This window comes from Romboutsia weinsteinii (assembly GCF_002250835.2).
In the GTDB taxonomy this organism is placed as follows: Bacteria; Bacillota; Clostridia; order Peptostreptococcales; family Peptostreptococcaceae; genus Romboutsia_A; species Romboutsia_A weinsteinii.
This window is the reverse complement of sequence record NZ_NOJY02000010.1, coordinates 1-115,343: the sequence shown is the minus strand read 5'-3', so window position 1 is coordinate 115,343 and position 115,343 is coordinate 1. Positions and strand designations below refer to the sequence as shown.

Here is a 115,343-nt window from a genome sequence, read left to right as displayed (position 1 = left end):
ATTATCAATTATTAATTACAAATTTCCTTTAAGACCTATTTCTTCAGCAATATATCTCATACCTAGTATTGTGTGTTTTATTACCTCTTCTAAAGGCATATTAATCATCTTTGCACCATCCTCAATAACCTCTCTATTTACTCCTGCTGCAAATCCTTTAGAATTATACTTTTTCTTAACTGATTTTAACTCTAAATCCAGTATACTCTTTGATGGTCTCATTATTGCGGCTGCACTTATTAGTCCAGTAAGCTCATCTATAGTGTATAGCACTTTTTCCATATTACTCTCAGGCTTGATATCAACTACTAATCCATAACCATGACTTTGAACAGCCCTTATATACTCTTCAGCTATTCCTCTTTCTTCCATTATTTCTCTAGATTTTAAGCAGTGTTCATCTGGATACATATCATAATCTAAGTCATGCAATAAGCCAACTACACCCCATTTTTCTTCATCTTCATTGTACAACTTTGAAAAATATCTCATTACTCCTTCAACAGAAAGTGCATGTTTTATTAATTGTTCAGATTTATTATACTCATTAAGTAGGCTCCAAGCTTCTTCTCTATTCATACTTTATTTAATGAGAGATTAATAATTAATATCTCTCTCACTAACTTCACCTCCATTTATTTTTACTAAGATTTATTTAGTTTGTAATTATTAACTATATAAAAGCTTTTTATACCTAACCTTAATGTTGATTAGGTATTTGAGATTTTTCTGTAAAGTCAATCGCTAAATTGTTATCTAACACTAATATATACTTTTTATCTTCGGTAATGCTTATATTATTAAATATATAAGCATTGTATGTATCACTTAAAATTTTAATACTCTCTTCATTAACTGCTAATTTATCTAAAAATGCACTGTAATCATATATATTAAAAACTAAATCTAATATATTCATAGCTTCATCATCTAGAAAAATAACTTTTTTAACTTTCGGGTTTTGAGATTTATATTTTTTCACTCTTTCAATTGATATATAACGTGTTAGATACTTCGTTGTCTTCAGTGAAGCTTCTTTAGATAGAAATGGCTTTATTTTATATAGCTTGTACCAGAGATACGATTTTACAATACCACCCATATTATATAATTCTCTTAAAAGCTCTAAATCCTTTTTATTTAACTCTAAAAAAGTGTATCCTTTTATACTTTTTCCAAATTCCTTTAGTATTTTATATTTGCCTTCTTTATATTGAGCCATATACCAATAATCTTCTATATAGTCCGTAGTATTACTTAATTGGCAATGAAGCTTACCCTTTGATATGAAATTCCAATGATCTGATATTCTTATACTTCCTTCTGGCTTATAGTCCCATGTAATTTCATTTGTATTGTAGTAACTATCACTAAAAGGACTTTTATTTATATATTCAAATTTATTTATTTCATGTAGAGCTTCTTTTGGTATTATTTTCGATTCCTGAGGTATTAATATTTTTTTCATATGTTTATTCCTTATTTTTAATTTATAAGACTGTGTAGATAGTTATATTATTCTATAAATACTTATATTATATATTTTCACAATAAAAGCCTAAGATTATTCTTAGGCACTTATTGCATATTAAATTAAAACTTATCTAATAATTTATCTACTAGCTTTTTCGTAATGTCTTGTGCCAAACCACTTTTAAAAGCACTTGGTGCTTTCTTAGTATTACTTGCTTGATTGTTATTACCTTGTTTTTTAGGAGATTTTTTTCCTGATGTTTTTGAAGATTGTTTATTATTACTTGTTTTTTTCTTTGAAGATTGTTTATTATTACTGGATGTTTTATTGTTACCATTTGATTTTTTCCCTGATGTTTTTGAAGATTGTTTATTGTTTCCAATAGCTATTTTTCTACTATTATTGCTCATTTATAATACCTCCATAAATCATCTAAATTTATGTTCTTATGTATAAATATGAATATTTTCAAAGAAAGTTACCATATTTCAACAAGATATTTAAAAATACGCAATAATAAAGGAATCCATATATAAGTTTTATGGATTCCTTTTAGTTTTATATTCTTAGTATGCTTTAGCTAAATATACCATATGTTTAGCTTCTTTTGAACAACAGAAGCATTTTTTCCCGATGTTTTCTTGTTCAAAAGGAATACATCTTATAGTTGCTCCTGTTTCTTCTTTTACTTTAGCTTCACAGTCAGTATATCCACACCACATTGCTTTTACAAATCCTGGTGTTTCATCTATTACCTTCTTAAACTGATCCATGTTTTCTACTTTGTAAGTATGATTCTCTCTATGTGTTCTTGCTCTTTCTAGCATTGTATTGTGTATATTATCTAATAGGTCTATAATATAATCACTTATATTATCTAAAGATGTAGGTGATTTATCTAATAAATCCCTTCTAAATACCATAGCCTGATTATTCTCAATATCTTTTGGTCCTATTTCTATTCTTACTGGTATTCCTTTCATTTCCCATTCATTAAATTTCCATCCTGGTGAGTAATTAGGTCTATCATCAACTTCAACCCTTATTCCTTTATCTTTTAATTGTTTATATATATCATCAACTTTTTCAGTTACATTTCCTTTGTCTGATGCAATTGGTATTATTACTACTTGAGTAGGAGCAACTCTAGGTGGCATCACCAGACCTCTATTGTCACCATGAGTCATAATAAGTCCACCTATAAGTCTTGTGGTTACTCCCCAAGAAGTATGGTATGGATGAGACATATTACCATCTCTATCAGCAAACGTAATATCAAATGCCTTTGTAAAATGTTGACCTAAAAAGTGACTAGTGCCTGATTGTAATGCCTTGCCATCATGCATTAATGCCTCAATAGTATATGTTCTTTCGCCACCTGCAAATTTTTCACTTTCACTTTTTTGTCCATCTACAACTGGCATAGCTAATAACTCTTCACACATTTCTTTGTATATCTTTAACATCTGTATAGTTTCATCTTGTGCTTCTTTTGCTGTTTCATGAAGTGTATGGCCTTCTTGCCACAAAAATTCTGTTGTTCTTAAAAATGGTCTGGTTGTCTTTTCCCATCTTACAACTGAGCACCACTGATTATATAAATATGGTAATTCTCTATATGACTTTAACCATTTAGCATACATTGTACATATTATAGTTTCAGATGTTGGTCTTATACATAATCTTTCTTCTAGTTTTTTATTGCCTCCATGAGTTACCCATGCTACTTCTGGTGCAAATCCCTCTATATGCTCTGCTTCTTTTGTTAATAAACTTTCTGGTATTAATAGTGGAAAATAGCAGTTTTTATGTCCAGTCTCTTTAAATCTTTTATCTAAGAAGTTTTGAATGTTTTCCCATATTGCATATCCATATGGCTTAACAACCATAAAACCTTTTATAGGGGCATAGTCTACCAAGTCAGTTTTAGTTATAACATCTGTATACCATTTTGGAAAATCAACTTCCATTGGTGTTATTTCTTCAACAAATTGCTTTTCTCTTTTAGCCATATTACATTCCTCCTTAATTTTTAATATAAAAAAACCTTCCATCTCTATAATATATAGAGACGGAAGGTTATATTTCCGCGGTACCACTCTAGTTAGCCTATTGGCTCCCTCTATAGGATATAACGGTCCTTACCGTAAAGACTTTTTACTGTCTTTAAGCTAGAAGACTGGTTCAAAGATTTCCTCTTGGAAACTCTCAGCTACGTTTCCTCTCTGTGAAGATTTCACCTTTTAATATCTCTTCATCATCGCAATGCTTTATTTTTATTATATACAAATATTTAATATTAGTTACATATTTATATTATTGATAATGGTATACATATATACATTAATTGTCAAGTAAATAAATACTAATTTTTGTTTATAATGTTTATTATTCCTTTTTTAAGTTATTCTAAACTCTTAATGTAATATTTTTGTACTATTCTACACGTCGGTTTTCTCGACTCCTTCTATTAATAAAAAAGCGATGTGATTAGTATATCACATCGCATATTAACTAGAACAACTTTATTTTCAATTACTAAAATCATTAATGTATGAAACTAAATATAAAAAACTATCAGCTAATGCTAAGCTTGTATATGCAATGTTATTATATAGAACTAATTTATCATAGAAAATAATTGGTTCGATGAATTAGGTAGGGCTTATATAATATGTGAACTAGATGAGGTTGAAATATATCTTGGCTGTTCTAGAGGTACGGTTAATAAAGTATTAAATGAATTAGAAAAATTTAATCTTATGATGAAAGTAAAACAAGGACAAGGTAAAGCTAATTTATTATATGTTGCTAAGTTAACTAGAAGTATAAAAACTGAACTACTAGAAGTTCAAAATTTAGACGGAAATAAGACTGAATATAAAGAGACTGAAGTTGTTGTTGATATAGAAATATCACCTAGTAAAGTACAATTAGTAAAAAAATACTTTAATCTAAACTATCATCAAGAAAGTATAGGTGTATTGATAAGCTTAAAGAAGCTATAGAGATTACTATAGTTCAAGATGGTAAGTCATTTAGCTATATGTATAAGTCTTTAGAAAATAAAAAAGCCGATGCTACTGGCAGTCAATAGCAACGACCTAAAAAAATATAACACAAAACTCTAAAAATAAACCACCTAAATTTAAAGGTGGATTAAGTCACTGTAAGACTATTATAGAATTTGAAGGTAATCTAGTAGATACCAATGAATTGAGTTAATATGATTTCAATAGAATGGTTGACGAAAATCAAAGACTCAAATGGGTATAGATAAATGTATGTAAGCATACTAGAAAAAGTTACTTTTGGATTACGTTGGAGCATGTGAGAGACATACTTTGATAGAATTAATAGCGTATAAAAGAATACACACCTCAAAGTATCATCAGTCATAGGTTTTAAATCAGCTTTATCCATCCCATTTGAACCTTATATTCCCAAGACTTAAAGTAATCAAGTAGAATTGAGTGTTATTATAGTATATAATTTAACTATATAAAATAAGGGGGAATGGGTAATATATGTTAGATATGCTACATAGCGTCCTAGATGAAAGCGGACTAAAGTCCATGTTTGAAGTAAAGCAAATAGATGATCTACGAGAAAATCCTAATCCTGAAGTATGTTATAGAGTTAAGAGCAATATATACAGAATACGCTCTTTCGAACTATTCAAGATGGATTCTAATCTAAGATTTAGAGTTCTACTATCCAAGTATGTGGATGAAACATTACTTAATGCTCTTAATGAACTCAATAATGTTGTTTCAAAAGCCACTAGATATATCCATTTTCAAGCTAATACACTTGATGAATTTGTTGATATTACTAAGAGTATAAAGTCTGTCCTATTGAATGACGACATAATAAACAATTGTAAAAAATCTGCTCCTAGAGCAAAAACTTCACAGTTTGAGGGACTTGATTTACCCGATGTCGATACATCTCAGGATGATGTGTTAGGTCAGACATTTACATGGAGAGATATCATAAGCATATGGGAGGATAACTCTGAAGAAAATCAGTTAAATAAAACCCTAAGTCAGAATGGTATATACATACAACGCTCGAAGGATGGAAGAAGTAGATACATTGGAAGTGCCTATGGCGAAGGTGGTATAATTGCTAGATGGATGAGACACCTAAATTCAAATGGCGATGCACAACATCTTAATCTATTTATTTTAGAGAACGGATATAATGAAATAGTTTTCTCTGTAATAGAGTTCTATCATGGAGAAGATATAATCAAGAGAGAAACTCAATGGAAAAACATATTAGGTACTTTAAACGCAGGCTCTTATAATGGTATACAGCTTAATAAGAACTAATACTAATAGAAATGGCTAGTATATGATTTCATATACTAGCCATTTCTATTAGTATATACTCTCCTTTAATTAGATATTATTTTCTATATTATAGCATAGCGTTTCTGGATACCTTAATTTTAAATTTTTATAAGCGTTAACCGAATACTTAACTAAAATTAATTTTTATATTCCTTCTATCTTATAGATATTTTCTACCCAGTAACTTAACGAACGAATTTTTCCGTTGGTTAAATCTTTATTACAATTAATCATATACTGCTAGTTGTTACTTCTGTATTTTTATCATATATTACAATCACTTATGTTCAAATTATCCACATAAAGTTTCTAATGTGTTAGGTCTGATTGATGATTATGTGCATATTTGATACTCTTATAATAAGCATAAAAAAGACATCCGTTGGCAGCTAATGTCTTTGAAGGGTGGTGAAGTTTATGAAAATAACAATCGAAGTAAATAAGGAAATGGCAGTTTCTTTATTATTCGCATATACACTGTTACAACAAGTGTTCACAAAGTAATTTTTTGTAATTTTAATTGAATTGATTTTATTTTAAAGTTTAATTTACAAGTTGTAAAGTGGTCATAAATTTATAAAAAGGCTATATAGTAGGATACTTCTACTGTACAGCCTTTTTATTTTCTTGTATTAAATTTATACATATATATATCATATCGGTTTCATTTTTATAACAAGTATTATCTGTGATTACTCATATACTCTTTCATTGCCATCGATAATAGCTCCTTCTTAGTAAATCTCTTATTATCTTCACAGAACTGTCTCAATTCGTCATCAACAAAAGCATCTACTCTTACTGGTCTTGGAGGTCTCTTTAAATGACTATCATCTTGAAGGTTAATAACTATATCTGAAGTACTTTTTTGCTCTTGACCTAGTCTAAACCTCTCTATCATAGCTCTAAACATATCAAAGTTCTCATTGAAATACTTCATATTATCAACTTGTATAACTTCATGCATAACATTTTCGTTATGTATAAGTAGGTTATCTTCTTGTATAGCTTCTACAGGTGTATAGCACTGTAGAACCTCTTCATTTTCACTCAGTTCTTTTTGTATAACTTCGTGTATAACTGAGTCTTTTATATATTATCTTTCTTTTGGGTCATACTTATATCCATGCTCATTTATTACCTTTTGAAGCTTTTTCTCTCCAATTCCTATATCTTCTCTTATTCTAATTACTGTTTGACCGTCTGCTAATTTATCATTTAAGTACTCTATTTGTTTATCTATATTCAACGCTAAAAACTCTTTAATTTTCATATGCATCCCCCCTTTATACAGTGAGTATAACATATATACTTATAATAAAAAAAGCCTCTTGATCTATGATCCTTACATATAACTCCTTAACACTCCGTCATTAACTTTTGTAGTTTTAATTATTAATTGTATTTAACTTTGTAGCAATTATAGTATCCATCTAATCCATATTTCACACTAAAGACTAGGTTTTAACCTATCCTATTTTTAAAATTATTATTTATTATTAATTTAAAATTAAACTTGTTTTATCATCTAATCTTATAAAATATCCATCTTGTAATTGTACATATGTAAAGTTTTTAAAAGTATCCGCTGTTATTAATATATAATTTGCACCTATTCCCTCTCTTATAGTATACCACCCATCTTCTGATTCTAATTTATAATCTCCTGCTGGAAGGTCTACTCCTACTTCAAATGTACCATTAGTTAACAATTCTGCATCTAAAAAATCTAATTCTACTTCATTTTTTGGGTAAATAGTACAATCTTCTAATTTAACATAATTTCCATCTTCTACACTAAAATAATCAAAGTTAGTAAAAGCATCACTTAATAATGTTGAACCATAATCATTACTTAAATCTTTTGTAACTTTATAACTTCCCATATAAGCATCTTCATCTTTTAATACAAAGTAATCTCCTGCTGGAAGGTCTATACCAACTTGATACATACCATTTCCTAACATAACACTATATTCTATTTCTTCAGTAATAGTTTCATTATTTGACTCTTCTATTTCATTATTGATTTCTCCACTTGAACATCCTACGGTTAATAATCATATTAATATAGCTATTGGTAATATTTTTTTAATTTTCATGTCTTTTCTCCTAAGTTGATTAATAATCTAATAATTTAAATTCTAAATTTTCTATATCTACATTTACATATCCTAGTGGTATTTCAACTAACTTTGTATCTCCTGGTGATATATTAATATAATCTGATTCACCCTCTTCTAATATAACACCATCATAATCTTTTAACTTATAACCAATTTTTATATTTAATGTTTTATCAGCTATATTTTTAAATTTAGCTTCTACTTCTTCAGCATTTGAATCAAATATAGGATCAATATATGAATCTATTTCCCAATCTAAGTTTTTAAAGTATTCATTAAGTTTAGGTTCTAATTCTTTATTTTCTTGATTTCCTAAATATGAACCAAATAAATAAAGTCCAACAATTACTATAATTCCACCTGTTGCTAATTTCTTAATTATTTTTGCTATTTTCATGTCTATTTCTCCTAGTGTTTTAATTTCGTAAAATTGTCAGTTAATTTTATAACTTGTCCATTTGTTGCATCTATTTTCCTTTCTAATCCTTTTATTTAAGTCAATGTAGTTGCCATATTATTTTACATAAATATTAATCCATTGTCATTTACTTTCGTTTCCCATATGTCTAATATTTTAGATTCCAGCAATTCATCTATCATATCTGAAACTCTTTGCTGCGTGACTCCTAAGTCTTTTGCAAGCAAATCTTGTTTATATCTCATATATGCTACTCTGTAAACATTCCTTCAACTTAAATGCAAGCGTAGTAAAATTAAAAGGTTCTTCATCCCCTCCATTAAAACTAGAACTTTCTATAGCTGTTAGCTTTCTTGTTAAACCGGCACTATTTAATGCTCTACCAGTCACACCTCTAACAATTTTTTCACTTGCATTAGCTTTTGTATATTCTATATCATCAATAAATAGTTGAACTAATACAATACAAAGCCTTCTAAACTCTGAATAGTTTATTTTGTCATCTGAGTAAGCTTTATAAAGCTTTGCAAGATACTCTACTTTTTTTACTTCATCTAAAGTATCCAATACATATATAAGTTTCTCTCCGAAGTCCTTATCATCTTTAATGGACTTTTCATAAAATTTTTGGCGCTCATTTGCTGATATTCCATTCATATGGTATAAAAATTTAGTTAGCTTCTTATAAAAAAAAGCATCCTTAATACTACTACCTACTCGAAAAACAGAAGTAATAGTATTTACAACAGGAATATCTTTTAATATATCATCTTGTAAAAAAGTATCTAAACTAAGTTCCAAATATTCAGCACTTATGTCTTTAGTACTACAAAGAATAACTTCACCTATATTCATAGTAACACCCCCTAAAAATAATAAGGATATTATATAGTAACTACTTATATATGTACAAGTAGTTTACTATTAATAACTATCCCTAAGAAAGATATATACATTACTCTTTAGCTTCTTAGGAAACAATCTAATTCTCTTTTGTTGTTCCCATCTTATTGCTTCCTTCATTTAACCATCTTTCATAGTTGTATCAATAGGTTTTAATATATCTTAGGTTGTCAATGCTCCTAATGAAAGGTGGTGCTTTTCAGTGAGTGAGAAAACTAGTCTCGTAATCTTATGTATATCAAATGTGGCTTTAGTGATATAGCTACTGTACAGACTCTTTAAGTTTAACAAGTTGGTTAGAGATAAACTAGGAATCAGCGATATTATAAACAGAAACAATTAGCAACTTTTTTGTTACGAAACATATGTAACTTGTAAATTCTTTCGTAATCTAATAATGTGTATCTAACGCACTTCGTTTGTTTCTGCACGTTGTACATACAGGGTAAACCTTAAAAACCCTGTCCTGCCCTCGCTAACTCGGTTTGGGCATTCCCTAAGGAGACTGCATATTTTTTTCTTTTGTTTTTTGTTTATTTGATAGTAGTGCTGTAACCTGATAATAAGTAGTAACAACCGAACCGCAAAAAAAGGTTCAAACGTTAGAAAATAACCATTTTAAAATATTTTCTAGTGGTCGCAGAAAGTTGAAATCTATTCTTAAATACTTCCATCCAGTATCTTTATTTCATCTAATATATCAGTTTATCTAGTGCATAGATAAATATATTCTCTTCTATTCCTAATTTTCCGGGTGTTATTTCTTCATCCATGTTATATAGCTATTAGTACTTTTTGTTTTGTATCTAGTTTCATTTCTATTTCCCTTTCTTCTAATAATTCTATTTAACTTCATTATATAATAATATTATACAAATAAACCAAATATTTTTATTTGTTTTAGTTTATATTTTTGTGTATATTAAATTAATATATTTTCAGATAGATCTTAAACCTTACTCAATAACTCAGATTTTTTATTCTCAAATTCTTCTTTAGTAATAGCGTTAATATCTAATAACTCTTTAACTTCTTTTATTTTTTCTGTAGGTGATTTTTCTATTTCTTTACTCTCGAGCGTTTTAATTCCCTCTAGTTCTAATTTTGATTTTTCGTAATCCTTGCTTTTATTAACTAATAATTTAAATTTATCTAATTGTGCAAAGTATTTTTTAATATCTTGGTTATTAATATTTTGATTAAACATCGCTGTCCTGCATAGAAAAGTTTTACTATCTAATAAAAGTGTACATGTAGTATCTATAAGAATTGTACTTTGATTATATGTACTAGTTAATGCTATTATTTGTTTTCTATTTCTATCTTTAAAATCTAGGAGGTTATTGAAATATGAGTATAAGAAAACGTAATAAAACTTGGTAATACACTATTGATTTAGGCATTATAGCTGTTAAAAGAAAAAGAATATCTAAGAGCGGATTTCTGACCAAGAAGGATTGTGAAGTTGCACAAGTTCAAACACTAGTTAATTATAATCTAAGAGGTATTGTAAGAAAAGACTGTAATATTACTTTCTCTGATTATCTAGATATCCTTTATGAACAATATGTACTAAACAATTGTGCCTATAGAACCCAAAAGAATTATGAATCCATTATTAGAGTTCATATAAAACCATTATTAGGTATGTATAGGTTAAACAATATAACCACTTCAATTCTTCAAAGCTTCTTCTTAGAAAAGTACAAAAAAATTATAGAATTATATTAGAACCATTGAAGCTACTCTAAGGGTTGCATTTAAGTACGCTATATATCCTTCATAACTAATTAATACTAATCCTATGGAGTATGTTAATATCAATAAACTTAGGTATATTGATTCTGAAGATGTAATATTAACTAAAGAGGACGCATATAAAGTATTCTCTTTTGTTAGAGATATAAAACCTATGCATGAGATATTTTATAAGGTACTATACCATACAGGTATGAGACTTAGTGAGTTAAGTGGTTTAACTTGGGACAATGTTGACCTAGATAAGCGTATTATAAAGGTTAGACAACAAATGCAATTCCAAACTAGTAAAGGTCATATACTAGTCCTTTTAAATACTAAATCTAGTGGAAGAGATATTCATTTTTGGAATACCTTATATGATGAATTAATAAATCAGAAGAATAAGCTAAATGATTTGAAAATTCATAGTCAATTTGTATGTAGCAAATACAATGGTAGCGCAATTTATAAAGAAGATATAGAAAAAGTGAACAGATTGATTAATCGAGAATTGTTGAGGTTTAAAGCTCACTCTGTAAGAAAACTTCATGCGACAATGCTAATAGAAGCAGGCGCAGAAATAAAAAATGTATCTGCAAGATTAGGACACTCTAATACTAGAATCACCTATGAAATCTATGTAAAAAATACTAACCGCCTAATAGATAAGACAGTTAGTATCTTCGAATCAGTATTATAACTTGACGACATTTTGACGACAAATTATATTTTTACGTGTATATGATTAGTATATAACATCACATATTAACTATTTTTCATTTAGTTTTGCTAATACTTCTTCTAAATCTACTCCATGTATAAAACATGCTTGTTCTAATGTCTCCATAGTAGCTGAAGGACATCCTAAACATCCCATCTCATACTGCATAAGTATTTCTGGTGCATCCTTTTTCATTTCTAATATTTCTCCGATTGTGTTATCTTTAGTTATCATAATTATAATATCTCCTTTAAGTTTAATTTTTCTAATATATCTTTTCTAAATTTTTCAATACTTATTCTATCTATGAAGTCTCCAAGCTTTTCTCCCTTAGGAGCATTATCCTTGTAATAATCTAATATCTCTCCAACTAATTCAAATGCTTCTTTTTCATTTAATTCTTTAGTTACAATATCAGATTGCCTTGGATAAAAACCAGCACTACCTCCTACAGTAACAAAGAAAGTACCATCTATATCTACTATCACACCAATATCTTTTGAGTATACACTTGTGCATGCATTTCTACAACCTGCTACTCCTATTTTAGTTCTATTGGGTACTTCATACCCATGAAATTTCTTACTTATCTTCATACCTATGCCTATTGTTGGATATTTAGATCTTTTACAATAGTTTGCTGGGCACATCTCAACATTTTTTACAGAATATTGACTGACTACTGCAGGCTTCATATCAAGTTCTTTCCATATTGATTCTAAATCTTCTTCTTGTAGATTTGTTATTAATATTCTTTGACCAGAGTTTAATTTCAAAACTCCATTATATTTTTTTGCCACCTCAGCTATTTTTATAAGCTGATCTGGTAATATAAAACCACCTGGAATATGTGGTGTAATTGCATAGGTTCTTTTACCATCTTTAATCTTTTGTAGATTACCGTAGTTTGCCATTGATTACTCCTCATGTGTTAATTTAAACTTATTATACAATATTTCATTTTGAAAGTATGTAACATTTGTTACATAATAAAATTTGTTATGTAGAAATTAAAATGGAAGCAATATAATTTTTATATTACTTCCACTATCTTATACCTTAATAGTATTTTAATTAAACATAATTAATCATTAAATCTATCGACTATATTTAATAAGTCTAGTAATATATTGATAAAGTCAACGTATAGATTTAGCACATGAATAGATAAGTCATTTTTATCTACAATATTCCCCATACTAATATCATACTTTATTAAACTTATATCGTATAAAACATAAGCAGAGAATATTACCAATCCTACAATACTAATTATTAAATTAGTAACACTTGAACCTATAAATATATTCACAATACATACAACCAATAAAGCTAATGAAGATGCAAATAAAGTGGGCCCTAGACTTAAGAAATGCCCTGCATCTTTTTTGTGAGATATAAAAGCAAGAAGAGCAAATAAAATTATTGCACCTATCAATACATTTATTACAATATCTGTTCCTAAAGATTGTAAATAATAGCTAAGAATAGGATACATAAGTATTCCGTCTATAAACGTAAATACATAAACAAAGTTCATTGAAAAACTTCTTGGTATTATGCTTTTTCTTGAAAAAATAGCTGTAAGCAAAAGAAACAACATAAAAAACATTAATATCTTATTAGCAAGATATACAAAACTTACTGGCAAAAATTCCTTACCTATGAAAAAACCTATAAACATAAATAAAATAGAAATTGCTAAATGTTTATAAATCTCAGCCATAGGATTTATTATTCTATGTCTCAAAATCATGTCCTCCTAATTTAAGTTAGAATATATTATATATTAAAAACATTAAATATACAATTAGTTTTAGAATATAATGATTTATAAGTATATTTTCGAAAAATTTATTGTTCAAAATAAAAGACTGTATCTTTTACTGATACAGTCTTTTATCTATTTTAACCTATTTTCATATCTTCTAATTCTAAAGTATCTTTCTCTAGTCCAGATTTTAGCATAGTTACTGATGTATAAGTTACAACAGCTACTACTAACCACTTTAACCAGTATACTGGCATATTTGTAACAAATAGTAATGCTAATATAGAACCTACTACACCACCTATAGTTATACCCATAGATATTTCTCTTTCATAAGCATCTTCTTTAATAAACTTAGTACTTGCTATTGGTCCAACGAAAGAAGAAGCACCCATCATTATAGGAAATGCTGCCTTTGGATTCATTCCAAGTAAAGCTACTAGAGCCATACATGGAGCGTATAGGCCAATACCAGCAGTCATTAATGCTCCTAATATAAAGTTACCTACTATACCTATTATTAACTTAGTTCCAGTAAGACCCATTGCATCTCCACCTGATGGCATAAGTCCAACTTGTCCAAGTACAATAAGAACTGCTGTACCTGCAAGTGCAATCCCCATAGTTAATTGAACTTTCTTCTCTGGTAACTTAGAAATAATTCCTGCACCTATCCAAGATCCTATTACAGCTGATACTATCATACTTATTAATGTAAGAATATCCACTCCTATTGAATTCATAGACATAAATGCTTGAACTATCATTGGAAGTGTATGAGCAACATTTAAGGTCCCAGGTAGTAATTTATCAGGTATATTAATATTTTTACTTAATTTTAAAATTCCAGTTGTAGTAGCAAAAGATCCTACACCAATTGCATCTAAAAAATCAGTTATAAATCCAATAAGTATCCCCTTATTAAACATTCCATTTTTACTTTTGTCTCTGTTTTTCCTAAAGTCATTTGCATAGATTGCAGTATATCCTGTTGTAACTACTGCTAATAAGCCTAAGATTGCTTTTAACATTTAAATTCTCCTGTACATGATATTTTTTTGTCATACTAAAGAGAATTATAACATAAAGGAATACGATTTTCTATAGAAATAGGTATAAATTTCCTTTATATTATTAGTTAAAAATCATCATTTAAAATTTCTCTAGGCCATGATAATAAGCTTTTTCTAGATATCTTTAAGTCCTTTTCATTAGGGAAGTTTAAATCACAAAAATAGTTATGATAGTTTGCTGTCCAAACATACTTATCCCAAACTCTAGTATTTTCTTTATGTATAGTTAGTAGTTCTTCTACTTTTTTCTTATGTTTTAGTAATAATTCATATTGGATTCTCTCAAACTCATACTCATTATTACATTCTGTATAGTATTTAAATATTGTTTCTAAGTAGTTTAGGAACCATTGTCCGTCATTATCTATTAGTATCTTACTTTTCTGGGGTGCATTATCATAATAATTTATATATTTTTTTAGTCTTTTAGTTGCTCTTTTATCAAGGATAATTCTAGGGTAGCATGCTAATTGACTTTCAGTATGATGTGCATCTAGTAATGCAGGACCAAACACTATATCTTCATTTATGTAAAAATCCCCCATACTTATTCCACCTCTAACAAATAAACCTTCAAGTGCTAGATTAAATTGATACTCAGATACATTTTGTAATATTTCATCAAGTTCTTCTTCTCCATCTCCTTTAATAGGATAGGCTACTACCATATTATCTGTATAAATTTTAATTTTTCCATAAGTGTATTTATTAGGTAATATACACTGCTTATTTTTATTTATTAGATAATTTATCTCTCTTAATAATTTATCTCCAGTACCTGTACTGCAAGAATCTACTATCATCTGAGAAAAACCTAGTATATCTATAGCGCATACTACCGAATTAACTAGTGATGGATTATCAGGATCATATTTTTGTATATTCATATAAACAACTCCTTAATTATATTAATTTTGTCAATTTTTAATAATATTATTTTGAACTCTTTATATTTATATTATTATATTCTATATGAACAAAGCACATTTGACTTTTATATCAAAGGTACTTTGTTTATCTACATTATAAGATAGTTTATACTCTCACTATTTTTAATATAAGAGTGTATAATATTTATTGTATCTATATTGTATTTTGTTATTTCATTCTTAGAGTTTTTTACTCTTATGCCTTTGTACATTTCAAATACAAGACCTTTGACACTTAACTGTTCAAATGTATCTACATTTAATATTTTTGAACTTAAAATACATCCACCCTTAATTAGATATAACTTATATTTACTTTCATTAATATTTGTCCATACTAAGATTATTTCTTCTTTCTGAGCAGTATCAATAATCTGCTGTTTTTTTAACATACTCTGAATTAACTCTTTGTTACTTTGAATTACTTGGGCCTTTTCAAAGTTTAACTCTTTTACTTCATTTGCTATCTTTATATCTAATAGATCTAAGATTTCTTTATTTTCACCTTTTAAAGTACTAATTATAGTATCTATTATTACTTTATATTCATCTATTGATATAGCTCCTCTACACGGACCTATGCATTTACCTAAATCATAGTTAATACACTTAGTATGTTTTTTACAACTTGGTAATTTGTAAACCTCTGTGAGAATATTTTTTATTTCTTCAAGCTTTCTATCCATAGTATAAGGACCAAAATATATACTACTATCATCTATATCATCAACAACTTCAATAATAGGGAAATCTTTATTCTCATTTATCTTTATATATTTATAATTCTCAAACTTTTTCATTAAAGTATTATACATCGGTTTAATTTCTTGAATTAAACTACATTCTAAAATTAGAGCATCCAATTCAGTATCTGTAGTAATAATTTCTATATTACTTACGTTTTTAACCATCCTTTGTATTTTCCTTGAATGGTTAGCAGATTCTGCAAAGTAACTTCTAACTCTATCTTTAAGTTTCTTAGATTTTCCTATATAAATAATATTATCCTCTCTATCTTTCATCATATAAATTCCTGGGCTTAGAGGAAAATTACTTATTTTTTCTTTTAGTTCCATTTTGCTATCTTTCCTACTTTCTTTTTATTGCTAAATCTTTTTAAAAAGACTGTAGATATATTTATAAAAGCAAATTTATCTACAGTCCGTATAATCAAATTATTTAAATTCGCTTTCTCTTAGACACTCTAAAAAAACCCGAGTTATATTTGGATCAAATTGTTTTGAAGAGCATCTTTTTAATTCTTCTATTGCTTCTGTTTTACTCATCGCCTTTTTATATACTCTACCATTTGTCATGACATCATAGGCATCTACTACACATACTATTCTAGCTAACAAAGGTATTTCTTCTCCCTTTAATCCTCTAGGATATCCACTTCCATCCCATCTTTCATGATGACTTAAGACTCCCTGAGCTACATTTTTTAATTCACTAGATGCCTGAACAATTCTAAACCCTTTTTCAGTATGGGTTTTCATTATTTCAAATTCTTCTTCTGTCAACTTACCTGCCTTTAGTAATATATCTTCGCTTATTCCTATTTTGCCTATATCATGTAATTGGGCTACTATTGTAAGTTCATCCAACTCAGCTATTTCTAAATTTAATTTTTTACCTATCTTTATAGCATCTTGTACTACTCTTTCAGTATGTTCTTCAGTTTCTGCACTCTTTGCTTGAAGACCAGTTCTTAGAGAATACATTATTGAACTTTGTATGCTTTTCTCTTGTAAAAGTTTTTGTCTATATACCTTATCTTCTGCTTCTTTAAAAATATCGTATATATCCTCATATACACTTTCTTTTATAGAAGCACCTAAGGATATACTAAGTTGAATAAATTTGTGCTTGTATTCTCCACATTTTTTAATAATTTTCTTTATTATTAGTTCGCATTCTGCTTGTGTAGTGTTAGGTAGTAAAAGTACAAACTCATCACCACCGATTCTGCATAGCTCGCATTTCTTATGACATACTTCTTGTAATACCTTAGTGATTAACTTTAATAATTTATCACCCTCTAAATGTCCTAATGTATCATTTACTAATTTAAGACCATTTACATCTCCCATTATTATACCTACTGGAAGATATTTTTCTTTTGAGAGTTCTTCTGTTCTTTCATCAAAATAAGCTCTATTATAAGCACCTGTTAGAACATCAGTATAACTTAAATATTTTAATCTATTTTCAGCAAGTTTTCTATCAGTAATATTTACCGAATGCCCAACTATACCATTTACATCTCCATTTTTATCTAAGATAGGTTTCTTTGCTACTTGTCTATATTCTTTGATACCATCTTTATATTCAAATACGGCATCATTTTGCAAACTTTTTTTAGTATTCTTAATTAGCTCATCATCATTAATAAACTTTTGTGCGAGTACTTTATTATGATTTATATCTAGGTCAGTTTTACCAATAATATTATTTATGCCTTTATCTTTATAGAATTGTTTACATTCTTCATTAGCATAGACATACTCGTGTTTCTTATTTTTATAGAAAATTTCCCCTGGCAGAGTGTCTATGATTTGATTAATTAAGTTTTTTTGAACCTCTATCTCTTCTTCTTTTTCCTTTATATTACTTATGTCGTTAACTATCCCCGATATAGCTAGTAATTTATTATCATCATTTACTATAGGAAAAATTGTACATTCCCTATACTTGTTAAATATGTATAACTGTTTAGTTACTATTTTTCTTTCTTCTAAAACCTCACTGCAAAGATTATTATATTCTTCAGATATTAAATTATCAAATATATCTTTAGTATTTAATCCAATAAAATTTTCTTTCTTTTTATTATGTAAGTTTACGTAAGACTTATTAACAAAGATGTAGTTTAAGTCTGGATCTTTAATCCACATAGGATAATGTATATTATCAAGTAATAATTTAAATATATCGTACATACAGTTTCACCTCATTATTAATGTAGGGGATATGTTATTGATAATTATACCATACTATGTCGAACTTTGTATTTATATTTTCTTTATTTATTATTTTGACTTTTTAAGTATTTATGCCTACTAGGTATTTAATTGATGTCGTATTTATAATAGCTGAAATATATATTTTATAATATTAATCTTAATAGTTATAATAGAATATATTAACCTCTTCTTCTCCTTATGGTATAATATGTAAAACATAATTTTTCACAAGGAGGAATTTTAATATGAAAATCCAAAGATTGAATGCAGTAATTGAACAAATGAAAAAAGACAATATACCTCAAATGTTAGTTACTGACCCTACTGCTATCTTCTACTTAACTGGCCAAATGATTCATCCAGGTGAGAGATTAATAGCGCTATATTTAAACACAAGTGAAAACCACAAATTTTTTATAAATAAGTTATTCCCTGTATATGAAGATTTAGTCATTGAGAAAGTATGGTTTACAGATGTAGATGACGGACTAAGCATTATAACTGAGAACGTTGATAAAAATGCTTTAATGGGTGTTGATAAAAACTGGCCAGCAAGATTCCTATTGCGTTTAATGGAACTTAAAGGCGGAAGTACCTTTATTAATAGTTCTTACATAATAGATACACTAAGAATGTGCAAAGATGATGAAGAAAAAGATTTGATGAGAAAAGCTTCTGCTTTAAATGATGAGGCTATGCAAAGACTAAAAGCTACTCTTCCTGCTGGATTCACAGAAAAACAACTTGCAGGAGAGTTATCTAAAATATATGAAGAAATTGGTGCTGATGGATTCTCATTTAAACCTATAGTAGGATTTGGTGCTAATGGAGCTGATCCTCATGCTTCTGCTGGTAATGCCTTTGTTAAAGAAGGAGATGCTGTTATATTTGATATAGGTTGCGTGAAAGACCACTACTGCTCTGACATGACTAGAACAGTATTTTATAAGAGTGCTCCTAAAAAAGCTAGAGAGGTATTTGAAATAGTACTTGAAGCTAATAAAAGGGCTATATCTTTAGTTAAGCCTGGTATTAGATTCTGTGATATTGATGCAGCAGCTCGTAATTATATAACTGAAAAAGGATACGGAAAGTATTTTACTCATAGAACAGGACACTCTATAGGTCTTGAAGTTCATGATATGGGAGATGTATCTTCTACTAATACTAATGTATTAAAACCAGGAATGATATTCTCTGTTGAGCCAGGTATATACTTACCAGGTGAATTCGGTGTAAGAATAGAAGATTTAATAATGGTTACTGAAGATGGATATGAAAATTTAAATAAACATGATAAGGAACTATGCATTATCGGATAGTATATATAATCACTATAATAACTTACATAATAAGTTATTATAGTGATTTTTAGTTTGCTTGTAATCTACTATTACAGGCTAAATTAGGATTTCTCATATTAAATGTAGCACTATCTATAATTTTTCATAATTTAAATATAAGGACATGATAACTTTTAACAGGAGGATTTTATATGAATTTTGAAATGAACAATCCAAGTCTTAAGTTTATAAGTACTAATGATGTATATGAAGCTATAGATAGATGTAATAGTAAAGTACTAAGAATAACATACTGCTCTCTTACTATAAATAACCAGTGTAGCAATACTAAAACTGAAGTAATTAAAGTTAACAGGGTTGATAGATCATGTGGAATTATTGAGGGTCAAATATTAAGAAATAACCAACCTGTCGAAGATATAATTTTAAGAGATAGAAGGATATTAAGAATTGAATGCGTTCAAGGTAGTACACCTCCAGGACCTTCTCCTATTTTTGATATCATAAAAAATTGTAAAGGATTTGTAAGAATAACAGAATGTACACAGCTAGTAGGTGGACAATGCCAAGACCGTAGAAGTTATCCTTTCTTAGTTACTGATGTTGATGAAAGAAATAATACTATAAAAGGATTTAGAATCAGTGGAAATCAAAATCCAGAATTTATAATATTAGATGCAAGCTTGATATTGAGAGTAGAATGTTTAAGCCAAGGTAGTAATCCTAACTTACCATGGATGCTAATTCCTATTTTGCTACAAAATAAACCTAATAGATAACATACAAATATCATAAAATTCATAAGATAGTAATAGAGCTAGATATATTAATATATCTAGCTTTATTATTGATTAAAAATATCTTTATAAGTTTAAATCTAAAAATTATCACTTCTATTTAATACTTTCTTTTAATGATTATATTATTCTATGATTTTTTCTTAAACTTCAATAGCATTTATAAATACATTTTCAATATATAAATATTATAATAAAAAATTTTACTCTTATATTAATAAAATTCTATAACTATCATGCATAATATTTTTCAGTAGGAGGTTACTTGATATGAATAAGAAATTCTTAAGTCTTAATGAGATATTGTTTTTAATAATTGGATGTATACTAATGTCGGTTTCACTAACAATGTTTTTTGAGCCCCATGCAATTGCACCTGGTGGGCTTACTGGCTTAGCTATAGTTATTAATTCTATAGTAAATATACCTTTATGGATTATAAACTTATCATTTAATGTTCCCTTATTTATTTTAGCATATAAAATATTAAGTAAGAAAGATTGTCTAAAAACTATATTAGGAATAATATTTCTTACTATTGGGCTAAAATTAACTGCTAATTTAGCTAATATAAATGCTACTTCAGATCCAATTCTAGCTAGTATTTGCGGGTCTATTCTTATGGGTATTTCTTTAGGATTTATATTTAGAATCAATGGTTCTACTGGAGGAACAGACTTAATTGGAATACTTGCTAACAAATTTTTTCCTCATTTAAGTGTTGCTGTACTTATGGGTATAGCAGATTTTGTTGTAGTTGTACTCTCTGGAGTAGCATCTTCTCAGCTTGAAATAGCTCTTTATTCAGCAGTATCTTTATATGCCATAGTAAAAATTACTGATATAGTTATAGAAGGCTTTAACTATTCTAAATCATTTATGATAATATCTGATAAATCAGACGAACTTATTACAATAATTATGGAAGAACTGGATAGGGGCGCGACTTTCTTAAAGGGTGAAGGTGGTTATACTAGAGCTGAAAAAGATATAATATTTATTGTTGTTTCTAGAAAGCAAGTCGTTACTTTAAAGAAACTTGTAAAATCAATTGATCCTAATGCTTTTGTTGTAGTTACTGAGACTCATGAGATTTTTGGAAATGGATTTAAACAAATTTATTAATATTAACTTTGTATAAAAATAGCTATCTATTAAACTAGATAGCTATTTTATTATTATATCCTTATGAGTTTTTTATACTTCTAATAAACAATAGATAATAAATTATAGTTATTACAAAGTATAAAATCCAAGCACTTTGATATCCGTAAGATGTGTCTGCTATCACTCCTGATAAAAATGGTCCAATTGATGCACCAATTGTGAAAAACATACTTACAACTCCAAAAATCACTGAGTAGTTTTCATTTGAAAATATTCTACTTACTCCATAAGCTGGCCAAATTGATGCCATACACATTGTCATACCAAAGCAAATTGTAAAAATAAATGTAAAAGTTTGATTCGCTGCAAGTATTAAGAATACAAAGCTTATTGAACTGAAAAATCCTATAACAGCTAATACCTTTTTAGTTTTAATTTTATCAAATGCTATTCCTCCCAATATGTTTGCAGTTAAACCTACTACAGCAAGAATAGAACTTATATTAGCTGTAAACTTTAATGAATATCCTAATACTGATAAATATGACTGAACATGTTGTTTTACACCAGCAAAACTTATTCCCATAAGCATAAGACCAATTGCAAAGCTCCAAAATGCAGGAGTCTTAGATATTTCTGAAAAACTAATGTCTTTTTTCTTATTATTTGTAGTTTCTTTCTTATTTATATATACATTATCAGGTCTTTTAGCAATAAAGATACTAATAGGTAGAGCTACTACTAATACTATAAATCCTAATAACATATAAGATAATCTGTAGCTATACTTTTCTAGTAATCTTGATACAATTTGTACCCAAAAGAATGTTCCTGTTCCTATGCCAGCAAAAACAATCCCCATAATTGATCCCTTTTTTTCTGGTTCAAACCAATCAGATATCATTGTAGATATTGGAATTGTCGTAAGTGAGCATATTCCTATAGAAACTATGACTCCTATTATGTAAAATTGAAACATGTTATTTGCTAATCCATATAGCATATAACCTCCCCCAGCAAGTATTGATCCTATAGACATTATAATTTTTATATTAACTTTGTTTATCATCTTTCCTATTATGGGTGAGCTTATTGATACTATTATTGCATTGATTGTAAACATCAATGAGAATTCACTTATAGAAAAGTTCATTGCCTTTGTAACTGGAGCTACAAAAAATGCACTTACGCTATTTACTATACTAAATGCTACAGACATTAATATAAAACCTGATATGACAATGACATATTTATAATTGCTATTATTATTCATGGCTATCTTCCTTTTTATTTAAATTAGTTTGTGCCTACTCTCTTTTATAGTACCCTTAAGTAATTTAAATAATGTAGATTATCTAAATGATATAGTAGATGTAATTGTTAATAAAAAATGACCCCATCATGGTATAGTATCCATATATAAGGTCATTTTTTATTAGTATTTAATTTATGTTATTTTATAAACTTAGCGTCGGTTTTTCCGACTCCTAGAAATTTTATATTATTTATTACTATATCTTCTAAGTAATTCTTTTTCTCCCATTTCAACTAATTTTCTACTCATTCTGCCTCCAACATGTCCGCCTATCTCTCCATTTTGTTGAGATGTGCTGTTGGCTCCATTTATGTTTTCACTTTGCATACCTAATTCGTTAGCTATTTCTAGCTTCATTTGATTTAGAGCTTCTTTTGCATTTGGATTTACGGGTTTATTTGCCATTGTTATGCCTCCTATATTAGATTGTCTTTAATATAGTTCTTAAATTTAAGTTATTTTATTCATATAAAAATATGTATTCTAAACAATTTGCAAAATTTATCTAATATATTTTTTCAAATTTATCAATTAATTCTATGTTAAAAATATTAATAAGGGGTATAATGTTAATAGTGTCATTATATAAATAAGGAGGTCATATATGGGATGTTGTAATAGTGGCAAGGGGTGTTGTAAGTCTCAAAACAACACAATTAGCCAAGAAGAATACGATACATTAAAATCATATCTGCAAAGTGAAATAAAAGATTTTAATCTTATTAACTATACAAATAGTGAAAATGAAGTTTGTGTAGGTGCAGAAGTAGAATTTGAAGACTATGTACTAGAAATAGATGAGATAGATAAAGAAAATTGTGCTTTAGATAATATAATTGATATTATTATAAAAAACCATATGATTTAGCTAAAAGCTAATAAAATAAAAAGCCCTCTAAAACTTAGAGGGCTTAAAATATTTATTAACTTCCTTATTTTGTTATTCCTTTAATTTGTAACATACATGCAAATACTGACATTATTGCAACCATTACAAATAGCATAGTTGCACATAAAGCTCCAAATGTTAGAGCACAATTGAATAAGTACACAGTTGGCACAAATAATATTGTTATTATCGCCATAGGTATTAATAAAATATAAGATATATTACTATCCTTATCTTTACTTAACATCACTTTTATTGTTGTAAATAACCCTATTAATACTGATGGGAACACAAATAAGTAACTAGCACCAGGTAAAACAAATGATAGTACAGTACCTATTATAAGAAGTAAAGTAAGTGTTCCTAATATTAATTCATTTTTTTCATCAAAGTTTTTGCTTACTTTTTTCATTAATAACATATATCCTAGTGCAGATAATCCAATCACTGCTAATATAATTATATCTTCGTATTTAATTAATGGAAGGTAAGTTAATTTAAATGGTCTATTATTAACTATTGCAGCTAATTTTGACACTCCAAATGATGCTCCCATTACACCTACTGTAAATAATAAATTTACTAAAGCGTATTTTAAGACTGAAATAACACTTCTTATTTTAAATTTCTTAAATAAGAATGTAATCATTAGTAATATAGTTGCTAATAGTACATAATTAACTAATTTAGAATATTTAACAAATACATTTCCTAATATAAAGAATATTGAATCATCATTACTTTCAAGTGCGTCTGAAGTTTTGTATTTATCATTACTTACAAACTCAGTAACTATAGGTAATACTTGGTCTCCATAATGCTGTAAAGACCTTTCATTAATATTTTCTACACTATCGTTAGGTGTGTGATAATTTTCTAGTCCATCTAACACACTTATATTTATTCCTGTTATTTCTGATTCCAAAAATACGGTAAAGTCTGTTCCATTCGGAAGTAAACGATAAATCTCTGGAGTTATTGAATAAGAGAAAGGCTTCTCACTTTTATTGTATAAATCAATAACCTTTGAATTATTTTTGCTCGTCTCAAACATTACAGCAGGTCCATCAGTTCCTCTTGCTTCTAAATTTATTAAGTAATTTACGTTTTCAAATATTTCTTTTTCTTTTACTGCTTCCTTAGCTCCTAATAAACCATACTCTTCACCATCTGTGATTAGTATTTTTATACCATTATTAAGAGTAACATTGTTTTCTTTTATTGCTCTAATCGTTTCAAGTATTGTAGATAATCCATAACCAGCATCTGCTGCTCCTACAGATCCATCTGATTCTGCATAACGCTCTTTCTTAGCATGTGAGCTATCGTAGTGAGTAACTAACATTATGTATGAATCATTCTTTCCTTTTATTTCAGCATATATATTTTGAAGATTTTCTTTTGTTTTAGTTCTTTCAACATATACATCTTTATAATCATATACTTTTGACTCTACACCTAATTCTTTCAGTTCATCAATCAAATAATTTTTTACATTTTCATGAGCTTCACCATCAAATATTGAATGTGGTTCTTTAGCAATTTCTTTTATGTGATCAACTTGCTTAGATACATTTACCTTGCTATTATCTGTATGATTTGCTTTTGATGGGTAAAGTGAATTGTATCCAATAATAGCTGATATAGTTAATACTATTAATAAAATAGCGTAACTTAAATATTTTTTTTGTTTCATTTTGTAATCTCCCTATTTTTTATTTCTGAATTATATCTTTATGATAAATATGTAATCCTTAGTTATAATTTACCAAATAAAATATTTTTTGTAAACAGTTTTTAATACCAGGTACTAATATTTAGTAATATTTTACTAAAATCTATTTTAAAATTTCATTAATTTTTACTCGAATTTATTGATTAGAAATTAAAATGGTGTTATGCTATTTGGATGAATATATTTTATGCTGAATTTATGCTTTGAGTTATTGCATAGATAAGGCAATTTTTTTATGTGAAAGGAGATATTATGACTAAAGATATGACTACTGGAAGCCCAGTCAAACTAATTCTTTACTTCTCAATCCCTCTGCTAATAGGCAATATTTTTCAGCAGTTTTATAGTATGGTTGATACTATTATAGTTGGGAGATTTTTAGGAGTAAAAGCTCTAGCAGCCGTTGGCTCTACCGGTTCAATGATATTTTTAATTATCGGATTTATACTTGGATTATCCTCAGGATTTTCTGTTTTAGTTTCTCAGAAATTTGGAGCTAATGATGAGGAAGGAATAAGAAAGGCTGTAGCAAGTGCAACAACTTTATCTGTTATTATGACAATTATAGTTACTATTGTAAGTTTGATTGCAACAAAGCCATTATTAAATCTAATGGACACACCACAAGATATATTAGCAGATTCTACTGCTTACATTTCAGTAATATTTGGTGGTATTTTTGCAACATTTTTCTATAATATGATTTCTGGAGTATTACGTGCATTGGGAGACAGTAAGACTCCACTATATTTCTTAATTGTATCATCTATTCTAAATATAATTCTTGATTTAGTATTTATAATTAACTTTAATGTGGGGGTAGCAGGAGCTGCATATGCTACTGTTATTTCTCAAGGAGTATCAGGGTTATTATGCTTAATATACACAGCTAAAAAGTTCCCTATGCTAAAGCTTAAAAAAGAACACTTTAAGATTGATAGCAAATACTATAAAGAGCATTTAAGAATCGGAATTCCTATGGCTCTTCAATTCTCAATAACAGCAATAGGAGCAATAATTTTACAAGGAGCGGTTAATGCATTTGGATCTACAGTTGTTGCAGCACACACTGCTGCTTCAAGAGTTGAACAACTTGTAATGCAACCTAGTATTACATTTGGTATTACTATGGCTACTTATTCAGCACAAAACCTTGGTGCTGGAAGTATTGACCGTATCAAAGAAGGTGTTAAGAAATGTACTATGATCAATGTTATTATAGGTATTGTGGCAGGATTCATACTTATATTATTTGGTGAACAGTTTATAAATATGTTCGTATCTGATGCTGATCCAAGTGTTGTAGCTTATGCTAAGCAATATCTTAATACTGCGGCATTCTTCTTTATACCGCTTAGCTTAATATTTATATACAGAAATACTCTACAAGGTATGGGGTATACATTTGTGCCTATGATGGCTGGTGTATATGAGTTAGTGGCTAGAGCAGTTGTTTCATTTGCTTTACCTGCTTTAATAGGGTATGCAGCAATATGTATTGCAGGACCTGTGGCTTGGATAGCTGCTGCGGTTCCACTAATGCTTGATTATTTTAAAAAGATAAAAACACTATCTAATGATTTTAATAATTGTGAACAAGAACAAATTGACAATCTAGCTTAATATGAATATTAAAATATAAATCGGTGAACTTATTTAAACTTAATAAGTTCACCGGTTTTTTATACCTAACAATATATAAATCTTATGTATTCTCTTATGTGCTCACTAAATAATTATTTACTACAATAATTATTTGCATCCCAAGTAATGACCCCAAGATTATTCTTAACTTCTTCTATGTACTTATTTTCTACTAAATTGCTTTTTACAAAGTATCTTATCTTATTGTTAATGTTATTATCCAATCTTATATGCTTACTATATCTTTTAGTTAATTTATTAATTGCTTGTTCTTCATTAAATGTGTTTTTCCAACTACAATTTGTATAGAAAATCTCTGGTCGGTATCCTAAAGAGTATAGTATATTGAATGGATAAATAACATTGCTAATATCCTCTTTTTCTATTTTACTTCCTAATATATTGTTATCCGCCTTATCTAGTATATTATTTTTTCCTTTTCCATCAGTACCTATATAGCAACAATATGATTTTGATACTTTATTAATCTTTAAAAATTCACTAGGACTGTAGCATCCAGGGTTTAAGCTACATATAACAAAATCATACTTCTTGTACATACCTTCATCTTCTATATCTATTCTATTCCAATCTCTTTTTATGATGTTTATATTGTCTATTCCTTCAACTTTAATCTTCTCTTTTAGTACATTTAGCATTCCTTCTGAGAAATCAAGAGCATCAACAGCTTTGCAAACTCCACTTAGAGCTATTGAGTAAGCACCTGTACCACAACCTATATCTAGTACTGTGCTATCTTCGTTTATATACCCTAAATTTTCTAATCTTTCTATTACCTCGTCTATTCTCTCATTTCCTACAGATTCGTCATAAGTTATTGATGAGTTGTCCCAAACTATTATATTCTCCATAGATGAATTACTATTCAATATATAATCCTTACCTGCCTCGATCCACTTATTTTCCCAGTAATTTAAGTTGTCCATATTCCCTCCTATAATTATCTTAAACCATTAACCTAATGATTTAAAATATATTAATCAAAAATATATTTACATAAAAAAAGACAGAAGAATCAAGCCTTCTGACCTTTTATAAATATCTTCAGATATTTATATACGTTAATTACAAGTTAATTGTAGTAGATTGGATGTTACTTTTCAACTATAGTTAAAAATATGACATTGAAATAATATCTATTTGATTTATTTAATCTTTTGTTATATATTGAAAAATATAGCTTTAGTTTTAAATTTATTAACTTGAGTAACTAAGTTTTGATAAGGGAGTGATAACTATGTTTAGGGGAATAAGAAGAAAAGAAAAAGAAATTCAAGGGGAGCAAGTGCTAGAAATATTAAAAAATGGTGAATATGGTATTTTCTCAACAGTAAGTAATAGTGGATATCCTTATGTAATCCCTGTAAATTATGTATATACTAATGATACAATATATTTTCACTGCGCTTTAGAAGGACATAAGCTAGATAACATAACTTATAATAACAAAGTATCTTTCTGTGTTGTTGGTGACACTTATATTTTATCAGATAAATTTAGTACAAATTACGATAGTATAATTGTGTTTGGAAAAGCAACTGAGGCTTTTGATGAAGAAAAGAACACAGCATTGATTAAACTATTAGAAAAATATTCATCAGATTATATGGATAAAGGTAAAATATATATAAAAAATGCAGGTGATAAAACTAAAGTTATAAAAATAAGTATTGATTATGTTTCAGGTAAATCTGGAAAGTAATATATAATTATAAGAAGGTTGCCTTAAGACAACCTTCTTATAATGTTTAATGTTAATTATTTAAAAGTGTATAAATTAAACGTTCTTAATTAACTCTTCTTTATTTAAACCATCAAGTCCTAACTTATCTAGTGTTAACCCTTCTTCATAGAAGTCTCTCTCAAGCAATGAGCTTCCTAAAGTTATAACAGCATCTATATTTGGTGTAGGTACTCCTATAGCCTTTCCTATACTTGACCATAATACAAGACCTGAAGATATATCTTCTGTAAAATAGCGTGATGTACAGCTTACGGGTCCTTTTATCGCAGTAAACACTTCACTGTTATTAAATAAGTCTTGAAGGTTTCCCTCTTCACTATCAAAATATCCTCTTCTAGCACGACTTACTATAGCATCTTCTATATCAAATCCAAATGTTTTACCAAGTGCAAGTCTCTCTCTTGATATAGCTTTTAGTACGTTTACAGTATGTTTTGTTATACCCTCTTTGTATAACCAAAATTCTCCGTTTGAATAGTCTATTCTTCCTGCATTTAAAAGACAAGGTCCAGGGTGCACTTCAGGATTTCCATTTTCAAGAGTTGTTTGCCAAATATTATCCGCTGGTACAAAACAATCGTATATTTGTGAGCAAGCTTCAATTATCTCTTTTGTCTCTGATGCTGGATATGCTGCTAAAAATAATTTCTTTACTCTAAGAGAAAGTTCAACTCTAGCTTCATTTGCAAAAGCTCTAGTTCCATATGTAAGAGAATTAGTTTCTGCTATTTTAAACTTTTTGTCTATACCTAACTCTTTTGCTTTATTTACAAATCTAACGCAACCCATAGCAGCGGCACCATTTAATAAAATTATTTGTTCTTCTTTTACATGCGGTGCTAGTAATTCAGCAAATACTTCGATTGCATCTCCTGGTATAGTAAGCATAACTATCTCTGCATCCTTGATCGCTTCTGATACATCTGAAGTTACTAAATCTACTTTACAAAACTCTTCTTTTCCAGGTTCTTGTAAGTAAATCCCCCCTTTTTCTTTTATAGCATCTAGATTTGAATTTAATCTAGGTATCTCATAAATACTAGTTTTAAATCCTCTACTTGATAAATCTGCAGCTGCAGTTATTCCTCCGTTTCCAGCTCCAAATATAGCAACTTTCGTAACTTTCATAAAGTTATTCTCTCCTTCCGTCAATTATACTAACATTCATTTTAATTATAAACTTCCATAAATAACTTAATTTATCAATATTCATCCTATTATATAGAGTCTGTAATATAAGAATTAAGTAATAATATTTTGCTGAAACTTTTAAAAATTTAAACTTAAAAAGTTTGGTAATTACTTATTTCTTACCCATTTATATATTTATTTAAAAGTAAAAAACCAGCAATAAATATTATTGCTGGCTTAGTATCTTATTAATTCTCTATTTTCTTGATTTACTAATTATACTAGCTAAAAATCCTATTGCTAATAGTGATATAGACAAAATTAATATCCATTTTATAATAAATCTTAAAAATGGCATAAAAAATTTTATCAATAAACTTGAAACAATAACACAAATAAAGTAGGTACATATATACTCTGTTTTACTTCTATATTCTATTTTGAAAATATTGGTGTATAAATTAAATATTATATATCCAACTAGTAGATATGATATTAAAAATATAAACACATACTACAACTCCTTATTTATAGATATATTGTAATATATGAATCTATTTAAGATTTATATAACTTATACTCATATAAAATCTAATAATAACTTTATTTAATATCATTATGCTTCATACTTCTATTTATTTTTAGATTCTGGCTTTGCTACTTTTTTATTATTTGATTTTCTATTATTATTATTATTATTCGGTCTTCTATTATTATTTGGTTTCTTTGGCTTTGTTATATCATTTCCACTTGCTTTGTAAGGATGTTCTGTTATTACTTCTATCTTCTTTTTTGTAAGTTTTTCAATAGATTTGTATAAGTCTCTTTCTTCCATTGAACAAAATGACATTGCTACTCCACTATGCCCTGCTCTTCCTGTTCTACCTATTCTGTGAACATAAGTCTCTGCTACTTCTGGAAGGTCAAAGTTAATCACATGTGATAATTCATCTATATCAATTCCTCTAGCTGCTATATCAGTAGCAACTAATACTCTTAGCTTTCCTTCTTTAAAGTTATTCAAAGCCAGTTGTCTTGCATTTTGAGACTTGTTACCGTGTATTGCTTGTGCTTTTATTCCTACCTTCATTAAATCATCAGTTATCTTATTAGCACCATGCTTTGTTCTTGAAAAAACTAAAACTGATTTTATTGATCCATCTTTTAATATATGTTTAAGTAAATTCTTTTTTTCTTTTTTACTTACAAAGTAAATACTTTGGTCTACTGTTTCAGTAGTTGAAGAAACTGGGGCAACTTCAACTCTAAGTGGATTATCACATATTGAATCTACTAAGTTAGATATTTCCTTTGGCATTGTAGCTGAGAAGAATATATTTTGGCGTACTTTTGGAAGACATTTTATTATTCTTTTTACGTCATGTATCATACCCATATCAAGCATACTATCAGCTTCATCAAGTACGAAGTATTTTACACTTTTTAAATTAATAAATTTCTGATTGTATAAATCAATCATTCTACCTGGAGTAGCTATTAAAACATCTATTCCTTCTTTTAGTGCTTTTGTTTGTGGATTTTGCGATACTCCACCAAATATTACTAAATTCTTTATATCCATATATTTTGAATATGCAGTAAAGTTTTCTTCTATTTGAATTGCTAGCTCTCTAGTTGGTGCTAATATTACTGCTCTTATTTCTCTCTTATTCTTAGATTGTGCTTTATCTATAGATATTTTTTGTAGTAGTGGAATAGCAAATGCTGCCGTCTTTCCTGTTCCTGTCTGAGCACAACCTACAAAATCTTTTCCTGTTAATAGCTTTGGAATAGATTTTTCTTGTATTGGTGTAGGTTTTTTATATCCTTCATCTTTTAGTGCTTTTTTAATTGGTTCAATTATATCTAAATTTTCAAATAACATATTATCTCCTTTAAGTTTTTCTATCATTTTAAATGTAATATTTCTAATTATTTTTTTAAATAAAAAAGAGACTGCATTTTACCTAACTCAAAATATTAGGTATTCAAAAAGCGTCCCTTTCGTATTATATATGTTTTTAAGAAAAATTTCATTATATTTTTTTTTAAAATTTAATTTTAAATTTGCTATAGTGGTGTATAAATATTAACTATTGATTTATATTACCACTTAAATTTATGATTCTAGCTTCTTTTATATATTCATTTATTATACTTTTATTTAAGTTAAAATAACTTATACAGTTATCTATTATTGCTGAATCACTACTTACCACTCTACCTAATCTTTCAAGTACTACATCAGCATTGTTTACTAACTCAACTTCAGTTTTAAAGTTGTACATACTTGAGTACTCTAATATTTTACTCTTTAATTTCCCAGAATTTGAAACTGGAGAATCTAAGTAGAATTTAACTTCTTTGGCCTCATGGGAATTTAAGAACTCTCCAATAATTCTCAAGGCTTCTTCTGTCTTATCTATAATCTTATAGGTACCCCTTAGCCCTGCCAAATCTCTAATATTATTATCATTGCAGTAAATTAAAGTTCCACCCGATAACGCAACCTCCAAAGTTATTATCAAGTTAAAACCATCTATGTATATTGAGCCATCTTTAATACTTTCTATTTTGATTGCCTTTGATATTCTATTTTGTTTCTTTTCTTCTGTACAAGTAGATCTTTTAAGAGCATCTCTTTGTCTTAAGGAAAATTGATATCTGTCTCCAACAAAAGTTACTACTGGTAATATCTTATATTCCCTATTTATTAACCATTGTATCTCTTCTTGAGCCTTTGATAGCCTTATTATTTCTTTCCTAGAGAACCATCTTTTATCTTCTTCATAAAAACCTCTTCTTGATATTTTTGTCACTACATCAACTCCATATTTTTAGTAACTTCTATATCTTATTATTATCTATATATTTTCAAGTATTTATTTGTAGTATTTTATATTTTACCAAAATATGTACATTTATTTTAAATAACTATATAATAAATCTTATCACTATGATTATAGGGGGAATATTATTAAATGGAAATAGTCAACAGCTTAAACTTATTAAAGATAGTTCACGCAATAGTAAAAAGAATTGACGAAGAAATAATTGTACATGGTGAGGAAACAGCTTACATTGCTTATATGATAGGAAGATCCTTAGGATACTCACCACAGGAACTTTATTACTTAATTATAATAGCTGAAATCCATGACCTAGGTGCATATAAAACAGAAAAAGATAAAAGTCTTATAGACTTTGATTTCTCTAGCCCAAAGTTTCACTCTTGCTATGGTTATGTTTTATTAAAAGAAACTGCTGGATTTAAAAACTATGCAGGTAACATACTTTATCACCATACTTCTTATAGTAATAGAAGTAATCCAATATATAATATACCTATTCCTGATGATACCTTTATCATATCATTAGCCGATACTTTATCGTTAATATGTAACTTAAGTAAGTATAATAAAGAGAATATATTATTACGCTTAAGTTATTTAAATAAAAACTTCTTTAACCCTAAACATATTGAAATATTAAATAATCTTATTGAGAATGAAAATTTATTAGAAAATATAATATCTGGAGAGTACAAGATAGTATTAAAAACTATACTTAAAGAACAATTTGTAAATTTAGACGATGCTTTAGAATATATAGCACTTATACCTTTATCAATTGATATGTTTAATTATGATACATCTATACATACTTATTCTGTCTCTTTGGTATCGTCTATGTTAGCAAAAAAACTTAATTTAGATAAAGATACTACTACAATGATTTCCATAGCTTCTTATCTGCATGATCTTGGAAAGGTTACTACTCCTAAAGATATATTAGAAAAAGAAGGCAAATTAACTAAAGATGAATTTCAAGTTATGAAAAACCATGTTGTTGCAACCAGAGAAATATTAGAAGATGCAAAAGTAAATCCTACATTAGTTGATTTGGCATGTAATCATCATGAAAAATTAAATGGTCAAGGTTATCCAAGAGGTTTGGATGAAAGTTCTTTAACTATGGCTGATAGAATATTGTCTATTTCAGATATATTCTGTGCTTTAACAGAAAAAAGATCTTACAAAAAACCTTTTACTGAAGAAAACATTAAGGAAATACTTCTTGATATGTGTTCTAAAAATTACATTGATAAAAATATTACTAATGTAATACTTGATAATTGCAGTGAATTTATTTGCTATGTCAATGAATATAGAGAACACTACGAGAGTAAATTATTCAAACTTATTGATGAATATTATAAACTTATTGCTTTATATTAATATTCTTTTCTATGTATAAATTCATAAGAAATTAGAAATAGTATTATTAGTTTGATTAATTAATATAAAGAGGTGTTATACATGAAAAAAGTACTTGCAATTATATTATCAAGTTTGCTAGTAATAAGTGCTGTAGGATGCAGCAAGCCTTCTACAGAAAAACATAATTCAGCCCCTAACAGTAATGAAACTGCTAAAAAAGAAGCTCCCGTTGAGATTCCTTCTAAAGATGAAATTAACCTAGATAAAGCAATTGAATTAGCATTAAGAGAAATAGACGGAACAGTTGTTAGTGCAGAATATGAGCATGGTACTAATAGTTATTATGAAGTAGATATTGTAAAAGATAAAGCTAAGCATGAAATAGAAGTAGAAGCTAAAACTGGAAATATATTAAGAAATGAAATAGATAACAACTATACATATAATATAGGCGAAATAAAAATCACACTAGATGAAGCTAAAGATATTGCTCTAAAAAATATTGCTGGTGGGACTATTAAGTCATTAAGTTTAGAGAAATCAGGCAATGTTGATATTTATAATTTTGATATACTAAAAGATAAACATGACTATGATGTTGAGATAAATGCATTGGATGGTAGTGTTATAAAATCTGAAAAAGACTTAAATGATTAATCAAAAAGCCCTGATTATATAATTAGGGCTTTTTGATTTTCCTATTTGATTAACTATCTATCTCAACTTCAAATGATATATTTGATGGAAATTCTTTTCCATGATAGATAGTATTCTCAGCAGTTATATATTCATTGCTATCATATCCATTTAAAGTATTACTATGAGGGAATATAAAGTTCTTTGCAGAAGAAGTTATACTTAATCTCATCTTATTTCCCACTTTAAAAGTATTTGATATGTTGGTAGTTTTTATTGTAAATTTATATACTTTACCTTCTTCCATAAACTCAGGCTCAGTAAAATTATTTCTATATTTTGCACACAATACTCCATCTACTAGTTTAGTCGAATTACCTTCTTTGTCTACATCTGTTAATCTTACTACCCAGTCAGTATCTTTAGCACTCGATGATGCAAAGAAGTTAACTACTACACAACCTGTAATTGTCATTTCCTCTTTAAACGCCTCTGTTGTATAGCAAAGTATGTCGTCTCTTTTTTCAACATCAACATAATTACCAGGAGATGCGATTTCATTTTCTGACATATCTATTATATGAGGTGCTGGGTTATCTGGATTATAGTTAAATGCATCATAACCATCATTTAAACACTCTTCAACTAATCTGCCATCTCCCAAGCTAGTTTTAGCATCTTTATTGCTATTTAGATATAAAGTTTTTGTAATTGTATTATTAATAGGCCAATTGGTAGAAGTTTTCCACTTGTTATCTCCAACAGTATAATACTCAACTGGTTCACCCTTATCTATTTTATTATCTATAAGCTTTAGTTTATTATCAAACCAAGATAAATAATAGTAATCCAAGTCATATCTAATAGCATTATTTCCAAATTCAACTTCATTTATATCTCTTGTAGTGTTTGCTCCATGTAGCCAGGGACCAAGTACTGCTTTTCTATTGTTTTTATCATAGTCCTTTATTATATCTAAAGCTTGAGTAGTCCCCATATGATCATCATCATACCAACCAGATACTATCAAAGCTGGAACTTTGATTTTCTCTTTTCTGCTATGCCAATTTTGTGTTTCCCAATAACTATCATGATCTTTATGATCTATCCATTTATTAAAAAATGGTATGTCATAACCTAGTGCAATTTTAGATATATTTTTTAACGGTCTAATATTTAATATTTCATCCCAATCATCTCTCATCATAAGTGATGGATTAAACTTTTTCTCAGACACAGCAAACGCCCAAGCCATAACGCCAGATAAAAGTGAACCTCCTCTTCTTGGAAGGTCTATAAATGGAGAACCTGAAGTTACAATACTCACTAACGCCTTTAGATACGGATTGCCTGAAGATGCCGCCGCCCACTGAACATATCCAAGATACGATCCACCTATCATACCAACCCTTTTATTAGACCAACTTTGTGATGCTATCCAGTTTAAAGTATCCTCACCATCTTCTCGCTCATGTACACAGGGATCCCAAACACCTTCTGATAAATTTCTACCTCTCACGTCTTGTATTACTACAGCGTACCCTCGTTGAATATATTTATAATATGTGCTATGTATAAGCTCTTTTCCATATGGTGTTCTTATTAATATAGTAGGAATATTTTCTTCTACATTAATGGGTAAAAATACATCTGTTGATAGAGATATTCCGTCTCTCATTTTTACCATATATGTTCCATCAAATCTTATTCCATATAATTTTTCATTTGGTATATTTTCTTCCCACATTTTTAGTGGTGTGTATGATTCATAACCTTCTTCAATTAATACTGTACAGTTTTCCCTTGATACACAAATAAATCCAACTACGTTATTATCTACAACTACTATATCTAATGGAAATTTTTTATTTCTTTGAACATATGTAAAGTCATCTAGCTTAGAGTAAACTTCCTTATATTCAGTATCAAACTTTTCATTTATTTTATAACTTTTTTTAAATGTATCAGAATAACTTTTCAACTTCTTTTTTAATTCGTAAATATTAATTCTATAATTCTCATTGTAATACTTATTATCATCTTCACTTAAAATAGCTATCTCTTCAAATTCATTAGAATAAATATCTAATTTTTCGTGATATACTCCATCTTCTTTAAAGTAAATATTACTATAGTGTATACCTGATTGATATAATTTAAATTTCTCCATTTTAGCCTATCCCCCCTTATTATATAAGTAAATTATAGCCATGTATTTCATCATTTTCTATAGTGATTTATTCTATATACTTGATACTATATAATAATTTCATAGTCTTACATATTTAATTCTATTCCTAACCCTGGTTTTTCTGATAGAGTTATTGTATCTTTTTCCATTTTAAATCCACCCATTATTCTTTCGTCTTCCTCTATCATCATAAAGCTATCTACATCTGCTTCTATTATATTTTTCTTAGCAGCAATTAAACTAGCACTAGCTGTTATTCCTACTTTTGTCTCTAGCATACAACCCAGCATACAAGTAACTCCACTTGCTTGTGCTATACTATTTATTTGTACGGCTGGATAAATACCACTTGATTTCATAAGCTTAATATTTAAAATATCCGCTGCATCTTTTTTGATTGCATTCATTGCATCAACAGGTGTATGTATACTTTCATCTAACATAATTTTTATATTACTTCTCTTTTTTATTTGTGCTGAACCATCTATATCCCAATATGGTAAACACTGTTCTACTGCTTCCATATTATATTTTTCAAGCTCATAAAGTGTATTTATTGACGTATTAACATCCCATCCTTGATTTGCGTCCATTCTAAGTCTTATATTTTCTCCAACTGCTTCTCTTATAAGCTTTGTTGCTAATATATCATCCTTTGCATTTTTACCTGCTTTCAGTTTTAATATATTAAATCCATTTTTCACATGAGCCACTGCTTCCTTTGCCATAATTTCTGGTCTATCTATTCCTATTGTAATATCTGTTTGTATTTTATTGCTGTATCCACCAAGTACTTTATATAATGGCTGATTCATAACTTTTCCTAAAATATCATGTACAGCTATATCTATAGAAGCTTTAGCTGAACTATTTCCTAATATAATATTGTTCATTTTATAATGTATTTTTTCGATTTTTAGTGGATTCATTCCTACTAGGTTTTTCTTAAACATATCTAAAACTACGGCAACAGTGTCTAAAGTTTCTCCTGTTACTGGCCCAAAAGGTGATGCCTCACCAAATCCATAGATTCCTTCATCTGTTTCTATTTTTACAATAATAGTTTCAGCACTATCAATTGTAGCAAATGCTACCACTACTGGCTTTTTTAATTTAAATTTTAATTTTTCAAATTTTATATTAGTTATTTTCATATTGGTTTCCCCCTTGATTAATATTTATTAATTAAATTCCAACAATCCCCTTTATAAGATAGGCTACAGAAACTCCTAAGTAATTACCTAAGCATGAACAAAGTGCCCCCATTACTATTGCTATACTAACTATGGATTTCCAATTTGCTGAAGCTGCTACTAGTGATGCTGTAGTACCATCTGCTACTGCAGCTACTATTGATAGTACAACATATTCATATTTGAGTTTAAACAATCTACACAATGCTAAGTGTAATATTAAGCATCCCATAATTACGCAGAAGCAGAATAATGTAATATAAAATGCTGATCCGAAGAAATGTTTTAAATTAACTGAGAATCCCACAGTTCCTAAAAATAGTAACGAGAAATATAAACCTAGATCTAAGCTTCCCTTTAAGTTCTTTATAAATCTTAATTGAGCAATGGTAATACCAATAGTTGTTATTAAGATAATCCTAGCTGCACTTTGAATCTGAGCTGGAAATAAACCTGATAATCTAGTTGCTACTTCAGCAACTAAAAAACCTATTGCTAGCATAACTGCTATATCTCTAATACTCCACTCTTTTGAGGCCATAAGTATATCTTCATTACCTTCTGTTAGTTCTTCATCTGAAAAATGGTAAGGCCATATTTTTTTAAATGTCTTAGAATTTTTTATAATAGCTGGTGCTGCAAAGAAAAGAATAAGAACAGGTATACCAACGACATAGTCTGCTGCATTAGCTGCAGCTATAGTATCTCTACTAGCTTCAAGTCCTGTTGCTATAGCTGTTAAGTTAGCACTTCCACCTGTATAAGTCCCAACAAACATACCTGCAATCTTCCATCCTTCATTAATTTTTGTAGCAAATACTAGACCAAATATTAGTGCCATTAAGCTTACAGAAAAAACTGCAAGTATTACTGCTGTTATGGGTTCTCTTGATAGCTTCAGCATGGCTTTAAGATCAACATTCATAAGCATTAAAGTCATAGAAACTGGTATTGCATATAAACCTATGTAAGAGTAAATAGGGCTATCTCCTGGAACTATGTTCAAATTTGATAATATAATACCCATTATGATTACTGTAAGTGCTGGGCCAAGCAGTTTTGGTATTTTATATTGCTGAGAGTATAATCCAATCCCTACCATTATAAACATTACTGCTAATATACTTCCCTCACTTGAAAATAATGCATTCATTCTTTTTCCCCCTTTATTATAATTTAAGTAATCCTTAATTTATTCAGTATTACTTAAATTATATTTTAACTTTTCGTTAGTATCAAGTTTTATTTTTTTGAATTTTCAGTTTTTTTAAAAATATATTTTTTATCTTTTTATACAATTAATTATTTTGTATGCTATAATTTTCATGTATATCATATTAAATAGGGGGCAAGTATGATCGGTGATAAAATAAGAACTATAAGAAAAGAAAAGAAAATGACTGCAAATCAACTAGCAGATCTATCTGGTTTTACAGCTAGCTACATATCTCAGCTAGAAAGAAACATCTTAGATCCTTCTATATCTTCACTTCGAAAAATAGCATCAATACTTGATGTTCCTATATATACTTTCTTAGAAGAGGAATGTGAATTTGATAAAAAAAATTTATTTGTAAAATCTAATAAGCGAAGGTCTCTAAAGCTTCCTGATAGTAGCTTTACTTATGAGTTTTTGACACCTCTTTTAAAATGTAATGATTTTAAAATTAAGATGAATATAATTAATTTTAAAATTGAAGGACATAGCTTTGACTCAAACGATTTTTTAAAGCATAATGCAGATGAGTGTTTATTTGTTACAACTGGTGAGCTACATGTGTATATAGATGATGAAATATACCACTTACATGAAGGTGATAGTATTTATATTCTTTCTAACAGTAAACATAAAATATATAATCCTTTAGATAAAGAATCTTCTGGTTATAGTTGTATCACCCCATCTATCTATTAGTTCTACTATAATTGGTATTGCTATAAGGTAATTAGGTATAATAAAAGACCATAGTGATTAACTATGGTCTTTTATTATACTTTTGATGTTTTGCTCTTTTTTCCTAGTGCTAGTAACACCCCAAGTGCAATTGACAAAATTGCAGCAAATAAAACTCTATATTCTCCAGGTATTAAAAATGTTATTGTATGTGCTGGTATCCAAAATAATGGTATAGTCTTTCCTACAACAAAAGATAAAAAATTACTTAAATCAATTCTATCTGTAATAATACTTATATTAATGTTTTTTACCTTTTCATATTTTAAATCAAGATATGTGTCGGTTACTTTGTGAGTAAACATAAATGTTGGTGCAAAAGTAAGATTCATAATAGCAGAAGTTAAAAAAGCAAATGTGAGCTTTGAATTTGCCCCAGGAAGTAAACCTGATGATAGTGACTTAGCTACCCCAGCGTCAAAGATTGAAAACATTAAAGTAATTACCACTCCTAATAGTCCCCATATAATCGCTCTAATAAAAAAGAAACTAGAAAATCTCCATTTACCAGTAGTTATCCTTCCTGCTAGCATCTCACCCATAGTTGATAGTACACCAAATTTGATAAATCCGCCTATTAGTTTATTGCTTTCAGTAAACAGAATAAATACATCTCTTGTGTTTTCAATTAGTAATAAAATTGCCATAATTAAAATAATACTTCCCCAGATTAAATCTCCCTTTTTCATTATCTCTCCTCATAGTTAAATATTTTTATAAATTTATTATTTCTCTACTATATCTTTATAATCCTTCAAAGCTTTATAGGATCAAAACCTACAAATATATAAGCAAATAATAGAATAACATGTGTCTTTTGTATTATTTTGTCTAATGATTATCGTTGAATGTTAGTTTATGTTAGTTTATGATGTTTTTGTATGGTAAGTTCAGGATAAATATTTCAACAGCAATAGGAGGCATCACATGTCATATTTATTTGATACAAATAAAAAAAATGATGTAAAAAGAAAAATAATATTAGCTACTTTAATTTCCATCTTTATATTTATAACTCTTTCAGTTATTTATATAAAGTTTAATCCATTGATTCCTACTGATATAACACATGAACAATTAACTTATGGTATAAATATTTTATATATATTAACTGCTATTTTTTCAGTAATTGCTTATATAGGCTGCTTAATACAATTTGTTTGTACCAAAAACGATCGCTATTACATAGTATCTTTAGTATACTTAAACCTGTGTATAATATATACTACATCTATAATCATGGATAAAAGTTATTATTATTTTACAAGTTCATTATTAAGAATAGTATTTTTAATTTTAATACTAAAATCAAAAATTATATTTAATAAAAAATTTATCTCAACTATAGTTGTTATTATACTTTCTTTAATATTAATTAAAATAGACACCTTCTTTTATAATAATGTTAATTTGTATAGCAGGTTTTTACAAGAAATTTATATTATTATTTCAATTATTAATATAATTATGGCTATATTATTTTCTATTCTTACATATAAAGAATCTACTTACTCCTATATATTCTTAATAGGAAGTCTAGTAGCCCTATCATTTAGAAATTTTAATTTTGTTGGATCAATTATATACATGAATGTCTCTGATATTATGGTAAATTCATTTATTGGGTTATTATTTGTACTACTTAGTTTCGTATTGGTAGTTATAGGTGTATTTTTTGAGTTAGGAAGTTTTATAAAAAGTAAAACAAATTTAGAAAAAGAGTTGAGCTTGTTTTATAATCTTGTAAATTTAAACAGCTTTGAAAATATAGTATTTAAAGATCAAAATAAAAGAATATTTTATGCAAATGAGAATACATTTAATAATTATTGTGATTCAAATTATTCTTATGATTATCTTAATAAACAATCAGAAAAGTATGATACATTAAATTTTGATATTATAGAAGATAAATCTCATAATACTAACAATAGAAGCTTTACTGTATATATAGAGAAAATGTCAGTATATCTTAAAGTTAGTATTCATAAATTTTATATATCTCTTACACAATATTATGAGTTGATAGCTTTTAGCGATATTACTAAAGAATACTTACTAAATCTATCTTGTAAAAAAAATGAGGAACTGTTACAAAGTATAAGTGATAATATCCAGGATATACTAATTGGTATAACTCATGATGGAGTAATTGAATATGCAAATAAAGCTGCTCTAGATACACTTAAGTATAATCATGATGATTTTATTGGAAAAAACTATTTAGATTTTATTTCTAATAATAGTACGGATAGTACATTATTTAATGATACTAATACTAAACATATTTATCAAGTTAGCAATTATTATGGTGATATAGTAGAATTTGAGTCAATAGTAAAAGATTTAGTGAATTTAGAATATTCCTCTGTAAATAAGCTTATTATTTCTAAAGACTTAACAGAGAGAAATAAACTTGATGATATAACTAAAAAATATAATGAGATAAAAGCCTACGAAGATTCAAAAAATGAGTTTTTTGCAAACTTATCTCATGAGTTAAAAACACCTTTAAACATCATATATTCTACACTTCAATTATTTGAAAGAATGCAAAGTAAAGATGCTAATGTATTTAAATCATTTTACTTTAAGTATAATACTTCACTTAGAATAAATTGCCTGAGAATATTAAGATTAGTTAATAATTTAATCGATATAACAAAGGCGGATGTAAAATCAATGGATGTTAACTTTGTAAATTTAAACATAATATATTTTGTTGAAAATATTACTTCTTCTGTTACAGCTTTTGCAGCTATGAAACATCTTAACATAGTGTTTGATACTAATAATGAGGAAATATTTATTAAGTGTGACCCTGAAAAAATTGAACGAATTTTATTAAATTTATTATCTAATGCTATTAAATTTACTCCAGAACATAAGACTATATATGTAGATGTAATTATAGATGATAAATGGGTAAATATTTATGTAAAAGATGAAGGCATTGGAATAGATGAAAGTATGCAAGAACTAATATTTGATAGATTTGTTCAAATAGATAAGTCGCTTAATAGAAATACTGAAGGTAGTGGAATAGGTTTAAGTATTGTTAAATCATTAGTTGAGTTACATAATGGTAAAATTAGCTTAAAAAGTTCTATAAATAAAGGTACAACATTTAAGATATCAATTCCTAATATAAGTTTAAGTTACACAGAATTAAAAAATAACAACTTATACAATACTGAGACTTATAAAATCGAGTTAGAATTATCTGATATATATGAAGTTTTTTAAATAATTTAAAGCCTATAAAATAATAAATATTTACTTTATAGGCTATTTTAATACATCTTTTATATAATCAATTGGTCTATAAACTTCACCATTTTTATAGTTTATTAACCAGTTCTTTTTCACTCCTCCTATTGGGTACTTAATATTACTTTGTGAGTTAACTACCCTGCCTTTTCCTATATACATAACTACATGCCCTGGTGTATATATAAGGTCCCCTGGCTGTAAGTTATCCATGCTTACTTTACAGCCTTTCATAACTTCTTTTTGATGAGCAGTTGAATATCCGATTTCTACCCCAGTTACTTCTCTATAAGTATAATAAGTAAGACCAGAGCAATCAAATGCTTGATGACCTATATAGTCCTCTCTATCAAGAGGATACTTAGCTTCTCCATAGAGATTAATCAATTCATCTAGTCTTTCATCTGTCATTATCTCACCTTTACCTCCCCAAACATACTCTAGACCTATTTTTTCACATGCTAGATTTATTACGTCTGTTATTATTTTAGTATCTTCTTGTGAGATATTATCATATTCGTTTGAATACTTATCTATATAACTTTTATCAATAACCAAAACAATTATACCTAAAATCAATAATATAACTATTAATTTCATTAATTTTATTATTATCTTTTTCATTACTTATCCTACTTTATTCTATTTATTCATATTACTTTTTTGTAATTCTCTTACATCTTCTAAATCTTTAATGAATTCTTTGGCTTGATCATAATTAATATATAGCAGACAAGATATATCATCAGTTTTTTCACTTATTCTAGTCGCTATTCTAACATGGTCTTCAAGTTCTCTTGTTTCAAATTTATAAATAAGATCTAAATGACTTACCTCTCCATTAATAATAACATTAATATCATTTTCTTTTAATTCTATGTCCACATCTCTCATAGTGTCACTCTTACATAAGTTCCCAAATTTAGTGTATTTATATGAATTCCCTTTGTAATCAAATCTATTACTTATTTTTATTTGGCTAAGTATATATTCACCATCTTCTACTTGATTTACAAAGTTATCTTCTTCATAAAAATAGTATTTAGAAAAATAGTCTAGTTTGTATTTTCCCATATTTCCTCCTTATTGTATTTTTTTATTTATTCTATTATATATCTTTTGTACTTATAAACTAGTTATACAATTAATTATATACATATATTAACTTAATATAATTAACAATAATCTATATAGAAATAGATACTAAAAATTCTTAATGTCTCATAAAGATTAATTAAGTGAGGTGATAATATGAGCTTTGAGATTTTATTAGAACTAATATGCGGATTATGCTGGACGATAACTTACATTTTAATAATTATAAAAAGCTTAAAAGATAAGACTTATGGGATACCATATGTTGCATTTTGTTTGAATTTAGCCTGGGAGTTTACATTTTTAATATTACACAAGCCAACAGCTTATCCCATAGCTAAATATGTTTTTATACCTTGGTTAGTTTTAGATTTATTTGTACTATATATTTTTTTCAAGTATGGGTATAAGGAATTTCATAGAAAGTATAATATAAATAGAACTTTGTATATATTGTTTACATTGTTTTCTATAATATGTTCTGTGATTATTATGTATTTGTTTGCAATAGACTTCTCTCCTCTTTATAAAAATGATGTTATCCAAGCAGGAGGTTTCATTGCAAACTGTCAAAACCTTATTATGTCGGTATTATTTGTTTATATGCTCCTTGATAGAAAAAACTTAAGAGGTCAATCAATTTATATTGCTATTTTTAAGTGGGTTGGTACATTAGCTATTGCAATTTTGAAATTCAAGGGAATACTTCCATTTATACCTGGAGAGATTTTTGTCATTTTCTTAATTCAAGTATTTGATATTATGTACATAGCTCTTTTATTTAAATTCAATAAGTCATTATATAGCTAAACACAAAAACAAGCTCCATACGTATGTACCAAATACGTTTGGGGCTTGTTTTCGCGTTCTTGTTCATTTATTCGACATATATCGCTTTACGATAATAATATGGTAATTAGCAATTTTTATTTAAGCTGCTGCTTCTTTCAAGCTAGGTAATTGGTTTTTCTTCATTAACCCTATACCTATTATAAGTGTCATTAATTCTGCAAATGGAATTGTCATCCAAATACCTTGTATATCAAATACAGAAGGTAATATTACAATTCCTAATATAATAAATATAATTCCTCTACATGATGAAATTATTATGGATTCTTTAGCTAATCCTATAGCTGTAAAGTATCCTGAGTAGACAATATTAAATCCATTTAAGAAAAATGAAAATGCGTATATCTTAGATCCGCTTACTGCCATATCTAATACTTCTTTATTATTACCTGCAAACATTGAAACTAAATCTTTTCCAAATAAAAATAATATTAAAAATAACACTGCACCAACTGATAGTGTTACTCTATAAGATATTTTTAAAACATCCTCTACTCTATCATATTTTTTGTAACCATAGTTATAACTTACTATAGGACCTATACCATCAGATATTCCAAACATTATTAATGTTCCAAATTGAGATATATAACTTATACTAGTAAATGCTGCTATACCTACTTCTCCTGCTATTTTCATAAATGCCATGTTAAATACATAAGCTGTAGTTGCTATTGCTATAGCTGTAACTCCTTCTGATGAACCATTGTAAGCTACTGGCCATATTGTTGATTTATCAAATCTTCCTTCAAAAATATTTATCACAGTATTTTTATTTAATAAAGGTACAATTACTATGAAAAATGCAATTGAGTAAGACATTCCCGTTGCAATTGCAGCTCCCATAATTCCTAATTTTAATTCTTTAATTAGTATATAGTTTAATACAATATTTGTTATTACACTTAAGATACTTCCTTTTAAATAAAGTTCAGGCTTTTCTATTACCCTATCAACAAATCCAAATAAAAACATAAGTGACATAGGTAATGCAAATAATGCCAATGTTTTTATATATGTTGCTACACTTTCTAATAATACATCATTTGCTCCTAATATAACTGCTAGTGGCTTATTAAATATAACTCCTATAAATGTTATTATTACAGATACTATTACCATACATATAAGTGATGTTTTGAATATATTTTGAGCTTCTTCGTTCTTTCCTTCACCTAAACTTCTTCCTATAAAACTCAAACACCCTATACTTATAATCATACTTGATCCTATTATTAGTTGTGTAAATGGCTGAACTAAATTTACACTTGCCATAGCATTATGTCCTACGAAATTTCCTAAGAAAATTCCGTCTATTATTGTTTGCATACCATTGATAACCATAGCCATTATTGCTGGTAATGAAAACTGAACAAATAACTTGGATACTTTTTGCGTACCCAGTACATTTTCCTGTTTCATAAATTATTCCTCCGTTATTCATCTTCTTAAATATAATAAACCCTCCACCTACTGGAGAGTCAATATATTTTAAAATTTTGTTTTAAAAATCATTTATGTAAGAAGCTATGTGTTACAAATGTTAGAATTCCAACAATAACAAAATATGTAGTTTATTCTATTATTTTGAATAATAACATAACTTCATTTATTTTTTTTAGGAAAATATTGTATTTATCGTTGAAAAAAAACTTTTTTTCAATTAATATTAAATTGACTAAATAATTTTAAAATAGTGAGTATATAATATTAGAAAGATATGGGGTATATATGTTTGGAGTAGTAAAAGTTTTATCAAGTACATTACTAATTAGCTTAACTTTAGTACTAGGAATACCAACTAATATAAGTGCGGATAAACCCGGTAATACCAGCAAATCTAATTTTAAGAAAGTAAATGTAGAAGATGGTCTTTCTAGTGAGTATATTACAGCTATTCTACAGGAACGTAAAGGGTATATGTGGATAGGCACTTCTGATGGATTAAATAGGTACGATGGTAATAGAATTGAGACATATAACTGTGATTCTAAAAATAAAAATAGTCTCTCATCAAATTATATTACTGCTCTAGCTGAAGATCCAGATGGAAATTTATGGATAGGTACTGATAATGGTCTAAATATTTTGTATCGAGAAAGTAATACAATAGTTAGAGTTTCAGAAGAATATAAAAATTTGAGAAAAATCACTACTATATACGAAGATAGTAATGGTACTATGTGGATAGGTACCGATAAAGGACTGTATAATTATAATGTAGATTCAAAAAAAGGAGTAATTTTTACTAGTGAGGAAGATGATAAATCCCTTACTCATAATTCTGTCACAAGTATAGATGAGATAATTACTGGTTATCTGTGGGTAGGTACAAGATCAGGGATAAGTGTTATAAATCTAAAAACAGATGAAATATATAAGTCTGGATATGATAAAAATAACAGACCATTTATTTATGATATTGAAGCAGATAATAACGGTGATGTGTGGGTAGCCACTAAGAAAAATATAATAAAATGCGTACTTGATGAAGATGGTACTAGTTATATTCCTGTAGAAAATATTCCTATTGATATTGGTGAAGATCTTAATACTGATATCAGAAATATTATGAGTGATAGTAAAAATAATCTTTGGCTTACTAGTTCTAATGGTGTAATAAAATATTCAGCAGATGATAAATCTACAAAACTATATAAAAATAAAATACATAATAAAAATTCATTAAGTAGTAATTCTGTACTTTGTTATTATGAAGATTTTAATGGGATAATCTGGATAGGAACTGATAATGGTATAAATATCCTAAGTGAATCTAATCAATTTACATCAATTGGAAGTAGCCCCTATAATGATGGAACACTTAGTGGTAACAATATAACTACTATACATGAAGATAAATATGGATATACTTGGGTTGGAACTAAAGATAATGGTGTAGATGTTCTAGATAAAAACAATAATGTTATTAAAAGTTATTATCATGATCCTAACAATGAGTCATCATTACCTAGTAATAATATACTTTATATAACATCTTCTGTAAAATCTCAGGATTTTAAAAATATTATAGTATACACAGATAAAGGTTATTCTTTAATCGATCTCTCCACTAATAAAGTATCAAATCTTCTAATTAATGATGATTATGTTATTGAAGTTAAAAGTGCCTATGCTGATGATGAATTATTTTGGTCGGCTTCTAATAATAGTTTATCAACTTATAATCGTGCAACAAATAAAACTACATATCATAATGATAATTTATCAAAATTTGATATTGATTATACTGGAATAAGCTATATCGCTCAAGATCCAAATGACCATAATATACTTTGGCTTGGTGGAAATAATACTGGACTTGTAAAGTTTCATAAGTCTGACGGTGTACAAAATAGATATATAAGTGATATAAACAATCAAGACTCAATAATTCATAATACTATTAATACTATTACTTTTGATAGTATTGGTAATATGTGGGTTGGGACTAGTATAGGTCTTAGTAAGTTTGATATAAAAAATGAAAAATTCACATCATATACTGTAGCAGATGGTCTATCTAATAATTTTATAAATTCAATACTAATTGATGATGATAATAACCCTTGGATAAGTACTAACTACGGTATTAATAAATTTAATGTTAAAGAAAATAGATTTATAAACTTTACTGAAATGGATGGAATTAAAGGGCTTCAATTTAATCCAGCTTCTGCACATAAGTATAAAGATGGTTCTATGGTGTTTGGTAGTTCAAAGGGTCTAACATTCTTTAATCCAAAAGATATTGTTGAGCCTTCTCCGATTAATAATAAAGTGGTTATAGGTGATATTTATATTAATAAAGATAAAACTAACTATGATTCTAAAAATTTAGTGACTAGTCATAATGATAATAATATTAAGCTGGATTTTTTCTTACCTAATTATAAAAATAGTGAAAATATTACATATGAGTATATGCTTGAAGGCTTAGAAAATACATGGACATATGCTGGTTCTAGAAACTATGTAAATTACAGTGCATTACCACCTGGAAGTTATACTTTTAAAATTAGAGCTCGTGATGATCACGGAAATCTTAGCGAAGAGACTAAGTTTAATATAAAAATAAATAATCCATTATGGAAAACTCCTTTTGCTTATTTTATTTATTTATTTATTCTTATAGGATTAGTTATTTATTCTATAAACTATGTTAAAATATTGCAAAACTTAGTGGCTCAAAAAACACGTAAATTAAATAGTGAGTTAGATAAAAACAGAAAACTTAGTTCAGAGCTAATTAATCAAGAAAAATTTAAAAATAACTATTTTGTAAATTTATCTCATGAACTTAGGACTCCTATACATGTTATTTTCTCTACAGTTCAATTAATTAATTTAATAAATAAAAATGGAGATGTTCCTCAGAAAAAGTCAAAAGAATATATGGCTATAATCGCTAAAAACTGTAATCATCTATTAAACATCATTAATGATATAATTGATAGCTCGAAAATTGAAACAGGAGAATATAAAATACATAAAGAAAATAATGACATCGTATATTTAGTTGAGGAATCAGCCTTAAATATGAACAAATTAATAGAGGATAAATCATTAACTCTTATTATTGATCCTGATATTGAAGAAAAAATTATCTCTTGTGATAAAGAAGAAATCGAAAGATGTATAATTAACTTATTAGGTAATGCTACTAAGTTTACTCCTGAAGGCGGAGAAATACGTGTATTCATAGAAGAAAACAATGGCTATGTAGATATTTCAATCGAAGATACTGGTATTGGTATATCCACTGAAGATCAAGAGTTTATTTTTAATAGATTTACACAAGTAGATGGTAATGGAGCTACTAAGGCAAGTAGTAGTGGAATCGGTCTAACACTTGTTAAGCATGTGGTTGAACTTCATGGTGGAAGAATAAGTTTAGTGAGCGAGCTAAATAAAGGAAGTCGATTTACTATTTCTCTTCCAGATATTATAGATGCTACTGAAGAATCTAATATATAAGTATATAATAAGATATATAAAAATAAACCCCTCTATATTATTAGAGGGGTTTATTTTTATATATCTAATCTAATTTAAGACTAAGTCCAATAATTAGATTAGAAGATTTTATTGAAATATCTTTTACAGTTATGCCCTTTAAGTTTTTCTTATCAATAATTACATCTCCACCATCAATAGTTATTCCTTCTTGGTTTGTAAACCAATTATCTATTATTGAGTCTATTAGCTTTTGATTAATCTTTAAGTTTAGTACCTTTATATCTTTTAAGTCTAGTTTTATATCTGAATCTTTTGTTAGTGATGGTACTACGCTTATTTCTACTGGTGTTTTAAAAGTTCCAAATAAGTTATATTTAGCTTTTATTTTTATTGAGTTTTCTAGTAAGCTAACCTCAACGTCTTTTATATCTTTATTTTTAGATGTTTTTAAATAGTAATTTACACCATTTAATACTGTTTCTTGTGGTATTAAAAATGTTCCATCTACTCTTAATGGATTATCTACTATCTTCATCTCTTTAGATTCTAATCCTACCAATGTTTTAAATATTTCTAACTGCTTATCTTCTAACTTAATATTTGTACTCTCTTCTATTTGTTCTTTCTTATTTTCAACTTTTGAATTTTTACTCATATATGATACTGATATAGCTATTATTATCATAATCGCTAGGATTATTATTCCTATTATGTAGTTTCTTTTCTTCTTCAAACTTATCACTCCCTACTGATAATATTTTATTAGAAATCGTATAATTAATATACTATATAAATCTTATAAATGCAAATAGTGGAAGATTTACTTTTATAGATATAAATAAAATAAAAGCCGGCTATATACCGACTTTTATTTTATTTGTGTTGTTGATAATGTTTCACTCAACATATTATCACACTTTATTATTTTTACATATTGTAATTTTTACCGTCATAATTAATCTTAGAAATTTTTCTTAAATATATAATCCCTACAACTATAAATCCTATTCCACCTATTATACCCACTGGTAATGGACCTAAGAAAGGATTTGCATTGTTTGTTGCTAAAAATATTGAGCCTGCACTCGCGAATCCATTTAACATACCGTGTCCAATAGCTGCTGGTATACAACTCTTTGTTTTTAATGTTACATACGTGAATAATGCTCCTACAAAGATACAAAATAGTACCATTGCAAATATTCCTCCCCATGGAGCCGTTGGATATCCAAGTCCATAGTTATGTCCCATTGCTATCATTGGTGCATGCCATAAACCCCATATAACTCCACTAATTAATGTTGATTTTATTGGTGAATATTTTTCTAATAAATTTGGTAATAAATACCCTCTCCATCCTATTTCTTCACCTAGACATGGAATAAAGTTTAAAATAGGAGCTATAAATACTGATACTAATAATTGTGTGATAAACATAGCTTTTAACTGTTGATCACTTGCTATGGTATTACCAGATGCTATCATTTGTTGTTTAGCAGTATCTATCATTAAGGTCATATTACTATCAAACTGTGACGGAAATAACATAAAATATACTGCTGCCCCAATTATTATAAGTACAACTGGTGAAAGCCATGCTAATAAATAGTATTTCATATTCCCTTTGAAATTTGGCTTTATCCATATATCTCTTAATTTTTCTTTAGATAATAAAGATGTTGTGATTACCCCTACTGCTGGCATAAACATACATATGCTTATTACTACCATTGCAGATGGATTATAGTATCCTCCATTAGCCATCAATGTAAAGGCAATAGCCCAAGTTAATACAAATGTTATAGCCAAATAAATCTTTACTTTCTTCATTGTAATCCTCCATTAATTATATTTGTTATATTTAAACTATAACATTAAGTTTATATGTCAGCAACAATATAAAATAAAAAATGTATATAGAATATTCTATCTGTCCATCAACTAGTATTCATACATAAAAATAAGACCTATACTTTATTTTACAAGTCTTATTTTTATGTTTTTATTTAATGATATATTATAGTAAATAAGTTTTTATCTTACATATATGATTCTATTTTTTGTCGTAAGTGCTCTTTTGGTATAAATCCAAATAATCGATCTATTTCTCTTCCATTTTTGAATATTATTAATGTTGGAACTGTACTTATTTGGTATTTTTCTGATATTTCCATACTTTGATCTATATCTACCTTAAAGAAGTCCGCTCTACCCATCATTTCATTTCCTATTGATTCAAATACTGGAGATAACATCTTACAGGGTCCACACCAAGTTGCATAAAAATCAACTAGTACAATTCCTTCCCTATTTTCTACTCTATTTCTAAATTCACTTGTTCTTATAACTCGTGCCATAATTTATTCACTCCTATATTTTTAAATTTTAATATCTTTATATAGTAGAATTATTGTTCTATATAAGGATACTCAATTAGAAGCAAATTTGTAACCATTTATTATAAATTTATATTATTTTTTTATCAGCTATAATATTTTAATTATCATCATCAATTTTTTTAAAGAATTCAACTATTTCATCACAATCATTGTTATGGTGATTTTTGACTATATTTAGTATTAACTTATTATCTATCTTGTCTTTTAATATCTCATATCCATACTCACTGTGCTTGTAATAACATTGTACTTTCTTTGATTTTTCTAATTTTATTAGCTCTCCCTTAGTTAATTTATTAAGTATTACAATTATAGATTTATCTATTACATTTAGTTTCTGTTTACTCTTTCCTACATCATGTAGTAAAGCTGCTTTTATTAAAATATCTCTATTTTTTAATATCTCTTCATTATTAATCATTTTATTGTCTATATTATATTCTATTTCTTTAGCAATCCTTAGACTATGCTTTTGTTCTGACTTTAATAGTTTTTTAAATAACTCAAATTCTTCTTTATTTAGTATTTTTTCAACATAATTATAATCTTCTTCATTCATAGTGTCTACTACATTTATATAAAATTGTTTTACTCTTTTAGGTATCATGTCTTAAGCCTTTCTTTTTGTCTTATTAATAGTTTCCTTTTATATAATTATACTACGGATTTTAATAATTATAGATAAAAAGATAAAAAATACATACGAATAACACATTATTAATTTAAATTGTATATTTAATTTTAATATTATAAATTTTTATAAAATTAAATGTTTTTCTGTTAAAATTTGTAAATTTATAGTAAAATAACTAATTAATACATGAATCACGAGAGGAGATTGATTATGAGTACAAAGACAACAAAAAAAGGATTCAGTATGCCAACTGCATACAGTGTGTTACTTTTAATAACACTTACAATTGTGATTATTACACAATTTATACCAAGTGTTGTTCCAGCTAAGTTTTCTGATTTAATTATGGCACCTATCAATGGTCTAAACGATGCTATCGATGTTTCTATATTCGTTTTATTAATTGGTGGATTTTTAGGTGTAGTTACTAAGACTGGTGCACTTGATGCTGGGATAGGCTCAATAGTTAAGAAGTTAAATGGTAAAGAACTTATATTAATACCTATACTTATGTTTATTTTTTCTTTAGGTGGTACTAGCTTTGGTATGGCTGAAGAAACTATAGCTTTTTATGCTTTAATAACTGCTACAATGATGGCAGCAGGTTTTGACCAGTTGGTTGCTGTAGGAACAATTGCTTTAGGAGCAGGCTGTGGAGTGCTTGGATCAACAGTTAACCCTTTTTTAGTATCTACTAGTATTGCTGCTTTAGATAGCGTTGGTATTACAGTGAACCAAGTAGTAGTTATAGGTTTAGGTATAGCTTTATGGCTTACTTCTCTACTTATTTCTATATTCTTTGTAATGAAATATGCTAAGAAAACTAAGGAAGATAAAAAATCTAGTATTTTATCACAAGAAGAAATTGATAATGCTAAAAAAGCCTATGTAGGAAAAAGAGAAGAACTAGTTGAGTTTACTACTAAGAGAAAAATTGTCTTAGGGCTATTTGCATTAAGTTTTGTAGTTATGATACTAGGTGTTATTCCTTGGGAGAAATTTGGAATAACAATATTTAAAGATACTGCTTTTTTAACTGGATCATCTTTAGGTAATTGGTGGTTCTCTGAATTATCAATATGGTTTGTAGTTATGGCAGTAATAATAGGTCTTGTTTATGGTTTAAAGGAAAAAGAAATAGTTGGGACCTTTATTGAAGGTGCCTCAGAGATGGTTGGGGTTGCTTTAGTTATAGGTATTTCAAGAGGTATTTCTATTATAATGGGAAGTACAGGTCTTGATGTTTATGTTCTAGAAGGTGCTTCAAAAGCTTTAAGTAGTATGTCATCAATATTATTTACTAATGTTGCTTATGTTATATATATGGGTCTTGCATTCTTAATACCTTCTACATCTGGACTTGCAAGTGTATCTATGCCAATATTTGGACCTTTATCTCAAAACTTAGGTTTCTCACCTGAGTTAATGGTAGCTATCTTTAGTGCTGGTAGTGGTATAGTAAATTTAATTACTCCAACTAGCGGTGTTATTATTGGTGGTCTTGCTATTGCTAAGGTTGAGTATTCAACTTGGGTTAAGTTTGTGTTTAAGATATTAGTTTGTATATTTATTGCATCTGCTATTATTCTTTCTTTAGGAATGATGTTTTTATAAATTTTAGTATCAAAATAGCAACTATTTTAGATAAAATTCTAAAGTAGTTGCTATTTTAAATTTCATCTTATATTAAAGCCTCAGTTATTTAATCAATCCAATCTATACAGTGATATCCCTTGTAATAATTCACTTCATATGGTGTGCAATACATTATGTTTGCTTGTCCAATAAATCTTCGAATAACTCCACCATGTGCAACAACCATAATTTTATTAAATCCCTGTTCAAGATATTTATCTAAGACAGGAATAACTCTATCTATAATCTCATCAATTGTTTCCCACTTTCTTTGTTCTCCTTTTGGATATACCCCTTTACAGTTACAAAAATCTTTGTGAAGTTCAAATAACTCTTCTGATGTCTTATATTTATAGGTTTTATCAGGACACCATTCGTGTAAATCAACTTCTATTTCTATTTTTATTCCTGTATTCCTAGAAATAATAGCTGTAGTTTGCAACGCCCTTGTATATGGAGAAGATACTATCACTTCACATTCATTTAGTTTTAAAATATTGGAAACATCTTCTGCCTGTTGCACGCCTGAAGTTGTTAAAGGTGCTAAATCTCTACCATGTCCAATAAATCCTCTTTCATTACACAAAATATAATCTGGTTCACCATGCCTAATAAAAATTACTTTCATTCTATATTCTCCTTCTCAAATTCCCCTTTTCCTAACTACTAATTTATAAAAATTGTTACTTAAATTATAGCATCAATATATCATTATCGAAAATTCACTTCTGCGTTAAATACATATACATAGATTATGGCTTGAACAAATCACTTTAAATTGGTATATTTAAACTTATAACAACATAAGGAGAATTATTATGCTTGATAATCTATTTAAAATTTTTGAGATACTTATTATCTTATATGCAGTAATATCACTATTTAATAAATACATTAAGAGAAATCTTACTAAAAAGATAGATAAACCAAATCAAAATACAAATACATATAAAAATAACTTGAGCAGTAGGGACAGTAAACATAATTATAATGCAGATGATTCAGTTAATGATAATTCTGCAAATACATCAGTTCAAAGTGCTATCTTAGCTCATACTGTACTTAGTAATCATTTTGTTAATAATACACAAAGTGATTCTTGTAATGATAGTTGTGATATGAATAGTGGTTGCGACTCTTTTGATGGTGGCTTTGATGGGGGTTGTGACTGTTAAAATAATATGTAAACAATAAAAAGAAGGTATCTATTGTGTTAATCTAACTTAGTATATACCTTCTTTTTATTTTAATGTAATTTAATAAACTATGTTACTTTAATTTAATCTTAAACTGAATATCTTATCTTGCAAGATTTTCTTTACATATATTAGACTGCTTTTTATATTTATTTTATAATTAATTTCCAATTTCCTTCTACTTCATAAGAGTATAAAGACATTTTAAATTCAGCAATTCTTGCTTTATCACTTTCATTGCCTTTTATTCTATCTCTAGCCATATATAAATCGATTGATCTATAAAATCCATCTTCTAGTGATGCAGTTTTTGACCAATTTAAAATAGAGTTCTTAGTTGTACCAAAAATTGTCATTACAGGATTAGTATTTACATCACTAACCCTTATTTGTGTATTTTCATTATCTGGGTAATCAATATTCATAGAATACATCTCTTCACCATCTACTAATTTTCTTTTTACACTTTTTATTATTACTTTGTTATTTTCTTTTGTTAAAGCATTATTTTTACTTTCCAAAATTATTACCTTGTTAATTTCTTTTCTTTCGCCAATTTTTAGTTTTGGTAATTTTACCTTTTTTTCTTTATTATCTGTAGTTTTAATTTTAAGCTTACTAATTTCTATAGTATATGGTTTTTTTAGATTTTCTGTATTAAATTTATACTTGTTAGTACTATTATCGTCATCTACAAACTCTGCTTCTACTCTTTTGTTATTAGCATCTTTTAAAAATATTTCTGTACCTCTCTCTTCATACATATCCTTACTATAACTGTCTATTTCAAAATTAAGATCTTTTGTGTTAGGTATAGCCATTAGTTCTATTATTAAGTTATGATTTTCTTCTTTTGGGATTGTACTTAATGTAATATTATGCTTTGTATCTTTTGGTATATTTTGATTGTACTTTTCTACAGATGTTGCTTCGCTTAAATTTATCTCAAAGTTAACTGTAGTTATTTTATCAGAGTTATCTTTTAGCTTTATAACGTATTCTACTTTATCTTCTTTTTTATACTTATAAAAATGTTCAATCTTATTTTCCCAACCGCTTCCAGCTTCATAATACATATCACTACGAATATTTTTTCCATTTACTTTTATTTCACGTTTTATATAGTCAAATCCAACAATATTTTCAGCTACATCGTCTATTTCTATATTCTTCTCTTTGGGATTTACTATAACACTAGTTACTGTTATTTTACCTTTGCCAACTTCTTTTGTCATTGGCTCTTCAAGTACATAAATAGGCTTTTCACTTTTTATAATTTTTCCACTAGACGAGTCATACTTATATAACTGATCTACTATAGCTAGTGCTACTGGTGTACCTATTATTATTGTTAATATTATTGATACTACAATACTTACAATTTTTTTACTTTTATATTTCTTTAGCTTAGATTTTCCTAGCTTTTCATAAGTCATAGATTTTATTTTATTAATATCTTTATCATCTATATCAAAATCAATATCTTCATCAATTTTATCAAAGTCAAAATCTGAATTTTCTATATCTCTAATACCTTCAATTAAATCATATGTATGTTTATCCTTCATCCTACTTCCTCCCCTCTAGCATTTCTTTTATCTTTAGTCTACATCTGTATAGTCTATTTTCTACTGATGCTCTTGTTGTTTTGTACATAACAGCTATATCATCTACTTTGTAATACATGAAGTATCTATTGTAAAAATAAGTTTTATCTGGTTCTTTAAAATTGTTTATAATTTCTATAATTTCTTCACTACTTTCCTTGTCTAGCACAATATGTTCCGTAGTTATTTTATTTGTAATATCATCTTCTAGTTCAGTTTTATGTACTTCTTTTTTCTCTAATCTTCTTTTGTAATCTAAGGCTTTATATTTAGTTTTCATATATATAAAACTACTAAACTCACCTCTTTTTTCATCAAATTGATCAATGTTCTCCCACAATTCATAAAACACATCACTTACACATTCTTCTACTTCTTCTCTCCCGTAAAATCCAATAATTTTATCTACTAAATAATACACTTTCTTACTATAGTTATTAATTACATAGTCTAGACCTTTTGTATCTCTTTTCCGTATTTTTTTAATCATCTTCTTTTGCATATATATCCTCCCTAATTAACTATACATTATATACTACGTTCATATATTTATAAATCTCTCAAACTTTTTTCATAAAAAATTCGCTTTGCTCATGTCGCCAACGGATCTGCCCGTTGCTCAAAAAGACTAGCAGTAGTTTGCTAGTCTCAGATGTTGGGGTCGGGATTTCCGACTCCATCTTTATATTAATATTTTATAATCACAAATTATTTATTAAATAGTTTTTTAAACCATCCCTTTACTACACTACTATCTTCTTTAGAGTTTTCGCTTACTTTACCCTTATCATCATTTTCATTATCTGTATTGTTGTCTTGAGTCTTCATAACAAATTTCACATTACCTTCCATACCTTCACTTATTCCACCGTAATTGTTATATGCTTTAGATATTTCAACCATCTTATCTTTTACTTCTACTGCTCCATCTAGCTCTCCTATAGTTTTATTGCCTTCATCATAAAGCTTATCTAATCCATCTTCTTTTAATTTTTTAGTTCCATCATAAAGCTCTTTTGACCCTTTTGACAATTCATTAGTTCCATCTACTATCTTGTTAGAATTTCTACTTAGTTCTGAAGTTCCTGCTTTTAATGTTGATCCGCCTTTAGTAAGTGCATCTACACCTTTGCCTAATGAACCTACTCCACTTGATAATGTCTGGCTACCATCATATATTGTTCCTGTAGCATCTTTTAATTTCTTAGATCCATCATTTAATGTATTAGAGGAACCATTAAGCTTACCAAAATTATCATAGAAAGTTACTGAACCACTATTTAACTGAGCCAATCCTTGATTTAATGTAGATGCACCTGCAGCTAGTTCTCCCATTCCTCCTTTAAGTTGACTTATTCCTTCTCTTTGACCTTCAGCTATCTGATTAAGTCCTCCGCTTATTTCTCTACCTTTTTGAAGTAGTGAGTCCTTTAATCCTTGTTGATCTTTAGGCACTTGTATTGCATTTACGGTTTCTATTATTAGGTTTATTTTTGATGCTACATCATCAATTTGATTAGTTGATGCTAGTAATGAATCAAGTCCGCTTGCTCCACTATTTATTCCTTCCATAAGCTTAGTTGAGCCTTGATAAGCTGATTGTATTCCTGTATTTATACCACCATATGCATTATATAATTGACCTACACTACTTGTATATGTCGATACTCCACTTTGAAATTCTCCTTGAGAGCTATTTAATTGATTTAGGCCACTACTTAAATCATTTGCCCCTGTAGTTAATTGTGATGTACCATCACTCAACTGTTTTATTCCTGAGTTTAGTGTACCTGCTCCATTGTCTAATGTTTTAACCCCTTTATCAAAATTAGCATAATTTTTACTAAGCTCTGAGTTTCCATCTGCTAGTTGCTTTGCTCCACTTAATAAATCAACTCCACCCTCTTTTAGTTCTTTTAATGAATTTTTTAAATCACTTAATTTTGTATCTTCATTTACTTCATCAAGGTCTAAGTTGTTTGGTGTTGCAACAATAAATATATCTGGATTTTTAAAATTAGTTGTCTCTCCTTCTATTATCAACGTATCCTTTAAATTCATCATGTTTATCAAGTCTTCATCTAATTCTAATGACTCTTTAAAGCCTGGTAATGATACAAACGTGATATCAGAGTTTTTGCCGTCATCTAGTACCTTTCCACTATTAACATTTATATCTTTAAAATTATCTCTAGGTATTATAACTTCTGTTGCTGTCATAAAAGGAACGTAGATATCTCTATCTTTTCCATCTACATTTACACTTCTTAGTTCATTATTTTTCAATGATATTATCATCTTAATCTTACCTGATTTACCTTGTATATCTTCTGGGTTAACTTTTTTTCCATCTAATTCGTACTTAATATTTACATCTATTGGTAACGTCTTATTACTTTCTCCTCTATAGTATAAATCATCTTCACCTACATTCCACGTTATATTATCACCATCTATAGCTGGTTTTTCATCTCCATTAAGATTCTTTATATTTGATAATTCACTTTTATCCTTGATTTCTCCAAGCTTAGAGTCCCCTTTTATCCATGTTGATACTATATTTTCATCTACATCACCATTGCTTTTTAGTATGGAGTATACAGTTTCATCTTTTTTAAGCTCATCTGCAAATCCTATAACAGTATTGCTTGCTATCATAGAAGCAGTTAATAATATTACTGATGTAGTGCTTATTTTTTTATTATTCATCTTAGTCTCCCCCTTGACTTTATTTTGTTAGTTTTTATTTTCAACAGCTACTGGAGCTTCTATAAAGTTCTTGCTAGTTTTAATTATTACTTTTTCAAAAATCAATAGTATTGCAGGTAACATAAATAATATTACAAACATACTTATTATTGCTCCTCTAGACATTAAGCTGCAAAGTGAACTTATCATCTCTAGTTTTGACATAACCCCAACGCCTATAGTTGATGCGAAAAATGATAGTCCACTAGTTACTATTGATCTTCCACTTCCCTTAAGAGTAGCTTCCATTGCTTTGAATTTATCACTTTCTTTATTTCTTTCTTCTTTAAATCTTGATGTAAGTAATATTGCATAGTCAACTGTTGCTCCAAGCTGAATAGTTCCAAGAACAATGGATGCAATAAATGGTTCTACAGTACCTGTGTAGTATGGTATTCCAAGGTTTGTAAATATTGCCGCCTCTATTGCCAATACTAAAACTATTGGAAGTGATTCAGACTTAAAGATTATAGCTATTATTACGAATATTGCTAGTATTGAAGTAACACTAACCTTTTTAAAATCTGAGTCTGCTATTTTTATTAAATCGTCAGTAAGTGGAGCTTCTCCACCTAGTAATCCATTTTTATCATATTTGTGTATTATTTTATTCATTTCTTTTATTTGTTTACCACATTCATCACTTGCAGCTTTATATTCTGAGTTGACCATTATCTGCTCATATCCACCTGACTTTAGTTGAGATAACAATTGTTGTGGTATAAAATCTTGTATTATCCTAGGTCCAAGTACTTTTTCTATAGCTACTACTGAATTTATTCCATCTAAAGCTTCAAGTTCTTTAATCATTTTGTCCACTTTGTATGTTTCTATTGAATCATCTATTAAAATAATGTTTGTGCTGTTCATTTCATAATCATTTTTTAATTTATTAGTAGCAACTATTGATGGAAAATCTTTTGGTAGAGTTTCATCTAAGTTATAATATACCTTTGCATTGTTGTTACCTATTATTGCAGGTATTAATAAAACTACAAAACTTATTGCCAATCCTTTGTAGTGTTTAATTATAAATTTTGATAGTTTATCAAATGTAGGAAGTATACTTTTATGTTTGTACTTATGAATCTGCTTATCAAATATAAGTATAAGTGCAGGTAGTACTGTAACAGTTGTAATAACTCCTAATAATACCCCTTTTGCCATTACAAGCCCTATATCTTTTCCAAGTGCTAAATCCATAAAACATAATGCCAAAAATCCTGCTATGGTAGTTACTGAACTTCCTGCAACTGATATAAATGTTTTATTAATTGCCTCTGCCATGGCTACTATTTTGTCACTCGTTGTTTTTAATTCTTCATCATATCTGTGAAGTAAAAATATTGAATAATCCATGGTAACTCCAAGCTGTAGTACTGCTGAAAGTGCCTTTGTAATATAAGAAATCTCTCCAAAGATTATGTTTGTTCCAAAGTTATAGATTATTGCCATCGCTATTCCTGCTAAAAATATAAATGGAATTACTGTAGATTCCATAGTCAGACCTAAGACTATAATAGTTAAGATACCTGCTATTAAAACATACATTGTAGTTTCTTTATCTGAAAGGTCTTTAGTATCTTTAACTATTCCTGACATACCGCTTAGAAAGGCTTGTTTTCCTGCTAGTTTTCTTATCTCACCTACTGCATTTTGTGTTTTTATATGGGCTGTACCTTCTTCTAATTTTATAACCATCATTGTTGAATTATCTCTGTAAAGTAAATCTGTAATCTCTTTGGGAAGCATCTCTCTTGGCATAGATACATCAACAAAATCATCTATCCAAATCACATCCTTAACTCCCTCAACACCTTTTACCTTTTCCTTTAATTTTGATACATCCTTATCTTGCATATTTTCTACAATAAGCATAGCAAGTGAGCCACAGTCAAATTCATCTTTTAGGATTTTCTCTGCTTTTGTAGTTGATATATTATCTGGCAAATAGCTAAGTAAGTCGTAGTTAATATCAGTTTTTATAAATCCATATACTGATGGAATTATAAGAATTACTGCTATTAGCAAAATTAACTTACTATTTTTAGCTATTTTAGTAGCCAACTTCTTCATAGTTACCCCTCCTTTTTAGGCATGCCCAATTAAAATAACACTTAAATTGTAGGGCGTGCCCAAGCTATATGTCAACAAAAGTTAAATACTTTTTTGCAACAAAAAAGAAGCCTATACGACTTCTCTTTTTAATTTTTAAATTTATATTTTATTTTTTTCTTCTTTTTGATAATATTGAGATACCACCTAGTGAACCTATAAATCCTAACATATAACCTAAAATTGATGAATCTGATGTTATAGGATTGTTTTTATTAGCATTACCATCATCTTTTGAGTTATTCTCTTTATCTACTTCATCATTAGTTGATGGCTTATCGTTTTTGCTCGGTTTATCGTCAATTGATGGTTCATCATCTTTATCTGTTTCCTCATCTATTCCTGGCTTATTCTCTTCATCTCCTGGCTTATTCTCTTCATCTGGGTTCATATTAGATATTATTTCGTCTAAAATATCTGTAAATTCTTTTGTATTTTCAATCTTTACATCAATATATTTATCTTCATTTCCTACATACAATCTATATATCTTGAAATTACCATCTTCTCTAGTTTCTATAGATTTTATATTATGTTTTGATGTTATATCTTTTAATAATAATTTAAGCCCTTCTACTGTTTTTGCTTTTACAGATAAAGGTTCATAATTGTCTTGGATTTCTTCAATATATACACCTTTAATATCTGTTTCTTTTTCCTGTACATTTATAGATACATTTGTTTTTGCAGATGCACCTTTAGAATCAATCGCTTTGACTTCTACATTGTATGTTCCTATCTTTTTAGCTACTCCGCTTGACAGTTCATCTGGTAAATTATATTTTAATTCTATATCCTTTCCATCTTCCTTATCATTTGCACTTACATATTTTTCAATATTAAATTTTTTCCCTACATTAATATTTAATTCGTCTGTTGCTTGTATTGTTGGCGCTTCATTGATTTCTTCCATCTTAGGATTAACATTTATTTTGACAGTGGCCGTACTACTAGCCCCTTGTGTGTCAACAGCTATAACATCTACCTTATAAGTACCAACCTTATTTGCTATTCCATCTTTTAACTCACCTGGTAAGTTATATACTAATTTTACATTGTCTCCATCTTCTATATCGTGTACCGTTACATATTTTGGAATTTCTACCGCTTCTCCAATGGTTATATTTATGTCACCATTAGATTTAATAGTTGGTGCATTATTTATTACCGTACTAGATAAATTAATATCTTGCATCATTGTTACACTAAACAATGATGATCCATTTCCCTCTTCAAATCTTAATTTTGATGATGTACTATTGGTAATATTTTTTATTACATATTTTGTATTGTTTTCAACCATATTACCAGGACTACAACCAATTGGATCCAGTATGTCTCCATTTTTGCCTTTTATCACTTTTGTATCTTTTCCTAAAACTAGTTCATAATCTTCTCCATAATTAACTTTAGCATTATCTAGTTTATAAGTCTGATTTTTACCATTATATGAAGATATATTTCCAAGTACTGATATATCAGTTACATTATTTTCACTGAAATCCAGCTTGTTTATACTCTCTTTATTTCCAAGAGCTGATATATCTTTTATATTATTTTTAGCAATCTCAACTTCTACTAGATTATTCATATGCTCAAGAGCTGATATATCTTCTATGTTATTATTATTTAGATATAGTTTTTTTAGGTTTATGTTTTCAGATAAAGAACTTATGTCTTCAATTTTATTATCTTCAAGACTAATATACTCTAAATTATTAAGATTTGATAGTGCACTAATATCTTTAATTTTATTTCTACTTGCTGATAGTACTGATAACTTTTTCATATTTTTTACTGCTTCAATATTGTTTATACCTCTACAAAGTCTAATATTTAACTCTTCCATATTTACCATATTTTCTAGTGGCGATATATCTGAAACATTTGATGCATACATTGTTAATACACCCATTTTATCTAACTCTTTAATAGGTTTTAGATTATCTACAGATGTAAAATCAAGATATAATACCATTAAATTCGACATATTAGATAAAACATTAATATTGTCAAGTTCTGTACAGAATCTCAAGCTTAATCCTCTAAGATTTGTTGCATATTCTAGTCCAGTTAAATCATATACTCCTTGTTGCTCTAGACTTAAAACATCTAATTTTCTTAGATCACCTCTAGTAATTTTGTCAGATTTAATCATATACTCAAGTACTCTTTTTAGATTTTTATCTGGAATATGTACTACTCTATCTGAGTCATCTTCATCTTCACCAAGTATTTCTACATTTACTACCTTGGTAGTTTTAGCACTTCCACTATCAGTTACCTCATAAACAATTTCGTAATTTCCTTTTTCAGTAGGTCTGTTATTTTCATCCATTTTTATGGTATTTTTAGAAATTTTTATATCACTTGTTAAGTCGCCATCTTCAAAGTCATCGGCATATACATTTTTAAGTATGTCTAGTGGTATCCCAACCCTTCCCTCAATATCTTTTGCAATAATCCTTGGGGCTTGATTTTCTTTTGAATACACAACTAATACAACGGTTACTTCTGATCTATTATTGCTACTATCTTCTACACTATATGTTACTTCATACTCACCAGCAGTGGTTACTCTACCATCTTTGTCTACAGGTATTTCTTTTGATTGAGTTATCTTAATTGAATTTGTTATATCACCATCTTCCTTATCCATTGCTACAGCATATCTTGATAAATCTAATTTATCGCCTATTTTTAAGTTGATATCTTTTACTTTTATGACTGGTGCTTCATTTGAATATTCTTCTATTGTAACTTTTATATATTTAGTAGTAGTGTTATTGGCACTATCAGTAACTTTATATATAACATCATACTCACCAGCTTGAGTAATATTTCCTTCTGAATCAACTGGAATATTATGTTCAGTAATAATTTTATCTGTTATATTTCCATCCTCTACATCACTAGCAGTTACATTGCTTATTAGATCTAATTTGTCTCCAACTTTAAACATTTTATCTATTGCATAAATTATAGGCTTTCTATCTAGTTTAGAATCATTGTATTCTTCATATAATCTATGATATATGCTTTTACTCTCTTTAACCTCTGCTAATGCTAATCCTGCCGTATATGTATCATACATTCTAATAGATTCGTCTGATTCATCTGGTTTAAATAATCCTGCATTATCACCAGTTTTAATTTGTAAGTTAATTAATTTATTAGGAATATCCTTCCACTTTGAACTACTTATATCTTCTCCTGCTGCAATAAGACTAGTTGCAACATTACCTGTGTCAAAAGTTGAGTATCCAAACATTCCATTTTGTAATTGTCTAGATTTAAAGTATGATATTGCATTTTGTTTTTCATGCTCTAAATCAAATCTTCCTTCAAGGAAAGATATTGCAATGAGAGATAGACCTGTTTCATAATCATCAGCTTTTTGACCAGCTCCAAAACCACCCTCACTTGACTGATGCTTTAACAAGTAATCTAATGCTTTTTCATCATCGTAAGGAGTATTTGTTATTTCCATTAATATCATGGCTATAGCATGACTATTTACACCTGCTTCTCCTGATACACCACCGCCTTGCAACTTATATGAAAATCTTCCTGTTTCAGGTTCTTGTTTTTCGCTAATGATTTCCATCCAGTTGACTCCATCAATATTCTTAGGGTCATATCCTTGCATCATTGCATTTATAACATTTACTTGATCTAAATTTATACTACTATACTTATGTATACTATTACTTGAGACTTCACTCATTTTAAATTGTGATAAATCTTCACTAAGTAAGTACATAGACATTGCTGCTCTATAGTCTATTTCTGAGTTTTTATTATTAGGATAGTTTGCTTTATAATATTTACTAGTTCTATCTAACGCAGTTTCTAAACTAGCATCCGTGTTTTCCTCTTCATATTTGGTATATTTTTCATTTAATTTATCTACAACACTTTTACTATTTTTAAATTCTGAAAGTGACAGTAAAGCTAATGCTGTAGATCTATCATTAATATTAACATCATGTTTTTCTTCTTTAAATTGACCTTTATTATCTAATTTATCTTGATAACTTATAGCTTCATCAATAATATTATTCCATCTTTCATGATCTGAGTTTAAACCTGCATTTGTAAGTGCGCTAATAACCATTGATGTACTTGATAATTTTGATTCAAAGCTTCCATCTTCAAGTTGAACTTTATCTAGGTATTCAATTGCTTTATTAATGGAATTAGTTGATTTTTCGCTTGTTGCAGTCGCTAAAGCATTTATTGCTATTGCTGTAGTTACTACATCACTATCATCTGATTTAAATATACTTAGTATTGATGGTCTTGAGAATCCTCCATTTTCTTCTTGAGATTTTATTATGTAATCTATAGCTTGATCTTTATTATAATTTCCATTTGATATTTCTAATGCTAATGTTCCATGTGCAGTATCTTCAATGCTTTTCCCAAAGCTTCCGTCTGCATTTTGCTTACTCGCAATTATTTTAACTAAATTAGTACCTTCATAATTTTTAGGATTATCTCCATTTGCAATTATAGATGCAACATTTATATAATCATCACTTAATTTAGACTTATCATTTATTACGCTTTTATCTAATTTTGTAGTATCATAATTAGATAAATCTTGATTTGCACTAAATAAAGAGACTGCTTCAAGTGAAGATATTTCTTTTTCTTTTTTATAATGGTCTAATGTATTGTTTATTGCTTCATCTAAAGATATTACTCTTTCACTATCTATTTTAGTATAATCTTCTCTTAATTTTTCATAGATATTTTTATCACTTATAACCGACTGTAAAGCTATCAAAGCCTTTGATGTTCCTTCTTCACTGAAAAACGAAGTTGGATTATTGTAAGAAAATCTACCTTCAAATGATCCATCTACAATTTGATACCCTATTAACTGATTTAATTTATCTGACCATTTTGACTCTTCTATTTTTACTCCTACACTATCAAGTCCATGTATAGCTGAAGCAAGTACTGTACTATTATCCATTTTCACAGTTTCAAGATACTTTACTGACTTGTCTATAGCCGATTTTACTTTTGAGTTATCTTTAAATAAGGATAGTGCTGTTAAAGCTTGACCTGTCGTAGTTATTTTATTCTCATTCTTATTTCCAAAGGATCCATCTGAATTTTGATTTTCAATAAGTTTATTTAGTGCAGATTCTGAATCATAATTAGAGTTACTTACCTCAAGAGCTAGTATTGGCAATACCTGAGATATTATTTCTTTATCTTCTTTCATAAAACTTCCGTTGCTATCTTGTTTTTTTTCAAGTATATCCACCCAGTTTGTAGTTCTATTGCTCTTTATTAAAGCGTTTTGTTTACCTTTATATGCTTTCGGATCTTTTCCAGTTGCAACTAATTCAAGTATATTTAGTGCATCTTTTTTAGCTAAAGTACTCGCATTCACACTATCTTTACTGAACTCATTTTTTTTATATTTATTTAAGTCTTCATTTGAATAATAAAGACCTAATATTTCTTCTGTAGATCTATTTATCTTACTTATGTTTTTATATACATTAATTACTCTGCTAATACTTTTTTGTGGTGTTCTAATTTCTTCATGTTCTTGATTGTCACTTCCTGTGTATTTATCATCTAAATAATTATATACATTTTTATTGTTCTTTATTGATGCTAATGTCATCATAGAAGAGTATGTAGCTTCTATATTTGTTTCATTATCTCTATCTTTTATAGGATAACTACCATCATCTAATTGTGTATTTTGCATATATTCTACTATAGACTCGTAGTTAGAGTACTCAACATTATTAATATTTAAAGATAATACTACAGTATTTGACAGTCGTATATCACCTTTTATCTCCTCTTTGTTTTCAATTAAATATTTTATTATATCCTCTCTAGCTAAAGATACATCTTCTCCCTCAAAGAAACTAAGAGCTGTAATTGCTAAGGCACTACTATAATAGTCATTATTTATATTTTTATCATCATTAATATTATCTAGTATGTAGCTTTTCGCTAAATCTCTATTGTAACTTTCATCAGTTATTTCTAAAGCTATTATTGCATTTAGGGTTGAATCTATGCTAGATCCTTCAAAACTACCATCTTCTTTTTGTCTATTCTTAAGTAGTTTTACAAAGTTCTTATTATGATAATCCTTTGGGTTTTCATTTAAACCTATTATACCTAGTACTGAGTTTGCAATATCTGTTGAGTCACTATCTGCAGTTATATTTTTTAAACTAGATCCAAACATAACTGCACTTAAGTCACTATTGTATATATCTACACCTAATGAAGATAATCCAACTATTGACCCCCACTCTTTTAATAAATTATTTTTATTATAATAATTTTTAACTCTTTCTATTGATTCATCAATTGTAATGGGCTCTTTTTTTCCTGTTAATTCTTCATAGTCTTGGTTTAATCGTTCTAAAAAGTTTACATTTTTATCAACAGAATTAAGTGCCATCAATGCATAGCAAGTAGCTCCGCTAGCAAAGTCTATTATGTATGAATCTGCCTCATGGTTATTGTCTATAGAGTATGTATCCTCTTGAATAGTTCTGTAAAAACTCCCTGCCATTGATGATGTTTTCTTTTGTTGCTTAAGGAGAGTGTCTACTAGGTCTGCATACTGACTCTTATCAATTTTATTAGCTGCTAATGCTAGTATGGATAATGATAAGTCGTTAGTTGGTCTTCCAGCTTTACTAATATCATTTTTTATACTTAGTATATAATCTATAGCCTTATTTTTAAATTTTTCTATATTGCTAGACTCTCTCATCTGAGATAGTGCAATTAGTGAAATTGTAGTAGCTTCATTATCTGCATCACCAAAATAATCCATAATATATCCATTTTCATGTTGATTGTTAAGTAAATATTGTATAGCTGAGTCTTTATTAAAGTTAGTATTAGTAACTTGTAATGCTAATATTGAATATCCTGTTTTAATAGCATTACCAAAAGAGCCATCATCTTTTTGTTTATTTTTAAGTATATTTATTAAATCTTTTCCTTCATAATTACTTGGGTCTTTACCATCAGCTACTAAACCTAATATCGCTTGTGCGATTACTTCTTCTGATGAGCCTTCATTTATTTTATTAATATTATCATAAAATGATGTTTTCTTCTCAAATTTGGACCAGTCAGCCTCTCCTGCATATAATCCTAGCATCTCGTACCACTGTGCTACTCCAAATGAAGATTCAGTTTCAAGATATTTAATTGCACTTTCCATAGATTCAGGTATTTTTGATATATCATTAGATATATCTATTTTCGCATATTTTTTATCAAGCTCATCGTAAATATCTTTGCCTGTTAACTCTTTTGCAAAAACATAACTAGCTGTATAATTTGTGATTCCAAAAGGATTCGAATAGTCTGGATACAGCGCAAATCCTCCATCTTCTCGTTGACTATCTATTACTTCTTGAAGCAAATGAGAGTATATATCTTTTTCTACATCACATTGATTAAGAACATAATATACCTCTAATTTTTCTGTGTTATCAAGTTCTTCACCATCATTACTTTTAATTGTGCTTATTAAATAATTTATTATCTTATCTTTAGCTTCTTTTATCTTTGAACTTTCATCTAATTTATTAAATGCTTTAAAAGCATCAACACTACCACCCAAATCATAATTTATTGAGCCATCTTCCTTTTGTTTTTCAAGTATGAAGTCTACAGCTTTTTGTTTATCGTATTTTTTAGATTTTACAGTTTCTAAAGCTATTATAGAAGCTGATGTAGATTTTTTATTTGGTCCATCATCATTGAATCCACCTGTATAATTTTGTTTTGCTTCAAGTAATTCTACTAGGTCTTTTCCTTTGTAATCTCTAGGATTCTCACCTAACGCTACTAGCCCTAATATTGTAATGGCATGATTTAAAGTATTTGATGACTCACTTATACCACTAGCATTAATATGTATTTTATTTACATTGTAGTCTTCTATTTTTTCACCTAGCAGCTCTAATCCTAGGATATCTTCATAGCTCATAAGATCCCTATTTGATTGATAATATTTTATTAAGTCTTTTGCTGACTCTTCTACAGTTTTCTGACTCTCTTTCTCTTTGATTGTGCTATTCTCAGTTTCTAAGTCGTCTATTTTTTCTAAGTTTTCTTCTTGCTGATTGATTTCGCTTTCTTCTTGTAGATTTTCGCTTGGTAGGTCATTATCTTGCTGGATTTTATCATTTTCTTCTATATTTATAGGAATCTCAGATATACTTTCCGATATAGCTTCCTCTGCACTTACAGCACTTGGTATTAAAATATTTCCTACAATAACTGATGTTGTAGCCATCGATATTACTTTTTTTGTTTTTGATTTTTCCATTTTGTCCCCCTATATTTGTAATAATAAAATTTTAATATATCTTATTGTTTATCCCATCTAATCTTATTTTTTACTTCCCCAATCTTTACCTAAGTCTTTTGTATATAACCAATCTAGTTTATCACCATCCTCTAAAACAGTAGCTCCAGAGCTTTTATCCGGAAATTCATCATTTACTCTATATAGCCATCCACTTTCTGCTCCCTCATCAAATTCATATAAATTATTTATCCCATCTACATAAACAGATTTTCCTGTACCTTTAGCACTTATTTGAATTTTATTTTCCTTACATGCAATTGCTAGGCCCTCATATGAAGATGTTCCTTCTTTAACATAAATCTCGTAATCCTTTAATATATAATCTTCTTTATTTGGGCCTATTATCGTAACCTTAACAGCAAGATTACCTTCAGACTTGTCACTACTACACCCTGTCATGCTACTTACAAATGTAAGTAGCACTAAGAGTAGTATAGCTATTTTATTGATTGATATTTTTCTCATTAACCACACCTATGATATATTATTTTTCTTTTTTCTATATACTACGTATGCTATTAAGCATAACGATATTGTACCAATTGAAGCAAAAAGTAAATTATTGGATTCTTTATCATCTATTTTTTCATTTTCATCTTTAATGTTAGTTGTGATTGTTTCTACATCTAAATTTTCATAAAGGTAACCATCTCCACTTAAGTACTTATCATAAGCTATTAAAGCTAGATTAGCTTGCTCAGTTGCCATATTATCGAACTCTTGCCCAAGCAGATGTGAAAATTTATTTTCATCAGTCTTAAATCTAAATAATTCTTCAATTAGGTTAATACCTCTGAAATTTGATGGATCAATATCTAAGTATGTAAGTGCTATAATTACCTGTGATAAACTTTCAGAGTTAAGATTTCCATCAGATATAAATCCATTATTTTCTTTATATTGATTTTCTAAAAACATTAAAGCCTTATCTATTACTTCTTTTAAATCTTTATCTTCAATATGCTTTGCTAAAGAAGATATTGCCATAGCTGTTATATCAATAGATGAGCCTTTCTCTTTTACAAGACCAAATCCTCCATCTTCATTTTGATAAGATAAAATTGTTTCTATTAACTTATCTGTTGACCATGCATTATCTAACTTTTTATCATACATTGAATTAACAATATCTTCATTTATACTATTTAAGGAAATTAAAGCAAATATTACCCCGTTTGATCCTTGCTTTTCTACATTTTCTGATGTAATTAAACTCTCAAGTAGATTTACACCTTCTATGTCAGTAGTATTGTATCCTAAGATATTTAATAGAATTAAATTTTTCTCTAGTTCTGTTATAGTATGATAATTTCCATTATTAGCTTTAATTTCTTTAATGATTTTAGTTTCTATATAGTCCTTACTTACTTCTTCACCTAATAAGGATAAAATCATAGCCTCCCACTGACTGTTTATCTCTACTTTATATGATTCTTTGACAGCGGCCCTAGCTTTCTCCATATTCTCTTTTAAATCATCTGGTATATCTTCTTTCTTTTCTTCCTCTGATTTTTCACTGCTGTCACTCTTATCATTTGTCTCTGTTTCTTTATCAGTATTTTCATCATTTGAGTTATTAGGATTATCTGAGCTTGTACTATTGTTAGATAGTTCTTTAGAATCAGAGCTATTATTTGTATTGTTTGAATTTGATGTATTAGTAGATTCTTCTTTACTTGAGTTGTTTGAAGAACCTTGCGAATTTGAGTTGTTACTATTTGGCTTTGATTCAGGACTTGTTTCTGGTTTTGTTTCTGGTTTTTGCTCTGGCTTTGGTTCTGGCTTTATGTTATTTGCTACATAGCTATTTAGCTTTGATATAGATGATCCAATATCTGAACCATAATCAACTGTATAATGCCAAGCTATTTTATCTCCTGCCTTAACCGAATATGCTCCAGCACTCACATCTGGTTTATATCCATTTACTGCATATACCCAACCACTAGCAGGGCCTTCGTCAAATTCAGAAATCCCGTTTATACTTGATACATACAGACTTCCACCTCCACCAGTTGTTGATAGTCCCAAACCAGTTTTTGCTAACACAGAGTATGCAGTATCTCCACTTTGATATGGTACACTTACACTTTGATATAGTGCTCCTGATGTAGAATATACACATACACTTACAAATTCTTGTGCATTTGAAACTGTAGATGTATATATAAATAAATTTATCACTAGCATAAAACTTATAATAATAGACCTTAGTCTTTTTTTATACATCTTATTTACTCCCATCTTTATTCAAAATATTGTGTTTAATCAAGTTTTGTAAAGGACTATTGTTTGCAGTCCTTTACTTTTAAAGCTCTAAACTTATTTCTTTCTTCTATTTAGTACAGCTAGTCCTAATATTGATACTAATCCTACAACTCCAGTAGTTGCTATTGATACATCTCCTGTTGTTGGGTTATTTTTGTTTCCATTTTGATTTTGTGGATTTTTATTTTGATTGGTTGACTCTACTTTATTATTTTCGTCCTTTATATCTTCTTTTGGATCTTCCTTTTTATCATTAATTATTAATTTTATAGATTTCCTTGCAGTAGCTCCCTTTGAATCTTTAGCTTCATATACCACGTCATAAGAACCTACTTTTATAGCTGTATAATTATCATCTAAACCTTCCGACTTCTCTATAACATCAACATCTACTTTACCATCTTCAGCATCAGTTGCTTCTACTCCCTTTAATAGGTCAACCTTTTCTCCAAGTCTTACAGTAATCTTACCATCTTTTATATTACTTTCATTATTTATGCTTATTACTGGTATCTCATTTAATTTTTCAGCTAATATAGGTAATTCAGGGGCTTTGTTATCTTTAGATAATATCATTCTTATTTCATATCTAGCCCCGGTATTTTTAGTATTTGTATTTTCACTCAATATAAATGTATATAATACTTTATCATCTTCTAGATTTTTAACTTCTTTTTCTTCTAATGAATATTTTAAATTTCCATTTTCATCTACTTCTTTTAAAGCCTCTGCAAGCTTTTTCATAACTGATTCAACTTTAGATTCATCATCGATTATAGTTAAGTTATTAACTTTATTTATCTTTACATCTACCAACTTAATTTGTTCTCTTCCATCTGAATCTACTGCTTTATATGTAACACTATATAAACCATCTTTAGTTACAATACCTGCATTTTTAGGTACATTTTCATTGACTATCTTTACATCAAGTGGATTGCCATCTTTATCCTCTGCACTAACATTTTTAAGAAGGTCAATTTTATCTCCTATATTAGCAACTATTGTTTGTGCATGTATCTTAGGAAGTTTACTTAATTCTCTTTGATCTTCAAGTAAATCGTACTCTTTTGCCATGTTATGCCACATACTGTTACCTGATTTATACTCAGAAAGTGCTATTAATGATTGATATGTAGCTATACTATTAATAGTCTGTGAACTTTTCTTCCAGTAAAACTCTCCTGGATAATGTGTTACCTTTTGTGGTCCATAATTTCCATTTTCATCATATCCATATTCATCAGTAACTACTTCTTCAGTAAGCTGCATTGATATTAAACCATCTTTTAAACCAGACCATGTTTGAGAATTTATATCTTTACCAGCTGCTAATAGACCTGTTATTGCCATAGCAGTTGAATTTGAATCTCCTCCAAACAAACCATCGGTTCTTGTCTGGTCTTCAAGATACTGAACTGCTTTATTTATTGAATCCTGTGCTCTAGCATCATCTTTATAAAAAGATAGAGCTATTAATGCCATACCTGTCATATCAACGCTTGCCCAGTGACTTTGTCCCTCTACATAATCAGACATTGAGTATCCACCAGTTTTAGGATTTTGTAATTTAAGTAGAGTTTCTAGTGCAAATTCTCTATCATATTCTTGATTACATATTTCTAAAGATATCATAGCCCAAAGGTTAAAGTTTCCACCATTAAAACTTCCATATTTATAGTTATTTTGTTTATCAGCTAAAACCTTTGCCCAGTCTTTTCCTTGATAGTTTTTAGGGTCCTCTCCTCTAGCTAATAATCCTAGTAATTTTCCTGCATCATTAACTACAGAAGTATCAGGAGTTATTAAGTTAGAACCCCATGTTTCTAATTTATATGGATTACTATTTATATTTTCTCCTATATAGTCCAGTACTACCATTTCCCACCATTCAGTTAGATTATTTTTATGTTGTTTATAATATCCTCTTGAATTTTCAATTGCCTCGTTTAATGTCAATGCTTTTATTTCTTTTTGACTTACAATGTTTTCTTCATTATTTTTTATAGATTCTTCTTTTATAATTTCTGTTTCTTTATTTTCTACTAGGTTATCACTGTTATTTTCTATAATAGTGTCTGTACTATCTGTCTCCGGATTCTCATTAGTTATCTCTTTACTTTCTTCTGATACTTCTGATTCACTCTGTTCCAGCTCTTTATTATTCTCTGGCTCTTCTTGATTACTTTCTAAAGTAATAGTTGTCTGTGGATTTTCATTAACTACTTCCTGTGCACTAACTATAGCTGGTGCTGAATTTACTGCTACTATTGCCCCCACAGTCAATGTAGCAATAATCCTCTTTGGTATTTTCATAAAACATTTCCCCCTTAACATATACTAACTTACCGCTAGTATGTTATATTTTACCTTTATTCTGTTTAAAAATTTATATAATGTAGGCATTAAAAAGCCTAAAAATATAACGTTTCCAACTCCATGGGTTACATCAAATGCAAAACTAGAAACATAAGATAATAGTATACTATGCATGTTTATAACTTCAACGAAGCCTATAATGTGCCATAAGTTCATAAACCACCCAAATAAGATTCCACTTACTAATCCATATATATATATAGTGTGTTTATTTTTAACATTTAAGTATGATGCAACATATCCACACATCCCCCATGCCACCATCTGCCAAGGTGTCCAAGGACCTTGTCCTAAAAACATATTTGATACAAGTGCTGATATAGCACCTGTAATAAAACCAATTTTTCTACCATATACAATACCTACAATAATAATTATTGAAGTAGTTGGTTGAAAGCTTGGTATGGAAGAGAATGGCACTCTAGTTACTCCTGCTATAGATGAAAGTATTGATATTAGTACTACTTCTTCTACGCTTAAATCATTGAACATTTTTTTTACTTTTATAAATATATAAAATACTAAATATGATAATCCTATGAATATAAAAACTTGATTCTTAGTAGTTCCCATTAATAATAAAAGAAATATTGCTACATATGTCATACTATTTTTCTCCTATCTTTAAGACTGTTCGGTAAGAAAAATAACTTCTTCTCAAAGAATTTATCAATATTTACTGGTTTTGTAATTTTATGATTAAACATCATGCAGCATTTATGAGAATATTTATATATAAAATCTATATCGTGAGATACTAAAATAATCAATCCTTTTCCTTTAGAAATCTCAACTAAGGTTTTTCCTAACCTTTCTTTAAGTATCGGGTCTAAACCTTTAGTTGGCTCATCTAAGATAAGAATCTTTGACTTTTTTAGTAGTTGAAGAATGATTATTATTAGCTGTTTTTCTCCTCCACTCACATCAATAGGATGCTTGTCTAAAAATTTTTCAAAATTGTATTGAGATTTTAATATTTTATATAATTCATTATCAAAAGAATCACCCATTTTTCTTTCTAAAAACTCGAATTCATCTTTTATTGTGTCAAATGTAAAAAACTCATTTACATCTTGCGGTACATACCCAATCAATTTCCATAAATCATTTTTTATTTTTTTGTATTTTTTATTATAAATCTTTATACTTCCTGAAATAGGATAGTAAATACCACTTAATAACTTTAAAAATGTAGTCTTCCCACATCCATTTGAACCTACTATTGAAATAATCTCTCCCTCACAAGCTTCAAAATCTACATTATTTAAATTTAATATTTTATTATCATATGTAAAGCTTACATCTTTTACTTTTAGTATCTTTTCACCTGTTAATTTATCTTCTATATCAGGTAACTTTTTTTGATTATCGTCTACAATGCCTTTTAAAAATGGCTTTATTTCTTCTATATTATGTTTGTAAACAGTTTCAACAAATTTCTTTGGCTCATCACATAATAGTACCTTTGAATCATTTATAAATACTACTTTATCAACCTGATAAAATATATTATCGTATCTATGCTCTGTAATTATAGTAGTCATATTAGATTCTTTATTAAGTTTTAGCACTAAATTCATAATTTCATCATAGTGTATTGGATCTATTTGAGATGTAGGTTCATCTAAAATTAGTACTTTAGGATACATCAAAAGCAGTGATGCAATATTGACAATTTGCTTGTTTCCCCCAGAAAGATTTTGTACTTTACTATGTAGTATAGAATTTAAATTTAAGTATGTAACGATTTCTCCTAGCCTTTCATTTATCTCATCTTCATTTAAGTTAATGTTTTTAAGAGAATATATCAACTCGTGATAAACATTGTCACTAACAAGTTGAGAATTAGGATTTTGAAATAGATAGCCTATCTCATAAAATTTGCATTCATCAACTTTTTTTTCATCAATCAGTATTTGTCCAGATAATTTTCCAGTAGGTGATATTTCATGCTTAAGCAGTGATAATAATGTTGACTTGCCACTTCCTGAAGGCCCTATTATAAGTACCAGTTCACCTTTTTCTATTTCTAAGCAGATATCTTTTAATGCTTTAGTATTACAATTTGGATAAGAAAAGTTTACCTTCTCTACGCTTATAAATGACATACAATTTCTCCCCTTGCTCTAATATAATAGGTATTTCCAAGAATAATAAATAAACTATAATTGATATAATCATTTGAGTATTTATTTCTACATTAGTAAGAGTAGGGTATATTTTATAACCCATAGTATTATCTACTAACAATGTTATAGTTAAAAACATGACACTCATTGCTATGCAAATATAATCTACTAGTCTGAGCTTAATCTTGCTTTTGTTAGTATTGCACCTATTGTAGTATCCTCTTGCTTTTATTGATTTTATAGTCACAATTCCATCTTCTAATGTTACAAAAAAGAATGCATTTAATATATATACTAAATTTTTTGCTATATCAATTTTTTTATCTGAATCTAAATGTATGCCTTTTGTTTTTTGTGTATCTTTTATGCTAGTTATTTTTTCTAAATATTCTGGTATAAATTTTATAGATAAACTTATTATTAAGCTTAAGTTGTGTCCAAGAGGTGATAAAATATAAATTAGTCTTTCATAAGTCATAATTGAGTTAAAGTAATTACTAAAAAATAATAAAGTAATTAATTTAATTGATGATATAAATCCATAGAAAATAGATTCTAAAGTTATTGGAGTATATTTTATATAAAATAGTATGGTAGTTCCCTTGTGAGATACTAATGGATTTATAATGAATACTAATAATGACATTAATATAAAACTCTTAAAAAGTCGTTTGAATGATGTTTTACAAAATCTTAAATTAATAAATATTGATATTACAATAAATATTAATATAAGTACTGGATTTTCGATAGAATACAATGCCCCAATTGTTAGTATAAAGTATATAAGTATCACATTTGGGTTTAAGGTTTCAAAGGAAAATATCATATTAACCTCCTTTCTATTATTTATAAAAAACTATAAAAAAAGATAGATATAATATATCTATCTGGGTATCTACGCAACAAAAATATTGCATAGTCTTTCCCCAGAAAGATATTTGGATCTTGCTAATGGCAGGTATCCTGGCTTGTGATTCATCCTTTTTAGCGCCTTCCCATCTCAGGTGGCATATTGCTAAATCGTCCTCACTTACAGTTACTGGGGCAGCTTTGGTTTTTCACCAAATTCCCTTTTAAGTACTTCGTACACCTATTAACAATTATTTTCTTGTTTTTTACTATATTCTACATAAGTTTCTATTTGCCTTTTATTTATCTTATATTTTTTAACTATTAATAACTACTTATATGTTTTATTATTATGCTTTCAACATAATAATACATCTTTCAGTATTAATTGTAAACCATTTCCTAATATATTTTTAAAAATAATATTAATTATGTACTTATCCTTTTAACAATAAAAAAGAAGTCTATTTGACTTCTTTTTTTATTAATATATCTCAAATAAATCTACTATATCATTTGTATTTAGCTGTTTAGATATTTTCAGTGCCTCGTCTATTATTTCATTTACCTTGATGTGCTCAATATCAAGTAAAAGTAATTTTGATTTTATTGTGCTTTTTAAAATATCATCTAAATCTAGATCTATTTCATCGTTGTAATATCTATTTAAAAGTTCCCATCCTCCAGATGATCCTATTGCCATACTAATGTATATATTTTCTTCACTAAATCTATAATTAGTACCGTACATCTTTTCGTTAAATAAATCTATTAGAATATTTATATATTCTTTTTTTACTAAACTTATACTTGATGCTTCTATATACATTCTAAATAGTTGATTTGAACTTGCTAATACATAAGTAAATATGCACTGAGTTACTGCATAGTTTACAAGTGGGTCACTATTTGGATTTAAGTTTTCGTTTATATATACATATAGCTTATCTAGTATATCTCTATACAAGTGAAGTAATATGTCTTCTTTTTTCTTAAAGTAGTAGTATAAGTGTCCTCTTCCTACTCCAGATACTTCTGCTATCTGTCTTATAGTTGTTTTGTTATAACCTTGTGAGATAAATAGTTTTGATGCCTCTTTGATTATTTTTTCCCTTAAGTCTATCGATTCATCTATATTCATAAGTATTACCCCTTTTGATTGTTAATCTAATTTAAATATATCAAGATTATATAAGAATGGCTATATTTTTTTGTTTATGTTGAAAATTAAATATCTTTTAGCTGATAAAAGTAAGTATACCTGGATGCTAATGGTATAAAGGTTGGTTTTCTTGCATATAACGAATGGAACTCTAACTATAATAATGAATTTTTAGAGTCTATAAAAAACGATATAAAAGAAATAAAAAAAGAAGCTAGTTTGGTAGTAATGGGTGCCCATCCTCATGTACTTCCAGGATTTGAATCATATCCTAATTTAGATGGTGAAGAAAAGATTATTACTTATAGTGAACCTTTTAAGAGATACATATTTTAATAATAGGCTATGTTTTAATAAAGTGTTGATATTGAATAAAAAACATATAGGGTACAAATCAACCATATATGTTTTTTATATTATTTTATCTTTTCGTATGCATCTAAATCTTTAAGGGCAATACTCTCTGATATCTTTGCATTTTCTTTTACTTGTATAAACTTTTCTTCTGTGAATGGACCATGTACTATTAGTTCTTTTGTATCTAATAAATAATAATTATCTAAATTTGTTTTTGCAATTATATATCTATTATTGTCATGTCCTACTTTTATTATATACTCGCCTTCCTCATAATCAGCAAGGAGAGGTATTAACAATTCATCATAACTGTATTCAGGTGACCCAATATGTACTTTTTCTGCTGATGTTCTTATTACTTTAAATCCATTTATTAATTCTATTTCATAATCTCCAGCACCTGCACAGCCTACAACTCCTAGCATTAATAAAATAATACTTAAAACAACTCCAATTTTTTTCATCTTACATCGTCCTCCTCTTTTTTAGCCGACTTTCTTATTGATAACCCCATAATCATGCATTTAGCATATTTAAGCCACTTATCTAAAGACTTCTTACAAACCTAAACTCTTTAGCTTCTTCGCATACTTGTCCTACTTGAGAGCCTAATACAAGACATTCTTCTAAATAAGATAGTAATTTCTCTACTTGATTTAATGATAATGTTTATATATCTATATTGTAACTTATATATTTGAAAATATCCATTTTCAACACTAATTTAAAACATATCCTAATAATAAAAAAGTACCTGTTCATAGGTACTTTTTTATTTTATATAGAGTCTATTTTGTAAAACCTTTATTATAGTAAGCTCTGCTTTCTCCTTACATCTTCCGCAAGCTCTTCCTGCTTTAGTTACTTTTACAATTTCTTCAACACTTTTACATCCATTTTGTTTTGCTGAAACTATATCATCAACAGTTATATTAAAACAACCGCATATTCTTTCTTTACTATTCATATACACCCTCCTTTTATATTTTAGATATTTAGTATATACCCACTTTAATTATTAAAAATCTAATTTTATAATAGAATTCTAGCTAAAAATAAAAGTACGTGTGCTAATAAACTCAACACACGTACTTTTGATTATTCTAAATTAAGTTTTTTGTCTAATATATAAGTAATTCCAAAGAATAGTAAAATTGCAAATATACTATAAATAACTATACCAGATATAAAAATAGGAGTAACCATATTGCTAACGCTAGTTAATGCACCACTTACTTCTGATACATTGTTTACAGAAATATTTATCATATTATTTCCTAGACTTACATCAAATAAAGTTGATAATAATTCAGATGTTTTTGATATCACTATATTTATCACAAAGAAGCTTACAAATGCAGCTATATTTCTATGCTTATTAAATACTGGCAATTGCCCCATAGATACTGATAAATATAACGTTAAAATAAATATACTATAACTTATAAATAATAATATCATCATATATGCAAACATACTTCCTGAAGCTAAAAACTCACTCATTAATAAAGATACTTCATGCCAAATATCATAAAGACTAACTCCATCTATACTTGTAAGCATTAATACAATGGTAAATGATAATACAGAAACAATTCCACTTAAAATAGTATAAATTAATGTAATACTGTATTTAGAAAATATTAGTGCTTTTGAAGTTACAGGTAATGTAAACATTAGATACCCTTCATCCTCTAATAAGTTTTTTCTGAATCTTTGTATTGTAATCATAATAGTCAAAACACCTAAAGCAACGAAAAGACCAACCAAAACTAGCGTAGCCATCCCCATTATGTTAAATATTTCCATATTCATGCTAAAACCAACTATAATTGACATTAATAATATGGCACAATATAATGGTATAAATGTTCTACCACAAGCCTTAAACTCATATTTCATCAACTTACCTAACATTTAAATTCCTCCCTAAATAATGCATCTATTGACTTACCTTTTTCTTCTCTTATTGCATCTACTTCACCTTGTAATACTATATTTCCATTTGAAATAAATATTATATCATCGCATATACTTTCAATTTCACTAATTAAATGAGTCGCTATAAGAAGTGTACTATCTTCATTGTAATTATTTAATATAGTTTTTAATATATAACTTCTTGCTGCTGGGTCTACTCCTCCAATAGGTTCATCTAATATATAGATGTCTGCTTTTCTAGACATTACTAATATTAGTTGTACCTTTTCTTTAGTACCTTTTGACATTGTTTTTAACTTTTCATTTATATCTATTGAAAGATCCTTAAGCATTTGCTTTGCTTTTGCTTCATCAAAATCACTATAAAAATCTTTAAAAAATCCGATTATATCTGTGACCTTCATCCAATCATTTAAGTAAGTTCTTTCTGGTAGGTAAGAAACAATTTTTTTACTTTCTTTTGATGGTTTTATTCCTTTAATTGAGATTTCTCCTTCATCTGGACTTAATAATCCATTTATTAATTTAATCATTGTACTTTTACCACTACCATTTGGCCCTAGTAAACCTACTATTTTTCCTTTAGGTATTTCTAGGTTTATCTTTTTTAATGCATCTTTTTTTCCGTAAGATTTGCTTACGCCCTTGAAACTTACTATACTATCCATTTGTTATTCCTCCTCTAGATTATGTTTTATAAGTTCTATGATTTCACTTGTGTCGTACCCTAATTTTTGTAATGTTTGTTTTAATAATTTTATCTGGATACTAGCCATATCTTCTCTCATATTATCAACTCTCTCCTTATCATCAGTTACAAATCTACCACTAGTTCTTTTGCTAAAAACCAAACCTTCACGCTCCAGCTCTGATAAAGCTTTTTGCATAGTATTTGGATTAACTTCAGCTTCTTGGGCTAATGCTCTTACTGAATCTAATTTTGATCCTATTGGGATTTCTCCAGATACAATTTTTAATTTTATTTGTTCTAGTAGCTGTATATATATAGGCTTATTGTTATCAATTTCCCAATCCATTTAGTTCACCTCTTTTTTGTTATTGTATTACTTTCTTAATACAATAATATAATAATACAATTCATTTTGCAACACATTTTATAAAATAATTTAATTTATTCATCAAAACTTCTCTAATATAAAAAGATAGGAGCATATGCCCCTATCTTTTATAATCTATTAATACTATATCTGTTGCTTTGATTTTATATTTTCTTTCTTAAGCCATTTTAACGCATTTTTTAATTTTATTGGATTTCCATACATTAGTGTAGCCATTCTATATATCTTAGCTCCACCAAACCCTACTAATATTGTTGATACTACTAATATCAAAGTAGATATTATGAATTCTATCGATGTAGCAGCCCCTGATGCAACTCTTACTATCATTGTCATAGGAGATGCAAATGGTATATATGAACATACTTTCATCAACGTACTATCTCCATTTGATAATCCAAACATACTTATAAAAAATACTACTACAAATATCGTCAATATAGGACCGATACTAGTGGCTATTTCTTCTGTTTTTGATACTAAAGCTCCTAGAGCTCCAAATATAAATGAATAGAATAAGTAGCCTAGTATTCCAAATATTGCAAATGTAACTACTAATTCTGCCGGAACTTTTAATATATTATCTAATAAACCATTCCAAACTTCACTATTCAATTTGTATGAAATAAGTGCTGATGACATTATTACTCCAACTTGTGCTATACTTGCTATTGCACCTGCAATAACTTTACCAAAAATCAAATTATTAGTACTTGTACTCGTAACTAGTACCTCAATTGATCTATTACTTTTTTCTGTAGTTATACTAGTAGCAATTAATTGACCATACATTATAATCATCATATATAAAACAAAAATTAATATATATGCATATATGTAATTACTTGCACCATCTTTACCTAGAATTTCAACATTAGAAACTATTTGAGTATTATAAATTCCATCTACTTTATCATAATCAATTCCTTCACTTGAAATTTTAGTGCTTATGTAGATTTTTTTCAAAACTTCATTAAATACTTGATCATTGGTATCTGTCATCTTAGTATTTTCAACAATATAATCATACTCAGTTAAACTCTTTACATTAAAAGCTGCTTCTACTTCTTTATTTTCTACTAATTTATTTAACTCATTTTGACTTTTTACAACTTTCCAATTTGAATTCTCAAAATAAGTATTTAATACATTTTTATCTGATATGATATTTTTTTCGTCATATATTGCAAAATTAGTTTTTTCTTTGTCTGTAGTATCTTCTACCTTGTTTTTATTATTACCACCAACTGGTAATATAGATGACATATCTATGAAATTAGGTAGTGATAATCCAACTATCATTACTAATGCAATTATTAAAGTACTTAGTATAAAAGATTTCTTTTTAAAGTAGTTTCCTAATTCAAATTTTAATACGGTAAGAAATTGTCTCATTATCTTCCACCTACTTTCTTAACAAATATATCTTCTAAGTCTGGTTCATATGTAGAAAACTTCTCTATATCTATATTTTCTTCTAATAACTTTTGTAAAAGCTCTTTCTTTGTTGTATTTTCAAATAACTCTAGTACTAAATAATTTTTTTTGACTTCATTTACACTCACTAAGTCCTTAAATCTATCCTCAAGCATAACTTTCAAATTATTTAATGATAAATCATTTGAACTTAAGATTAATCGATTTTTTCCAAATTCTTTTTTTATATTTTTAAGATTTCCACTTAATACTATTTTACCTTTATTTATTATGGCTATTTCTTCACAAAACTCTTCAACATATCCCATTTGATGACTAGAAAATATAACTAGTTTATTTTGACTTATTAAGTCTCTCACTGTATCTTTAAGTATTTGTGCATTAACTGGATCTAGCCCACTAAAAGGTTCATCAAGTATAACTATTTCTGGATTACATACTAAAGTTTGAGCTAATTGAACTTTCTGTTGATTTCCTTTTGATAAACTGTCTAAATTTCTATTTGCATATTCTCCTATACCTAGCCTTTCAAGCCATATCTTCGTACTTTCCTTTGCTTTCTTAGATGGCATACCCCTAAGCTCTGCCAAATAAATTATCTGCTCTGAAACTTTCTTTTTTGGATATAGACCTCTTTCTTCTGGCAAGTATCCTATTGGATAATTTCTTGGATTGAATTTCTTATCATTAATTAATATTTCACCTGAATCAGCTTTGAAGATATCCATTAATATACGAATTGTTGTAGTTTTTCCTGCTCCATTTCTTCCTAATAACCCAAGTGCTTTTCCACTTTCAACAGAAAATGATATTCCATGTAATACTTCATTTCCCGAAAAACTTTTTCTTATATTTTTTACTTCTAACTTCATATTTCCTCCCCCTTTAAGTTGCATTTAATATATTTATATTTTAGAATGCTTAATTGCTTCTATACAGTATGAAACTGTTAAAACTAACCATATAATAGTTACCATTACTAAAGGCATTATCCCAAAATCCCATAATTCAAATCCTATAATAGAGAATAGCCAAAGTATAATACATGTTGTAGATACAGACTTGAATGACTTGTAAGAACTCTTGTATATGGATAACTTTATAGATTCATCACAACTATCAAACCATTTTTCACTAAATTTGGCGTCGTATATACTCCCTTTTAATAATGGATTAATCTCTTTTTCTAAGTTGACTACTTTTTTTTGAATTATTATACAAGATACTTGACATAATAAAAATCCTATAAATAATAATAAAACTTTAATACTATCAATATCACTATTTACATTGTTAAAAACTAATAATTTAAGCCCTGCTCCCATAAAGAAAAAACCAAGTATCATATTTATAGATATAGCTAATAGTAAATATGATAAGTTCTGCTCAATTTTATCTATAGTGCTATCATCTTCATTTTTCTCTTTCCATAGTTCATATCCTTTTCGTGAGTTAGTATATATTATTATACTTGCTATTATCGCTATTATAGAAATAACAATACTTGCAAATGGTACAATTTGCTCTAGAGTATTCATCAATAAGCTAGATAAGTTAGGTCCAATAACTTCTTTTAAGTTGCCACTTATATTACTAAAAGTAGCACCAGCTATTCCTGATAATATCGTTATAACTAAAAATCCTTTAAAGGCTTTTTTATCTTCTTTTTTAATTTCACTTACGCGGTTGTCATCCATCTACCTGATCCTCCTCATAACTAAAAATGTCTTCCACACTTGCATTAAAAATCTTTGCTATCTTTAGTGCTAAAGTAACTGAAGGAGAGTAATCACCTCGTTCAATTTGGCTTATTGTTTGTCTAGATACACCAACCATCATTCCCATTTCAGTTTGATTCACATTAATTTTAGCTCTATATTCTTTCAAACAATTATTTAATGGCATTTTATTCCTCCTGACTATCTTCACAGTAACTATGACAAATAAAGTTGTCATAAATAATAATAGTATATGACAACTTTATTTGTCAACTCAATTTATATCTAGCTACTTATAAAAATAATATAAAATAACCACACCTTAGTATTTTCAATACATTGAATTCTAAACTGTGGTTATTTATCTAATTTTTTATAAATTGTTCATAATATATTAAGTTTCTCAATATATAATAATACACATTATGACTTAATATTTCATCAAAGAAAATATTAATTTTCTGCATCAATATTATAATACTTTATTGCATTTAAAAACATTTCTTTAGGGCTTATTGAAGTATTATTCTGTTGTAAAGTTCTATAAAAATCTATATACTCACTAAACTCATTGAAATATTTACACCCACCACAAATAAGTTCATTATAGTACTCAGCTAAACTTTCAAGTAATTGATAGTGTGAAAACATGTTGAAACTATCCATATTAAATAATATATCCACTAATAGATAAATTCCAAACTCATGACTAATGAATTTAGACATCAATATATTGTCATCGGTTATATAAAAAATATTTTTATTAGATGATATATTTATACCTTGAGGTCCATTTTCAATAGAATTACATAATACAACATGAAAGTTCTCATGTTTGAACTTATAACCTAGTTCTTTTTCCCACATTTTTGCATATTTAACTTTTGAGATAACTTTATTTAATTCATTTACCTTAATATTAATTTCATTCTTAGCATCATTCCACACATATTTTATATATGTATTATAATTATTAATCATTACTTGTGATATTTCAATGATTTCAGATTTCAAATGCAGTAATGAAAGATAGAATTCTTTGTGAGATGTATAATTAATATCAAGAGATGAAAAAGATAATTCATATATGTTTTTATACTTTTTAAAATTCAACTCTAGATTCTCATTTTTAAATAAATCTAATAAAGCTAAGAAATATTCTTTTAAAATATCATCATCAAAAGATGCTGGCATTGATATACAAATAGCATATAACTCACCACAATGCTCTCCCCCACATACAGTTATATACCTCTCATGTTTTTTCAATATGTTAATCTCTAATTCATCATGATATTTTCTATACTTTTTGCCGTATGAATTATCATAACCGCATTTAGACACAGACAGCATATGATATATATAATTTGAGTTTTTGCTTACAATTACTTTAATTGAGCTCATAAATGTTCCCCTTCCTTATAATTTGCTTCATGTTTTAAAGTTCTTATATCTTTTTCTAATATGAAAATATACATAACAATAATTCCTATTGAAAATATAATTATCATGGAGGATAATCATTACTTCAACTTAAAATCAATCCTTTGATCTTCTAGTAACTTTAAACTATTATTCTTACGAATTGCTATATACTTTATATTCTTTGCCATATCTTTATATTTCTTTTGAGTGAGCATATGACGCTTAGTGTGAGTTCCATCTTTTCTATTTACAAAGTCTTCTACCATAGAGCCTATAATTATCTCGTCTCCATCTTTATCATAAAATGCTATATCTGCCTCATAAGGTAGGGCACCATCTTTTTTATAACTATATATTATCTCATCATCTGTAACACTAAAATCTTCAATTATTACTTTTCCATATTTGCTAAGCTTAATAGCAGTTGGTAGTTTTTTTATGTCTATTTTCTCACTGTAGTCATCCATTTTATTTTCAAATACAAACGGTATTAAAGTAAGTGATTTTATATTATCATTGTTTCTTATAAATTCATAAGTATTTGTTACAGGCTTATTAGCTGTATCAGGTAAATTTCCTACTTGATTAATTACATCAATGTAGTTTCCTTCATCATCTCTTAGTACAAACATATCTGCTATACGTGCTGGTTCATTATACACTAAATCCTTTGATTTTTCTGTAGTAGTAATTAAACTACCAAAGGATGAAATCACAACATTATCTATAGTATAGTTAACTGTAACATCTTTGTATTTAGGTTTATCATTCTTAATATCAGAATCATATTGTTCTAATTTAACTATATCTTTACTCTTATTTATGATATATTTTTTAGATTGAGATGATGTTGATTTTTCATCTAGTTTAATATCTATACTCCAATCTCCTTTTTTACCAAATATATAGTCAAAGTCTATTGTGAGTTTTGTTCCTTTCTCTATATTTGCTTCACTTATAGGCTTTCTAAGTATACCTTTTAGTACATAATCTGATTCGAATATAGCCTCCGTATTATCAAATCGCCCATAGTCATTGAAGTTTACAAACTTGCCATCTTTGATTATTTTTATCACAGGATTGGCTGCAAATGCTCGACTATATTCCTCATCTATATCAGAAATCTTTGCATCACTAGTTATTGTGTATGTCATATTAAAGAATCCATCATCAACTGCAATTGTGTCTACTTTAAACTCTATTCCATTATCTTTTTTACTTAAATTTATATCTTCACTATAAGTTAAAAAATCATCTTTTTCATATTTATATTTTGAATCACTTCTAAGTTCAAAGTAATCAATTATCTTTTCAACTGCATAAGCAGTACTTATCGTAGCTAAGGATACTATACCTACCATTGCTGCTACCTTTAGTGGCTTAGCAAAAGTATTACTTTTTTTCTTCAAATTATTTACTTTCTCACCTTCATCTATACCTTTTAGTATGTATTGATTTAAATTAGTTGGTACTTTTATATTATCTTTAATTTTTATCTTGTCCATGTTAAAGTCCCCTTTCCTCCATAGATTTTCTAAGAGATTCTAGTCCTCTATATAAATAGGTCTTTGCTGTTCCAAGTGGTATATCTAATACCTGAGAGATTTCTTTGATTGTGAAATCTTTAAAATATCTAAGTACGATTACCTCTCTATATTTTTCATCTAATCGTATAAGCTCATTTTCTAAATCTAATTTACCTTCAAAATAGTCTATATTATTGTACTCTGATGCTATAGCTGATTCTTCAAAATATGTTTTATTCTTATTTTTATTCAAAACTGTTATAGATATATTTATAAGGATTTTAGTAAGCCATGTATCAAAGTATTTTGGCTTTTGTAATTTATCTATACTGGTATAAGCTTTAAACATAGTTTCTTGAATTACATCTAGTGCATCTTGTTCATTTTTTACATATGTATATGCAATCTTATACAACTTATCTCTTTGTGGCTCTATAAGATCTATAAAAGCCTGTCGATCTCCCTTTATGGCTTTTTTAACCTTTAATTCTTTTAACATAATTGTGTAAATATTCCTTTCAATGAATTCATCTAGTGTATCTTTACATATATTAGACACTGAGAATATACATTTGGCTTCAATTTTTTAATATTTTTTAATAAATTTAATATACTTAGATATTAATTCATTATGATTTTATTAAAACTAAATATAAAAAGCGCTAGAATTTATTCTAACGCTTTTTATATTCAGTTTAATATATATATATAGTTTTATCTAGAATTATCTATAAAAAGATTATATGCAAGTCCAATAACTACTAAAACCCCTCCAATCACTTGATATATAGAGATACTTCCAATAGCTATGTAGTCTAATACAATACCTGTAAAAAGCTGACCAATAAAAATTAATAAGGTTAAATAAAATGACGAAACTCTCAAAGCTAAATAAGAAGATAATGTAACAGATACTACACCAACAAGACCTCCAGTATAATAAAACCATGTAGCGTCATAAGACTCAAAACTAAAAAGTCTAAGAGTTTCTCCACTTATAAACAACAGTATAAGTGACCCTGTAAGACCTAAGACATAATTGAAAAATGTACTTTGATACATCCCTATTTTCTCTGCTAAGATAGAGTTGACAGACCTAGATGTAACAATTGTAAAACCCGATAATACAGCAATAATTATATAAATCATAATATCCTCCTTATTGTATAGTCATCACAAATATACCTAATATAATGATGCTAAACCCTATTATTTTCTTTTTGTTAAACTTATTTACTGGCAAGTTAAATAAACCAAAGTGGTCTATGATTATAGATGTAATCAATTGCCCAAATAAGCCAACAGATATCGTTAAGGAGGCACCTAACTTAGAAAAACTTACATTAGTAAATATAACTGTTAAGACACCAATTAGCCCACCAGTGTACATATAAAAAGGTATACCTTTAAGATTTTGTAGCTTTGACTTTGTTGCAATAAGTACTATTATAATTCCTATAAGACCTATAACGTGTATTATTACGCTAGAAGCATAATTACCTGCTACTTCTCCAACAGTACCATTTAAGGAAACCATTAGTGCTAATAATACACCTGTAAAAATTGAAATAATATAATTCATTATAAATACCTCTTTTCTTAGAATAATTATTAAAATATCACAAAAAATCAATAAAAATAATGACATATGTCATCTATAAATATAAAATTTAAAAATATAATATATAATATAATAAAGATCAAAAATAGAAAGGTAAAATCCAGTGAAAAAGATAGAAGATTTATTTGTCATAGATAGCTATTATAATGAACTAAAACTACATAAATTATTTGATAAAGATATGAAAGAAAATATAAAACTTTTTAAATATGAAAGAAATGAGTACCTATGTCAAGAAGGAGAAGATATGCCTTACTTTTTGTTTCTTATAGAGGGCAAGGCTAAATTATTTAAAACACTACCTAATGGTAGAGCTGTACTTTTAAGTTTTTATAAGCCACTTAAAGTGATTGGAGATATAGAAATTATAAAAAATCAAGCTACATCAGGTTCAATTCAAGCATTGACTGAGTGCTATTGTTTGGCAATAGATATGAAAAAAGCTAGGAAGGAATTAACTAACGATAAAAAGTTTTTAAAGTTTACTTGTGAGAGCTTAGCTGAAAAACTATTTGTAATAAGCATGAATAGCACAATAAACTTACTATATCCACTTGAAAATAGATTGGCTAGCTATATTAATGAACTATTAGTAACTGTGAAATATCTTGACTCAAATCAGTATGTAAATTTTGATGAGAATTTAGTTGATTTGGCAGAACTTTTAGGAAGTAGTTATAGACATTTGTTAAGAACTCTTAATGGTTTATGTAAAAAAGGTGTCTTAGAAAAAGACGATATTGGCTATAGAGTTATTAATCATAAGCTTTTAATAGAATTATCTGGAGATTTATATCAGGATGCTAAGTTTTTATAGTAATATTTTTGTATTAAGAAACAAATGCTTGAGCACAAATAAAGACTAGCAAGTTTCCGATGCTTGCTAGTCTTTATTTTATGAAATAAGTATTTAAATTATGAGGTAGTAATTAATGTAGTAGTATGGTAATTCGTGGTCTATCTTAATAATTGCCATTTGTTTAAGATTATATACATACTATTCATATTTTTTTTATAAAAATTTTATATAATCCCCACTTACATATCCTAAAGTACCCAAGTCATAAGTAGAAAACCAATTATTCAGGCAGTAATTAACATTAATACTAGAGCCTTTTGGTATGGTGCTTACTATATCGTAGTTAGTACCTCTTCCTTTTCTAACATTTAAATTTTCAGTAGTCTTTGCCTTTTTATTATAATTACCATTGGCATATTTTTCTTCACTACTATAATTTACTCCAAAATAACTGCATATACCATCCAATGTATACTCAACCAACTCATCTTGTTTGTGTTTAAGTATTTCCAAATCAAGCTTATTAGTATAAAATCCATACTCAACAAGTACAGCTGGCATATTGGTTTTACTTATAACCGTAAAGTCTTCAATCTTTGATCCTCTGTTAATAAATCCTTTATCTATGTTATTTTTTACACCATTGTATATAGAATTACAAATCAATCTACTAGCTTTAGTTGAATTACTAGAACAATTCTTACAAGTAAATACCTCTACTCCCCTTGCACTACTCCACTCTTTATACGCATTTGCGTGTATTGATAAAAATAAACAATTAGGTTTACCTTGATTTTTCCAATAAGAATTAGCTTTATTGCATCTTGTAATTAGCCCTATCTCATCTTTTCCTTGTGGATATGGATTGGTCATATAATAGTCTATATTAAGACTCTTTAATCTATTAGCCAACTTATACTGCATACTATTATTAAATTTCCATTCCCTAAGTGATTTGTCTGGCGATTCCTTCCCCTTTACATACTCATTGTGCCCGCTATCTATAATTAATAAATTCCCCATAAAATCTCCCCTTATTTTTAAATCTAATTCCCATAGATTCTATAATTTAATTTCTTACCTCTAAGCTCTATAACATGACTCTTTGCCATCTCAATGATTCTACTTCCCACAGCTTCATCAATTTCTAGTAACTCATTAAAACTCTTCTCTGTACTTACTATTATAGGTAGATTATTAAAGTATCTAAAATTTATTATTTCAAACATAATATTTATATCACTTTTGCTAATATTTCCTTTGTATAAATCGTCTATTAAAAGTATTTTAGCTTTTTTATATTTTTCTATTATTCTTTGGTACTTATCATTATCCATTATATTTTGCTTTATATATGTCATACTATCTCTATAAGACATATAAAGTACTCCAATACCATTATTCATAAGCTTATTTGCTATTGCTAATGATAGGTGAGTTTTACCTGATCCTACTTGTCCCATAAATATTATCGAATTTTCTCTACTGGGTAGTTTTGTGTTTGTGCTATTTACGTAGTCTTTCGCCTTTGCAAATGCATCTACTAACTGAATATCAAAGCTATAATTAAAATTTTCAAATGTCTTTTTCCTAAATTCCTCACTTATACCACTGTTTTTTAATATTGCTTCTGCTTCTCTTAAAGCTCTACATTCACAAGGTATAGCTTCATCGTTTTTTATTATAAATGTATAATCACGACATTTATTACACTTATAAGAGTGCTTTTGCTTTATTGAGTTGTTCTTCACTTGGCTTTTGATAAATTGATTCACCCTCATCATAAAGTCCTGTGGCAAGTTCATGTTTTGTATACTGGTGGTTTTCATTTTTATTTACTCCTTTTTTCAAACTTTCTGCATAAGATTTCAGATTATTTATACTTCTAATATCTAATTTAATCCACTGTTTGATTATCCCATCTACATAACCTCTATGTTTACGCTCTCTATATATTGCTATATCTACTGCTCTTTTAAATAAATCTATGTCAATTGTCTTACTAACAGTAAATATCCATTTTTCAGTGTATTTATTTACTGGTTCAATATAGTTTTCATAAACTTTAATATATTCTGCTACTACATTATTATTTTTACATTTATCTGCTAATTGCTTTTTGTCTTCATTATTTTTACAATTCTTTTTTTCTTTTTCTTGTTGTTCTTCTTTTTCTTTTTCTTTTTCTTCTTCTTTTTCTTCTTCTTCCCCATAGTCTATACATACTGTATCTATACTGTATTGATACTGTTTGCATACCCTATAAAATATTTTGATAAATTCTTTATTCTTAATAGTTGTAAGATCTTTTTCTATACACTTTTTTACCTTAGGACTGTTTAAGGAGTTATGCTTTATCCAGTTTATTATAAAAATCTCCTTGGTCTCTTCACAGTAAATAATCTTTTTATAGTCTATAAACCTCTGTAATAATTTATCTACTGTTTCTCTGTTGTACCCTGTTTCTGTTTCTATAATCCGTTTCGGTAACTCATAAATTCCACATTGGCTAGTTTTACTGTTAGTCATTATATAGATATAGAAGTATTTTTCTTCTGGTGTTAAATCTAATACAAATCCATCTTGCCAAAATTCTATGTGAATCTGTCTATATACCGCCATAATATCCTCCCTATTTAACCTTAAAAACTCTACTCTTACTTGTTTTTACATAGTCCTTAATTATATCAGGATAATCCTTTTTAAGACTTTTTGTATCTACGCTACTTTTACTTACACTCTTCCAAGTAATTTTTCTTTCTCTACAAAACCCTGTCTCATATTCCTTCATCTCACTTTGAAGTAGATGTTCTATATATTTTTTTCTTGTTTCAAGTTTACTTATATCGCTTATTATCTCATCATACTCAGTTAAATTTTTGTATATATCATCATTCATAATTGTAACTTCATCAACACTATCCTTGTAAGTATCTCTTAAAAACTTCCCACACTCATCACTACCAAATGGTAATGTATTCTCATTTATTCCCTTAGCTTTAAATATACTTGATATTCTTTTCATCTCTATATCCCCCTTGTAAAATCTTTGTAAAATATTCTTGTCCCTTTCCAGTTATGTATGTTGTAATTCTAAACTCAGTACCATGATTTGTGTTTACTGCAAATAAGCGAGTTTTAAAAAGTCCCTTATCTATATATATTTGCTTAGGCTGAGTTTCCCTACCCTGATTCATAAGATAGCCATTTACCCTAAGCCAATCAAACAGCCTTGTTCTTCCTATATCCATTCCCATACTGTTTAGTAGCTTTGCATATGCTCCTATACTTATTGCATCACTGCACTCTCCTACTGTTTCACCTATTTTTACATATGGTTTATTCATACTTATTATGTTTTGAAGCTTTTCAACCTTTTCTTTTTCCATAAGTAAGCTCTTTGCAAGATCTATTGTGACTTTGGGATTATTAATAATCTCATATGCTAAATCTTCTTGAATATAAGCTTTATGACTTCTTATTGTTGGAAGTACATCTTCCATAACCCATCTTTCAAACTTATTTGCTTCTTTTTTCTTACTTCTAACAATTAGTCTATAAAGATTGCCTTCATCAATAAACTTTTTACTTACACATTTTATTATCTCACTATTGTCTTTTCTTTTTCCAGCTGAAATCATCACGTCGAAAAACTCGACTCCATCTTCATTACAATATCTAAGTATTGCATCTCTAGGGTTTGTATAACCTAATATCTCAGCTGACCTTGTTGCTTCAAAGTACTCCTTATTGTTTACTTTTAATACTTGAATTTCCCCAAACTCCATGCTACTAAAAACTTTCATATGTACCCCCCCTTATTTAATTTACTAAAAAAATAGTCTCAAGCTTAACATCAAGTACTCTAGCAACTCTCATTGCCTCATTTACTGTAAAGTGGCTTTTTTCATTTTCTTTTCTTACATATGCAGATTCTGACATGTTTACTAAGTTTGCCATGTTCTTTTGGGTCAATCCCCTACTAACCCTTATACCTTTTAGCATTAGTTTATAACTCATATTTCTCCCCCTTTTTTATTTCTAACCATTTAGGTTACTTTGTTAAGTTAATAGTATTACCACTTAGGTTGAATGTCAACAAATTATTTCCATATTTTTATTATTTTTGGTAAGTTTCTATAAATTTTTTGGTTATTTTTGCTATAATTACGGTAAAGGCGGGTGAAAAAATGGAAACTTTGGCAAATAGATTAAAAAGCATTAGAAAAGAAAAAAAACTTACGCTTGAGCAAGTAGCAAAAGATTTAAATACTACTAATGTAACAATTTCTAGATATGAAAATGGGGTAAGAGAACCTAAGGGAGATATTTTAAAAGAACTAGCACTTTACTACGGAGTAAGTCTAGATTATTTAGCAGGTCTATCTGATGACAGAACTTCTTTATCTAAAAGTTCACAGTCAGAAGTAAGAGATGCAATAGAAGAAATGAAGCACAGTCTAAAAACTAGCGAAGGTCTAATGTTTGATGGTGAACCTATAACTGAGGATGCACTTGAAGATTTATTATCTGCACTTGAAATAGGTCTTGCTATGGCAAAGAAAAAACAAGATTCAAAAAAAATGGGAAAATAAATAAGTTTTCCCCAGTAATAATTTATCAGGGGGATTTTTGATGGATATAAAATATGAGGTAGAAAACTTAGTAAAAAAATATAAAACTAACAATCCCTTTCAATTAATATATGATCTTGATATTATTCTAAATCATACCTATTTAAAGCATAATACTAAAGGATGTTATACAAAAAAGTTTGGTGAAAGGCTTATTATTATAAATAATAATCTATGTTATGAAGAACAAAGAATGGTTGCAGCTCATGAGCTTGCTCACGCTATACTTCATACAGACGTTAATATTCTTGCTCTTTCAACCAACTCTGACTGGCACAAGTCAAGGTATGAAAGAGAAGCAAATATATTTGCAGCAGAACTTTTAATAAGTGATGATATCTTTACTATTTATGAGGGGTATAGTATTGATTATATATCAAAAACTGAGGGTATTTCTGTAGAGCTTCTTGAGTATAAGTATAAAAATTTCTTAAAGAATATGTAGCTATTTGATAGCATTTTTTTGGAAACTACAGCCAAACATAAGTTCTTTTTGTTGATATAAGCATAACAAAAGTCCCCTATAGAGCAGATAATTAAAGTCTATAGGGGTATTTTGTTATAATGTTACTATGCCTTGGTCTAATCTATCTAAAATATATTGAGCAAATTCATAATATTTTAAATCATGATTGATTCGTTCAATATTCATTCCTTCATGCATCAATGCCCATGATATTTCTCTTAACATACAGACAAACTTCATGTCATTTAGTGTCGTAAGTTTCTCATTGTCAAATACACCAAAGTAGCTAATTAATAAAACTTTATCTTCCTCAATACTAAATCTATTATCTGATGAAATAGTTGCTAAATCAAAATACACATCTCCAATACCCGATAACTCCCAATCAATAACGGTAAGCTTTTCGTCATTTAATATCATATTATATCCTGTATGATAATCATTATGGCAATACTTATTTATATTCTCTTTGTCTTGGCTTCTTTGAATCTCTATTCCTTCCATGTGTTTCAAATGTTTATGTAAGTTATCAGGAATAATTACACTTAAATCTTGTGCGCCTTTTAAATATCTTCTAATTAAATCAAAAGGAGAACAAACTCTTTTTATCCCTTTTAGTGAATGTATTTTTAGGAGAGTCGATGTAACCTTTTTTATTAACTCCGTATTATGCATTTCTTCTACTTCTATAGATTTTCCCTCGATAAATTCAGTAATCAAAGTATTTTTCTTGTTTCCTGAGGAAAAAACACTAGGCGCTATACCTAATTTTGACGCTTTAATAATTGCATTTTGTTCTTCTTCCCTACTTAAATCTAGATATTCATTTTGGTTATTATTAACCCTTAATACATAAAATTTATTGTCTACTTTTACCTTATAAGTAATATTTGATAAACCACCATTCAGAGGTTCATATGTTATCCCATCAATACTACTCCACCCAGAAATTTTCTTTAATATTAAATCAATATTACCCATTCTCTTCCCCCATATTCAATAATGTATAACAATTTTTCATTTTATTATAGCATACTCTATATTATTTTTAGGTACGCTTAACACATTAAGGCAACTAAGTTCACAATATATAACAATTGTGAACTTAGTTGCCTTGTAATAATATTAATTCTTCTTCTTATCTAAACACTTTTCAGGATTGATATACACTTGTTTCCACTTTCCATCTTTATCTTTTTTATAGTCTGCTATTTTTATATCAACACCATCAGTTAGCTGGTAAAACAGTACATAGTATTCATTCTTGTCTTTATCCTTAAAGTAGACTTTCTTTTCATATCCAGACTCCTCTACCCTAGTCTCTCCATCTATTAATGAACACCAACCACCATATTCAATTTCTACAAAAGACTTAGCATCATATGACCATCCGTGATAAGGAGCACATAGATAATTTTCTGGAGTATATTTCATATCTACAATCTTATATACTCCATTTTCATTTTTTAGATAAACATATCCATAGTAATAAGCAAATACTCCCTTATGCTCATTGGTACCTTCTATAGTTTCAAGTTCAACAAAGTACTTTATAACGTCCTTTTTATTTTCATCTGGTCCTACTTGATTTGCCTTTATTAAGTTAATGTGCAAAATATTTTCAAAAGATTTTAGGTACTCTTCGTAAGAAACTCTCTTTTGGTAATCCTCTGATAAAAACTTATATGCTATAGGATAAGGTCCTCTAGTATCACCTAAGCTTCCACATCCTGTCTTTGTGTCATCAAGAGGATTTGCTGCTTCTCTTAAAATACTAAAGTAGTTTATAATAGTGTCTTCTGGTCTTTTTAAAAACTTATCTGGTATTTTGTAGTTACTAGTGTTAGTTCCATATAAATCATAAAAAGTTTTTTCTATTTTGTTATTTAGTATTGGAGATTTTGATGGTCTAAAGAACCTTTCTAGATCGTGCTCTTGCTCACTATTTTCTACTGCTCTACCATCTTCTAGATTTCTTTCTTCAATGTATGTACCACCAAATATTAATTTATCGTATTTATTTTCTATACAGTTACCTATCATACTACTTCCTATAAAAAAAACTATAATAGTAATTATCAATTTTTTATTTATCATAATATATTTTTCCTCTTTTCTTGCTGCTAAAATTTATGTAACTCTTATAGTTTTATTATCTTCTTTCATAGTTTTATTTATAAGACATTTTTTACTGTTTTTGCGTAGTGTTTACTTATATTACATTCTTGTAACACAAAATCTGACATTTTTCGTGTTATAATACACTCATGTCAAATTTCATGTGAAATTCATAGTAAATTCACAAATTTTTCACATTGTTTTTTATTAATTATAGAAGGGATGTATTATGCAAAACATATTAAATTTTTTCACCACTAACTCAAGATCTGCTAATTTTAAAACATTTGGACAAGTCCATTTATTTATATTATTTGTAGCTGTAATTATAAGCATTTATATATATAAAAGATGTAAAGAAAATAGAAAACTAGAATTATTTATAGGAAGTGTATTAGTTCTTCAGCAAATATCACTATACTCTTGGTATATTATTGGAGGATTTAATACTATAAAAGAAGGATTACCTCTGTACCACTGTCGCGTAGCTATTATTTGTGTAGGTTTAGGATTAGTACTAAATAAAAATATACTTATGAAAATAGGTTCTTATGTAGGTATATTTGGAGCAATAGGTGCTTTATTATTCCCTAATCTTGATCCTTTTACTTTTCCTCATATAACTCAATTTTCATTTTTTATAGGACATTTATTTTTATTATGGGGATCTGTATACTTACTAATGATAAAGAAAGTAGGTATGTCTAAAGATGATTTAAAGGATTCTTTAATATATATAAATATCTATCATGTATTAATGTTTATATTAAATAATTCTGTGCATTCTAACTATGGATATATGAGTGCTCCACCTTTTTATATTGGAGTTGATTTACACCCTTTACTTAATGGTTCCTTAGTTATGATTATATTCAGTGTTATACTTCTTACTGAATATATCTTTATTAATAATCTTAAAGTATCTAAAGAAGACAGTAATGAATACAGTCTAGTTCAATAAAATTCACTTTTAATAAAAAATACTATATGATATCATATAGTATTTTTTTATTTAGCAATTAACCAATATAGTTTCTATTGACATATATATTAAAAAACATTAATATAGTTTAGTGCAAAACAATTTTGTATGGAGGTATATAAATGCCAAACGATAAACTAAAACTAGGTCTTGATATTGGTAAAATCCATCATATATTTTCAAGAAAGATGGATGCTGCTGTAATTAACGCAATTGATGATAGCATAACAGTTTCACAAGCTTATGTAATAGATTTTATTTGTGATAGATGTCAAGGTAAAGATGTATTTCAAAAAGATTTGGAAAAAGAATTCGATTTAAAAAGATCTTCTATTAGCTTAATGCTAAGTAATATGGAGAAAAGTGACTTAATCAAAAGAGTAGCTGTTTGTGATGATGCTCGCCTAAAAAAAATAGTATTAACAGAAAAATCTCTAAAGCTTTACGAAAGTATTTGTATTGCCATTGATTCAGTTGAAAATAAAATAGCAGAAAATATCACCCCTGAAGAAATAGAAGTATTTAACAGAGTTCTTAACAAAATAAGAAATAACCTTAAATAACTGTTTGAAATAAAAACAGTTATATTTATATACATATTGTTTTGTGCAAAACATATTTTAAAAGGAGATTGATATATGTCAAAAATGTCTAACTTTACTGAGGGTAAAATATTTTCACCATTATTAAAATTTACAATACCAATATTAGTTGCATCATTTTTACAAACTATGTATGGTGCAATTGATTTACTTATAGTTGGTCAATTTGGTACTACTGCAGATGTCTCTGCTGTTTCAACTGGTAGTCAGGTTATGCTAACTGTTACAGCAGTAATTACAGGTCTAAGTATGGGTCTTACTATACTAATAGGTCAAAAACTTGGTGAAGGTAAATCCAAGGAAACCGGAGATGTAATGGGAAGTGGTATTTCAATATTTGCAGTTATTACCATAATTACTACTTTATTAATGGTAGTGTTCGCCTCACCTATTTCAACTTTTATGCATGCTCCAAAAGAAGCCTTCGATAGCACTGTAATATACACACAAATATGTTCCGCAGGTTCTATATTTATAGTTGCTTATAATATTATAGGTGGAGTATTTAGAGGATTAGGTGATTCAAAAACTCCACTTATTACTGTAGCTATTGCATGTGTTGTAAATATTATAGGAGATTTAATATTTGTTGGAGTATTTAAAATGGCTGCTACAGGTGCGGCACTTGCTACTGTTATTGCTCAAGCAGTTAGTGTTATATTATCTTTAGTTATTATTAAAAAGCGTGGACTTCCATTTGAATTTTCTAGAGAAAGTATAAAATTCCACAAAGAGCATACATCAAAGATAATTAAGTTTGGTGCACCAATAGCGTTGCAAGACGGCTTAGTATTTTTATCTTTCCTAGTAATTATGATAATAGGTAATTCACTAGGTATAGTGGCATCAGCTGGGATAGGTGTTGCAGAAAAACTTGTTGGATTTATTATGCTTATACCATCATCTTTCTCTAAATCTGTGTCTACATTTGTTGCTCAAAACTATGGAGCCAAAGAGTATGTTAGGATAAAAAAAGCTCTTCTTTATTCTATTGGAGCTTCATTATGTTGTGGTGTAGTAATGTTTTACATTTCATTTTTCCATGGAAATTTACTTTCAGGAATGTTCTCTAAGGATCCAGATGTAATTTTAGCTTCTTGGGATTACATGAAAGCTTATGGAATAGATTGCTTACTTACTGCAATAATGTTTTGTATGGTTGGTTATTTTACTGGATGTGGAAAAACAACTTTTGTAATGATACAAGGAATAGTCGGTGCATTTTTAGTTAGAATACCTGTATCATATGCTATGAGTAAAGTGCTTCCAGTATCTTTATTCAAGGTAGGTCTTGCAACACCTGCATCTACCCTTGTTCAAATTGTATTATGTGTAATTTACTATGTAATTTGCTTAAAGAAAATAGAAAAAGAAAAAACATCTACAGATATTTCTTCTCAACTACAAGAAGCATAACAAAAAACTAACATCTTCATATTATCAAGAGTAAATTTTAATAAATATAAAAAATATTAATCTTGATATATTATAAATGTATAGTATGTATAAACTAAAAAATCTATTAGATATATAATCTAATAGATTTTTTAGTTAGTAATATATTAATATAGTTCATCAAAACCTACCTATAAATTGTAATTTGCTTTATAATACTATTTATTTATAATTCCCAAAATCCTGATAGTTCTTTCTTTATTTCTTCATAAGGCATTAACGTCGCCTCTATGATTGATTTACCTGTTTTCTCTAAATAATATTTTATCATATGATATCCACAAGCATATCCTGCACAAAATGGTAACCCCTCTGGAAAGTATCCTTGTACAGTAGCTATTTCATCACCATACAAATATGCAGTTATACCTTCTAATCCTTGTACATTTAAATTATCTTTAATTATTGGCTTAACATAATCATTTAAAGTTTCCATATCCGTTGTTGTTACCCACGGTCCCAACATTTCTTCTCCATATATCCATGTTGCAAAATTTTCTGCTAAACCTTCATTAATCATCATCTCTTCTAAAGTAATATCATTGCTCCATTTTATAAATTGAAATCTAACATTGTGATTACATTCATGGGCTAAAACTGAAGGAATTTTCTTTATTGTATCTTCTTTTGGAAGTAGTGATAAGAAAATACTTCCTGGAATTCCACCATCTCCACAACAAGATTTACTTAGTTTTGTATATACACTTTCTGGATTAGGTAGTAGTATTGTATATTTATATTCTTCAACCTTAAGTTCAACACCAGCATTGACAAACAGAGTTAATGCTTTTTTTATGGATTCTGTGCATAATTTCCAAATAGTGTCATCACTTATACCTTTTACTTCTTGTAATTTACTTTCATCAATTTTAGATGGTTCCATATATCCGAGCATCGAACTTGCCATTATAACATCATATCCACCTTTTTGCTTTGCTTTAATTGGAACATTATAACATGACCATTTATGAGAAAACTCATTCATTAAATCATATCTATAAATATCGTTCTTATTATCTAATTTTGCATTAAGTATTTTATTATAGACTTTATCAGAACGTATTTCTGTTACTTTCATAATATCATCTCCTTTCACTACTAATACTAAAGTATCACGTAGCGTCGATGTAAATAGTTTTTCAAAAAATATTTTTATAAATATAAACTACTTACTCAAAGTCAATATTATTAACTGAAATACAAATTACTATTTATCTATATGATACCAATGAAATCCTTGCTTTGTACTATATAACAATTATGAATAATATAACAAATAAATTTAATAGTGTTACAAGTAAACACATATCAAACTATATTAAGTGGCTAAGAATATTTGAAACTGATAGAGATTCTATTAAAACTAAGAATTTTGTTGTACAAAGTAATGTGTATACTCTTATACTAAGATAAGGTATTTTAAATTAAGAACACCAAAGTTTATGTAACGGGCAATAAATGAGTTAAAAGAATGTATTCTTCTGTTCAATAAAACATCACTTTTATTTCTTGAACAACATCTTACAGAGATAATTATATTTATAACATTGCCATTAAATTAAAAAGGGGTTATCACTTATGGAAAAACGTATTAAGAAGTTAAATAAACTAGGATTTTTAGGTTTTCTAGGTTTAATTGGGTTAATAGGATGCTTTACAGACCATACTGGATTTTATGGGTTCTTTGGATTTTTCTTATTTTTCTATTATTTTAATGTTATACCAGATGAGTTATTTAAACAAAATTTAATGAAAGCTACAACTCCCGCATTTTTTCTAAACTTAATAACAGTGTCAATTTCACTTTTTATATCTGCATTCACAAAGGATATATCTATATTAGTAGGTGGTATGGCTATTAGTTTTGGAGTATCAATTCTTACATTCTCTGGAATATTAGCATATATAGAAATAAAAGAAAGTAAGGGATTGCAATAATATGATAATACGAACAAAAATAAAAGAATATAGGGCTAAACATAATCTCAAGCAAGATGAACTTGCATCATTAGTAGGGGTAAGAAGAGAAACAATAGGTCATCTAGAAAATGGTAAATATAATCCTTCATTAAAATTAGCCTTTGACATTGCACGAGTTTTTAATGTAAATATTGAAAAGTTAAAGAAGAGAGTAAATATTTACTCTCTTTTTGTAGTGCCCACTAAAACAGATGCTTTATTGAACATTAAAAATTATTTAATCATTAGCTTTAATATATTTAAATTCCTCTCTTTATCTCCCATATTTATAGTCGTTGATTTTACTTGCTGATAACCTAATGATTTCCAAAATTTTAGACCTTTAGTATTTTGTTCTACTACTCCTATTCTAAGTGTATTAACTCCTTGTGTTAAAGCATATTTATGAATTTCTTCATGAATAATTTTTCCTAGTTTTTTATTCCTTTCATTTGGTGAAAGTAAAAGTAAACCTATCATCCAAGTTCCATTATCAGGATAGTTTTTAAATATATCTGCCATTCCAATTAATAAATCACATTCATTATATACCCCAAGCGTTAATGAATCCTCTGATGTTTTCTTATCACTATATTCAAAAATACTGTCTATATCCTCATAAGTTGCCTTTTTTCCACTGCATATAACATGATAATCCGAACATAAGTCATATAAGTATTTGATTTCATCTCGGTTAGAAGAAGTTATAGGCTTAATTAAATATGCGTTATTTTGTATAGCTTTTATCATACTTTATCCTCCTTTTAGATAATTAAATTATTATGTACTCTCAATTTAATTGTATCAGAAGTATATTTTCAAAGTGCCCACTAAAGCAGATATTTTTGTAAACACTCATTTTTACAACCTTTTTGTCACTTTTTACATTTTTAAATATATTGATATCACTTTAATACACAAGTTTTTCATAGGTTTTAAAGTATCATAGTTTCCTTGTAAATAAAAAATGTGGATACGATTCACAGCAATCATGTCCACATTTTTTATTTACAATTCATTTAATATAATTTTATCTTGTCAGGCCACGGATTATTTCTTGCAACACTCCATGTCTTATCAATATATTGCAAAGTATATATTTGCTCTACTGCATGGAAATAATAAGAACCTTTTGTAGTAACTTTATATCCAAGCTCATCTTCCTTCAATAAATTCATTTTCTTTGCTATACTCAGTTCAACTTTATAGTCTTTACTTAACTCACTACCAAACATCTTTTTATAAAGCTCTTTATTTAAATTCATATTGTAAACATTCCAAAATAACCAATAAGATTTTCTTGAAAATTTGGTGAAGTTTAACACCAAAGCGCAAGGAAATTCATTTTTATTTATTGCATTTATATATTCTTCAATTGAAAAAGTATTTAATCTAAACTTATCATCGAATAATGAGGCAGCTCCTGGACCTAATCCTATAAAATTTTCTCTAGTTATAGATGAATATTTCTCTGTATTAGGCTTAGCAAAAGTCCATACAGAGGTTCTATCTAGACCTAATTTTTCTGCCATATTTACAAGTTCAAAAAGCATTTTTTTCTTTTCATTAGCAGGTAGAGGTTTTCTTTTATTACTAGCATAAGAAAAATCAATAAATGGATATGTAGAAATTTGAGTTGCCCCAATCTCAAAAGCTAAGGCTACATCTTCTTTTAAATCTTCTATACTTTGGTTAGGTATTCCAAATATTAAATCTACATCAATGGTTTCAAATCCCACTTCTTTGACTAGCTTTATTTTTTCCACTTCATTATTTTCTTTTCTATCTAAGCTTTCCAAACAATTTTTATTAAATGATTGAATCCCAACACTTATCATATTAAATCCTAAACCTTTTAACTTATTCAATAAATCTACATTTATATTACTTGGATGTAATTCTATTGCTAAGCTACCTTTTAAATTGAAATTATCTTTTACAGTATCTATAATTTCTTCAAGGTATTCTATAAGTAAGGCAGGTGTTCCACCTCCAAAATATAAAGATGTTATATCCTGCTTTTTATATCTTATATTAGCTAGTTTTATCTCTTTTAATAGAGCTTCTTTATATTCTAAAGCCTTTTTTTCGTCATATAGTACTTTATTGTATGGACAAAAAGAACATATACTTTTACAAAATGGTATATGTATATATAACCCTAGATTATCTCTATTATTTAAATTCACATAATCTAAATCATTATTATCAGTGCATTTTACAAATTCAAATGGTTTAAAGTTCCTATTTAGTATCGGTCTTAAAATATTAGTCAGCATGTTCTCTTCTCCTATACAAATTTCAGATATGTTTTTAAAGTTTCAAATATTATCTTAGGATTTCCACTAAACAATAAAGAGAACTCTACAGCAAATAAATATCCACATTCATTACATAGTCCATCTATTTCTACGCATCTTCCACAGATAAACCTTTTTTTATTTTCCACTACCAAACATTGCTTACAAGGTCTACTCCAATTGTTATCTAAGTAATAATCTAATGCAGAGTATAAATTAAATATAGGGTATCCTTCCTTCATAAGTTGTTTTATAGTATTTACTACCTCAATTTTTTGTTCTTTACTTAAACTTAAATCCTCTGTTCCCTCATATGGTGTATGAAAATTAAAAGAAATACTATTTAAATTTTTAGTATTTTTAACTAATTCACATAGTCCCTTTATGTCATTATAATTTCTATTATTAATAGCCATATAAACACAGATATTACTTTCATTAGCCTCTTCTACATTTTTTAGTATAGTATCAAAGGTATTACCTCTTATATAGTTATGATTTTCTTTACTTCCATCAATACTTAAAAATATAATATCTGCTTCTTTAATGTCTAAATCTATAGTTCCATTTGTAACTATATTGACTAATTCAAATCCTATTTCTTTAGCCTCTATAATTAAGTCTTTAGCACTTTTTCCTCTATCCTTCCAAAGAAGAGTTTCTCCACCACAAAAAAATAAAATTCTAACGCCTTCCTCATAAAGCTTTAGCATTTCCTCTTTTATTTCTTCATAAGGGTGAATTATTTTATTTATATTGTTGACTGCACAATGCTTACAAGTAAGATTACAATAATCTGTAAGTATTATAGTAGCTAGTATTGGATTAGTATTTTTTAGGAATATTGTTCTTAACCCATAAGCTGAAAATTCTATAAATGATTTTAGCTTCATAATTGTTCTTCTCCCAGTTTAAATATGTTAGATAATATATTTATGTAATATTTTCCAATTGTATATCTATATTAGAATAACATAAAAAGAACTGCTAGACTATAAACTTAGCAGTTCTCTTATCTCTATTTAAGTTATTTCAATAGTTAAGACTAATCAACGAGATAATTCCCATGATTTATTTTTTAATACTTTAATTTTTATTTACTAATTTAGTTTCGATATCATTAATCATTTTGCCTATGACTGCTGATAACACCATTGGTACTATAGTGTTAGTTGGAAAGAAATATAAGTCCTGCACTAACTTGCATACTACATTCTATTAGTTCATCTGAATACTGGTTAACAATGTTCTTTTTCTTAATCTATCTTTTTGATACAATTTGTTTTCCACTGCACACTCCGTCATCTAAGTATAATTAAATGCAAATTGTTCCTCTTCACTATGAAAAACTATATTTCCCTCAATAGTAATTTCAAGTGGCGAGAATAAATATTGCCTTAATCCTCCTTGTACTCAAAAACGTTATTTATTGAAACATCAAAAACATTTGCAATTTTAAAATCTAATTCTAAAGATGGTAAATCACCTAGAAATTATAAACTCTGCTATAATTTAATTACCTATGAATATATTTTTCTACTTAATTTAGGGGGTATAATAATATGACTATATTAATGCAAATGTCTAGTACTGAATTTGAACAATATATAGATAATGCGGTAAAGATTTATGCACAAGAAAAAATTGAATCTGGAAATTGGACTGAAGACGAAGCATTCCACAAGTCCAAATCTGAATACAATAAGCTACTTCCAAATGGGGTATATTCCAACAATAACCATTTATTTTCTATCTTAAATGAAGCTAATGAAGTTATTGGTATGGTTTGGCTCTGTGAGAAAGGAAATGGTTCTGCTTTTATATATGATATAAGTATATACGAGGATTATCAGTGTAAAGGCTATGGTCTAAGGGCTATGGAGGAAATCGAAAATAAAGCCAGAACACTAGGATTAGAAAAAATAGAACTACATGTATTTGGGCATAATACGAGAGCTATAAACTTATATGAAAAGTTAAATTACAAAGCAACTAATATATTAATGAGTAAGAATCTATAATGTTTTTTGTTAACAAATATATTTGTTTTAATAAATAAAGGGGTGCATTTTATGAGTGGGATTGCAGATGTAAAAAATTTTTTAGATGACAATAACAAAGTCAAGATATGGCCTTCTAAAAGAAATAAGAAACTTAAAGTATTGGATTATATTATTACTAGATTTGAAGATGAGAAAATTTATACTGAGAAAGAAGTAAACTCAATTATCGAAGATATACATACATTTGGAGATATTGCTTTGATTCGTAGAGAATTATATGAAAATAAATATCTAGCGCGAACTCAAAACTGTAGTGAATACTGGGTTATCCAAAAATATAAATAAAAAGCATATCAAAAAGTAGGGGCATCTTATATGCTCCTACTTCTAAATTCGTAATATATTAATTAATAGTATTCAATATATATACTTAAAATAATTCTTTTTTCTTATATAGTTTATATCCAAATATAACTATTGTAGCTAAAATTATATACGTAAATATCTCTACATATATTGTATTATTAATTTCTATCCCATTAATATAAATCATATTATTTCTATTAAATATTCCACATACACAAAATAATAAAAATAATAGATACTTTTTATGTTTTGATTTGTAATATTTCTTTATGAAAAATAAAGAAAATACTAATAATATCAAAAACATTACAATATCCCCTATTGAAAATTGAATAAGTTTCACATCCTTTCAAACATATTTATTCCTTACTTAAAGTTTAGCGAGAATTATAAGATTTTGTAGCTAAATAACCTCATAGTTAAATTCCTATTTATCTATATGTTATCAGATATATAGTTATTTCGCATTATATAACAATTGTGTACATATTTTCATTATAGCATTCTTTAAACTAATTTATCACAATTCACATAGACTGTGGTTTTCTTAATTTGAAACCCTTTATTTTAGTTTAAGCACTATATAGATATATTTTTCTATTTGTCTTTGATCATAGTTATTTCATGTTCAATTTTATCAGAATAAAACCCCATCTTCCTATACAGATGTATCGCATTATTGTTGCATTCATCTGCCATCAAATAACTTTTCTTAGCTCCATTCTTAACACCATATAAAAGAGCTTGGTTTAACAATTTTTTTCCGATACCTCTATTTTGATATTCAGGACTTACAGCAATTTCCCTAATCCACAAAGTTGACCCAGATTGCCTATTATCTCCATATATAGCAATACATACAATACCGCAAATAGTATTATTTTCTCTATGAACTAGTATTGAAGAATCTCTACTATTAAACATATTGGCAGTAGGTTCTATTCCATTAATCCATCTGTATATCCACTCTTCACTTTGACCTGCAAATCCTCTGCTTTGCCCTCTACAAGATAAAGTTATATCTGATGCTTGCTTACACTCATCTATAGACAATTTTTCTATTTTATCATCTACAATATATTTTGATATATCTTGATTAAAATAATCATTCCAAATTGCGAATATATCAAATCCATTTTCTTTAAATTTACATACCCATTCATTAGGGATAAATGTTATTAACCCAGCTTTATTCGATCTATTTATTTCATCTAAAACTACTTTAGGTTCATCTGCTGCAAAGCTAAATTCATATAATTTCATTTCTTTGTTGTATCCATATAACAATACACATTTTTCAGTATCTAGTATAACTTCATAATCTAAGATTTCTTCATAGTCTGTATGTATTAAAGAATTAAACTTATAATTTTTTATCCTAGACTTAATACCCTCATATAATTCTCTTTCCATATATCCCCCTACTCATTATTAAAAATATAAAATAATTATCAATATAATTATATTTTAATCCCTATACTTTCAAAGTATATAAGTACCCCGATATAAATGCAGATTGTAGCCTTCTAACTTCTTCAGTAAAATGAACATGGTCACAATATATATCTTCTCCTAAGTTTTTTGTAAAACTATATAAATCTATAAATTCAATATTTTTATTATCTATTATTTCTTTTGCTATTTTATTGTAAGTTTCTAGGTCTTTAATATACCTTAAATAGCCATCTTTTCTTGAATTATGAATAACTTCATTAAAAGGAGTTGTTGCAATCCATATTACTTTATTAGACATACTCTTTGCTATATCAATTATTTTACTTAAATTCATTTTGTACTCATACTCTTTTACTTGTTTCTCTAATGAATTTCTATCAACTCTAATATCATGCATTGCACAATTTATAAGTAAAATATCATACTTAACATTTTTCTTATTTTCTTCAGTTAGATATTCTAAAACCATACTACTATCACCAGCATTAGCTCCTATTGGTCTCTCTAAATTATCCAATGCATCTTTAATACCCATTTTTCTATCATAGTTAAATTTATCTTTTATCATCTCCTTTAAGTATAATCCATAATGTATAGATATACTGTCACCTATTACAAATATACTCCTTAGGTTACTCTCCATGATTTACGCCCCCTTAAAGCTTCAAACCTATTAGAATTTACAATTAAATTATATCAAAGCTAAGAGTTAAAAAGTGTCAATTAGAAGATCTATTTTAGTGGATATATATAATTTTATGGAATTTAAGCCAGCTGTATATGTTTACCAGATTAGTTGATATAATTAATCAATTAGTGGAGCAATAACCTTAGTTAATTCCTCTTGTTTTTGTGTTCAATAGAATATCTGTTTTAGTGATCATTTCTAAAAATCTAAGTTATACTAGAATTAAATTAACAATTGCTATATATAATGTAATGCGAACCACAGATTATTTATATTAGGGGGTATTAAATTGAGTGAATTAATTTTATTAAAACCATCAAAGCTTTTAGAAGAAAAAATTTTGGAATACAAACAAGAGTATTTAGACTTTGAGGAAACTAGTATCAATGGAAGTTGTGGATTATACCATTATAATAATTTTGATGAATGGCTTGAAACTGTTCTTTCAATTGAGAAAGATAAACTTCGCAATGATGTTCATGCCAGCACATTTTTTTCTGTAAGAAAATCGGATAATAGAATTATAGGAACTATTCAACTGCGTCACTTTTTAACTGATGAATTAGAAAAACACGGAGGGCACATAGGATATGGTGTTCGCCCAACTGAGCGAAAAAAAGGTTATGGTAAGCAACAATTATTACTTGCTTTAGAAATTGCAAAAGACATGAAAATTCCAAAAGTAATGATTACCTGTGATAAAGATAATATTGCTTCAAGTCAGACGGCGATCAGTTGCGGTGGAATATTAACAGACGAAAATATCTATAAAGATAAAGAGCAACAAATATATTGGATTACACTTTGCTAATATGCATAATCTACAGTAAGTTTCTTGTATAATCTTAAAATTATTACTCTATTTATACGTATAAAAACATCTATTTTGATAAACATGCTAGGAATTATAAACTCTGCTATAATTTAATTATCTATAGCATATACTTTTAAATTAATTTAGGGGGAATAACTTTATGGAAAAAGTATTTTTAATAGAACCTTCAAAAGATTATAGAGATAGCTTTGTATGTATGGTAAGAGATTATGAAATACATAAAGATGAAGAGTATTTTAATATGTATAAAGATGCTCTTGAAGATTTTGATAAGTATGTTGAAAAATTGCTAAATAAATCTAAGGACATAGGATTAGCTGAAAATAGAGTTGCATCTTCTACATATTGGCTAGTTAATAAAGAAAATGATGTTTTAGGAGTTATTAGAATTAGACATGAGCTTAATTCTGAGTTCTTAAAAAACATTATTGGACACATAGGTTATGACATATCGCCTTCAAATAGAAGAAGAGGTTACGGAGAACTTATATTGCAATTAGGGTTAGAAAAATCAAAGGAGCTTGGTATTAATTCTATATTAGTGACTTGTAAGTCTTATAATTATCCATCTTCAAGAGTAATTGAGAAAAATAATGGAGTTTTTGAATCAGAAATACTGGATAGCGTAAGTAACAATCTTTATAAAAGATATTGGATTAGTATATAAAATTGTTAAATTAAAATTCATAAACTTTATACATGGAGGATATTTATGACTATTGTAGGTATTTTGGGTAGTATTCACGGGGATGATAGTTTTAGACTTGAAAAAGGATATACACTAGAGATGATGAAAGAAGTTATCGTAGAGTTTAATCCAGACATTATATGTGGAGAAGTAAGACCTGAAGACTGGGATAAATACTGTAATGATAGATGTTATTCAGGTTATCTAGGACCATCCGAATATAGAAAAATGATTATACCACATTGTGAGGATGAAGGAATTGAATTTGTACCAGTAGATTGGTATGAAGATGATATGGTTGATTGGGATTATATGAGAAATTATAGCAAAGATCAAAAATATAAATTTGCTAAAGATTTAGAAGAAGTCTATGAAAAAATATGGGCTGTTGGCAGAAAAAGTTTATTACCTATGAACTCATTTGAACTTGATAAAATAATAATTCAAAAACAAGAATGGTTTAACTCATTAGATCCAGTAATGCACAATGTTTATTGGATAGCGAGAAATCAATTGATGATCGAAAGGATAAAAAAAGTTATAAACAATAACCAAGATAAAAGAATTTTATGTACCGTAGGAGCTGAACATAATTATTTTTACTATAATGAGTTAAAAAATTTAAAATGCAGATTAATATACCCTTTAAAGTAAGTATGTTAACCGTTTTATATATTCTTCATAAAATTTCAGGTATAATAATTAGTTTTACTGTAGAGCTATGAATAGAAAATCATAGCTCTATTTTAGTATTTTTTACAATTCGTCAGATATATCAACAGGCACTAAATATAAAATTTTCATATCATTTCTAAATACTTCTCAATAATTATCTTATGTCTTTTTAATAGCTTATCTGGAATTTCAGATATGTCAAAGAATCTACAATCAAGTGTTTCATTTCCATCTGCGCACAAGGTACCAGTAAAACATTTAGTGTAGTAAGCAGTTAACACTACATAATATTCATCACCATTTTTTAATCTTATATAATTATCTTCTTTTCCAGAAAATACACCTATTAACTTTAAATCTTCTACTAATATACCCGTTTCTTCAAATACTTCTCTTTTTCCAGCCAACTCAGTTGACTCACCTAATTCTATTAATCCACCTGGTAAACCCCATGAACCATAAGGCTCACTTCTTTTTTGAAGTAGTATTTCATTTAGTTCATTTACTACTATTACTGCTGTTGCCACTAAATTAATGGCTCTATTTCCAATGACTAATCGTAAATCTTCTACGTATCCCATAATATCCCCCTTATTAAATCTCTATAGCTACTATCAGAAATCATAAAGTGTCCACCAAAACATCAGCCTTAGTGAACACTTCCATATAAGTATTTGCAACTACAATATTTTTAACTGTATAATAAAATAATCCACTATTTGGCAAAGTAAATACTATAGGATCTATTCCAATACCATCCCACCACTATTTTTATTTCCCACAACTTTTGCCCAACCACTATTTTTACAAAATACAGCTAATCCCTCGGATGAAGAAAATACACCTTTATTTACTAGTAAATATATATTACCATTATATCCGGTTTTACTTTCTCCTTCCCATATACTATCGTTAGTAAATTTCGTATTATATTCAGTATAATATTTATAATCATCTATATTTCTCACACTTTTTAATATATCCTTATTAGGAAATTCATTTATATCCTTTAAACTATATCCTCTACTTGCATAATAATCTTTTGTTATTCTACCTTCTTTGTGAAGTGTATATTCTGTACTTTCATATGTATCATTTACTATAGGATTTACTATGTGTTCCATCCATAATTGATCATTTCCACCACCATTATTTCTTATATCTATAATATAATCGTTATAATTATTTATATCTTTGTATAACTCATTTATTTTATCAGTATCTTCCTTAGTAAATTCCATAAAGCTATTGATTTTAAGATAAGCAATTTCTTCATCAATTATCTTTGTTTCTATATTTTCTTTATTATTATTTTTAGAAATCTTTTCATTAACTTTTTTGTGTAAACTTTGCAAATTATCCTTTTGAATTAAGTAATTTTCCCATTTTTTATTTTTATCTACTAACTCTTCATCATTTAAAACTTTACCTTGCTATTGTCCTTTATATGCATCTCTAAACCAACCCACTTGATTTGGTTCTATTAAATTAGTGTGACCATCTCCAAGTAAATTTATTGAAGTACCCATTATATTATAAAATTCCTCGTTGTCATTGCTATTTTCTATCTCTTCTTTAAGAACTTCATATAAGTCTAAGTATTCTGTTTTGTATTTATTATAAAACACATCAAAATTACAGTAATTTTCTTTCATTATATTGACATAATGATTAAAATACTCTACTTTTTCCTCAATCAACTTCCCTCCCAAAATAAAATTAGACGTGCTTATTAAGTTTATAGTAAGTATCAATTTAATTATAGTAAAAGTTCATTTGATGCTACAGATTCATCATCTTCATATTTTTGAAAATCTAATACTTCTTCTTTACATTCATTAATATATCTGTTTACTCTTTTCATTGTAGAATCATTAATAGTAATTTTGCCACACATATGACATTCCTTTGCTGGAATATTTATAACCTTTTTTACAGTATTATTGCTATCAACAGCTAACTGAGTTCTTGTTGAAGTTAACCATTTCTTGCAATCTTTACACTTTAACATATTAACTTTATCCCCTTTTATCCAATAAATTTTAAATAGCATGTAATAAAAGTATGCTATGTTAGACAATTTCGTGATTAATAGAATAAAAATGTTCGTATTATATTAATATTCCATCTCAAATCTACTCGATAAATTGGAATTTATAACTAATCAC

At 27.8% G+C, this 115,343-nt stretch carries 112 protein-coding genes, 4 pseudogenes, 1 riboswitch and 1 other annotated feature; of the genes and pseudogenes, 33 read left to right on the top strand and 83 right to left on the bottom strand.

The genetic code is table 11. The features are described from left to right. Nucleotides 1–15 precede the first annotated feature (15 nt). The 4 genes from CHL78_RS07940 to proS all read right to left on the bottom strand — a co-directional run bounded on the left by CHL78_RS07940 (nucleotide 16) and on the right by proS (nucleotide 3,486). Nucleotides 16–579 carry an HDIG domain-containing metalloprotein gene (locus CHL78_RS07940; protein ID WP_094369576.1) on the bottom strand — a complete coding sequence of 188 codons (564 nt, stop codon included), beginning with the start codon at nucleotides 577–579 and terminating at the stop codon, nucleotides 16–18. 121 nt (nucleotides 580–700) lie between these two features. Then, nucleotides 701–1,468, bottom strand: coding sequence for a hypothetical protein (locus tag CHL78_RS07935; RefSeq protein ID WP_094369575.1), 768 nt, complete (start codon nucleotides 1,466–1,468; stop codon nucleotides 701–703). A 125-nt stretch (nucleotides 1,469–1,593) separates the two neighbouring features. Further along, nucleotides 1,594–1,884, bottom strand: coding sequence for a hypothetical protein (locus CHL78_RS07930; RefSeq protein ID WP_094369574.1), 291 nt, complete (start codon nucleotides 1,882–1,884; stop codon nucleotides 1,594–1,596). 156 nt (nucleotides 1,885–2,040) lie between these two features. Beyond that, nucleotides 2,041–3,486 (bottom strand): proline--tRNA ligase, encoded by a 1,446-nt coding sequence (gene proS / locus CHL78_RS07925; protein ID WP_116041366.1) that lies wholly within the window; start codon nucleotides 3,484–3,486, stop codon nucleotides 2,041–2,043. 52 nt (nucleotides 3,487–3,538) lie between these two features. Beyond that, nucleotides 3,539–3,744, bottom strand: a binding site (T-box leader). Between the two features lie 265 nt (nucleotides 3,745–4,009). Between proS and CHL78_RS21575 the strand changes: the two are divergent. The 3 genes and pseudogenes from CHL78_RS21575 to CHL78_RS07910 form a co-directional block, all read left to right on the top strand. Further along, nucleotides 4,010–4,108 (top strand): annotated as a pseudogene (locus CHL78_RS21575) (replication initiator protein A); the annotation flags it as partial. Between the two features lie 128 nt (nucleotides 4,109–4,236). Continuing rightward, nucleotides 4,237–4,482 carry a hypothetical protein gene (locus CHL78_RS07915; protein ID WP_094368937.1) on the top strand — a complete coding sequence of 82 codons (246 nt, stop codon included), beginning with the start codon at nucleotides 4,237–4,239 and terminating at the stop codon, nucleotides 4,480–4,482. A gap of 519 nt (nucleotides 4,483–5,001) precedes the next feature. Further along, nucleotides 5,002–5,811 (top strand): GIY-YIG nuclease family protein, encoded by an 810-nt coding sequence (locus tag CHL78_RS07910; RefSeq protein ID WP_116041362.1) that lies wholly within the window; start codon nucleotides 5,002–5,004, stop codon nucleotides 5,809–5,811. 703 nt (nucleotides 5,812–6,514) lie between these two features. Here CHL78_RS07910 and CHL78_RS07905 read toward each other — a convergent pair. The 7 genes from CHL78_RS07905 to CHL78_RS07885 all read right to left on the bottom strand — a co-directional run bounded on the left by CHL78_RS07905 (nucleotide 6,515) and on the right by CHL78_RS07885 (nucleotide 10,486). Further along, nucleotides 6,515–6,799, bottom strand: coding sequence for a hypothetical protein (locus tag CHL78_RS07905; RefSeq protein WP_116041360.1), 285 nt, complete (start codon nucleotides 6,797–6,799; stop codon nucleotides 6,515–6,517). 129 nt (nucleotides 6,800–6,928) lie between these two features. Beyond that, nucleotides 6,929–7,105: a hypothetical protein gene (locus CHL78_RS20700; protein WP_158540656.1), complete on the bottom strand. Its 177-nt coding sequence runs from the start codon at nucleotides 7,103–7,105 to the stop codon at nucleotides 6,929–6,931. Between the two features lie 226 nt (nucleotides 7,106–7,331). Continuing rightward, a complete protein-coding gene (locus CHL78_RS07900; protein WP_094369610.1) occupies nucleotides 7,332–7,799 on the bottom strand; it encodes a hypothetical protein in 468 nt (155 codons plus the stop codon). Nucleotides 7,800–7,953: 154 nt separating this feature from the next. Further along, nucleotides 7,954–8,355 (bottom strand): hypothetical protein, encoded by a 402-nt coding sequence (locus CHL78_RS07895; RefSeq protein WP_094369609.1) that lies wholly within the window; start codon nucleotides 8,353–8,355, stop codon nucleotides 7,954–7,956. 122 nt (nucleotides 8,356–8,477) lie between these two features. After that, nucleotides 8,478–8,621 carry a hypothetical protein gene (locus CHL78_RS20695; protein WP_158540655.1) on the bottom strand — a complete coding sequence of 48 codons (144 nt, stop codon included), beginning with the start codon at nucleotides 8,619–8,621 and terminating at the stop codon, nucleotides 8,478–8,480. Continuing rightward, nucleotides 8,611–9,231 (bottom strand): hypothetical protein, encoded by a 621-nt coding sequence (locus tag CHL78_RS07890; RefSeq protein WP_094369608.1) that lies wholly within the window; start codon nucleotides 9,229–9,231, stop codon nucleotides 8,611–8,613. The genes CHL78_RS20695 and CHL78_RS07890 overlap by 11 nt, the downstream gene beginning before the upstream one ends. 997 nt (nucleotides 9,232–10,228) lie before the next feature. Next, nucleotides 10,229–10,486 carry an SHOCT domain-containing protein gene (locus CHL78_RS07885; RefSeq protein ID WP_094369607.1) on the bottom strand — a complete coding sequence of 86 codons (258 nt, stop codon included), beginning with the start codon at nucleotides 10,484–10,486 and terminating at the stop codon, nucleotides 10,229–10,231. 182 nt (nucleotides 10,487–10,668) lie between these two features. Here CHL78_RS07885 and CHL78_RS21570 point away from each other — a divergent pair, with 182 nt between their 5' ends. Beyond that, entirely contained in the window at nucleotides 10,669–11,010 is a 342-nt protein-coding gene (locus CHL78_RS21570) for a tyrosine-type recombinase/integrase (RefSeq protein ID WP_094369606.1), read from the top strand. A gap of 73 nt (nucleotides 11,011–11,083) precedes the next feature. Further along, on the top strand, nucleotides 11,084–11,719 hold the full coding sequence (locus CHL78_RS07875) for a site-specific integrase (RefSeq protein ID WP_094369605.1): 636 nt from the start codon (nucleotides 11,084–11,086) through the stop codon (nucleotides 11,717–11,719). Nucleotides 11,720–11,788: 69 nt separating this feature from the next. Here the strand turns inward: CHL78_RS07875 and CHL78_RS07870 are convergent, their stop codons facing one another. From CHL78_RS07870 to CHL78_RS07840, 7 genes are all read right to left on the bottom strand, one after another. Next, entirely contained in the window at nucleotides 11,789–11,974 is a 186-nt protein-coding gene (locus CHL78_RS07870; protein WP_094369604.1) for a DUF1858 domain-containing protein, read from the bottom strand. A 2-nt stretch (nucleotides 11,975–11,976) separates the two neighbouring features. Further along, nucleotides 11,977–12,654 (bottom strand): nitrite/sulfite reductase domain-containing protein, encoded by a 678-nt coding sequence (locus tag CHL78_RS07865; protein ID WP_116041358.1) that lies wholly within the window; start codon nucleotides 12,652–12,654, stop codon nucleotides 11,977–11,979. 170 nt (nucleotides 12,655–12,824) lie between these two features. Further along, entirely contained in the window at nucleotides 12,825–13,496 is a 672-nt protein-coding gene (locus CHL78_RS07860; RefSeq protein ID WP_243446395.1) for a Bax inhibitor-1/YccA family protein, read from the bottom strand. Nucleotides 13,497–13,648: 152 nt separating this feature from the next. Continuing rightward, nucleotides 13,649–14,542 carry a sulfite exporter TauE/SafE family protein gene (locus CHL78_RS07855; protein WP_116041354.1) on the bottom strand — a complete coding sequence of 298 codons (894 nt, stop codon included), beginning with the start codon at nucleotides 14,540–14,542 and terminating at the stop codon, nucleotides 13,649–13,651. A 107-nt stretch (nucleotides 14,543–14,649) separates the two neighbouring features. Next, nucleotides 14,650–15,471: a hypothetical protein gene (locus CHL78_RS07850; RefSeq protein WP_094369191.1), complete on the bottom strand. Its 822-nt coding sequence runs from the start codon at nucleotides 15,469–15,471 to the stop codon at nucleotides 14,650–14,652. Nucleotides 15,472–15,602: 131 nt separating this feature from the next. Then, a complete protein-coding gene (locus CHL78_RS07845) occupies nucleotides 15,603–16,589 on the bottom strand; it encodes a GIY-YIG nuclease family protein (RefSeq protein WP_094369190.1) in 987 nt (328 codons plus the stop codon). A 99-nt stretch (nucleotides 16,590–16,688) separates the two neighbouring features. After that, a complete protein-coding gene (locus CHL78_RS07840; protein ID WP_116041352.1) occupies nucleotides 16,689–18,455 on the bottom strand; it encodes a sensor domain-containing diguanylate cyclase/phosphohydrolase in 1,767 nt (588 codons plus the stop codon). Between the two features lie 269 nt (nucleotides 18,456–18,724). Here CHL78_RS07840 and CHL78_RS07835 point away from each other — a divergent pair, with 269 nt between their 5' ends. From CHL78_RS07835 to CHL78_RS07825, 3 genes are all read left to right on the top strand, one after another. Next, a complete protein-coding gene (locus CHL78_RS07835) occupies nucleotides 18,725–19,801 on the top strand; it encodes a M24 family metallopeptidase (RefSeq protein WP_116041349.1) in 1,077 nt (358 codons plus the stop codon). Nucleotides 19,802–19,974: 173 nt separating this feature from the next. Next, the gene (locus tag CHL78_RS07830; RefSeq protein ID WP_094367914.1) at nucleotides 19,975–20,562 is read left to right on the top strand and encodes a hypothetical protein; all 588 of its coding nucleotides are present in this window, start codon (nucleotides 19,975–19,977) and stop codon (nucleotides 20,560–20,562) included. A 288-nt stretch (nucleotides 20,563–20,850) separates the two neighbouring features. After that, entirely contained in the window at nucleotides 20,851–21,705 is an 855-nt protein-coding gene (locus CHL78_RS07825) for a YitT family protein (protein WP_094367913.1), read from the top strand. A gap of 61 nt (nucleotides 21,706–21,766) precedes the next feature. On the opposite strand, the gene CHL78_RS07820 is transcribed toward CHL78_RS07825, so the two are convergent. Beyond that, nucleotides 21,767–22,960, bottom strand: a complete 1,194-nt coding sequence (locus CHL78_RS07820; RefSeq protein ID WP_094367912.1) for an MFS transporter — start codon at nucleotides 22,958–22,960, stop codon at nucleotides 21,767–21,769. 228 nt (nucleotides 22,961–23,188) lie between these two features. Beyond that, the gene (locus tag CHL78_RS07815) at nucleotides 23,189–23,407 is read right to left on the bottom strand and encodes an alpha/beta-type small acid-soluble spore protein (protein ID WP_094367911.1); all 219 of its coding nucleotides are present in this window, start codon (nucleotides 23,405–23,407) and stop codon (nucleotides 23,189–23,191) included. Nucleotides 23,408–23,606: 199 nt separating this feature from the next. On the opposite strand from CHL78_RS07815, the gene CHL78_RS07810 reads away from it, so the two are divergent. Continuing rightward, complete coding sequence (locus tag CHL78_RS07810) at nucleotides 23,607–23,870, top strand: hypothetical protein (RefSeq protein WP_094367910.1); 264 nt, start codon at nucleotides 23,607–23,609, stop codon at nucleotides 23,868–23,870. A gap of 64 nt (nucleotides 23,871–23,934) precedes the next feature. On the opposite strand, the gene CHL78_RS07805 is transcribed toward CHL78_RS07810, so the two are convergent. After that, nucleotides 23,935–25,587: a M20/M25/M40 family metallo-hydrolase gene (locus CHL78_RS07805; RefSeq protein ID WP_094367909.1), complete on the bottom strand. Its 1,653-nt coding sequence runs from the start codon at nucleotides 25,585–25,587 to the stop codon at nucleotides 23,935–23,937. 291 nt (nucleotides 25,588–25,878) lie between these two features. Here CHL78_RS07805 and CHL78_RS07800 point away from each other — a divergent pair, with 291 nt between their 5' ends. Further along, nucleotides 25,879–27,249: an MATE family efflux transporter gene (locus CHL78_RS07800; protein WP_094367908.1), complete on the top strand. Its 1,371-nt coding sequence runs from the start codon at nucleotides 25,879–25,881 to the stop codon at nucleotides 27,247–27,249. 113 nt (nucleotides 27,250–27,362) lie between these two features. Here CHL78_RS07800 and CHL78_RS07795 read toward each other — a convergent pair whose 3' ends face one another. Further along, complete coding sequence (locus CHL78_RS07795) at nucleotides 27,363–28,217, bottom strand: class I SAM-dependent methyltransferase (protein WP_094367907.1); 855 nt, start codon at nucleotides 28,215–28,217, stop codon at nucleotides 27,363–27,365. 311 nt (nucleotides 28,218–28,528) lie between these two features. On the opposite strand from CHL78_RS07795, the gene CHL78_RS07790 reads away from it, so the two are divergent. Next, complete coding sequence (locus tag CHL78_RS07790; RefSeq protein WP_094367906.1) at nucleotides 28,529–28,993, top strand: pyridoxamine 5'-phosphate oxidase family protein; 465 nt, start codon at nucleotides 28,529–28,531, stop codon at nucleotides 28,991–28,993. 75 nt (nucleotides 28,994–29,068) lie between these two features. Here the strand turns inward: CHL78_RS07790 and CHL78_RS07785 are convergent, their stop codons facing one another. The 3 genes from CHL78_RS07785 to CHL78_RS07770 all read right to left on the bottom strand — a co-directional run bounded on the left by CHL78_RS07785 (nucleotide 29,069) and on the right by CHL78_RS07770 (nucleotide 32,985). Beyond that, a complete protein-coding gene (locus tag CHL78_RS07785) occupies nucleotides 29,069–30,163 on the bottom strand; it encodes an NAD/NADP octopine/nopaline dehydrogenase family protein (RefSeq protein ID WP_094367905.1) in 1,095 nt (364 codons plus the stop codon). A 634-nt stretch (nucleotides 30,164–30,797) separates the two neighbouring features. Further along, nucleotides 30,798–32,051, bottom strand: a complete 1,254-nt coding sequence (locus tag CHL78_RS07775; RefSeq protein ID WP_094367903.1) for a DEAD/DEAH box helicase — start codon at nucleotides 32,049–32,051, stop codon at nucleotides 30,798–30,800. A 208-nt stretch (nucleotides 32,052–32,259) separates the two neighbouring features. After that, complete coding sequence (locus CHL78_RS07770; RefSeq protein ID WP_199534012.1) at nucleotides 32,260–32,985, bottom strand: DUF434 domain-containing protein; 726 nt, start codon at nucleotides 32,983–32,985, stop codon at nucleotides 32,260–32,262. Nucleotides 32,986–33,147: 162 nt separating this feature from the next. On the opposite strand from CHL78_RS07770, the gene CHL78_RS07765 reads away from it, so the two are divergent. Further along, on the top strand, nucleotides 33,148–34,404 hold the full coding sequence (locus tag CHL78_RS07765; RefSeq protein WP_094367902.1) for an HD domain-containing phosphohydrolase: 1,257 nt from the start codon (nucleotides 33,148–33,150) through the stop codon (nucleotides 34,402–34,404). 81 nt (nucleotides 34,405–34,485) lie between these two features. After that, complete coding sequence (locus CHL78_RS07760; RefSeq protein ID WP_094367901.1) at nucleotides 34,486–35,043, top strand: PepSY domain-containing protein; 558 nt, start codon at nucleotides 34,486–34,488, stop codon at nucleotides 35,041–35,043. A 49-nt stretch (nucleotides 35,044–35,092) separates the two neighbouring features. Here CHL78_RS07760 and CHL78_RS07755 read toward each other — a convergent pair whose 3' ends face one another. The 3 genes from CHL78_RS07755 to CHL78_RS07745 form a co-directional block, all read right to left on the bottom strand. After that, nucleotides 35,093–37,192: a CocE/NonD family hydrolase gene (locus tag CHL78_RS07755; RefSeq protein ID WP_094367900.1), complete on the bottom strand. Its 2,100-nt coding sequence runs from the start codon at nucleotides 37,190–37,192 to the stop codon at nucleotides 35,093–35,095. A 107-nt stretch (nucleotides 37,193–37,299) separates the two neighbouring features. Then, nucleotides 37,300–38,367 carry a mandelate racemase/muconate lactonizing enzyme family protein gene (locus CHL78_RS07750; protein WP_094367899.1) on the bottom strand — a complete coding sequence of 356 codons (1,068 nt, stop codon included), beginning with the start codon at nucleotides 38,365–38,367 and terminating at the stop codon, nucleotides 37,300–37,302. A gap of 31 nt (nucleotides 38,368–38,398) precedes the next feature. Beyond that, a complete protein-coding gene (locus CHL78_RS07745; protein WP_116041347.1) occupies nucleotides 38,399–39,559 on the bottom strand; it encodes a DUF819 family protein in 1,161 nt (386 codons plus the stop codon). 201 nt (nucleotides 39,560–39,760) lie between these two features. Between CHL78_RS07745 and CHL78_RS07740 the strand changes: the two genes are divergently transcribed. Further along, nucleotides 39,761–40,321: a helix-turn-helix domain-containing protein gene (locus CHL78_RS07740; RefSeq protein WP_116041345.1), complete on the top strand. Its 561-nt coding sequence runs from the start codon at nucleotides 39,761–39,763 to the stop codon at nucleotides 40,319–40,321. Nucleotides 40,322–40,395: 74 nt separating this feature from the next. Here CHL78_RS07740 and CHL78_RS07735 read toward each other — a convergent pair whose 3' ends face one another. Further along, complete coding sequence (locus CHL78_RS07735) at nucleotides 40,396–41,049, bottom strand: Mpv17/PMP22 family protein (protein ID WP_116041343.1); 654 nt, start codon at nucleotides 41,047–41,049, stop codon at nucleotides 40,396–40,398. A gap of 778 nt (nucleotides 41,050–41,827) precedes the next feature. Between CHL78_RS07735 and CHL78_RS07730 the strand changes: the two genes are divergently transcribed. Beyond that, nucleotides 41,828–43,606, top strand: a complete 1,779-nt coding sequence (locus CHL78_RS07730; protein WP_158540654.1) for a sensor histidine kinase — start codon at nucleotides 41,828–41,830, stop codon at nucleotides 43,604–43,606. Between the two features lie 42 nt (nucleotides 43,607–43,648). Here the strand turns inward: CHL78_RS07730 and CHL78_RS07725 are convergent, their stop codons facing one another. Next, on the bottom strand, nucleotides 43,649–44,254 hold the full coding sequence (locus CHL78_RS07725; RefSeq protein WP_199534011.1) for a C40 family peptidase: 606 nt from the start codon (nucleotides 44,252–44,254) through the stop codon (nucleotides 43,649–43,651). Between the two features lie 18 nt (nucleotides 44,255–44,272). Next, on the bottom strand, nucleotides 44,273–44,704 hold the full coding sequence (locus CHL78_RS07720) for a hypothetical protein (protein ID WP_094368655.1): 432 nt from the start codon (nucleotides 44,702–44,704) through the stop codon (nucleotides 44,273–44,275). Nucleotides 44,705–44,881: 177 nt separating this feature from the next. On the opposite strand from CHL78_RS07720, the gene CHL78_RS07715 reads away from it, so the two are divergent. Then, a complete protein-coding gene (locus CHL78_RS07715) occupies nucleotides 44,882–45,535 on the top strand; it encodes a transmembrane-type terpene cyclase (RefSeq protein WP_094368656.1) in 654 nt (217 codons plus the stop codon). 120 nt (nucleotides 45,536–45,655) lie between these two features. Here the strand turns inward: CHL78_RS07715 and CHL78_RS07710 are convergent, their stop codons facing one another. Continuing rightward, a complete protein-coding gene (locus CHL78_RS07710) occupies nucleotides 45,656–46,999 on the bottom strand; it encodes an MATE family efflux transporter (protein WP_094368657.1) in 1,344 nt (447 codons plus the stop codon). 309 nt (nucleotides 47,000–47,308) lie between these two features. Here CHL78_RS07710 and CHL78_RS07705 point away from each other — a divergent pair, with 309 nt between their 5' ends. Next, entirely contained in the window at nucleotides 47,309–50,554 is a 3,246-nt protein-coding gene (locus CHL78_RS07705; RefSeq protein WP_116041341.1) for a ligand-binding sensor domain-containing protein, read from the top strand. A 64-nt stretch (nucleotides 50,555–50,618) separates the two neighbouring features. Here CHL78_RS07705 and CHL78_RS07700 read toward each other — a convergent pair whose 3' ends face one another. From CHL78_RS07700 to CHL78_RS07685, 4 genes are all read right to left on the bottom strand, one after another. After that, nucleotides 50,619–51,269, bottom strand: a complete 651-nt coding sequence (locus tag CHL78_RS07700) for a hypothetical protein (RefSeq protein WP_094368954.1) — start codon at nucleotides 51,267–51,269, stop codon at nucleotides 50,619–50,621. A gap of 194 nt (nucleotides 51,270–51,463) precedes the next feature. Continuing rightward, nucleotides 51,464–52,366 carry a CPBP family intramembrane glutamic endopeptidase gene (locus CHL78_RS07695; protein ID WP_094368953.1) on the bottom strand — a complete coding sequence of 301 codons (903 nt, stop codon included), beginning with the start codon at nucleotides 52,364–52,366 and terminating at the stop codon, nucleotides 51,464–51,466. 209 nt (nucleotides 52,367–52,575) lie between these two features. Then, entirely contained in the window at nucleotides 52,576–52,893 is a 318-nt protein-coding gene (gene trxA / locus CHL78_RS07690; RefSeq protein ID WP_094368952.1) for a thioredoxin, read from the bottom strand. A 139-nt stretch (nucleotides 52,894–53,032) separates the two neighbouring features. Further along, nucleotides 53,033–53,542, bottom strand: a complete 510-nt coding sequence (locus tag CHL78_RS07685) for an HDIG domain-containing metalloprotein (RefSeq protein ID WP_094368951.1) — start codon at nucleotides 53,540–53,542, stop codon at nucleotides 53,033–53,035. 237 nt (nucleotides 53,543–53,779) lie between these two features. On the opposite strand from CHL78_RS07685, the gene CHL78_RS07680 reads away from it, so the two are divergent. Further along, on the top strand, nucleotides 53,780–55,183 hold the full coding sequence (locus CHL78_RS07680) for a YfcC family protein (RefSeq protein ID WP_094368950.1): 1,404 nt from the start codon (nucleotides 53,780–53,782) through the stop codon (nucleotides 55,181–55,183). Between the two features lie 88 nt (nucleotides 55,184–55,271). On the opposite strand, the gene CHL78_RS07675 is transcribed toward CHL78_RS07680, so the two are convergent. Next, nucleotides 55,272–55,832 carry a histidine phosphatase family protein gene (locus CHL78_RS07675; RefSeq protein WP_094368949.1) on the bottom strand — a complete coding sequence of 187 codons (561 nt, stop codon included), beginning with the start codon at nucleotides 55,830–55,832 and terminating at the stop codon, nucleotides 55,272–55,274. Nucleotides 55,833–56,022: 190 nt separating this feature from the next. Here CHL78_RS07675 and CHL78_RS07670 point away from each other — a divergent pair, with 190 nt between their 5' ends. Further along, entirely contained in the window at nucleotides 56,023–56,379 is a 357-nt protein-coding gene (locus tag CHL78_RS07670; protein ID WP_094368948.1) for a hypothetical protein, read from the top strand. A 170-nt stretch (nucleotides 56,380–56,549) separates the two neighbouring features. On the opposite strand, the gene CHL78_RS07665 is transcribed toward CHL78_RS07670, so the two are convergent. From CHL78_RS07665 to CHL78_RS07530, 27 genes and pseudogenes are all read right to left on the bottom strand, one after another. Beyond that, on the bottom strand, nucleotides 56,550–57,968 hold the full coding sequence (locus CHL78_RS07665) for a hypothetical protein (protein ID WP_094368947.1): 1,419 nt from the start codon (nucleotides 57,966–57,968) through the stop codon (nucleotides 56,550–56,552). Between the two features lies 1 nt (nucleotide 57,969). Further along, nucleotides 57,970–58,509, bottom strand: coding sequence for a sigma-70 family RNA polymerase sigma factor (locus tag CHL78_RS07660; RefSeq protein WP_094368946.1), 540 nt, complete (start codon nucleotides 58,507–58,509; stop codon nucleotides 57,970–57,972). 206 nt (nucleotides 58,510–58,715) lie between these two features. Then, nucleotides 58,716–60,716 carry a YhgE/Pip domain-containing protein gene (locus CHL78_RS07655; protein WP_116041339.1) on the bottom strand — a complete coding sequence of 667 codons (2,001 nt, stop codon included), beginning with the start codon at nucleotides 60,714–60,716 and terminating at the stop codon, nucleotides 58,716–58,718. Between the two features lie 27 nt (nucleotides 60,717–60,743). Continuing rightward, entirely contained in the window at nucleotides 60,744–62,831 is a 2,088-nt protein-coding gene (locus tag CHL78_RS07650; protein ID WP_116041337.1) for an efflux RND transporter permease subunit, read from the bottom strand. A 148-nt stretch (nucleotides 62,832–62,979) separates the two neighbouring features. Next, nucleotides 62,980–71,214 carry a prenyltransferase/squalene oxidase repeat-containing protein gene (locus tag CHL78_RS07645; RefSeq protein ID WP_094367516.1) on the bottom strand — a complete coding sequence of 2,745 codons (8,235 nt, stop codon included), beginning with the start codon at nucleotides 71,212–71,214 and terminating at the stop codon, nucleotides 62,980–62,982. A gap of 63 nt (nucleotides 71,215–71,277) precedes the next feature. Next, nucleotides 71,278–71,721 carry a DUF4430 domain-containing protein gene (locus CHL78_RS07640; RefSeq protein ID WP_094367515.1) on the bottom strand — a complete coding sequence of 148 codons (444 nt, stop codon included), beginning with the start codon at nucleotides 71,719–71,721 and terminating at the stop codon, nucleotides 71,278–71,280. Nucleotides 71,722–71,730: 9 nt separating this feature from the next. Next, nucleotides 71,731–73,485 (bottom strand): DUF4430 domain-containing protein, encoded by a 1,755-nt coding sequence (locus CHL78_RS07635; RefSeq protein ID WP_158540653.1) that lies wholly within the window; start codon nucleotides 73,483–73,485, stop codon nucleotides 71,731–71,733. Between the two features lie 93 nt (nucleotides 73,486–73,578). Then, on the bottom strand, nucleotides 73,579–75,840 hold the full coding sequence (locus tag CHL78_RS07630) for a prenyltransferase/squalene oxidase repeat-containing protein (protein ID WP_116041329.1): 2,262 nt from the start codon (nucleotides 75,838–75,840) through the stop codon (nucleotides 73,579–73,581). Nucleotides 75,841–75,864: 24 nt separating this feature from the next. Next, the gene (locus CHL78_RS07625) at nucleotides 75,865–76,509 is read right to left on the bottom strand and encodes an ECF transporter S component (RefSeq protein ID WP_094368905.1); all 645 of its coding nucleotides are present in this window, start codon (nucleotides 76,507–76,509) and stop codon (nucleotides 75,865–75,867) included. Next, the gene (locus CHL78_RS07620; RefSeq protein ID WP_094368906.1) at nucleotides 76,506–78,011 is read right to left on the bottom strand and encodes an ABC transporter ATP-binding protein; all 1,506 of its coding nucleotides are present in this window, start codon (nucleotides 78,009–78,011) and stop codon (nucleotides 76,506–76,508) included. Before CHL78_RS07620 ends, CHL78_RS07625 begins: the two co-directional genes overlap by 4 nt. Continuing rightward, nucleotides 77,962–78,861, bottom strand: a complete 900-nt coding sequence (locus CHL78_RS07615; protein ID WP_094368907.1) for an energy-coupling factor transporter transmembrane component T — start codon at nucleotides 78,859–78,861, stop codon at nucleotides 77,962–77,964. Before CHL78_RS07615 ends, CHL78_RS07620 begins: the two co-directional genes overlap by 50 nt. 110 nt (nucleotides 78,862–78,971) lie before the next feature. Next, nucleotides 78,972–79,145, bottom strand: a riboswitch (cobalamin riboswitch). A gap of 223 nt (nucleotides 79,146–79,368) precedes the next feature. Then, a complete protein-coding gene (locus tag CHL78_RS07610; protein WP_094368908.1) occupies nucleotides 79,369–80,025 on the bottom strand; it encodes a TetR/AcrR family transcriptional regulator in 657 nt (218 codons plus the stop codon). 437 nt (nucleotides 80,026–80,462) lie between these two features. Continuing rightward, nucleotides 80,463–80,867, bottom strand: a complete 405-nt coding sequence (locus tag CHL78_RS07600; protein WP_094368909.1) for a DUF3997 domain-containing protein — start codon at nucleotides 80,865–80,867, stop codon at nucleotides 80,463–80,465. Nucleotides 80,868–80,869: 2 nt separating this feature from the next. Beyond that, nucleotides 80,870–81,069 (bottom strand): annotated as a pseudogene (locus CHL78_RS07595) (IS1595 family transposase); the annotation flags it as partial. A 106-nt stretch (nucleotides 81,070–81,175) separates the two neighbouring features. Next, nucleotides 81,176–81,370 (bottom strand): (2Fe-2S)-binding protein, encoded by a 195-nt coding sequence (locus CHL78_RS07590; protein WP_094368910.1) that lies wholly within the window; start codon nucleotides 81,368–81,370, stop codon nucleotides 81,176–81,178. 131 nt (nucleotides 81,371–81,501) lie between these two features. Then, entirely contained in the window at nucleotides 81,502–82,320 is an 819-nt protein-coding gene (locus CHL78_RS07585; protein ID WP_094368911.1) for a hypothetical protein, read from the bottom strand. Continuing rightward, a complete protein-coding gene (locus CHL78_RS07580; RefSeq protein ID WP_094368912.1) occupies nucleotides 82,314–83,012 on the bottom strand; it encodes an ABC transporter ATP-binding protein in 699 nt (232 codons plus the stop codon). Before CHL78_RS07580 ends, CHL78_RS07585 begins: the two co-directional genes overlap by 7 nt. Before the next feature lie 3 nt (nucleotides 83,013–83,015). Then, on the bottom strand, nucleotides 83,016–83,381 hold the full coding sequence (locus tag CHL78_RS07575; protein WP_094368913.1) for a GntR family transcriptional regulator: 366 nt from the start codon (nucleotides 83,379–83,381) through the stop codon (nucleotides 83,016–83,018). A 165-nt stretch (nucleotides 83,382–83,546) separates the two neighbouring features. After that, nucleotides 83,547–84,818 carry an ABC transporter permease gene (locus CHL78_RS07570; protein WP_094368914.1) on the bottom strand — a complete coding sequence of 424 codons (1,272 nt, stop codon included), beginning with the start codon at nucleotides 84,816–84,818 and terminating at the stop codon, nucleotides 83,547–83,549. Next, the gene (locus CHL78_RS07565) at nucleotides 84,818–85,732 is read right to left on the bottom strand and encodes an ABC transporter ATP-binding protein (protein WP_094368915.1); all 915 of its coding nucleotides are present in this window, start codon (nucleotides 85,730–85,732) and stop codon (nucleotides 84,818–84,820) included. The genes CHL78_RS07570 and CHL78_RS07565 overlap by 1 nt, the downstream gene beginning before the upstream one ends. Nucleotides 85,733–85,765: 33 nt before the next feature. Beyond that, nucleotides 85,766–86,557 (bottom strand): DUF3169 family protein, encoded by a 792-nt coding sequence (locus CHL78_RS07560; protein ID WP_094368916.1) that lies wholly within the window; start codon nucleotides 86,555–86,557, stop codon nucleotides 85,766–85,768. Continuing rightward, a complete protein-coding gene (locus tag CHL78_RS07555; RefSeq protein WP_094368917.1) occupies nucleotides 86,550–86,765 on the bottom strand; it encodes a helix-turn-helix transcriptional regulator in 216 nt (71 codons plus the stop codon). The genes CHL78_RS07560 and CHL78_RS07555 overlap by 8 nt, the downstream gene beginning before the upstream one ends. A gap of 266 nt (nucleotides 86,766–87,031) precedes the next feature. Further along, the gene (locus CHL78_RS07550; protein WP_094368918.1) at nucleotides 87,032–87,982 is read right to left on the bottom strand and encodes a hypothetical protein; all 951 of its coding nucleotides are present in this window, start codon (nucleotides 87,980–87,982) and stop codon (nucleotides 87,032–87,034) included. Nucleotides 87,983–88,101: 119 nt separating this feature from the next. Beyond that, nucleotides 88,102–89,508 carry a DUF4179 domain-containing protein gene (locus CHL78_RS07545; RefSeq protein WP_094368919.1) on the bottom strand — a complete coding sequence of 469 codons (1,407 nt, stop codon included), beginning with the start codon at nucleotides 89,506–89,508 and terminating at the stop codon, nucleotides 88,102–88,104. Nucleotide 89,509: 1 nt separating this feature from the next. Beyond that, nucleotides 89,510–90,028, bottom strand: a complete 519-nt coding sequence (locus CHL78_RS07540; protein WP_094368920.1) for a sigma-70 family RNA polymerase sigma factor — start codon at nucleotides 90,026–90,028, stop codon at nucleotides 89,510–89,512. 215 nt (nucleotides 90,029–90,243) lie between these two features. Then, nucleotides 90,244–90,678 carry a DMT family transporter gene (locus CHL78_RS07535; RefSeq protein ID WP_094368921.1) on the bottom strand — a complete coding sequence of 145 codons (435 nt, stop codon included), beginning with the start codon at nucleotides 90,676–90,678 and terminating at the stop codon, nucleotides 90,244–90,246. 10 nt (nucleotides 90,679–90,688) lie between these two features. After that, nucleotides 90,689–91,111, bottom strand: a complete 423-nt coding sequence (locus tag CHL78_RS07530) for a DMT family transporter (RefSeq protein WP_094368922.1) — start codon at nucleotides 91,109–91,111, stop codon at nucleotides 90,689–90,691. A 142-nt stretch (nucleotides 91,112–91,253) separates the two neighbouring features. On the opposite strand from CHL78_RS07530, the gene CHL78_RS07525 reads away from it, so the two are divergent. Continuing rightward, the gene (locus tag CHL78_RS07525) at nucleotides 91,254–91,967 is read left to right on the top strand and encodes a cyclic nucleotide-binding domain-containing protein (protein WP_094368923.1); all 714 of its coding nucleotides are present in this window, start codon (nucleotides 91,254–91,256) and stop codon (nucleotides 91,965–91,967) included. Nucleotides 91,968–92,162: 195 nt separating this feature from the next. On the opposite strand, the gene CHL78_RS07520 is transcribed toward CHL78_RS07525, so the two are convergent. From CHL78_RS07520 to CHL78_RS07495, 6 genes are read right to left on the bottom strand one after another with little or no spacing between them, the layout of a single operon-like run. After that, complete coding sequence (locus tag CHL78_RS07520) at nucleotides 92,163–92,972, bottom strand: N-acetylmuramoyl-L-alanine amidase (RefSeq protein WP_094368924.1); 810 nt, start codon at nucleotides 92,970–92,972, stop codon at nucleotides 92,163–92,165. 23 nt (nucleotides 92,973–92,995) lie between these two features. Then, nucleotides 92,996–93,700 carry an ATP-binding protein gene (locus CHL78_RS07515; RefSeq protein WP_243446394.1) on the bottom strand — a complete coding sequence of 235 codons (705 nt, stop codon included), beginning with the start codon at nucleotides 93,698–93,700 and terminating at the stop codon, nucleotides 92,996–92,998. Next, complete coding sequence (locus CHL78_RS21065) at nucleotides 93,663–94,571, bottom strand: hypothetical protein (protein WP_243446393.1); 909 nt, start codon at nucleotides 94,569–94,571, stop codon at nucleotides 93,663–93,665. Before CHL78_RS21065 ends, CHL78_RS07515 begins: the two co-directional genes overlap by 38 nt. 10 nt (nucleotides 94,572–94,581) lie before the next feature. Further along, nucleotides 94,582–94,974: a hypothetical protein gene (locus tag CHL78_RS07505; protein WP_094368926.1), complete on the bottom strand. Its 393-nt coding sequence runs from the start codon at nucleotides 94,972–94,974 to the stop codon at nucleotides 94,582–94,584. After that, entirely contained in the window at nucleotides 94,949–95,755 is an 807-nt protein-coding gene (locus CHL78_RS07500; protein ID WP_094368927.1) for a phage antirepressor KilAC domain-containing protein, read from the bottom strand. Before CHL78_RS07500 ends, CHL78_RS07505 begins: the two co-directional genes overlap by 26 nt. Before the next feature lie 16 nt (nucleotides 95,756–95,771). Beyond that, nucleotides 95,772–95,969: a helix-turn-helix transcriptional regulator gene (locus CHL78_RS07495; protein ID WP_094368928.1), complete on the bottom strand. Its 198-nt coding sequence runs from the start codon at nucleotides 95,967–95,969 to the stop codon at nucleotides 95,772–95,774. Between the two features lie 170 nt (nucleotides 95,970–96,139). On the opposite strand from CHL78_RS07495, the gene CHL78_RS07490 reads away from it, so the two are divergent. Further along, the gene (locus CHL78_RS07490) at nucleotides 96,140–96,544 is read left to right on the top strand and encodes a helix-turn-helix domain-containing protein (RefSeq protein WP_094368929.1); all 405 of its coding nucleotides are present in this window, start codon (nucleotides 96,140–96,142) and stop codon (nucleotides 96,542–96,544) included. Between the two features lie 40 nt (nucleotides 96,545–96,584). Then, a complete protein-coding gene (locus CHL78_RS07485; RefSeq protein ID WP_094368930.1) occupies nucleotides 96,585–97,028 on the top strand; it encodes an ImmA/IrrE family metallo-endopeptidase in 444 nt (147 codons plus the stop codon). Nucleotides 97,029–97,142: 114 nt separating this feature from the next. On the opposite strand, the gene CHL78_RS07480 is transcribed toward CHL78_RS07485, so the two are convergent. Together CHL78_RS07480 and CHL78_RS07475 are read right to left on the bottom strand one after the other, a co-directional pair. Beyond that, the gene (locus CHL78_RS07480; RefSeq protein ID WP_094368931.1) at nucleotides 97,143–98,030 is read right to left on the bottom strand and encodes a choline/ethanolamine kinase family protein; all 888 of its coding nucleotides are present in this window, start codon (nucleotides 98,028–98,030) and stop codon (nucleotides 97,143–97,145) included. A 144-nt stretch (nucleotides 98,031–98,174) separates the two neighbouring features. After that, nucleotides 98,175–99,146, bottom strand: coding sequence for a hypothetical protein (locus CHL78_RS07475; protein WP_094368932.1), 972 nt, complete (start codon nucleotides 99,144–99,146; stop codon nucleotides 98,175–98,177). A 250-nt stretch (nucleotides 99,147–99,396) separates the two neighbouring features. On the opposite strand from CHL78_RS07475, the gene CHL78_RS07470 reads away from it, so the two are divergent. From CHL78_RS07470 to CHL78_RS07460, 3 genes are all read left to right on the top strand, one after another. Further along, the gene (locus CHL78_RS07470) at nucleotides 99,397–100,128 is read left to right on the top strand and encodes a YwaF family protein (protein ID WP_094368933.1); all 732 of its coding nucleotides are present in this window, start codon (nucleotides 99,397–99,399) and stop codon (nucleotides 100,126–100,128) included. A 143-nt stretch (nucleotides 100,129–100,271) separates the two neighbouring features. Beyond that, complete coding sequence (locus tag CHL78_RS07465; RefSeq protein WP_094368934.1) at nucleotides 100,272–100,712, top strand: MarR family winged helix-turn-helix transcriptional regulator; 441 nt, start codon at nucleotides 100,272–100,274, stop codon at nucleotides 100,710–100,712. Nucleotides 100,713–100,787: 75 nt separating this feature from the next. Next, nucleotides 100,788–102,167, top strand: a complete 1,380-nt coding sequence (locus CHL78_RS07460) for an MATE family efflux transporter (RefSeq protein WP_116041324.1) — start codon at nucleotides 100,788–100,790, stop codon at nucleotides 102,165–102,167. Nucleotides 102,168–102,372: 205 nt separating this feature from the next. On the opposite strand, the gene CHL78_RS07455 is transcribed toward CHL78_RS07460, so the two are convergent. Then, nucleotides 102,373–103,284 carry a DUF2268 domain-containing protein gene (locus CHL78_RS07455; protein WP_116041322.1) on the bottom strand — a complete coding sequence of 304 codons (912 nt, stop codon included), beginning with the start codon at nucleotides 103,282–103,284 and terminating at the stop codon, nucleotides 102,373–102,375. A 203-nt stretch (nucleotides 103,285–103,487) separates the two neighbouring features. On the opposite strand from CHL78_RS07455, the pseudogene CHL78_RS07450 reads away from it, so the two are divergent. From CHL78_RS07450 to CHL78_RS21565, 3 genes and pseudogenes are all read left to right on the top strand, one after another. After that, nucleotides 103,488–103,654: pseudogene (locus CHL78_RS07450) on the top strand (IS1595 family transposase); the annotation flags it as partial. A 130-nt stretch (nucleotides 103,655–103,784) separates the two neighbouring features. Then, a complete protein-coding gene (locus tag CHL78_RS07445; protein ID WP_116041320.1) occupies nucleotides 103,785–104,144 on the top strand; it encodes a DUF3796 domain-containing protein in 360 nt (119 codons plus the stop codon). Between the two features lies 1 nt (nucleotide 104,145). Continuing rightward, nucleotides 104,146–104,343 (top strand): annotated as a pseudogene (locus CHL78_RS21565) (helix-turn-helix transcriptional regulator); the annotation flags it as partial. Nucleotides 104,344–104,399: 56 nt separating this feature from the next. Here CHL78_RS21565 and CHL78_RS07435 read toward each other — a convergent pair. The 3 genes from CHL78_RS07435 to CHL78_RS07425 form a co-directional block, all read right to left on the bottom strand. Continuing rightward, on the bottom strand, nucleotides 104,400–104,915 hold the full coding sequence (locus tag CHL78_RS07435) for a GNAT family N-acetyltransferase (RefSeq protein WP_116041316.1): 516 nt from the start codon (nucleotides 104,913–104,915) through the stop codon (nucleotides 104,400–104,402). A 269-nt stretch (nucleotides 104,916–105,184) separates the two neighbouring features. Further along, entirely contained in the window at nucleotides 105,185–106,444 is a 1,260-nt protein-coding gene (locus CHL78_RS07430; RefSeq protein WP_116041314.1) for a coproporphyrinogen-III oxidase family protein, read from the bottom strand. A gap of 11 nt (nucleotides 106,445–106,455) precedes the next feature. Next, a complete protein-coding gene (locus CHL78_RS07425) occupies nucleotides 106,456–107,358 on the bottom strand; it encodes a radical SAM protein (protein WP_116041312.1) in 903 nt (300 codons plus the stop codon). A 669-nt stretch (nucleotides 107,359–108,027) separates the two neighbouring features. Here CHL78_RS07425 and CHL78_RS07415 point away from each other — a divergent pair. Together CHL78_RS07415 and CHL78_RS07410 are read left to right on the top strand one after the other, a co-directional pair. Continuing rightward, nucleotides 108,028–108,486 carry a GNAT family N-acetyltransferase gene (locus CHL78_RS07415; protein WP_116041310.1) on the top strand — a complete coding sequence of 153 codons (459 nt, stop codon included), beginning with the start codon at nucleotides 108,028–108,030 and terminating at the stop codon, nucleotides 108,484–108,486. A gap of 51 nt (nucleotides 108,487–108,537) precedes the next feature. Next, on the top strand, nucleotides 108,538–108,813 hold the full coding sequence (locus CHL78_RS07410) for a DUF2087 domain-containing protein (protein WP_243446392.1): 276 nt from the start codon (nucleotides 108,538–108,540) through the stop codon (nucleotides 108,811–108,813). An 85-nt stretch (nucleotides 108,814–108,898) separates the two neighbouring features. On the opposite strand, the gene CHL78_RS07405 is transcribed toward CHL78_RS07410, so the two are convergent. The 3 genes from CHL78_RS07405 to CHL78_RS07395 all read right to left on the bottom strand — a co-directional run bounded on the left by CHL78_RS07405 (nucleotide 108,899) and on the right by CHL78_RS07395 (nucleotide 110,932). Then, entirely contained in the window at nucleotides 108,899–109,141 is a 243-nt protein-coding gene (locus CHL78_RS07405; RefSeq protein WP_094369142.1) for a hypothetical protein, read from the bottom strand. A 290-nt stretch (nucleotides 109,142–109,431) separates the two neighbouring features. Further along, complete coding sequence (locus CHL78_RS07400) at nucleotides 109,432–110,247, bottom strand: GNAT family N-acetyltransferase (RefSeq protein ID WP_094369143.1); 816 nt, start codon at nucleotides 110,245–110,247, stop codon at nucleotides 109,432–109,434. A gap of 61 nt (nucleotides 110,248–110,308) precedes the next feature. Beyond that, entirely contained in the window at nucleotides 110,309–110,932 is a 624-nt protein-coding gene (locus CHL78_RS07395; RefSeq protein WP_094369144.1) for an SGNH/GDSL hydrolase family protein, read from the bottom strand. A gap of 334 nt (nucleotides 110,933–111,266) precedes the next feature. Between CHL78_RS07395 and CHL78_RS07390 the strand changes: the two genes are divergently transcribed. The 3 genes from CHL78_RS07390 (at nucleotide 111,267) to CHL78_RS07380 (ending at nucleotide 113,154) form a co-directional block, all read left to right on the top strand. After that, nucleotides 111,267–111,788 carry a GNAT family N-acetyltransferase gene (locus CHL78_RS07390; protein ID WP_094369145.1) on the top strand — a complete coding sequence of 174 codons (522 nt, stop codon included), beginning with the start codon at nucleotides 111,267–111,269 and terminating at the stop codon, nucleotides 111,786–111,788. Nucleotides 111,789–111,951: 163 nt separating this feature from the next. After that, nucleotides 111,952–112,479, top strand: coding sequence for a GNAT family N-acetyltransferase (locus CHL78_RS07385; protein ID WP_094369146.1), 528 nt, complete (start codon nucleotides 111,952–111,954; stop codon nucleotides 112,477–112,479). Between the two features lie 45 nt (nucleotides 112,480–112,524). Next, entirely contained in the window at nucleotides 112,525–113,154 is a 630-nt protein-coding gene (locus CHL78_RS07380; protein ID WP_094369147.1) for a hypothetical protein, read from the top strand. 146 nt (nucleotides 113,155–113,300) lie between these two features. Here the strand turns inward: CHL78_RS07380 and CHL78_RS07375 are convergent, their stop codons facing one another. The 4 genes from CHL78_RS07375 to CHL78_RS07360 form a co-directional block, all read right to left on the bottom strand. After that, a complete protein-coding gene (locus CHL78_RS07375; RefSeq protein ID WP_094369148.1) occupies nucleotides 113,301–113,756 on the bottom strand; it encodes an NUDIX hydrolase in 456 nt (151 codons plus the stop codon). 162 nt (nucleotides 113,757–113,918) lie between these two features. Next, nucleotides 113,919–114,530, bottom strand: a complete 612-nt coding sequence (locus CHL78_RS07370; protein ID WP_094369149.1) for a S41 family peptidase — start codon at nucleotides 114,528–114,530, stop codon at nucleotides 113,919–113,921. Between the two features lie 78 nt (nucleotides 114,531–114,608). Further along, nucleotides 114,609–114,875 carry a S41 family peptidase gene (locus CHL78_RS07365; RefSeq protein ID WP_094369150.1) on the bottom strand — a complete coding sequence of 89 codons (267 nt, stop codon included), beginning with the start codon at nucleotides 114,873–114,875 and terminating at the stop codon, nucleotides 114,609–114,611. A gap of 59 nt (nucleotides 114,876–114,934) precedes the next feature. Further along, nucleotides 114,935–115,186, bottom strand: a complete 252-nt coding sequence (locus tag CHL78_RS07360; RefSeq protein ID WP_094369151.1) for a hypothetical protein — start codon at nucleotides 115,184–115,186, stop codon at nucleotides 114,935–114,937. Nucleotides 115,187–115,343: the final 157 nt, after the last annotated feature.

Coding starts and splice junctions, on each gene's coding strand:
- CHL78_RS07940 (WP_094369576.1), bottom strand. CDS start 579: ATGAATAGAGAAGAAGCTTGGAGCCTACTTAATGAGTATAATAAATCT.
- CHL78_RS07935 (WP_094369575.1), bottom strand. CDS start 1,468: ATGAAAAAAATATTAATACCTCAGGAATCGAAAATAATACCAAAAGAA.
- CHL78_RS07930 (WP_094369574.1), bottom strand. CDS start 1,884: ATGAGCAATAATAGTAGAAAAATAGCTATTGGAAACAATAAACAATCT.
- proS (WP_116041366.1), bottom strand. CDS start 3,486: ATGGCTAAAAGAGAAAAGCAATTTGTTGAAGAAATAACACCAATGGAA.
- CHL78_RS07915 (WP_094368937.1), top strand. CDS start 4,237: ATGATGAAAGTAAAACAAGGACAAGGTAAAGCTAATTTATTATATGTT.
- CHL78_RS07910 (WP_116041362.1), top strand. CDS start 5,002: ATGTTAGATATGCTACATAGCGTCCTAGATGAAAGCGGACTAAAGTCC.
- CHL78_RS07905 (WP_116041360.1), bottom strand. CDS start 6,799: ATGCATGAAGTTATACAAGTTGATAATATGAAGTATTTCAATGAGAAC.
- CHL78_RS20700 (WP_158540656.1), bottom strand. CDS start 7,105: ATGAAAATTAAAGAGTTTTTAGCGTTGAATATAGATAAACAAATAGAG.
- CHL78_RS07900 (WP_094369610.1), bottom strand. CDS start 7,799: ATGTTAGGAAATGGTATGTATCAAGTTGGTATAGACCTTCCAGCAGGA.
- CHL78_RS07895 (WP_094369609.1), bottom strand. CDS start 8,355: ATGAAAATAGCAAAAATAATTAAGAAATTAGCAACAGGTGGAATTATA.
- CHL78_RS20695 (WP_158540655.1), bottom strand. CDS start 8,621: ATGAGATATAAACAAGATTTGCTTGCAAAAGACTTAGGAGTCACGCAG.
- CHL78_RS07890 (WP_094369608.1), bottom strand. CDS start 9,231: ATGAATATAGGTGAAGTTATTCTTTGTAGTACTAAAGACATAAGTGCT.
- CHL78_RS07885 (WP_094369607.1), bottom strand. CDS start 10,486: ATGTTTAATCAAAATATTAATAACCAAGATATTAAAAAATACTTTGCA.
- CHL78_RS07875 (WP_094369605.1), top strand. CDS start 11,084: ATGGAGTATGTTAATATCAATAAACTTAGGTATATTGATTCTGAAGAT.
- CHL78_RS07870 (WP_094369604.1), bottom strand. CDS start 11,974: ATGATAACTAAAGATAACACAATCGGAGAAATATTAGAAATGAAAAAG.
- CHL78_RS07865 (WP_116041358.1), bottom strand. CDS start 12,654: ATGGCAAACTACGGTAATCTACAAAAGATTAAAGATGGTAAAAGAACC.
- CHL78_RS07860 (WP_243446395.1), bottom strand. CDS start 13,496: ATGATTTTGAGACATAGAATAATAAATCCTATGGCTGAGATTTATAAA.
- CHL78_RS07855 (WP_116041354.1), bottom strand. CDS start 14,542: ATGTTAAAAGCAATCTTAGGCTTATTAGCAGTAGTTACAACAGGATAT.
- CHL78_RS07850 (WP_094369191.1), bottom strand. CDS start 15,471: ATGAATATACAAAAATATGATCCTGATAATCCATCACTAGTTAATTCG.
- CHL78_RS07845 (WP_094369190.1), bottom strand. CDS start 16,589: ATGGAACTAAAAGAAAAAATAAGTAATTTTCCTCTAAGCCCAGGAATT.
- CHL78_RS07840 (WP_116041352.1), bottom strand. CDS start 18,455: ATGTACGATATATTTAAATTATTACTTGATAATATACATTATCCTATG.
- CHL78_RS07835 (WP_116041349.1), top strand. CDS start 18,725: ATGAAAATCCAAAGATTGAATGCAGTAATTGAACAAATGAAAAAAGAC.
- CHL78_RS07830 (WP_094367914.1), top strand. CDS start 19,975: ATGAATTTTGAAATGAACAATCCAAGTCTTAAGTTTATAAGTACTAAT.
- CHL78_RS07825 (WP_094367913.1), top strand. CDS start 20,851: ATGAATAAGAAATTCTTAAGTCTTAATGAGATATTGTTTTTAATAATT.
- CHL78_RS07820 (WP_094367912.1), bottom strand. CDS start 22,960: ATGAATAATAATAGCAATTATAAATATGTCATTGTCATATCAGGTTTT.
- CHL78_RS07815 (WP_094367911.1), bottom strand. CDS start 23,407: ATGGCAAATAAACCCGTAAATCCAAATGCAAAAGAAGCTCTAAATCAA.
- CHL78_RS07810 (WP_094367910.1), top strand. CDS start 23,607: ATGGGATGTTGTAATAGTGGCAAGGGGTGTTGTAAGTCTCAAAACAAC.
- CHL78_RS07805 (WP_094367909.1), bottom strand. CDS start 25,587: ATGAAACAAAAAAAATATTTAAGTTACGCTATTTTATTAATAGTATTA.
- CHL78_RS07800 (WP_094367908.1), top strand. CDS start 25,879: ATGACTAAAGATATGACTACTGGAAGCCCAGTCAAACTAATTCTTTAC.
- CHL78_RS07795 (WP_094367907.1), bottom strand. CDS start 28,217: ATGGACAACTTAAATTACTGGGAAAATAAGTGGATCGAGGCAGGTAAG.
- CHL78_RS07790 (WP_094367906.1), top strand. CDS start 28,529: ATGTTTAGGGGAATAAGAAGAAAAGAAAAAGAAATTCAAGGGGAGCAA.
- CHL78_RS07785 (WP_094367905.1), bottom strand. CDS start 30,163: ATGAAAGTTACGAAAGTTGCTATATTTGGAGCTGGAAACGGAGGAATA.
- CHL78_RS07775 (WP_094367903.1), bottom strand. CDS start 32,051: ATGTTATTTGAAAATTTAGATATAATTGAACCAATTAAAAAAGCACTA.
- CHL78_RS07765 (WP_094367902.1), top strand. CDS start 33,148: ATGGAAATAGTCAACAGCTTAAACTTATTAAAGATAGTTCACGCAATA.
- CHL78_RS07760 (WP_094367901.1), top strand. CDS start 34,486: ATGAAAAAAGTACTTGCAATTATATTATCAAGTTTGCTAGTAATAAGT.
- CHL78_RS07755 (WP_094367900.1), bottom strand. CDS start 37,192: ATGGAGAAATTTAAATTATATCAATCAGGTATACACTATAGTAATATT.
- CHL78_RS07750 (WP_094367899.1), bottom strand. CDS start 38,367: ATGAAAATAACTAATATAAAATTTGAAAAATTAAAATTTAAATTAAAA.
- CHL78_RS07745 (WP_116041347.1), bottom strand. CDS start 39,559: ATGAATGCATTATTTTCAAGTGAGGGAAGTATATTAGCAGTAATGTTT.
- CHL78_RS07740 (WP_116041345.1), top strand. CDS start 39,761: ATGATCGGTGATAAAATAAGAACTATAAGAAAAGAAAAGAAAATGACT.
- CHL78_RS07735 (WP_116041343.1), bottom strand. CDS start 41,049: ATGAAAAAGGGAGATTTAATCTGGGGAAGTATTATTTTAATTATGGCA.
- CHL78_RS07730 (WP_158540654.1), top strand. CDS start 41,828: ATGGCTATATTATTTTCTATTCTTACATATAAAGAATCTACTTACTCC.
- CHL78_RS07725 (WP_199534011.1), bottom strand. CDS start 44,254: ATGAAAAAGATAATAATAAAATTAATGAAATTAATAGTTATATTATTG.
- CHL78_RS07720 (WP_094368655.1), bottom strand. CDS start 44,704: ATGGGAAAATACAAACTAGACTATTTTTCTAAATACTATTTTTATGAA.
- CHL78_RS07715 (WP_094368656.1), top strand. CDS start 44,882: ATGAGCTTTGAGATTTTATTAGAACTAATATGCGGATTATGCTGGACG.
- CHL78_RS07710 (WP_094368657.1), bottom strand. CDS start 46,999: ATGAAACAGGAAAATGTACTGGGTACGCAAAAAGTATCCAAGTTATTT.
- CHL78_RS07705 (WP_116041341.1), top strand. CDS start 47,309: ATGTTTGGAGTAGTAAAAGTTTTATCAAGTACATTACTAATTAGCTTA.
- CHL78_RS07695 (WP_094368953.1), bottom strand. CDS start 52,366: ATGAAGAAAGTAAAGATTTATTTGGCTATAACATTTGTATTAACTTGG.
- trxA (WP_094368952.1), bottom strand. CDS start 52,893: ATGGCACGAGTTATAAGAACAAGTGAATTTAGAAATAGAGTAGAAAAT.
- CHL78_RS07685 (WP_094368951.1), bottom strand. CDS start 53,542: ATGATACCTAAAAGAGTAAAACAATTTTATATAAATGTAGTAGACACT.
- CHL78_RS07680 (WP_094368950.1), top strand. CDS start 53,780: ATGAGTACAAAGACAACAAAAAAAGGATTCAGTATGCCAACTGCATAC.
- CHL78_RS07675 (WP_094368949.1), bottom strand. CDS start 55,832: ATGAAAGTAATTTTTATTAGGCATGGTGAACCAGATTATATTTTGTGT.
- CHL78_RS07670 (WP_094368948.1), top strand. CDS start 56,023: ATGCTTGATAATCTATTTAAAATTTTTGAGATACTTATTATCTTATAT.
- CHL78_RS07665 (WP_094368947.1), bottom strand. CDS start 57,968: ATGAAGGATAAACATACATATGATTTAATTGAAGGTATTAGAGATATA.
- CHL78_RS07660 (WP_094368946.1), bottom strand. CDS start 58,509: ATGCAAAAGAAGATGATTAAAAAAATACGGAAAAGAGATACAAAAGGT.
- CHL78_RS07655 (WP_116041339.1), bottom strand. CDS start 60,716: ATGAATAATAAAAAAATAAGCACTACATCAGTAATATTATTAACTGCT.
- CHL78_RS07650 (WP_116041337.1), bottom strand. CDS start 62,831: ATGAAGAAGTTGGCTACTAAAATAGCTAAAAATAGTAAGTTAATTTTG.
- CHL78_RS07645 (WP_094367516.1), bottom strand. CDS start 71,214: ATGGAAAAATCAAAAACAAAAAAAGTAATATCGATGGCTACAACATCA.
- CHL78_RS07640 (WP_094367515.1), bottom strand. CDS start 71,721: ATGAGAAAAATATCAATCAATAAAATAGCTATACTACTCTTAGTGCTA.
- CHL78_RS07635 (WP_158540653.1), bottom strand. CDS start 73,485: ATGTATAAAAAAAGACTAAGGTCTATTATTATAAGTTTTATGCTAGTG.
- CHL78_RS07630 (WP_116041329.1), bottom strand. CDS start 75,840: ATGAAAATACCAAAGAGGATTATTGCTACATTGACTGTGGGGGCAATA.
- CHL78_RS07625 (WP_094368905.1), bottom strand. CDS start 76,509: ATGACATATGTAGCAATATTTCTTTTATTATTAATGGGAACTACTAAG.
- CHL78_RS07620 (WP_094368906.1), bottom strand. CDS start 78,011: ATGTCATTTATAAGCGTAGAGAAGGTAAACTTTTCTTATCCAAATTGT.
- CHL78_RS07615 (WP_094368907.1), bottom strand. CDS start 78,861: ATGATATTTTCCTTTGAAACCTTAAACCCAAATGTGATACTTATATAC.
- CHL78_RS07610 (WP_094368908.1), bottom strand. CDS start 80,025: ATGAATATAGATGAATCGATAGACTTAAGGGAAAAAATAATCAAAGAG.
- CHL78_RS07600 (WP_094368909.1), bottom strand. CDS start 80,867: ATGAAAAAAATTGGAGTTGTTTTAAGTATTATTTTATTAATGCTAGGA.
- CHL78_RS07590 (WP_094368910.1), bottom strand. CDS start 81,370: ATGAATAGTAAAGAAAGAATATGCGGTTGTTTTAATATAACTGTTGAT.
- CHL78_RS07585 (WP_094368911.1), bottom strand. CDS start 82,320: ATGTTAGGTAAGTTGATGAAATATGAGTTTAAGGCTTGTGGTAGAACA.
- CHL78_RS07580 (WP_094368912.1), bottom strand. CDS start 83,012: ATGGATAGTATAGTAAGTTTCAAGGGCGTAAGCAAATCTTACGGAAAA.
- CHL78_RS07575 (WP_094368913.1), bottom strand. CDS start 83,381: ATGGATTGGGAAATTGATAACAATAAGCCTATATATATACAGCTACTA.
- CHL78_RS07570 (WP_094368914.1), bottom strand. CDS start 84,818: ATGAGACAATTTCTTACCGTATTAAAATTTGAATTAGGAAACTACTTT.
- CHL78_RS07565 (WP_094368915.1), bottom strand. CDS start 85,732: ATGAAGTTAGAAGTAAAAAATATAAGAAAAAGTTTTTCGGGAAATGAA.
- CHL78_RS07560 (WP_094368916.1), bottom strand. CDS start 86,557: ATGGATGACAACCGCGTAAGTGAAATTAAAAAAGAAGATAAAAAAGCC.
- CHL78_RS07555 (WP_094368917.1), bottom strand. CDS start 86,765: ATGCCATTAAATAATTGTTTGAAAGAATATAGAGCTAAAATTAATGTG.
- CHL78_RS07550 (WP_094368918.1), bottom strand. CDS start 87,982: ATGAGCTCAATTAAAGTAATTGTAAGCAAAAACTCAAATTATATATAT.
- CHL78_RS07545 (WP_094368919.1), bottom strand. CDS start 89,508: ATGGACAAGATAAAAATTAAAGATAATATAAAAGTACCAACTAATTTA.
- CHL78_RS07540 (WP_094368920.1), bottom strand. CDS start 90,028: ATGTTAAAAGAATTAAAGGTTAAAAAAGCCATAAAGGGAGATCGACAG.
- CHL78_RS07535 (WP_094368921.1), bottom strand. CDS start 90,678: ATGATTTATATAATTATTGCTGTATTATCGGGTTTTACAATTGTTACA.
- CHL78_RS07530 (WP_094368922.1), bottom strand. CDS start 91,111: ATGAATTATATTATTTCAATTTTTACAGGTGTATTATTAGCACTAATG.
- CHL78_RS07520 (WP_094368924.1), bottom strand. CDS start 92,972: ATGGGGAATTTATTAATTATAGATAGCGGGCACAATGAGTATGTAAAG.
- CHL78_RS21065 (WP_243446393.1), bottom strand. CDS start 94,571: ATGGCGGTATATAGACAGATTCACATAGAATTTTGGCAAGATGGATTT.
- CHL78_RS07505 (WP_094368926.1), bottom strand. CDS start 94,974: ATGAAAAGAATATCAAGTATATTTAAAGCTAAGGGAATAAATGAGAAT.
- CHL78_RS07500 (WP_094368927.1), bottom strand. CDS start 95,755: ATGAAAGTTTTTAGTAGCATGGAGTTTGGGGAAATTCAAGTATTAAAA.
- CHL78_RS07495 (WP_094368928.1), bottom strand. CDS start 95,969: ATGAGTTATAAACTAATGCTAAAAGGTATAAGGGTTAGTAGGGGATTG.
- CHL78_RS07490 (WP_094368929.1), top strand. CDS start 96,140: ATGGAAACTTTGGCAAATAGATTAAAAAGCATTAGAAAAGAAAAAAAA.
- CHL78_RS07485 (WP_094368930.1), top strand. CDS start 96,585: ATGGATATAAAATATGAGGTAGAAAACTTAGTAAAAAAATATAAAACT.
- CHL78_RS07480 (WP_094368931.1), bottom strand. CDS start 98,030: ATGGGTAATATTGATTTAATATTAAAGAAAATTTCTGGGTGGAGTAGT.
- CHL78_RS07475 (WP_094368932.1), bottom strand. CDS start 99,146: ATGATAAATAAAAAATTGATAATTACTATTATAGTTTTTTTTATAGGA.
- CHL78_RS07470 (WP_094368933.1), top strand. CDS start 99,397: ATGCAAAACATATTAAATTTTTTCACCACTAACTCAAGATCTGCTAAT.
- CHL78_RS07465 (WP_094368934.1), top strand. CDS start 100,272: ATGCCAAACGATAAACTAAAACTAGGTCTTGATATTGGTAAAATCCAT.
- CHL78_RS07460 (WP_116041324.1), top strand. CDS start 100,788: ATGTCAAAAATGTCTAACTTTACTGAGGGTAAAATATTTTCACCATTA.
- CHL78_RS07455 (WP_116041322.1), bottom strand. CDS start 103,284: ATGAAAGTAACAGAAATACGTTCTGATAAAGTCTATAATAAAATACTT.
- CHL78_RS07445 (WP_116041320.1), top strand. CDS start 103,785: ATGGAAAAACGTATTAAGAAGTTAAATAAACTAGGATTTTTAGGTTTT.
- CHL78_RS07435 (WP_116041316.1), bottom strand. CDS start 104,915: ATGATAAAAGCTATACAAAATAACGCATATTTAATTAAGCCTATAACT.
- CHL78_RS07430 (WP_116041314.1), bottom strand. CDS start 106,444: ATGCTGACTAATATTTTAAGACCGATACTAAATAGGAACTTTAAACCA.
- CHL78_RS07425 (WP_116041312.1), bottom strand. CDS start 107,358: ATGAAGCTAAAATCATTTATAGAATTTTCAGCTTATGGGTTAAGAACA.
- CHL78_RS07415 (WP_116041310.1), top strand. CDS start 108,028: ATGACTATATTAATGCAAATGTCTAGTACTGAATTTGAACAATATATA.
- CHL78_RS07410 (WP_243446392.1), top strand. CDS start 108,538: ATGAGTGGGATTGCAGATGTAAAAAATTTTTTAGATGACAATAACAAA.
- CHL78_RS07405 (WP_094369142.1), bottom strand. CDS start 109,141: ATGTTTTTGATATTATTAGTATTTTCTTTATTTTTCATAAAGAAATAT.
- CHL78_RS07400 (WP_094369143.1), bottom strand. CDS start 110,247: ATGGAAAGAGAATTATATGAGGGTATTAAGTCTAGGATAAAAAATTAT.
- CHL78_RS07395 (WP_094369144.1), bottom strand. CDS start 110,932: ATGGAGAGTAACCTAAGGAGTATATTTGTAATAGGTGACAGTATATCT.
- CHL78_RS07385 (WP_094369146.1), top strand. CDS start 111,952: ATGGAAAAAGTATTTTTAATAGAACCTTCAAAAGATTATAGAGATAGC.
- CHL78_RS07380 (WP_094369147.1), top strand. CDS start 112,525: ATGACTATTGTAGGTATTTTGGGTAGTATTCACGGGGATGATAGTTTT.
- CHL78_RS07375 (WP_094369148.1), bottom strand. CDS start 113,756: ATGGGATACGTAGAAGATTTACGATTAGTCATTGGAAATAGAGCCATT.
- CHL78_RS07360 (WP_094369151.1), bottom strand. CDS start 115,186: ATGTTAAAGTGTAAAGATTGCAAGAAATGGTTAACTTCAACAAGAACT.